At 59.9% G+C, this 114659-nt stretch carries 107 protein-coding genes and 1 pseudogene (1 of these 108 running past the window's edge); 47 read left to right on the forward strand and 61 right to left on the reverse strand.

Annotated features, from left to right (window positions below; genetic code table 11):
- Window positions 1-643 precede the first annotated feature (643 nt).
- The 5 genes from BTE54_RS18950 to BTE54_RS18970 all read right to left on the reverse strand — a co-directional run bounded on the left by BTE54_RS18950 (window position 644) and on the right by BTE54_RS18970 (window position 4597).
- Entirely contained in the window at window positions 644-1219 is a 576-nt protein-coding gene (locus tag BTE54_RS18950; protein WP_078053564.1) for a hypothetical protein, read from the reverse strand.
- Window positions 1220-1221: 2 nt separating this feature from the next.
- Window positions 1222-2880: a putative dsRNA-binding protein gene (locus tag BTE54_RS18955; protein ID WP_078053565.1), complete on the reverse strand. Its 1659-nt coding sequence runs from the start codon at window positions 2878-2880 to the stop codon at window positions 1222-1224.
- 127 nt (window positions 2881-3007) lie between these two features.
- Window positions 3008-3364 carry a type II toxin-antitoxin system RelE/ParE family toxin gene (locus BTE54_RS18960; protein ID WP_078053566.1) on the reverse strand — a complete coding sequence of 119 codons (357 nt, stop codon included), beginning with the start codon at window positions 3362-3364 and terminating at the stop codon, window positions 3008-3010.
- A gap of 2 nt (window positions 3365-3366) precedes the next feature.
- A complete protein-coding gene (locus tag BTE54_RS18965) occupies window positions 3367-3618 on the reverse strand; it encodes a transcriptional regulator (protein ID WP_078053567.1) in 252 nt (83 codons plus the stop codon).
- A 235-nt stretch (window positions 3619-3853) separates the two neighbouring features.
- Entirely contained in the window at window positions 3854-4597 is a 744-nt protein-coding gene (locus BTE54_RS18970; protein ID WP_078053568.1) for a hypothetical protein, read from the reverse strand.
- A gap of 275 nt (window positions 4598-4872) precedes the next feature.
- Here BTE54_RS18970 and BTE54_RS24815 point away from each other — a divergent pair.
- Window positions 4873-5025: pseudogene (locus BTE54_RS24815) on the forward strand (transposase); the annotation flags it as partial.
- A 172-nt stretch (window positions 5026-5197) separates the two neighbouring features.
- On the opposite strand, the gene BTE54_RS18980 reads toward BTE54_RS24815, so the two are convergent.
- Entirely contained in the window at window positions 5198-6286 is a 1089-nt protein-coding gene (locus BTE54_RS18980) for a hypothetical protein (protein WP_078053570.1), read from the reverse strand.
- 471 nt (window positions 6287-6757) lie between these two features.
- Here BTE54_RS18980 and BTE54_RS18985 point away from each other — a divergent pair, with 471 nt between their 5' ends.
- The 8 genes from BTE54_RS18985 (at window position 6758) to BTE54_RS19020 (ending at window position 15688) form a co-directional block, all read left to right on the forward strand.
- Complete coding sequence (locus BTE54_RS18985; protein WP_065656028.1) at window positions 6758-7267, forward strand: cytochrome P460 family protein; 510 nt, start codon at window positions 6758-6760, stop codon at window positions 7265-7267.
- Window positions 7268-7448: 181 nt separating this feature from the next.
- Window positions 7449-9194, forward strand: a complete 1746-nt coding sequence (locus BTE54_RS18990; RefSeq protein ID WP_078053571.1) for a cytochrome c biogenesis protein DipZ — start codon at window positions 7449-7451, stop codon at window positions 9192-9194.
- A gap of 45 nt (window positions 9195-9239) precedes the next feature.
- A complete protein-coding gene (locus BTE54_RS18995; protein ID WP_065656079.1) occupies window positions 9240-9998 on the forward strand; it encodes an alpha/beta hydrolase in 759 nt (252 codons plus the stop codon).
- A 201-nt stretch (window positions 9999-10199) separates the two neighbouring features.
- Window positions 10200-11246 (forward strand): alpha/beta hydrolase, encoded by a 1047-nt coding sequence (locus BTE54_RS19000; RefSeq protein WP_078053572.1) that lies wholly within the window; start codon window positions 10200-10202, stop codon window positions 11244-11246.
- Window positions 11247-11340: 94 nt separating this feature from the next.
- Window positions 11341-12081 carry a response regulator gene (locus tag BTE54_RS19005; RefSeq protein ID WP_078053573.1) on the forward strand — a complete coding sequence of 247 codons (741 nt, stop codon included), beginning with the start codon at window positions 11341-11343 and terminating at the stop codon, window positions 12079-12081.
- Window positions 12078-13394 (forward strand): ATP-binding protein, encoded by a 1317-nt coding sequence (locus BTE54_RS19010; protein WP_078053574.1) that lies wholly within the window; start codon window positions 12078-12080, stop codon window positions 13392-13394. Before BTE54_RS19005 ends, BTE54_RS19010 begins: the two co-directional genes overlap by 4 nt.
- A gap of 149 nt (window positions 13395-13543) precedes the next feature.
- A complete protein-coding gene (locus tag BTE54_RS19015; protein ID WP_078053575.1) occupies window positions 13544-13960 on the forward strand; it encodes an organic hydroperoxide resistance protein in 417 nt (138 codons plus the stop codon).
- 309 nt (window positions 13961-14269) lie between these two features.
- Window positions 14270-15688, forward strand: coding sequence for an aldehyde dehydrogenase family protein (locus BTE54_RS19020; protein ID WP_078053576.1), 1419 nt, complete (start codon window positions 14270-14272; stop codon window positions 15686-15688).
- A gap of 46 nt (window positions 15689-15734) precedes the next feature.
- On the opposite strand, the gene BTE54_RS25455 is transcribed toward BTE54_RS19020, so the two are convergent.
- From BTE54_RS25455 to BTE54_RS19030, 4 genes are all read right to left on the reverse strand, one after another.
- Window positions 15735-15866: a hypothetical protein gene (locus BTE54_RS25455; protein WP_280940566.1), complete on the reverse strand. Its 132-nt coding sequence runs from the start codon at window positions 15864-15866 to the stop codon at window positions 15735-15737.
- A gap of 151 nt (window positions 15867-16017) precedes the next feature.
- A complete protein-coding gene (locus tag BTE54_RS25145; protein WP_198939193.1) occupies window positions 16018-16188 on the reverse strand; it encodes a hypothetical protein in 171 nt (56 codons plus the stop codon).
- Between the two features lie 68 nt (window positions 16189-16256).
- Window positions 16257-17237 carry an alpha/beta hydrolase gene (locus BTE54_RS19025; RefSeq protein WP_078053577.1) on the reverse strand — a complete coding sequence of 327 codons (981 nt, stop codon included), beginning with the start codon at window positions 17235-17237 and terminating at the stop codon, window positions 16257-16259.
- Between the two features lie 19 nt (window positions 17238-17256).
- Window positions 17257-17775 carry a Dps family protein gene (locus BTE54_RS19030; RefSeq protein ID WP_065656035.1) on the reverse strand — a complete coding sequence of 173 codons (519 nt, stop codon included), beginning with the start codon at window positions 17773-17775 and terminating at the stop codon, window positions 17257-17259.
- Between the two features lie 412 nt (window positions 17776-18187).
- On the opposite strand from BTE54_RS19030, the gene BTE54_RS19035 reads away from it, so the two are divergent.
- The 7 genes from BTE54_RS19035 (at window position 18188) to BTE54_RS19065 (ending at window position 26574) form a co-directional block, all read left to right on the forward strand.
- Window positions 18188-20482: an FdhF/YdeP family oxidoreductase gene (locus BTE54_RS19035; RefSeq protein ID WP_078053578.1), complete on the forward strand. Its 2295-nt coding sequence runs from the start codon at window positions 18188-18190 to the stop codon at window positions 20480-20482.
- A 250-nt stretch (window positions 20483-20732) separates the two neighbouring features.
- On the forward strand, window positions 20733-22313 hold the full coding sequence (locus tag BTE54_RS19040; RefSeq protein ID WP_065656037.1) for an ATP-binding protein: 1581 nt from the start codon (window positions 20733-20735) through the stop codon (window positions 22311-22313).
- A complete protein-coding gene (locus tag BTE54_RS19045; RefSeq protein WP_065656038.1) occupies window positions 22306-22962 on the forward strand; it encodes a response regulator transcription factor in 657 nt (218 codons plus the stop codon). Before BTE54_RS19040 ends, BTE54_RS19045 begins: the two co-directional genes overlap by 8 nt.
- Before the next feature lie 66 nt (window positions 22963-23028).
- Window positions 23029-23403, forward strand: a complete 375-nt coding sequence (locus BTE54_RS19050) for a response regulator (protein ID WP_065656039.1) — start codon at window positions 23029-23031, stop codon at window positions 23401-23403.
- Between the two features lie 240 nt (window positions 23404-23643).
- Window positions 23644-24111 carry a hypothetical protein gene (locus BTE54_RS19055; RefSeq protein WP_065656040.1) on the forward strand — a complete coding sequence of 156 codons (468 nt, stop codon included), beginning with the start codon at window positions 23644-23646 and terminating at the stop codon, window positions 24109-24111.
- A 1-nt stretch (window position 24112) separates the two neighbouring features.
- Entirely contained in the window at window positions 24113-25360 is a 1248-nt protein-coding gene (locus BTE54_RS19060; protein ID WP_078053579.1) for an oxalate decarboxylase family bicupin, read from the forward strand.
- A 101-nt stretch (window positions 25361-25461) separates the two neighbouring features.
- Window positions 25462-26574: an FAD binding domain-containing protein gene (locus BTE54_RS19065; protein WP_078053580.1), complete on the forward strand. Its 1113-nt coding sequence runs from the start codon at window positions 25462-25464 to the stop codon at window positions 26572-26574.
- A gap of 72 nt (window positions 26575-26646) precedes the next feature.
- Here the strand turns inward: BTE54_RS19065 and BTE54_RS19070 are convergent, their stop codons facing one another.
- The gene (locus BTE54_RS19070) at window positions 26647-27465 is read right to left on the reverse strand and encodes a helix-turn-helix transcriptional regulator (RefSeq protein ID WP_078053581.1); all 819 of its coding nucleotides are present in this window, start codon (window positions 27463-27465) and stop codon (window positions 26647-26649) included.
- Between the two features lie 107 nt (window positions 27466-27572).
- Between BTE54_RS19070 and BTE54_RS19075 the strand changes: the two genes are divergently transcribed.
- Complete coding sequence (locus tag BTE54_RS19075; RefSeq protein ID WP_078053582.1) at window positions 27573-28469, forward strand: SDR family oxidoreductase; 897 nt, start codon at window positions 27573-27575, stop codon at window positions 28467-28469.
- Between the two features lie 122 nt (window positions 28470-28591).
- Here the strand turns inward: BTE54_RS19075 and BTE54_RS19080 are convergent, their stop codons facing one another.
- Both BTE54_RS19080 and ampC read right to left on the reverse strand, forming a co-directional pair.
- Window positions 28592-29914: a solute carrier family 23 protein gene (locus BTE54_RS19080; RefSeq protein WP_078053583.1), complete on the reverse strand. Its 1323-nt coding sequence runs from the start codon at window positions 29912-29914 to the stop codon at window positions 28592-28594.
- A 248-nt stretch (window positions 29915-30162) separates the two neighbouring features.
- Window positions 30163-31320, reverse strand: a complete 1158-nt coding sequence (gene ampC, locus BTE54_RS19085; RefSeq protein WP_078053584.1) for a class C beta-lactamase — start codon at window positions 31318-31320, stop codon at window positions 30163-30165.
- Window positions 31321-31452: 132 nt separating this feature from the next.
- On the opposite strand from ampC, the gene BTE54_RS19090 reads away from it, so the two are divergent.
- The gene (locus BTE54_RS19090) at window positions 31453-32334 is read left to right on the forward strand and encodes a LysR substrate-binding domain-containing protein (RefSeq protein ID WP_078053585.1); all 882 of its coding nucleotides are present in this window, start codon (window positions 31453-31455) and stop codon (window positions 32332-32334) included.
- 3 nt (window positions 32335-32337) lie between these two features.
- Here BTE54_RS19090 and chrA read toward each other — a convergent pair whose 3' ends face one another.
- The 5 genes from chrA to BTE54_RS19115 all read right to left on the reverse strand — a co-directional run bounded on the left by chrA (window position 32338) and on the right by BTE54_RS19115 (window position 37946).
- Window positions 32338-33546, reverse strand: coding sequence for a chromate efflux transporter (gene chrA / locus BTE54_RS19095; RefSeq protein WP_078053586.1), 1209 nt, complete (start codon window positions 33544-33546; stop codon window positions 32338-32340).
- Between the two features lie 186 nt (window positions 33547-33732).
- Window positions 33733-34215, reverse strand: a complete 483-nt coding sequence (locus tag BTE54_RS19100; protein ID WP_078053587.1) for a hypothetical protein — start codon at window positions 34213-34215, stop codon at window positions 33733-33735.
- 136 nt (window positions 34216-34351) lie between these two features.
- Window positions 34352-34894 (reverse strand): hypothetical protein, encoded by a 543-nt coding sequence (locus BTE54_RS19105; RefSeq protein WP_065656049.1) that lies wholly within the window; start codon window positions 34892-34894, stop codon window positions 34352-34354.
- Window positions 34895-35115: 221 nt separating this feature from the next.
- Window positions 35116-36984, reverse strand: a complete 1869-nt coding sequence (locus BTE54_RS19110) for a tyrosyl-tRNA deacylase (RefSeq protein ID WP_065656050.1) — start codon at window positions 36982-36984, stop codon at window positions 35116-35118.
- A 59-nt stretch (window positions 36985-37043) separates the two neighbouring features.
- Window positions 37044-37946: a hypothetical protein gene (locus tag BTE54_RS19115; protein WP_078053588.1), complete on the reverse strand. Its 903-nt coding sequence runs from the start codon at window positions 37944-37946 to the stop codon at window positions 37044-37046.
- Window positions 37947-38519: 573 nt separating this feature from the next.
- On the opposite strand from BTE54_RS19115, the gene BTE54_RS19120 reads away from it, so the two are divergent.
- Window positions 38520-39413: a hypothetical protein gene (locus BTE54_RS19120; protein ID WP_078053589.1), complete on the forward strand. Its 894-nt coding sequence runs from the start codon at window positions 38520-38522 to the stop codon at window positions 39411-39413.
- On the opposite strand, the gene BTE54_RS19125 is transcribed toward BTE54_RS19120, so the two are convergent.
- From BTE54_RS19125 to BTE54_RS19150, 6 genes are all read right to left on the reverse strand, one after another.
- Window positions 39305-40108, reverse strand: a complete 804-nt coding sequence (locus BTE54_RS19125) for an aspartate/glutamate racemase family protein (RefSeq protein ID WP_078053590.1) — start codon at window positions 40106-40108, stop codon at window positions 39305-39307. The two genes, BTE54_RS19120 and BTE54_RS19125, sit on opposite strands and share 109 nt — an antisense overlap.
- 11 nt (window positions 40109-40119) lie before the next feature.
- Window positions 40120-40938, reverse strand: coding sequence for an ABC transporter permease (locus tag BTE54_RS19130; protein ID WP_078053591.1), 819 nt, complete (start codon window positions 40936-40938; stop codon window positions 40120-40122).
- Window positions 40939-40942: 4 nt separating this feature from the next.
- Entirely contained in the window at window positions 40943-41854 is a 912-nt protein-coding gene (locus BTE54_RS19135) for an ABC transporter permease (RefSeq protein WP_078053592.1), read from the reverse strand.
- A gap of 236 nt (window positions 41855-42090) precedes the next feature.
- On the reverse strand, window positions 42091-43380 hold the full coding sequence (locus tag BTE54_RS19140) for a PotD/PotF family extracellular solute-binding protein (protein WP_078053593.1): 1290 nt from the start codon (window positions 43378-43380) through the stop codon (window positions 42091-42093).
- Window positions 43381-43410: 30 nt separating this feature from the next.
- Complete coding sequence (locus BTE54_RS19145) at window positions 43411-44496, reverse strand: ABC transporter ATP-binding protein (RefSeq protein ID WP_078053594.1); 1086 nt, start codon at window positions 44494-44496, stop codon at window positions 43411-43413.
- Between the two features lie 182 nt (window positions 44497-44678).
- Entirely contained in the window at window positions 44679-45659 is a 981-nt protein-coding gene (locus BTE54_RS19150; protein ID WP_078053596.1) for a 3'-5' exonuclease, read from the reverse strand.
- Between the two features lie 191 nt (window positions 45660-45850).
- Between BTE54_RS19150 and BTE54_RS19155 the strand changes: the two genes are divergently transcribed.
- Complete coding sequence (locus BTE54_RS19155; RefSeq protein ID WP_078053597.1) at window positions 45851-46753, forward strand: hypothetical protein; 903 nt, start codon at window positions 45851-45853, stop codon at window positions 46751-46753.
- A 36-nt stretch (window positions 46754-46789) separates the two neighbouring features.
- On the opposite strand, the gene BTE54_RS19160 is transcribed toward BTE54_RS19155, so the two are convergent.
- The 3 genes from BTE54_RS19160 to BTE54_RS19175 form a co-directional block, all read right to left on the reverse strand.
- A complete protein-coding gene (locus BTE54_RS19160; protein WP_078053598.1) occupies window positions 46790-47203 on the reverse strand; it encodes a hypothetical protein in 414 nt (137 codons plus the stop codon).
- 172 nt (window positions 47204-47375) lie between these two features.
- A complete protein-coding gene (locus BTE54_RS19165; protein ID WP_078053599.1) occupies window positions 47376-48269 on the reverse strand; it encodes a lytic transglycosylase domain-containing protein in 894 nt (297 codons plus the stop codon).
- 325 nt (window positions 48270-48594) lie between these two features.
- On the reverse strand, window positions 48595-50379 hold the full coding sequence (locus BTE54_RS19175) for a PAS domain-containing methyl-accepting chemotaxis protein (protein WP_078053601.1): 1785 nt from the start codon (window positions 50377-50379) through the stop codon (window positions 48595-48597).
- Window positions 50380-50650: 271 nt separating this feature from the next.
- On the opposite strand from BTE54_RS19175, the gene BTE54_RS19180 reads away from it, so the two are divergent.
- The 6 genes from BTE54_RS19180 (at window position 50651) to BTE54_RS19205 (ending at window position 57492) form a co-directional block, all read left to right on the forward strand.
- On the forward strand, window positions 50651-51124 hold the full coding sequence (locus BTE54_RS19180) for a VOC family protein (protein WP_065656063.1): 474 nt from the start codon (window positions 50651-50653) through the stop codon (window positions 51122-51124).
- Window positions 51125-51386: 262 nt separating this feature from the next.
- Window positions 51387-52730, forward strand: a complete 1344-nt coding sequence (locus tag BTE54_RS19185) for an extracellular solute-binding protein (protein WP_078053603.1) — start codon at window positions 51387-51389, stop codon at window positions 52728-52730.
- Between the two features lie 82 nt (window positions 52731-52812).
- The gene (locus BTE54_RS19190; protein ID WP_065656065.1) at window positions 52813-53703 is read left to right on the forward strand and encodes a sugar ABC transporter permease; all 891 of its coding nucleotides are present in this window, start codon (window positions 52813-52815) and stop codon (window positions 53701-53703) included.
- 7 nt (window positions 53704-53710) lie between these two features.
- A complete protein-coding gene (locus BTE54_RS19195) occupies window positions 53711-54595 on the forward strand; it encodes an ABC transporter permease subunit (RefSeq protein WP_078053604.1) in 885 nt (294 codons plus the stop codon).
- Between the two features lie 32 nt (window positions 54596-54627).
- On the forward strand, window positions 54628-55749 hold the full coding sequence (locus BTE54_RS19200) for a sn-glycerol-3-phosphate import ATP-binding protein UgpC (protein ID WP_078053605.1): 1122 nt from the start codon (window positions 54628-54630) through the stop codon (window positions 55747-55749).
- A gap of 417 nt (window positions 55750-56166) precedes the next feature.
- On the forward strand, window positions 56167-57492 hold the full coding sequence (locus tag BTE54_RS19205; protein WP_078053606.1) for an LLM class flavin-dependent oxidoreductase: 1326 nt from the start codon (window positions 56167-56169) through the stop codon (window positions 57490-57492).
- A 103-nt stretch (window positions 57493-57595) separates the two neighbouring features.
- On the opposite strand, the gene BTE54_RS19210 is transcribed toward BTE54_RS19205, so the two are convergent.
- The 7 genes from BTE54_RS19210 to BTE54_RS19240 all read right to left on the reverse strand — a co-directional run bounded on the left by BTE54_RS19210 (window position 57596) and on the right by BTE54_RS19240 (window position 65857).
- On the reverse strand, window positions 57596-58423 hold the full coding sequence (locus tag BTE54_RS19210; RefSeq protein ID WP_065656069.1) for a carbohydrate ABC transporter permease: 828 nt from the start codon (window positions 58421-58423) through the stop codon (window positions 57596-57598).
- Window positions 58420-59304 (reverse strand): sugar ABC transporter permease, encoded by an 885-nt coding sequence (locus BTE54_RS19215; protein ID WP_174045045.1) that lies wholly within the window; start codon window positions 59302-59304, stop codon window positions 58420-58422. The genes BTE54_RS19210 and BTE54_RS19215 overlap by 4 nt, the downstream gene beginning before the upstream one ends.
- Window positions 59305-59372: 68 nt before the next feature.
- The gene (locus BTE54_RS19220; RefSeq protein ID WP_078053607.1) at window positions 59373-60647 is read right to left on the reverse strand and encodes an extracellular solute-binding protein; all 1275 of its coding nucleotides are present in this window, start codon (window positions 60645-60647) and stop codon (window positions 59373-59375) included.
- A gap of 73 nt (window positions 60648-60720) precedes the next feature.
- Window positions 60721-61794 (reverse strand): ABC transporter ATP-binding protein, encoded by a 1074-nt coding sequence (locus BTE54_RS19225; RefSeq protein WP_065656071.1) that lies wholly within the window; start codon window positions 61792-61794, stop codon window positions 60721-60723.
- A 7-nt stretch (window positions 61795-61801) separates the two neighbouring features.
- Entirely contained in the window at window positions 61802-63313 is a 1512-nt protein-coding gene (locus BTE54_RS19230; protein WP_065656072.1) for an alpha-N-arabinofuranosidase, read from the reverse strand.
- Between the two features lie 123 nt (window positions 63314-63436).
- On the reverse strand, window positions 63437-64366 hold the full coding sequence (locus tag BTE54_RS19235; protein ID WP_065656073.1) for a transcriptional regulator: 930 nt from the start codon (window positions 64364-64366) through the stop codon (window positions 63437-63439).
- Between the two features lie 183 nt (window positions 64367-64549).
- The gene (locus BTE54_RS19240; RefSeq protein WP_065656074.1) at window positions 64550-65857 is read right to left on the reverse strand and encodes an ABC transporter substrate-binding protein; all 1308 of its coding nucleotides are present in this window, start codon (window positions 65855-65857) and stop codon (window positions 64550-64552) included.
- Window positions 65858-65969: 112 nt separating this feature from the next.
- Here BTE54_RS19240 and BTE54_RS19245 point away from each other — a divergent pair, with 112 nt between their 5' ends.
- The 4 genes from BTE54_RS19245 to BTE54_RS19260 are packed head-to-tail and all read left to right on the forward strand — an operon-like array spanning window position 65970 to window position 70702.
- Entirely contained in the window at window positions 65970-67034 is a 1065-nt protein-coding gene (locus BTE54_RS19245) for a LacI family DNA-binding transcriptional regulator (protein WP_065656075.1), read from the forward strand.
- Window positions 67027-68904: a DUF2264 domain-containing protein gene (locus tag BTE54_RS19250; protein WP_065656076.1), complete on the forward strand. Its 1878-nt coding sequence runs from the start codon at window positions 67027-67029 to the stop codon at window positions 68902-68904. Before BTE54_RS19245 ends, BTE54_RS19250 begins: the two co-directional genes overlap by 8 nt.
- The gene (locus BTE54_RS19255; RefSeq protein ID WP_065656077.1) at window positions 68901-69917 is read left to right on the forward strand and encodes a hydroxyacid dehydrogenase; all 1017 of its coding nucleotides are present in this window, start codon (window positions 68901-68903) and stop codon (window positions 69915-69917) included. Before BTE54_RS19250 ends, BTE54_RS19255 begins: the two co-directional genes overlap by 4 nt.
- On the forward strand, window positions 69914-70702 hold the full coding sequence (locus BTE54_RS19260; RefSeq protein ID WP_078053608.1) for a TIM barrel protein: 789 nt from the start codon (window positions 69914-69916) through the stop codon (window positions 70700-70702). Before BTE54_RS19255 ends, BTE54_RS19260 begins: the two co-directional genes overlap by 4 nt.
- Before the next feature lie 172 nt (window positions 70703-70874).
- Here the strand turns inward: BTE54_RS19260 and ugpC (BTE54_RS19265) are convergent, their stop codons facing one another.
- The 4 genes from ugpC (BTE54_RS19265) to BTE54_RS19280 form a co-directional block, all read right to left on the reverse strand.
- A complete protein-coding gene (ugpC, locus tag BTE54_RS19265; RefSeq protein WP_078053609.1) occupies window positions 70875-71951 on the reverse strand; it encodes a sn-glycerol-3-phosphate ABC transporter ATP-binding protein UgpC in 1077 nt (358 codons plus the stop codon).
- 86 nt (window positions 71952-72037) lie between these two features.
- Window positions 72038-72913, reverse strand: coding sequence for a carbohydrate ABC transporter permease (locus tag BTE54_RS19270; RefSeq protein ID WP_020809242.1), 876 nt, complete (start codon window positions 72911-72913; stop codon window positions 72038-72040).
- Complete coding sequence (locus BTE54_RS19275; RefSeq protein ID WP_185740859.1) at window positions 72906-73859, reverse strand: sugar ABC transporter permease; 954 nt, start codon at window positions 73857-73859, stop codon at window positions 72906-72908. Before BTE54_RS19275 ends, BTE54_RS19270 begins: the two co-directional genes overlap by 8 nt.
- Before the next feature lie 6 nt (window positions 73860-73865).
- Entirely contained in the window at window positions 73866-75155 is a 1290-nt protein-coding gene (locus BTE54_RS19280; RefSeq protein ID WP_059757133.1) for an ABC transporter substrate-binding protein, read from the reverse strand.
- Between the two features lie 117 nt (window positions 75156-75272).
- Here BTE54_RS19280 and BTE54_RS19285 point away from each other — a divergent pair, with 117 nt between their 5' ends.
- The 10 genes from BTE54_RS19285 to BTE54_RS19325 all read left to right on the forward strand — a co-directional run bounded on the left by BTE54_RS19285 (window position 75273) and on the right by BTE54_RS19325 (window position 83178).
- Window positions 75273-75983: a TetR/AcrR family transcriptional regulator gene (locus BTE54_RS19285; protein WP_078053611.1), complete on the forward strand. Its 711-nt coding sequence runs from the start codon at window positions 75273-75275 to the stop codon at window positions 75981-75983.
- Window positions 75984-76228: 245 nt separating this feature from the next.
- Entirely contained in the window at window positions 76229-77371 is a 1143-nt protein-coding gene (locus BTE54_RS19290) for a Gfo/Idh/MocA family oxidoreductase (RefSeq protein ID WP_065656148.1), read from the forward strand.
- 10 nt (window positions 77372-77381) lie between these two features.
- Entirely contained in the window at window positions 77382-78545 is a 1164-nt protein-coding gene (locus BTE54_RS19295; protein WP_078053648.1) for a dihydrodipicolinate synthase family protein, read from the forward strand.
- 24 nt (window positions 78546-78569) lie between these two features.
- A complete protein-coding gene (locus BTE54_RS19300) occupies window positions 78570-79391 on the forward strand; it encodes a sugar phosphate isomerase/epimerase family protein (protein ID WP_078053612.1) in 822 nt (273 codons plus the stop codon).
- Between the two features lie 18 nt (window positions 79392-79409).
- Entirely contained in the window at window positions 79410-80645 is a 1236-nt protein-coding gene (locus BTE54_RS19305; RefSeq protein ID WP_078053613.1) for a Gfo/Idh/MocA family oxidoreductase, read from the forward strand.
- A gap of 333 nt (window positions 80646-80978) precedes the next feature.
- Window positions 80979-81149: a hypothetical protein gene (locus tag BTE54_RS25150; RefSeq protein ID WP_198939194.1), complete on the forward strand. Its 171-nt coding sequence runs from the start codon at window positions 80979-80981 to the stop codon at window positions 81147-81149.
- Between the two features lie 281 nt (window positions 81150-81430).
- Window positions 81431-81640, forward strand: a complete 210-nt coding sequence (locus BTE54_RS19310) for a cold-shock protein (RefSeq protein ID WP_003508146.1) — start codon at window positions 81431-81433, stop codon at window positions 81638-81640.
- A gap of 252 nt (window positions 81641-81892) precedes the next feature.
- Window positions 81893-82108: a hypothetical protein gene (locus tag BTE54_RS19320; RefSeq protein WP_078053614.1), complete on the forward strand. Its 216-nt coding sequence runs from the start codon at window positions 81893-81895 to the stop codon at window positions 82106-82108.
- Between the two features lie 96 nt (window positions 82109-82204).
- Complete coding sequence (locus BTE54_RS25155) at window positions 82205-82342, forward strand: hypothetical protein (RefSeq protein ID WP_162856819.1); 138 nt, start codon at window positions 82205-82207, stop codon at window positions 82340-82342.
- A gap of 548 nt (window positions 82343-82890) precedes the next feature.
- The gene (locus BTE54_RS19325) at window positions 82891-83178 is read left to right on the forward strand and encodes a hypothetical protein (RefSeq protein ID WP_078053615.1); all 288 of its coding nucleotides are present in this window, start codon (window positions 82891-82893) and stop codon (window positions 83176-83178) included.
- Between the two features lie 350 nt (window positions 83179-83528).
- Here BTE54_RS19325 and BTE54_RS19335 read toward each other — a convergent pair whose 3' ends face one another.
- Window positions 83529-84626, reverse strand: a complete 1098-nt coding sequence (locus tag BTE54_RS19335; RefSeq protein WP_078053617.1) for an acyltransferase — start codon at window positions 84624-84626, stop codon at window positions 83529-83531.
- A gap of 311 nt (window positions 84627-84937) precedes the next feature.
- Here BTE54_RS19335 and BTE54_RS19340 point away from each other — a divergent pair, with 311 nt between their 5' ends.
- A complete protein-coding gene (locus tag BTE54_RS19340; protein ID WP_003520197.1) occupies window positions 84938-85174 on the forward strand; it encodes an acyl carrier protein in 237 nt (78 codons plus the stop codon).
- 13 nt (window positions 85175-85187) lie between these two features.
- Here the strand turns inward: BTE54_RS19340 and BTE54_RS19345 are convergent, their stop codons facing one another.
- From BTE54_RS19345 to BTE54_RS19360, 4 genes are all read right to left on the reverse strand, one after another.
- Window positions 85188-87146 (reverse strand): MacB family efflux pump subunit, encoded by a 1959-nt coding sequence (locus tag BTE54_RS19345; protein ID WP_078053618.1) that lies wholly within the window; start codon window positions 87144-87146, stop codon window positions 85188-85190.
- A gap of 3 nt (window positions 87147-87149) precedes the next feature.
- Entirely contained in the window at window positions 87150-88373 is a 1224-nt protein-coding gene (locus tag BTE54_RS19350) for an efflux RND transporter periplasmic adaptor subunit (RefSeq protein ID WP_078053619.1), read from the reverse strand.
- Between the two features lie 22 nt (window positions 88374-88395).
- Window positions 88396-88692, reverse strand: coding sequence for a hypothetical protein (locus BTE54_RS19355; protein WP_078053620.1), 297 nt, complete (start codon window positions 88690-88692; stop codon window positions 88396-88398).
- Window positions 88693-88819: 127 nt separating this feature from the next.
- Complete coding sequence (locus BTE54_RS19360) at window positions 88820-89476, reverse strand: hypothetical protein (protein WP_078053621.1); 657 nt, start codon at window positions 89474-89476, stop codon at window positions 88820-88822.
- A 202-nt stretch (window positions 89477-89678) separates the two neighbouring features.
- On the opposite strand from BTE54_RS19360, the gene BTE54_RS19365 reads away from it, so the two are divergent.
- Window positions 89679-90410: a response regulator transcription factor gene (locus BTE54_RS19365; protein ID WP_003522672.1), complete on the forward strand. Its 732-nt coding sequence runs from the start codon at window positions 89679-89681 to the stop codon at window positions 90408-90410.
- Window positions 90407-91669: an ATP-binding protein gene (locus BTE54_RS19370; protein ID WP_078053622.1), complete on the forward strand. Its 1263-nt coding sequence runs from the start codon at window positions 90407-90409 to the stop codon at window positions 91667-91669. The genes BTE54_RS19365 and BTE54_RS19370 overlap by 4 nt, the downstream gene beginning before the upstream one ends.
- A 2-nt stretch (window positions 91670-91671) precedes the next feature.
- On the opposite strand, the gene BTE54_RS19375 is transcribed toward BTE54_RS19370, so the two are convergent.
- From BTE54_RS19375 to BTE54_RS19400, 6 genes are all read right to left on the reverse strand, one after another.
- A complete protein-coding gene (locus tag BTE54_RS19375) occupies window positions 91672-92796 on the reverse strand; it encodes a glycoside hydrolase family 88 protein (protein ID WP_078053623.1) in 1125 nt (374 codons plus the stop codon).
- Between the two features lie 8 nt (window positions 92797-92804).
- Window positions 92805-94358, reverse strand: coding sequence for a glycoside hydrolase family 28 protein (locus BTE54_RS19380; RefSeq protein ID WP_078053624.1), 1554 nt, complete (start codon window positions 94356-94358; stop codon window positions 92805-92807).
- Window positions 94359-94470: 112 nt separating this feature from the next.
- Window positions 94471-95739, reverse strand: a complete 1269-nt coding sequence (locus tag BTE54_RS19385) for an ABC transporter substrate-binding protein (RefSeq protein WP_078053625.1) — start codon at window positions 95737-95739, stop codon at window positions 94471-94473.
- Between the two features lie 22 nt (window positions 95740-95761).
- A complete protein-coding gene (ugpC, locus tag BTE54_RS19390; protein WP_078053626.1) occupies window positions 95762-96883 on the reverse strand; it encodes a sn-glycerol-3-phosphate ABC transporter ATP-binding protein UgpC in 1122 nt (373 codons plus the stop codon).
- Between the two features lie 2 nt (window positions 96884-96885).
- Window positions 96886-97770, reverse strand: coding sequence for a carbohydrate ABC transporter permease (locus tag BTE54_RS19395; protein ID WP_078053627.1), 885 nt, complete (start codon window positions 97768-97770; stop codon window positions 96886-96888).
- 4 nt (window positions 97771-97774) lie between these two features.
- Entirely contained in the window at window positions 97775-98656 is an 882-nt protein-coding gene (locus BTE54_RS19400; protein ID WP_003522679.1) for a sugar ABC transporter permease, read from the reverse strand.
- Between the two features lie 212 nt (window positions 98657-98868).
- Here BTE54_RS19400 and BTE54_RS19405 point away from each other — a divergent pair, with 212 nt between their 5' ends.
- The gene (locus BTE54_RS19405) at window positions 98869-99795 is read left to right on the forward strand and encodes an AraC family transcriptional regulator (protein WP_078053628.1); all 927 of its coding nucleotides are present in this window, start codon (window positions 98869-98871) and stop codon (window positions 99793-99795) included.
- Window positions 99796-99824: 29 nt separating this feature from the next.
- Here the strand turns inward: BTE54_RS19405 and BTE54_RS19410 are convergent, their stop codons facing one another.
- The 8 genes from BTE54_RS19410 to kduI all read right to left on the reverse strand — a co-directional run bounded on the left by BTE54_RS19410 (window position 99825) and on the right by kduI (window position 107457).
- A complete protein-coding gene (locus BTE54_RS19410; protein ID WP_059757073.1) occupies window positions 99825-101105 on the reverse strand; it encodes a TRAP transporter large permease in 1281 nt (426 codons plus the stop codon).
- A complete protein-coding gene (locus BTE54_RS19415) occupies window positions 101106-101627 on the reverse strand; it encodes a TRAP transporter small permease (RefSeq protein WP_003522682.1) in 522 nt (173 codons plus the stop codon).
- Window positions 101628-101696: 69 nt separating this feature from the next.
- On the reverse strand, window positions 101697-102674 hold the full coding sequence (locus tag BTE54_RS19420; protein ID WP_078053649.1) for a TRAP transporter substrate-binding protein: 978 nt from the start codon (window positions 102672-102674) through the stop codon (window positions 101697-101699).
- Window positions 102675-102818: 144 nt separating this feature from the next.
- A complete protein-coding gene (locus BTE54_RS19425) occupies window positions 102819-103697 on the reverse strand; it encodes an amidohydrolase family protein (RefSeq protein WP_078053629.1) in 879 nt (292 codons plus the stop codon).
- Window positions 103694-104830 (reverse strand): D-galactarolactone cycloisomerase, encoded by a 1137-nt coding sequence (locus BTE54_RS19430; protein ID WP_078053630.1) that lies wholly within the window; start codon window positions 104828-104830, stop codon window positions 103694-103696. The genes BTE54_RS19425 and BTE54_RS19430 overlap by 4 nt, the downstream gene beginning before the upstream one ends.
- 36 nt (window positions 104831-104866) lie before the next feature.
- Window positions 104867-105778, reverse strand: a complete 912-nt coding sequence (gene kdgD / locus BTE54_RS19435; RefSeq protein ID WP_078053631.1) for a 5-dehydro-4-deoxyglucarate dehydratase — start codon at window positions 105776-105778, stop codon at window positions 104867-104869.
- Window positions 105779-105892: 114 nt separating this feature from the next.
- Window positions 105893-106636: a 2-dehydro-3-deoxy-D-gluconate 5-dehydrogenase KduD gene (gene kduD, locus BTE54_RS19440; RefSeq protein ID WP_078053632.1), complete on the reverse strand. Its 744-nt coding sequence runs from the start codon at window positions 106634-106636 to the stop codon at window positions 105893-105895.
- On the reverse strand, window positions 106633-107457 hold the full coding sequence (kduI, locus tag BTE54_RS19445; protein WP_065656169.1) for a 5-dehydro-4-deoxy-D-glucuronate isomerase: 825 nt from the start codon (window positions 107455-107457) through the stop codon (window positions 106633-106635). Before kduI ends, kduD begins: the two co-directional genes overlap by 4 nt.
- A gap of 138 nt (window positions 107458-107595) precedes the next feature.
- On the opposite strand from kduI, the gene BTE54_RS19450 reads away from it, so the two are divergent.
- The 3 genes from BTE54_RS19450 to BTE54_RS19460 all read left to right on the forward strand — a co-directional run bounded on the left by BTE54_RS19450 (window position 107596) and on the right by BTE54_RS19460 (window position 109600).
- Window positions 107596-108393 (forward strand): NAD(P)-dependent oxidoreductase, encoded by a 798-nt coding sequence (locus BTE54_RS19450; RefSeq protein ID WP_078053633.1) that lies wholly within the window; start codon window positions 107596-107598, stop codon window positions 108391-108393.
- A gap of 109 nt (window positions 108394-108502) precedes the next feature.
- Window positions 108503-109240 (forward strand): FadR/GntR family transcriptional regulator, encoded by a 738-nt coding sequence (locus tag BTE54_RS19455; protein WP_078053634.1) that lies wholly within the window; start codon window positions 108503-108505, stop codon window positions 109238-109240.
- A gap of 42 nt (window positions 109241-109282) precedes the next feature.
- On the forward strand, window positions 109283-109600 hold the full coding sequence (locus BTE54_RS19460; RefSeq protein WP_003522691.1) for a cupin domain-containing protein: 318 nt from the start codon (window positions 109283-109285) through the stop codon (window positions 109598-109600).
- Between the two features lie 8 nt (window positions 109601-109608).
- Here BTE54_RS19460 and BTE54_RS19465 read toward each other — a convergent pair whose 3' ends face one another.
- The 4 genes from BTE54_RS19465 to BTE54_RS19480 form a co-directional block, all read right to left on the reverse strand.
- Window positions 109609-110841 (reverse strand): Xaa-Pro peptidase family protein, encoded by a 1233-nt coding sequence (locus BTE54_RS19465; protein ID WP_078053635.1) that lies wholly within the window; start codon window positions 110839-110841, stop codon window positions 109609-109611.
- Window positions 110842-111172: 331 nt separating this feature from the next.
- A complete protein-coding gene (locus BTE54_RS19470) occupies window positions 111173-113176 on the reverse strand; it encodes an aldo/keto reductase (protein ID WP_078053650.1) in 2004 nt (667 codons plus the stop codon).
- Between the two features lie 45 nt (window positions 113177-113221).
- On the reverse strand, window positions 113222-114307 hold the full coding sequence (ugpC, locus tag BTE54_RS19475; RefSeq protein WP_065656174.1) for a sn-glycerol-3-phosphate ABC transporter ATP-binding protein UgpC: 1086 nt from the start codon (window positions 114305-114307) through the stop codon (window positions 113222-113224).
- Between the two features lie 9 nt (window positions 114308-114316).
- Window positions 114317-114659, reverse strand: partial view of a carbohydrate ABC transporter permease gene (locus BTE54_RS19480; RefSeq protein ID WP_046800394.1) — the final stretch only. 494 nt of this gene lie beyond the right edge of the window; 343 of the gene's 837 nt are visible here — the last part of the coding sequence; the start codon falls outside the window, past its right edge; the stop codon is at window positions 114317-114319.

Raw genomic sequence — 114659 nt, forward strand, 5'->3', positions numbered from 1 at the left:
AAGAACGTACATTTCATAGAGACCCATTTGAACACACCTTTCCTATCACGCGACGCAGTTGCGACCGTGTCTTGAGCTTCACCTCTTTTCCCATCAGCCTTTCAGCTCAATGGGCATTGCAACGGGGCACTGAAAACTGCCACCTGGGGAAATAAAGACACTTATCAGTGCCCCGCATCAGCGATTCATGCCTGACAAAGCCAGTCCTTCAGCCAACGACCTTCAGAGAAATAGAGAGTCCACCACAAACCCCATCGATCTCTCCTTCGTTCATTGACAGAGGCCTTTCCCTGTCAGACGCCGAAATATGAGAGTGACGTCCTCTCCCACAACCGGCGCTGGTTCAGCGCAAAACCGGAGCCCTTACCGGTTCATCGCAGAACAGGAGTAGTATAAAGTCAGGTAAACAGAGGGGGATAAACATATAAGGAAAAAAAGCCCCTCCCAACAGGCTGGGGACAAGGACGAAAGGGATAAAAGCTCGAACCCGCTGGAAAATGGGGTCTTTACGCCGAAATGCGCAGATCGAAACCACAAGAGCAAAACAAAACAAATTTTTACTTCGGCATCATTCATGCCCAGTTCTGGCTCGATGCGGAAGTAAAATAGCTGCAAGCGAGCAGGGGCCGCGTTTATAAGTGTCCTAGCTTTCGGCCTCAATCACGTCGAAATGACATCTAACAGCCTCGATGACCAGTTGGCCACAGGCGTTTACCGATTGTACTATGACGTCACGAACGTGTGTTTCAATATTCTCGTCGGCGGCAATATCTAGTTTCAAAACGCCAAGCCAGTTCGGATGAACGGCTTCACAAAGCACGTCGTATGTTGCTTGAAGACTTTCGTCCTTCTTGTAGATGATCCGAAGGCAGTCGTTTATATGAACACCCTGGCCAGCACCAAACATTTTCGTCGAGAAGAGATATTTTTCAGCTCTCTTAAGCGTATTTATATCCGGTTTGCTCGGATTCACATCTTCCGAGAAGGCAACGAACAGTGCGCAGGCCTCTATATTCGCGCGAGCGAAAAGGCTCGACTGTAGCCAGTGACGATCGGTGGCTGCGGAAATTGCGCCAGTTCCGCAAATCAAAATACGATTCCTCAGAGAATTAATGAATGACGTCAATACCTTACCGCCTCCAGTGAAAGTCCGCAGCTCAGGCGGCGGCTCCAAGCGGACGTTAGAAAGATAATGGTAGGCAGAGCTATAGTCTGACATCGCTAACAGGCCCCGGCTAGCGTCTTCAGCATCTCATAGGATGCTTTGTTGCGCGCCTTGATTTTCGTGCCTGCAACTCCCTTGGTAATGTGGCCAGCATACTCAATCGAACACTCGAAAATCGGGGCATGACTTTGACGCTTGTCAGTCAGTAGGCGGTACGAAACGTGAGATTCGAGGTCGGGTCGCTTATGCATGCTCTCCAGCAGCATGGTCGTAAACGAAAGGCCTGGATCGAACTCAAGAACAGTCGCGTCAATCTGAACGTGTGTCGAGCGCCGCTCGAAAAATTGTTCAAATAGCAAAGCCGCCTTTTCAAGGCCGCATTCGCGATACTCAGAATAGATAGCGCTCTGCACGATATCCCGCCTCTGTGCATCGCTCAACGGATTCCGTGAATTCCCGACCTGTGCGTGAAACCGCTCGATGACCGGAACTACAGCTTCTTTAACGATTGTTCGCTGTGTGAACCGATCAGTATGAGGACGCACTGTGATAAACGCTTCAAGCTGAGACCCGAAGAACGAATCTCGTTCGTTGTCTCTGAAACTTTCGCCTGGCACGAGATCGCTCTTCAACGTGAAGGATGCAACTAGGCCCTCGACACTTTGGCCGAAGCGAAGCGACTCCCTGAGCTTCTCCGCACTAGCGACTATCGATGGAGACAATCTCACGAGATTCTGCCCGTACTTCCTTCTCCTAAAGTACTTATCGCGGATCAACTGCTGGAGACGTGGCCTATGGCTTCTCGACGCGGCTACCTTCTCAAGGAGATTCGCTGCTGCGCGCGCGGATACCTCGAGTTTCGACCCACCTTCCACGGCAGAGGATTCTAGACCATCGGTGGACACAATACAGCTCATTATGGCAGCGTGGTCTGGTCCCCCAACCCGTTCGATCCGATAGTGAGGTACTCTCAATCCAGCAGAATGGCAGAACTCTTGGAGCATCATCTTTGAGTCACCACAGACGATGTCGATGACGTCCTTGCTGGCGATATCAACAGTCGGAATATATTTTTTTACAATAAACGCTATTGCATCATTCTCTGACTTGTTCGTGCTAAGATAGGTAACGAGCTTGTGGAAGGCGTCGACGATCACTTGTTTCGATACAACGGTAGACTTCTGGTCTATCGGCGGACCGAAACCAAGAGTGATCCAAACTCGCTCGACAGTCTCACCCTTGGTGTAGTGATGAAGCACCGGGCTTAACAGCCGCGGTGCGAAATTTGCATAAGCCACTGATTTCGCGAGATGGTTCGATATCACGAACTTGAAGAGGAGATTCCCGTATATCGGAAGAAGTTCCTCATGACCAAAGGTCCGTCTTACGAGGCCAGTTTTGTCAGGAATTGCTCGTATCGCTTCTATGTCGGGTTGCCGCATCAGCACAGAAGCGAACTCAGGTCCTAAGTTTCCCAATACAGCACGAAACTTCTTCCAGTAGCGCTCGTAGTACTCGATGCAGGCTTTCTGCAACGACTCTGCGTTTTCGATACGTCGGACGAACTGTTGGGCCTCAGTCGAAAACGATAGAAGCTCACTCTCGTATATCGCAGATAGCTCGTCTTTAGGGACCTGCTTTGAAAACTGTGGGTCGTTCTCTTCCAGTATGGAAGCAACCAGTTCCCGGATGTCAGATGAGGTCTCTTCAGTCATTTTTAGACTTTAATGTTTCCGCACTTAGCCGCTTGCTGGCGACAATATCACCTTGCAGTTGCCAAATCTGCAAGAGCTTTCACTTCATGAGCGATAATTTCAGCTCCAGTTTCCGTTGGATAAGCCGTTAAAGCCGATAACCCCTAGCGTCGAGCGCCGTGAGATCTTCTCTCAAGTGCACCGCCATATCCATCCGCTCGTGCAGGATACTCATCACACCCAAGTCGCCGTTATCAAGCTTTCCGAAAAACAGGTAATGATGTTCATACCGGCTGAAATAAGCCTCCCTCTTGAGGTCACTAGAAACAGCAAGTCTTTGAGGAAGACGCCGCCAAAGCAGATGGTTGTCGCAGAGGCGCTGCAAATGCACGTGCAGGCCACGTATATAGGCCTCAGCCTGCGCTTCGCCCCAAGCATTCACGGTGTCACGCCAGATTTTATCCTGCGCGGCATCGGCAGGCGCATAAAAGCGATAAGCTGCCATAACTAACGACGTTTGTTTCGGCCGATAACGTCGTCAGCAGAGACGGCTACGAACGCGCCGTCATTCGCGCGCATTGCAGGAGCCAGTTCCTTTTGCAAGGCATCCCATGCCTCGTCGCGGGTTTGCAGGTCACGCCGAATAAGCGCTCGAATATATTCGCTCGCATTCTCATAAAGACCGTCATCACCAATCTGCTGCTGGATATGGTCTTGCAATGCTCCGCTGACTTTGACGTGAATGCTTCCTGACGCCATGACGTTTCCTTTCGATCTCTAAAACTATGAAAAGTGTAGCACATATTGTCAATATTCATCACGCATTGCTGGTTCGGCTGGCCACGCGTTTGGTCTTTCGCCACCAGCGGATGGTTGCCGAAGAGGATAGAAGAAGACACTTTTGAAGCGCCGACGGTAAATCATAGTTGCTCAAATTTTAGACGCGGTAAGTATATCCAATTTGCATTTTTGCGCGCAGTCGGAGCTGTAAAATCTAATTTGGTAGCTGCGTTAAATACTCCGCCCGCTCCTTTTCGTACCGCGCATAATCTTGCTCCCAGCTTTCAATTTGCGCATAACGTAGATCAGCCTTCATACCCACATGATCAACCGCCACTCTGGTTTCTGGTATTGGAGGCAGCGAATTAAACTGCATTTGTGTCAGGGCCGTACCGGCTTTCTGTACTCGGCCCCCAACCAGATTGGCTATCTGCTCTGCAATTTTTTTGGCAAAAGCAGGCCCAGATACGCCATCCAGACCTACTAACAGGTTTCGGAGCCGCTTACCTAAAGCGTCGTCGCTCGTCACGACTCCCTGATTATCAATGGTCGCAACTACATTTCCAGCAATAACGACGTTCGCATAGGGTTTAAGGCCGGCATAATTGGAAAGATCAGGGGCTTCATGGGTGCTATACTCGCTTTCCAGGCTGCTCATACTAGTATCGATAAGCAATTTCTTTGCTTCCATAAATTCATTGTATTGATCCTGGGGCAGAGCAGAGATGTTCATGGGCTTAGCATTCGATAAATCGAATACGTACAAGCTGGTCAGTTTTCCCTGGAGCTTAAGAGTGACCGTCGAAAGACCAGAAGGATTGTCGCTCGCGCCCAATGACTTGCTTCCATCCCCCGGCAGTTGCGACGTCGCGTATGCGTCAGCGGATTTAGTATCGTTCTTCTCTAGTCCACCGTAGCGACTAGCGGAGCTATAATATGTCGATCCAATCGTATTCATAGCAAATCTCCTACATTACTCCCCAATCATGCCGGATTGAACTTGCCTAAAACTAACTATTACCCAGATAAATACTTAATAGCATCGCAGCATTTATTCTAATACGATAATCAATCGCACCCAAAAAATTGCCGTAATATAACATTGCTCTTTTTTTGCCCGAGAAGGCCAAATGACATCGTCAGTGGATAGCCACGCCACAAATCTTCATCATCCTGGCCTGCTGCCGGTTTTATGGACATCGAGTTAAGGTGTTCCTCCTGAAACCGGAGAGCATGAATGCAAAGACGTATAAGCTTGAAGCAGTGAAGTTGGTCAGGGAACGTGGGGATCACTGTTGCGCAGGCTGCTCTTGATCTTGATGTCCACGAGAATGTCTTGTGCAAATGGTTCGGGAATACGGCGACGATCCCAGCCAGTCTATTCCTACGGCGCCACTGCGCCACTGGCGCTAACCGCAATCCTGGCGGCATCCACGGTCGCACTTGCCTTGCTGCAGACCCTGTCCTTGATGCCAGATGCCTGAAAATGTATGTCCTGCCCGGGATTTCGTCCGGGCAGGTCTTTTTTGAAAAGCCGATTTTCTTGCCGTCGCTCTGGTTACTTGCGGTAGGCTAGCCCACCCCAGATGCGGCCTTCGTCTCTGTGGCGGCCGCCGTGTACTGCGCCGATATAGGCAGCCGCAGCGGAAACGAGCGCGGAAGCGGCCAGCAGGAATGCTGTCAGAATACCTGCGACCCGTGCTTTTTCTGCGGCATCCGCAGCCTTGGTCTTGGCGTCGTCCAATGCCTTCTGCGCTTCCGCCTTCACGGTCTCGACCTGCTTTTGCGCTTCATCGACCTTCTTCTGTGCTTCCGCCCTGACGGCCTGCACACGTTCAACCGTCTGGTTCACGCGCGTTTGCGCATCGGTCTGGCTGATGTTTGTGCGCGCAGCGACCTGATTGGCGAGCCATGTTTTGTCGGCATCAGATATCTCGCCTGTTGCCATCAGATTGCCGAGGATTCCGCTAATCTGGCGCTGATAGTCACCGGCGCTCTGTTCACCCGTCTGAGGGGTGGCGGGCGTATCGGTCCTCAGTAGCGTATCCGTGAAATAGTCGATCGGGTTGGTTCTCAGGCCTTGCGGAAGCATCTGCTCAATGCTGGGTGCTGCAGCCTGACCGGCTCCTTGCGCCAGACCACCGGCTGCACTGCCAGCGCCGGAAATGATGCCGCCTGCCAGTTGGCCAGCCCCTTGAACGGCGCCGCCGACTGCGGAACCCGTGGCCTCGACGGCGGTCTGCGCCACGCTGCCGACAGCTTTGGCGCCACCGGACAGCACGCCGAGCGCGAGAAACGCCGAGACGACCGTCCCTAAACCCCATACGACCAAGCCGTTCACACCATCGCGGACCGTCAGTTCGTTCCTGTCGGCAGCGCCGGCAGGCCGACGCATGCGGCCGGCAATATAGCCGCCCAGCATGTATGAGCCGACCATGGAAATGATGACGAAGAGCGCGGTTATGATGAGCCAGACTGTGCTGATCTCGCCGCCATCGTCAGCAGAGATGGAACTCAGGCCCAGGCCGCCCGCGAATGCGGTGAGGACTGCCATGGCGCCCGAGGAGATGACGGCACCGGCGAAAATCGCTGGCCAGTCCACATAGCTGCGGTTTGGATTTGTTTCGATACCCGTTGGATCAACCATCAGCGTAGCCCCAGCAATGAGAGAATGAACAGAACAACGACGACGAGTCCGACTAGATAGATGATGGAATTCATGTGGCATCTCCTCCGAAAGGATGACCAATCCTCCGCGTAGCGGGTGATTATATGCAGCGAGAAATTTGAGCCGAGTGCTCCTGCACCAAACTCATCGCACCCGAAAAGGTTTCACGACTTCTCGTTGTTTCGGAAGGATTTTGCGCAAATTCAGCCGGCGGGCGACGGTGTGGGCTTGGATGAGGAAGAGCTTGGCCACTGGGCGAATATGAGCCTTGGCGAGGAAATCCGGGCCCGAGATCGCAAGAGGGTGCTCGCCGGCCTTTAAGCGCGGCCTTGCCCCCGTGGCGGTGCGCACTGCTACGATTTGATACATAAGTGCGGGTTTCAGGAAACATGCCGGATACCTGCCGGGCACATCATGACCTGATCTATTTCGGATCAGGCAGGATTTCCCATGAAAAGCCAGATTTTCTTCGCCGTCGCCCTATCGGTTGCGGCAGCGGGTTTTGGAACCGTTTATTCAAGTTCAGCGGACACGCTGCCGGAAAACGCCTCTCCCATCTATGGTGTCACTCTTCCTGACGGATATCGTGACTGGACGTTCATCGCGCCCGCGCAGGAAGCGCCGCCGCTGGACGAGCTTCGCGCTGTTCTGGCAAACGATGTCGCCGCCAACGCCTACAAAAGCGGAACCCTGCCCTTTCCCGATGGCTCGATACTGGTGAAGCTTGCCTATAAGCGGCAGCAATCCACGGAGTTTCCGCCGGCCACGGTGCCGGGAGCGGCAACCACCGTGCAGGTGATGGTGAAAGATTCCAAGAAATATGCCGGCAGCCACGGCTGGGGCTTCGGGCGGTTTGTCAACGGCAAGCCGGTGGATGCCGCGCAACATGAGACCTGTCTCTCCTGCCACGAGGGCAACGTCAAGGACCATGATTTCGTCTTCACGCGCTATGCGCAGTGACAAATGACGGGGACATGCGGTTTCGCTTAAGCGGCCGTGCGCCGGTGGCGGCTTTTACACTCGATTACAAATTCACCGAAGCCCCGACACATCAGGGATACGTGAGGTCGGGAAATTGGCGCCATCGCCGGGTCGCCTTCGCCGCCCGGAGCCCCGAACTCCTGCCTGAAAGGAAAAGATGATGACGTTTCTGGTCATTGCCTATCTCGGAGGGGCGCTGACAATTCTCAGCCCCTGTATCCTGCCCATCCTTCCCTTCGTTTTTGCGCGGGCGGGGCAACCGTTCCTGCGCAGCACGCTGCCCCTGCTTGCGGGAATGGCGGCAACGTTTTGCGCCGTCGCGACGCTGGCCGCGGTGGGCGGCAGCTGGGCAATCAGCGCCAATGAATATGGCCGGCTCGCGGCTCTTGCGCTGCTTGCGGTCTTCGGCGTCGGGCTGCTCTCGCCGCGTGCGGCCAGCATCATCACCCGTCCGGTCGTCGAACTCGGCAACCGGCTCGCCAATGCCGCCGGCAAGCCCGGGGCAATGCCGACAGTTGCGGGCTCGCTGTTACTCGGCATCGCCACCGGCCTTTTATGGGCGCCCTGCGCCGGACCGATCCTCGGGCTCGTGCTGACGGGTGCGGCCCTGAAGGGGGCCAATCTGGAAACCAGCCTGCTGCTTGCCGCCTATGCCGCCGGGGCTGCGACCTCCCTTGCCGTCGCCATCCTCGTCGGCGGCAGGGTATTTGCAGCCATGAAGCGGTCTCTGGGTTTCAGCGAGCGGATCCGGCAGGTGCTTGGCGCGGCGGTGCTTGCCGGCGTCGCGGTCATCGCGCTCGGGCTGGATACGGGTTTCCTGTCGCAGATGTCCTATGCGAGCACGGCATCCTTCGAACAGCGGGTGCTCGATCGGCTTCACACCGCCATAGCGCCCGAAGTGGCGGCGGCGGGCGTCAGCGCCGCCGCGGCACGGTCGGAGCTGCCGGTTGAGGGCAAGGCCCCATCCCTCGACGGCGCCGTGGAGTGGCTCAACTCCCCGCCGCTCACGCGTGAGCAATTGCGTGGCAAGGTCGTTCTCATCGACTTCTGGACCTATTCCTGCATCAACTGCATCCGGACCATTCCCTATGTGCGTGCCTGGGCGGACAAATACCGGGATCAGGGCCTCGTGATCATCGGCGTTCACGCCCCCGAATTCGCCTTTGAAAAGAAGATCGACAATGTCAGACAGGCCGTCGCCAACTTCAAGATCGATTACCCGGTGGCAATCGACAATGATTACAAGATCTGGCGCGCCTTTGATAACAGCTATTGGCCGGCGCATTACCTGATCGATGCCAGGGGCCAGATCCGTTACCACCATTTCGGCGAGGGCAACTACCGGCAGACCGAAGAGGCGATCCAGGACCTGCTGCGCGAGGCCGGCAGCAGCGCCTCCGCCAGCGCACCGGTGAGCCCGCAGGCGACAGGAGCCGAAGCCGGTGCGGATATCGGGCACATGCGCTCGGGCGAAACCTATATAGGCTACCGGCAGGCTCGAAGCTTCGCATCCAACGAGGCGATGCGTGCAGACACGCCGCGCGACTACTCCGTCAAGACGCCTTCCCTCAACGAATGGGGACTTTCCGGCACCTGGACGATTGGCGCGGAGGCGGCCACACTTGATGCGGCTGATGGCGGCATCACCTATCGCTTCAGCGCCCGTGACCTGCATCTGGTTCTTGGGCCGGATGCAGCCGGAAAACCGGCTCGTTTCCAGGTCACCATAGACGGGCATCCGCCGGGTGCGGATCATGGCGCCGACACGGATGCCGAGGGCAATGGCATCGTCACCTCAACCCGTCTTTACCAGCTCGTCCGCCAGTCCGGCGCCGTCGAAGCGAGAACCTTTACCATCCGCTTCCTCGACCCCGGCGTGCAGGCCTATGCCTTCACTTTCGGCTGACCCGGATTTTCCTCCCGTTCCCATCAAAACCAAAGGAGAAATATGATGCACCATCGTCTCATGCCAAAATTCGCGCTTGCCGTCGCAACCGCACTGATCGCTTTTGCCGCACAGGCGGCAGAGGTGAAGAATATCGTCATCGTCCATGGCGCGCTGGCCGATGGTTCGGCCTGGCGCAGGGCGACAGACATCCTTGAAAGCCGTGGTTTCAACGTCACGATCGTGCAGGAGCCCATCACCTCTCTTGCCGATGACGTGGCGGCCACCAACCGTGTTCTCGATCTCCAGCAGGGGCCGAGCCTGCTTGTCGGGCACAGCTACAGCGGGATGGTGATCTCGGAAGCGGGTAACCGGCCGGATGTGGCCGGGCTGGTCTATGTCGCCGCCTTCCAGCCGGAGAAGGGAGAGAGCCTTCTCGACCTCGCCGGCTCGAAACCGCCGGCTGGCAACGGCATCAAGCCGACGAAGGATGGCGCGTTCCTTTATCTCGATCCCGCCGTCTTTGGACAGGATTTCGCCGGCGATCTGCCGCGTGAGGACGCGGCCTTCATGGCAAGAAGTCAGGTCTTCGCCGCCAAGGCCGCCTTTGCCGCCAAAGCCGGCGAACCCGCCTGGAAAACCAAGAAAAGCTGGTCGATTGTCGCAACGCAGGACCGCTCGATCAACCCAGATCTCGAGCGCGACATGGCCAAGCGCGCCGGCAGTGCGGTGACCGAGATTGCGGCAAGCCATGCGGTCTTTGCCTCCCAACCCGAAAAGGTCGCAGACGTCATCGAACAGGCCGCCCGGCAATCCGCCAAATAAACCGCGCCCGCCTCGAAATCCAATACAGCCGCCCCAGACACCGGGGCGGCTGATTGCGTAAGGAGGGCGGACCGAATGTATCAGTCTGTATCCGGAATGCCCCCTGCTACAAAACCATTCACATTCGTCCTCCTTGCGACACATCGAGGATACACGCACCGCGTTACCTGCCCGCATCCAACATGGACAGGAGAGACAGCAATGAATTCCGAGATCAATTTCCAGCGCCGCCGCTTCTTCGGCATTGCAGCAATGACGGTTGCCGCCGTCGAATTCGGGGCCGCAGGCCTTGCTCATGCCAAGGGCGAAGCGCCTTCGCCTCAGCCGTCAACCGGACGCGACGGAGCCACCTCCTTTGGCGCCCTGAAGCAGGTTGAAGCGGGCGTACTCAGCGTCGGTTATGCAGAAGCCGGCCCCGCAGACGGCCCGGTCGTGCTGCTGCTGCACGGATGGCCTTATGACATCTACAGCTATGTCGATGTCGCACCCATCCTTGCATCGGCTGGATATCGGGTACTCATCCCCTATCTGCGCGGGTATGGCACGACCCGTTTTCTCTCGGACGACACCGCACGCAACGGACAGCAGGCGGCGCTTGCGGTCGACATGATCGCCTTTCTCGACGCGCTCGGCGTCAAGCAGGCCGTCGTTGCCGGTTATGACTGGGGCGCTCGCACCGCCGACATCATGGCGGCGCTCTGGCCCGAACGTTGCACCGGGCTCGTATCGGTCAGCGGCTACCTTATCGGCAGCCAGGAGATAAACAGGAAGCCGCTTCCGCCCAAGGCGGAACTCTCCTGGTGGTATCAGTTCTATTTCGCGACGGAACGCGGCCGTGCGGGCTATGCCGCCAACACCCGCGACTTCGTGCGCCTGATCTGGCAGACGGCATCTCCGACCTGGAAATTCAGCGACGAGACCTTCAATCGTTCGGCCCCCGCATTCGACAATCCCGACCATGTTGCCATCACCATCCATAACTACCGCTGGCGGCTGGCACTGGCCGACGGAGAAGCCAAGTACGATAATTACGAGCGCCAGCTTGCGAAACTTCCCGTCATCACCGTGCCGACGATAACGCTGGAAGGCGACGCCAACGGCGCGCCGCATCCGGATCCTTCCGCCTACGCATCGAAGTTTTCCGGCAAGTACCAGCACCGCAACATCAGCGGCGGCATCGGTCACAACCTGCCGCAGGAAGCGCCCGAGGCTTTTGCCAGGGCTGTTCTGGACGTCGCAAAGCTTTAAACTTGCCGAAGCCCACGAACCGTTGTCTTACTGCATGTGACGCAGGGGACGCGGTAGCGGGCCACTCGAACCGTCCGGACGACGAAGGCATCCAATGGAACATATCGACCATATTCTCGTCGTAGACGACGACAGGGAAATCCGGGAGTTGGTTTCCAGCTACCTGAAGAAGAACGGCCTGCGCACGAGCGTGGCGGCCGACGGACGGCAGATGCGAAGTTTTCTCGACGGCAATACCGTCGATCTCATCGTGCTCGACGTGATGATGCCTAGCGATGACGGGCTGGTCCTATGCCGTGAGCTGCGAGCGGGAAAACACAAAGCCACGCCGGTCTTGATGCTGACCGCCCGCGATGACGAGATGGATCGCATTATCGGGCTCGAAATGGGAGCCGACGACTATCTGTCGAAGCCCTTCGCTGCCCGTGAGCTTCTTGCGCGGATCAAGGCCATCCTGCGCCGCACGCGGATGCTGCCTCCCAATCTGCAGATCAGCGAGGCCGGGCAGCTCCTGACCTTTGGTGACTGGCGCCTCGACACCGTGGGCCGTCACCTGCTCGACAGGGAGGGCACGACCGTTGCCTTGAGCGGGGCTGAATACCGGCTTCTCAGGGTCTTCATCGATCATCCCCAGCGCGTCCTCAACCGGGACCAGCTGTTAAATCTCACCCAGGGACGCGATGCGGAGCTTTTCGACCGGTCGATAGATCTTCTCGTGAGCCGCGTGCGTCAGCGCCTGGGGGATGACGCCCGCGAACCCATCTACATCAAGACGGTACGGGCGGAGGGTTATGTCTTTGCGGTGCCCGTGGAGATTTCGGAGCCGAGGATATGAACGGCCCGCGCCGGCTCGCCGGCTGGTGGCCACGCTCATTGCGGTCCAGACTTTTCATCATCCTTTTTGCCGGCCTCGCCATTGCCTACGGCCTGTCGTTCAGCATCCTCTTTGCCGAACGATATATGTCGGCAAAGGCGGTCATGCTCGGCACTCTGGAGCAGGATCTGGCGGTATCGATCGCCATCATCGACCGCCTGCCTGCGGAAGAGCGGGCGCAATGGGTCCATCGCCTGAGCCGCAACAATTATCAACTCGTCCTCGGCCCCGGTCTTCCCGGTGTTTCCGACATGACCGGCCGCGGCGCTGAAATTGCGCAGAGGATCGAGGAAGCCGCGGGACACCGTTTTCCCGTCAGGGTCGAGTCCATTCCCGGCGACGGCAAGCGGCTTCAGGCGCACCTGACGCTATCGGACGGCTCGCCCCTGACGATCGACGTGACACCGCGCGGCGTGATGCCCCTGGCGGAATGGCTGCCTTATGTCTTCGCCGCGCAGATGGCGCTTCTCCTCCTCTGCACCTGGTTTGCAGTGCGACAGACGACCAGACCCCTCAGCGCGCTTGCTGCGGCAGCCGAAGCGCTGGATCCGGGGGAAAAGGGGTCGCCGATGAGTGAGAGCGGCCCAAGCGAAGTTGCTCACGCCGCCCGCGCCTTCAACGCCATGCGCGATCGCGTCGCGCAATATCTCGAGGAGCGCGTCCAGATTCTTGCGGCGATTTCGCACGACCTGCAGACGCCCATCACCCGGATGCGGTTGCGGGCCGATATGGCAGACGATACGCCGGAAAAGGAAAAGCTGGTCAGTGACCTGCGTGAAATCGAACGCCTGGTGCAGGATGGGATCGCTTACGCACGCAGCGCTCACGGCAATGGCGAGAAATCCTCCCGTATCGATCTGGCCTCTTTCATCGACAGCATTGCCTACGACTATCAGGATACCGGAAAAGCCGTAACAGTTGCCGGCATGGTGCGCGGCACCGCGTCGACAAAGCCCCATGCATTGCGAAGAATCCTGACGAACTTCATAGATAACGCCCTCAAATTCGCTGGCAGCGCCGAGATTAAAGTGGACCGGCGTGGTGAAGGCGCAGTGGTCATCACGGTGCTCGATCGGGGGCCGGGCATCCCGGACGAGATGCTGCAAAATGCCATGCAACCGTTCTTCCGGATCGAAACATCGAGAAACCGCGATACGGGTGGAACCGGTCTCGGACTGGCGATCGCGCAGCAACTCGCCGGAACGATCGGCGGCTCGGTTCGCCTCTATAACAGGCAGGGCGGCGGGCTTGCGGCCGAGGTGGCTTTTCCCTGACAGGGAGGCGGGTCGACGATAACCAGTGACAAAGCGCCGATACTTTTCGATACAGTTTCGCAGTTTCCGGAAACATGCCGGATACGCTGATCCACCACAAAGCTCCTATCACGAAACGCCGCAGCAGCGGCAAATGAAAGGAGCCTCCCATGACCAAGATCGAGACTGTTCTTTATACCGGCAAGACCCACACGACCGGCGGGCGTGACGGATCGGCACAAAGCGATGATGGCGCGCTGGGCATCAAGCTCTCGCCTCCGGGCAGCGGAAAGCCGGGCACGAATCCCGAACAGCTTTTTGCGGCCGGCTGGTCGGCATGTTTTATCGGCGCCATGACAAAGGCGGCGGCGAAACGCCAGCTCCGGCTTCCCGCCAACACCGCCGTCGATGCGGAGGTCGACCTCGGCACGACGGGCGGCGAGTTCTTCCTGCAGGCTCGCCTGTCGGTAAGCCTGCCCGGGATCGATCGTCCCGTAGCACAGGCCATCATTAAGGATGCCCACCAGATCTGCCCCTATTCGAAGGCAACCAGGGGAAACATCGATGTTACGCTCAAGCTCGCTTAAGCCGATTGTCTCCGCCCGTGCGCTTGTCATCGCCATCGTGGTTGCGGCGATATTTGCAGCACCATGCGTATATGATGCAACATCCGACGAGCCCTCGCCGCTTGCGGGACTTCTGGGCGCGGTCTCATCGATGTGACCACAAGGGAACGGCTCGGCGCCCGCCGCAGCCGTTTTCACGTTTCCACTTCTTCCTGCCATCCCTCTGATCAACTCAATGAAGTCTGCTTGGACCCATGCGGCGCGCCTCCAGCGCGTTCCGCGGCGGCCAGACGAGCCGGATTTCCAACCATCTTAAAAGAGGCCAGATCAATGCGATCAATTGAACACATCTATATCGACGGTAAATTTGTGGTGCCAGACGGCAATGAACGGCTGGACCTTTTCAATCCGGCGACGGAAGAAAAAATCGGCGATGTCCGGCTTGGCAATGCCGATGATGCAAGGGCCGCAGTGGCAGCCGCGAAACGGGCTTTTCCCGCCATGGCAACATCCACCAAGGCGCAGCGTATCGACATGCTGCGCAGCCTGCGCGATACGATCGAAGAGCGACCGGATGAGCTTACGCAGGTCATGACCGAAGAATACGGCGCGCCCGCTTATTTCACGGCTTTCTCCGTTCAAAACGCAGCGTCGATTTTTGATGTTATGGCTGAGACCGTGGCGAACTACGACTTTGACCGGGTCGTGGGCAAAAGCACGGTCAGGATGCTGCCGCGCGGCGTTCTCGCCGCCATCACGCCCTGGAACAGCAATTTCGGTTTTATCGCCACCAAGCTTGCGCATGCAATCGGTTCAGGCTCGTCCCTCGTCATCAAGCCGGCCGAACAGAGTGCGTTTCAGACGGATATTCTGGTGAGAAGGCTGCATCGGGCCGGCCTGCCGGCAGGGGTTTTCAACATTGTCAACGGCACGGGGCCGGTGGTCGGTGCGGCGCTGACGCAGGATCCCGACGTGGCGACCGTCAGTTTCACCGGTTCCACCCAGGCTGCAAAGATCATTCAGCGTGCGGCGATCGACGGCATGAAAAGGGTGGTTCTGGAGCTGGGAGGCAAGGCACCCACCATTATCCTGCCGGATGCCGACCTCGACAAGGCCATACCTGTCGCCCTGATGTCGGGCTTTGCAAACAGCGGCCAGGCCTGCGTCGCGGGTACCCGCATCCTGGCTCCGAGGTCCCGTCTCCCCGAGATTGCCCAGCGGTTGAGAATGGCGGCTGAAAAATTCAAAGTTGGCGATCCCCGTGATCCGGAGGTTCGGGTAGGCCCTCTCGCCAGCCTTGCCCAGTGGGAAAGGATCCAGACTTACATCCGGCTTGGTGTCGAAGAAGGAGCAACCCTGCTGACAGGCGGAACCGGACGCCCGGCCGGGATTGAAAAAGGATGGTTCGCCCGCCCGACAATCTTCGCAGATATCACGAACGAAATGCGCATCGCCCGCGAAGAAATCTTTGGTCCCGTCCTGTGTCTTCTCGCCTATGAGGACGAAGATGAGGCCGTCAAAATCGCCAATGATAGCGACTACGGATTGCAAGCCTATGTGCTTGGATCCGACATCAGACGTGCCGAACGCATCGCCGAGAGGCTGATGGCCGGCCGCGTCGTCATCAACGGCGCACCGCATGATCCTCGCGCGCCCTTCGGCGGTTTCAAGCAATCCGGTATCGGCAGGGAGATCGGTGCCTTCGGTCTCGACGGCATGCTCGAACCGCGAGCCGTTCTCACCCCGTAACGCGAGAAGTCTGCAGCGCCGGTCCCGGCGCACTCTCTCTTCTGCTTCAGGCCGACTTTGTATCCAGAAGTGTCAGCCGTGCGAAAACCGACGTTTGATGACGCAACAGCAGGTCGAAAGAAACAGCCGGGATACGATCAACATCTACCTGTTTCGGACGCGACACGGCGTTGGTCATCTCGGATCTCCATCATGAATAACGATATTGCGCCACTTGATGGAGAAGCGTTGTGTCGAGAGTTTTCCATCGAAACCGAAAACGGTACCTCGATGTAGCCTGTCTGGTTGCTGATACAATAAGCTACGGTCGAGGACGGCAATCACATCGATCAGACCTGAAATTTCGTTTCGTTGTGCGAAGGATCCGGCTTCGCATCGACGCGATTTTCCGCCTCGGCCTGCTGCGACAGAGGAAGCTCCAGTTGGATGTCCTCCATCTCGGGCAGGCTGGCGATGCCGTCACGAAGGACAAGGTCTTCATAAGATGGTTTGAACGGCATCGGAATCTCCTTCCGCGCGGGAAATTGGTCGCCATCCGCTTTTTGCGGCGGCGACCCTTTACCGGTGATCAGCTCTTCACGAAGGCCAGCAGATCCGGATTGATGATGTCGGCATGGGTTGTCAGCATGCCGTGCGGATATCCCTTATACACCTTCAGCGTGCCATTCTTCAGCAATTTGACCGACAATTCGGCAGAATCTGCGATCGGCACGACCTGGTCGTCATCGCCGTGGAGAACGAGCGTCGGCACCGTGATCGCCTTCAGGTCTTCCGTCTGATTGGTTTCCGAGAAGGCCTTGACGCCGTCGTAATGGGCCTTGGCGCTGCCCATCATCCCCTGACGCCACCAGTTCTGGATAACACCGGGAAAGACTTTGGCATCCGGACGATTGAAGCCGTAAAACGGACCGGTCGGCACGTCGAGGAAGAACTGGGCGCGGTTTTCGGCCACACCCTTGCGGAAGCTGTCGAAGACTTCGATCGGCAGACCGCCGGGATTGGAAGGCGTCTTCAGCATCAGTGGCGGAACGGCGGAGACGAGAACGGCCTTGGCGACACGGCCCTGCGGTTCGCCGAATTTTGCGACGTAACGCGCGACCTCACCACCGCCAGTCGAGTGTCCGATATGAACAGCGTTCCTGAGATCGAGATGTTCGGCAACGGCGGATGCATCGGCGGCATAATGATCCATGTCGTGACCGTCGCTCACCTGCTGGGAACGGCCGTGGCCGCGACGGTCATGGGCCACGACGCGGTAACCGTTGTTTACGAAGAACAGCATCTGGGCATCCCAGTCGTCGGAGGATAGCGGCCAGCCGTGATGGAACACGATGGGCTGGGCATCCTTCGGACCCCAATCCTTGAAATAGATATCGACGCCGTCCTTGGTCTTTACGAATGATTCGGTCATTGGAAATGCTCCTTCGTTTCGGGATGAGGTGGATTTTGAAAAGGCTGTTGATGGAACTGCCATCGCAGCGGAAAGCGCGGCACCGGCCACGAGAAGACGTCGTCTCGAAAGCGCCAGCGTAATTGGATCGTCGGTCATGTCGGTTTCCTGCCTGGCTTCAGCGGGAGCGACGGGTGGTTTCGAACAGGAACCATGTGCGGCGCTCGGTCTCGTCGATCCAGTTTTCGATCAGGCTGGTGGTGGCGTGATCGTTGAGGTCGGAGGTGAGGTTGTGCGTTTGTCGCAGGATGGCGGTCAGCTGCTTGTTGTCCTCGCGCAGTTCGGCGAGCATGTCCTCCGGGGTGACGAAGTCGGCATCATTATCAAGGAGACGCTGGAGGCGGCCGATATGACCGATGGAACGGATGGTGGTGCCGCCGACCTTGCGCGCCCTTTCAGCAATGTCGTCGGTCATCGCGAATATCTGCGCCCCCTGTTCGTCCAGCAGCATGTGATAATCACGAAAATGCGGACCGGAAACATGCCAGTGGAAATTCTTGGTCTTGATGTAGAGCGTGAAGACATCCGCCAGCAGGGCGGTCAATGCGGCGGCGATGTCGCGGCTCGCTTCGGCACCGAGGTCAGTCGGCGTTGCGAGTGGAAGCTTGCGGTTGCTGGCAACTGTGGTCATGTCCATGATCGTTCTCCTTTTGCAATCGACCGCCCGATGTTGAGCGCCCCTGTTGCGGCTGTCTGATCGGCACCGAGGATAGAAAGAAGAATGGCCCGGGAGAAATCGGCTGGTGGTACAGTCCACCCGATACCTAAGTGTAGTTTCGGCGGGTTCCCACCCGGGATAGTTTTTGCCTGTCGCCCCGCCCCAGGGCGATTGGCTCGCAGAAGCCATGAACTCCGGTATCCCCTCTCCCGGAGCCGCGGATCTCCTCCCGATCCGCCAAGGCCGCCCCCGCCGCAGGAGGCGGCCTTTTTCGTTCCGCCCTCCAGGGAGCAGGCAACCTATGCCTGAGTATGATGTTTACCCATCCGCAGTTGCGCTAGCGTCAGCGGGCACGACAATCCTCAATCTGCAAAATCGAAGGAATTCCGACATGGCAGAAGAGCGGCCGGAAGGTATTGAAAAATACGATCATCCCGCTGGCGGCTGGGATGCGTTGAAAGCTGTTGCGAAAACGCTCGCGCATCAGCAGATCGTCGCACAGGGCACGATGACGCTCCTCAAGGCCAATAAGCCCGAAGGTTTCGACTGTCCCGGCTGCGCCTGGCCCGACCCCAAACACACCTCATCGTTCGAGTTCTGCGAAAACGGCGCCAAGGCAATCACCTGGGAATCGACGGCGAAACGATCCGGACCCGAATTTTTCGCGCAGCATACGGTTTCCGAACTGTGGCAATGGACCGATCACAAGCTTGAGGATGCCGGCCGGCTAACCCTTCCCCTGCATTACAATTCCGAAAAGGACCGCTATGAACCGATCGCCTGGGACGATGCCTTCAGCCTGATCGCACTGGAACTCAACAAGCTTGACGACCCCGACAAGGCTGAGTTCTACACGTCCGGCCGGGCATCCAATGAGGCTGCGTTTCTCTACCAGCTTTTCGTGCGCGCCTATGGCACGAACAATTTCCCTGACTGTTCCAACATGTGCCATGAAGCGACAAGCGTCGGCCTTCCGAAATCCATCGGTGTCGGCAAAGGCACGGTGACGCTGGAGGATTTCGATCATGCCGATGCGATCTTCAGCTTCGGCCACAATCCCGGCACCAACCATCCGCGCATGATGACGACGCTGCACAATGCCGCAAAACGCGGCGTGCCGATCGTCGTGTTCAATCCGCTGAAGGAACGCGCGCTGGAGCGCTTCGCCGCGCCGCAGGACCCGATCGAGATGGCGACGCTCTCTTCGACGCCAATCGCCTCCGCCTATCACCAGCTTCGCACCGGAGGCGATCTCGCCGCCCTCAAGGGCATTATGAAGGCGGTGTTCGAACTCGATGCGGAGAGCCTTCAGGCGGACCGCGGCGGCGTACTCGACCGGGCTTTCATCGAGGAACATACCGCAGGCCTCGACGCGCTTCGCGCCGATATCGACGCGACGTCCTGGGATATGATCTGCTCAGTCAGCGGGCTGACGAAGGAGGCTATAGAGAGTGTTGCGAGGATTTATGTGAACGCTTCTAACGTCATCATCTGTTACGGCATGGGTATAACCCAGCACGCCAAGGGTACCAGCAACGTGCAGCAGATCGCCAATCTCCTGCTGCTGCGTGGAAATATGGGTCGCCCCGGGGCGGGAATAGCGCCCATTCGCGGCCATTCCAACGTTCAGGGAGACCGTACCGTCGGCATTACCGAAATCCCGAACAAGGCGCTGTTGGACGGCATGGAACGCGCTTTCGGTTTCCGCCCATCTGCGGAGAAGGGTCACAACGCGATAGAAGCGGTGGAGGCAATCATCGCCGGCAAGTCCCGCGCACTTATCTGCCTGGGCGGCAATCTCGCCGTCGCCATGTCGGATACAGGCGCGACCTTCGAGGGCATGCGCAACCTCGATCTGGCCGTTCATATCGCAACGAAGCTCAACCGCTCTCATCTTTTGACAGCAAAGACATCGCTGATCCTGCCTTGCCTTGGACGCACCGATCTGGATACTCAGGCGTCAGGACCGCAGGCTGTAACAGTCGAGGATTCGATGTCGATGGTGCATGCCTCTCGCGGTTTCCTCAATCCACCAGGGGAACTGGTGAGGTCAGAGCCCGCCATCATCGCCGGCATCGCCAAGGCAACCATCGGAAACCGTCACGGAATTGATTGGGACTGGCTGATTGCCGATTACGACCGAGTCCGTGACAAGATCGAAGAGGTCTTTCCCGATTTCAGGGATTTCAACAGCCGGGTTCGGGTAAAAGGCGGTTTTCGCCTTGATGTCGCGGCCTCCTTCCGCCGTTGGAACACGCAGAGCGGCAGGGCCAATTTCCTCGTCGCCACAGGACTTGAGGAAGACCCGCTCATCTCCAATCCGGAAGCACTCGTGCTGACCACGATCCGCAGTCACGATCAGTACAATACGACGATCTATGGCATGGATGACCGTTATCGCGGCGTCTTCGGCCGAAGGGACATTATCTTCATGAACCGGCACGACCTTGCCGCGCGCGGCCTGAAGGATGGTGATCGCATCGATATTCACGGCATCGGCCCGGAAAATGAGGGCCGACACCTCGTTCAGGGTTTCACGGCGGTCGAATACAATATCCCGAAGGGATCGGCCGCAGGCTATTATCCGGAGATGAATGCGGTGGTGGCGCTCGGCCATTATGACCGCCTTTCCGGAACGCCTTCCTACAAGGGTGTCCCGATCACGGTGAGTCCGGCAGCCGCCTGACGCCCGGAGGCCCGGCGCGCAATGCAACGGTGCTTGCACGCTCTTTTCCCCACCGTTTGGGCTGGACGTCACCTCGGGCCATCAGGCATGGCCTGTGGAAGACGGGCCATATATGCGGATTTTTCGATATATCGCCGTGCCGTTTTACCGCTATCCTGATGTTTCGACGACGGTGGCAACCAAGACCTATGTATAGGTCAGGTTGTGCTGAAAAAACCGTATTGTCGGCAAAAATCGCATCGGGGGAACAATGTCGATTGCGTCAAGGATGTTTCGCGCGCGCGAACCGGAAGGTGGAGCGCACCATCTGGCCTTTGGCCTTGGGGCGCTGGCGCTGGCGGCCGGGGTATTTTACGTTGATACCTATACCGACATAGAAGGCGCGATCGCGGTGCTTTATGTCATCACGGTCCTTTTGGCCGCGCAGACTGTAAGTTGGTCGGGACTGATCGTGATCTCCTGCGCCTGCGCCATTCTTTCCCTCCTGTCCTATGCAGCGACCCACGCGCAGGATGCGGATTTCCAGTCGGCGCTTCGGTTGGTCGTCGCCCTTGCGGCACTTGCCGTCACGACCGTGCTGCTTTTGAAAACCGAGACCGCCCGGCTGGCAATGTTGTCCGTCAATGCGGCGCTGAAGGAAAGCGAGGAGCGTTATCGCTCCATTTTCGATCGTACGCGCGTCGCACTTTGGGAACGCGACTATTCGAAGCTTCACGCCCTGCTGATGGGCCTCAAGCAACGGGGCATCACCGACATGCGGGCCCATGCCCGCGCCAATCCGGGTTTTACGCAGCAATGCATCGATCTCATCACCGTCGTTGCATCGAATGAAGCCGGAAAGGAAATGCTGGGTTACGATTCCTCTATCCGCGGCACCCTTCAGCGATCAGTCGTGTCTTCGTCCGGCAAGTTCGTCGATGTGCTGCAGGCGATCATCGACAATCAGGGTGTCTTTGAAGACAAGGTGGTGGTGCGTACCGACAGCGGCGAAGACAAGCTGGTGCTTCTTTCAATCAGTTTCCCCGCGGAGGCGGCCTCCTTCAATCGTGTGGTGGTCAGCATGGTGGATATCACCCAGCGCGAAATGGCGCTGAAGGCGCTGGCCGAGGCACAGGCGGAATTGACAAAGGCCTCGAAGGCGGCGGCCGTCGGAGCCATGTCCGCATCGCTCTCCCACGAACTGAACCAGCCGCTTGGCGCCATCATCGTCAATGCGCAGACGTTGCTGCGCTGGCTCGATCGCGATCCGCCGGATCTCGCCGCCGCCCGCCGCTCGGCCGAACGCATGATCCGCGACGGGCAGCGCGCTAGTGAAATCATCCAGAACACGCGCAGCCTGCTCGCCCATACGAGCGGCAAGGTGGAAACCTTCGACCTCGATGAGTTTATCGATGAAACGCTAAGCCTTCTCGAACATGAGCTGGAACGCAGCAGAACCACGGTGCATGTAGAAAAAGCGGTAACGCCGCCGATAACAGCCGTCAGGATCGAATTGCAGCAGGTCCTCATCAATCTTCTCACAAACGCCATTCAGGCCATGGACGAGGCGGGCACCGGCAATCGCACCATCACGGTGCGGAAGGAACGTGAAGACAGTGACAATATTCATATTGCGGTTCACGACAACGGACCGGGTTTCCCGGCGCAGATGGAGGAAAAGCTGTTTTCGCCGTTTTTCACGACCAAGGAAACGGGAATGGGCATGGGGCTTTCCATCTGCCGCACGACACTGGAAGCACGGGGCGGCAGGCTTACCGGTGACAATCATCCTCTCGGCGGGGCGGTCTTTACCATTTCCATGCCGATCAGCCAGGAGATGGAACATGCCTGAGCCACGCAAGACGACAAAGGAGCCGCCGTCACCCATCGTGTTCATCGTCGACGACGATGTGTCGATGCGCGAGGCGCTCACCGATCTTTTCCGCTCCATGAAGTTCGATGCCGAGGCTTTCGACAGCGCCGGCGCCTTTCTTGAAAAAGCCAATCTGAACCGGCCTGGCTGCCTGCTGCTTGATGTGCGGCTTCCGGGCATAAGCGGCCTGGATTTCCAGATGCAGCTGGAACGCGTCGGCAACCGGATGCCGATCATTTTCATGACCGGCTTCGGCGATATTCCGATGAGCGTGCGGGCGATGAAGGCGGGCGCCGTGGATTTTCTGACCAAGCCCTTCAAGGAACAGGACATTCTCGACGCCGTCGCGGCCGCGATGGAGCGGGATGCGTCACGACGCCGCGAAAGCGCCCAGAACGATGCCGTGACCTCCCTTGCCGAACAGCTGACGCCAAGAGAACGCGAGGTCATGGGCGCGGTTGTCCGCGGCCTGATGAACAAGCAGATCGCCTACGAGCTCGGCATAAGCGAGGTCACCGTGAAGCTGCATCGGGGCAACGTCATGCGCAAGATGGAGGCGAGATCCCTCGCCGATCTCGTGCGCAAAGCGGAGCTGATCGGCGAGAAGCTGCGGCCACCTGTATCTTAGTATGGTATCTTTGATAGCGGCATGGGCGCATAGAAGAAGAAAGAAAAACAGAAAAGGTCGCTTTCATTGCCCCCCGTTCCCGTCATTGCTGTCGTCGACGACGATCCCGCCATTCGCGAAGCCATGGATGATCTGATCATATCCTTTGGTTACGAATGCCGCCTGTTTGCTTCTGCCGAAGAATTCCTGGAATCGAAGCAGCAGGCGGGCATCGACTGCATCGTCGTGGACGTGAAAATGCCCGGTCTTTCCGGCATCGAGTTGCAGAGCGAGCTGAACCGGCGCGGCGACCATCCGCCCATGATCTTCGTCACCTCCTATCAGGATGAGCGCACCCGGAACGCGGCTTTGAACGGCGGCGCATTGGCCTTTCTCGGCAAGCCAGTCAATATCGTCAGTCTGATCGGATGCCTGCAATCCGTGCTCAACGCGCAATCCTGACGACAATCTTTCCCGAGTGAAATCCATCGCTATTTCATGCTCCGACGCGTGCGTCCGGGCATGCGTTGTCGTTGGGCGAGCGCCATTTCCTGGATTGTTTCGCCGCCAAGACGTTCCGCTATACGAACTAGACCTCTGTATAGATGCCGGCCCCGCCTCTCCGCCGTAACCTTTGCTCCAGTCAAGCGCCTCCCTTCCGGACGCTCCCGACGACACCACCACCCATTTCAGGAGCAGGGCATGACCTCCATCAGCAAGAATGCCGACGCGCAAAGACGGCGTCACCTCAAAGTCGCAGCAATGTTGGTTCTGGGTGCGGTCGCCTTGTTCGGAGGAAATGTACTCCTGATCAGGGATAGCGAGCCGGCGCTCGCGGCCTCCGAAGACGTCGCATCAGCCAGCGCCTTCCGCATCCTCACACCGCAGACGATCGACAGGCCTTACGGACATTCCGCGCCTGTCGCGTCTGCCGGCGATGCAACCGAAGGCAAAGAGACTGTAGCGGCCACCGACGACACATCCTGCGTCGCCATGCGCGCCGCCCGAAAAACGGACCGGCACGACACACTGGATCCAAAAGCCTTCTGTCAGCTCCAACACCGCCTCTTCAATGCCGAGCTGATCGACCGCATCGCCTTGCTCCAACTCGCATCACAGACCCACACAATCGACACCTCGTCCCAACTCGCTATGAACAAGGAGTTCTGAAATGGAAACGTTGACCAGACGCGCAGTCCTCGCAATCGGCGCCGTCGGCGGCACCGCCCTTGCCGCCAGCGCGGCCGGAGCAGCATCTTTCGGCAATCCCGATCAGCCCGCCGAGGGAGCAATTAATGCCAATGCCGCCGGCCTCAGCGATCCCGGCCCGAAGAACCCTGCGATCAACAACCAGTTTCCGTCTTTCCAGAGCCCACCGGCGACCGATGTCGGCGACATGCAGCTTTTCTGGGGTTCGTTCAACAACGCCGCCAAACGTATCCAGAATGGCGGCTGGGCACGTCAGGTGACCAAGTCGGACTTCGCGATTTCGGATGCCGTGTCCGGCGTCAACATGCGGCTCGGACCGGGCGGCATTCGTGAGATGCACTGGCACCGCGCCGCAGAATGGGCGATCATGACCAATGGCCATTGCCGCATCACCGTGCTCGATACGCAGGGCCGCGCTTATGTGCAGGATGTGGAGGCCGGTGATCTCTGGTATTTTCCGGCCGGTTACCCCCATTCGCTGCAGGGACTTGGTCCCGACGGTTGCGAATTCGTCATCGTGTTCGACGAAGGCGACCAGTCCGAATATGGCACCCTGCTTCTCACCGACTGGTTGGCGCATACCTCTCCCGAGCTGCTGGCCAAGAATTTCGGCATCGCGCCGGACGTGTTCCGGAACATTCCACTGCAGAACCTCTGGATATTCCAGGGCAAGGAGCCGGGACCGCTCTCCCGGGATCAGGAAGCCGTTGCCGGCGCGGGGCTTCCCCCGTTTCCGTTCACCTATAAGCTCGCGGCATCAAAGCCACTGAAGGAAAACGCTGCCGGCGTCATTCGCCTCGCCGACAGCAGCGCCTTTACGGTGTCCAAAACCATCGCCGCCGCCATCGAAACGATCAAGCCCGGCGGGGTGCGCGAAATGCACTGGCACCCCAACGCGGACGAATGGCAATACTGGATCAAGGGTGAAGGCCGGATGACCGTGTTCGACGCGGGTCCACGCAGCCAGACCGCGGATTTCCGTGCTGGCGACATTGGCTACGTGAAGAGGAGCCAGGGCCACATCATCGAAAATACCGGCAAGACCGACCTGCAATTCGTCGCGGTCTTCAAGACCGCCGAATACCAGGAGGTCAGCCTGTCGTCCTGGCTGACCCACACCCCGCCGGCGCTCGTAGCCCAGCACCTCAACGTCAGCATCGAGGATGTGGCGAAGTTTCCCGCAAACCAGCCGGCGATCATGCCGGGCTGAACATCCTGCCCAGCCTTTGACCGGCGTTTCGGCATACCCGATCCGCAGGTCTTCCAAGACAGGACGCAACGCATAACCAGTATCGAAAGTCAGGAACAGCCATGAAACCATTGACGATCCGGATCGCCGGCGGCTCGCTTGCCGGTCTCTTCACGGCGATATTGCTTCAGCAGGACGGGCACGATGTGAAAGTCTACGAACGCTCTGCATCCGGCATCGCAGGGCGTGGTGCAGGATTGGTGCCGCAGCAGGAATTATTCGAGGTTCTGGGCCAGATCGGCTGCGAAGACGTCTCCCATGTCGGTGTGGTTGCGAAGGAGCGCATTTACCTCGACGCCGGCGGCCACGTCGCCCAGCGCCAGAAGACGCCGCAGATGCAGATTTCATGGGACTATCTCTTCGAGCGCGTATCCTCCCGCCTCCTTGCCGATACCTATCGTCTCGGACACCATATCAACGCGGTTCGGGAAGGCCCTGATGGAGTGACACTATCCTTCACCGACGGCACGGAAGACCGCGCTGATTTGGTGATCGGCGCGGATGGCCTGGGTTCGGTCATCCGCAAGGCGGTTAATCGCCATTCAGAAAACGCCTTTGCGGGTTACGTCGCCTGGCGCGGACTGATCCGGGAAACCAAATTGCCGGCCGATGCATCCCTGCTGCTCGACCGCTTCGCTTTTTATATCGCACCCGGCATTCATGTTTTGGGTTACCTCGTGCCGGGCCCAAAGGGTGAGACACAACAGGGACAGCGCCGTTACAACTGGGTATGGTATCGCCCCACACCGGCTGACGAGCTGCCCCGCACCTTCGCCGGCCGCGACGGCAGGCATTTCGAGCATTCGCTCCCCCGAGGTGAGCTGGCCGAACAGCGCCGCGGGCAACTGCGCAGCGACGCGTTTTCCCTTCTGCCGCCGCAACTGGCTCTTGCGGTCGAAGCCGAGGAAACCCCATCGATCCAGGGCATTTTTGACTATGAGGCTGAACAGATGGTGTCGCCACATATGGCGCTGGTCGGGGATTCCGCCTTTGTGGTTCGCCCTCACACCGCAATGGGCGTTTCCAAGGCCGCGGGCGACGCAATGGCACTGCGCGACGCCCTGCGACAGACGGACGATCTGCCTGCAGCCCTTTCACGATATCAGAAAACCCGCCTGCCGGTGGGCAAGTCAATCGCCGCCTATGGCCGGAGGCTTGCCGAGACCGCGATCTGACGACGGGTCAAAATCAGGTCCGCCCGGCGTCATTGTTGTCCGCGACTTGTGCCTACGGCTAAGCGCAGGGGGTCATCCGGATTTTGCGATCAGCGAGCGAAATCGCTCGCTCATTTCAGGGTTGGCGGGATTATAGACCATCATGTTGAGATCCGAGCGTCCCTCCACCGCAAAGCATGAAAACTCCAGTTCGATTGTTCCCAGAACCGGATGGTGTAGGCGCTTGAGGCCCTCGTGCATGCTTGTGACCTCGTTGTCATCCCACATGGCCTTGAATTCGGAGCTGGCGGCCGAGAGCTCATCGACAAGTTGCTGGATGCCGGCGCCAGCGCCGGCGCGCGCGGCATCTGCCCGGAACGCGCCGACCACGTAGCGGGCGACATTGCGCCAGTCCTCCTGGGCAGTGCGCACCCGTTCATCGGAGAAAATCAGACGCAGAATGTTGCGGTTCTCCCTCGCCAGTTTGCTGTAATCCGTGAGGATGACGGCGGCGGCCCGGTTCCATGCCAGGACGTCCCATGTCGCCGTTCTGATGATCGCGGGGCTGAAGGGCAACGCGTCAAGCACGCCCTGAAGACGGGGCGTTATCGTCTCGGGCTGACGATAACGCTGCTCGGGCGGATGTCCGAAGGCCAATATATGCAGGTGGTCGCGCTCGGGATCGGTCAGCATCAGTCCTTTGGCGATACGATCCAGCACATCCGCCGAGGGCGAACCGCCGCGACCCTGCTCCAGCCACGTATACCAGGTCGGACTTATGTTGGCACGCTGGGCGACCTCCTCCCGGCGCAGACCCGGTGTGCGGCGGCGGCCGATGGGAAAACCAAACGTTGCAGGATCAAGCCGCAGGCGGCGATCGCGCAGGAAGGTGCTAAGTGCATTCTCCGTCATTACATTTCTCGCCGCAGCCTGTTGAGAATTATACCATGATAAAGTCACTACTTTAACAGGACAATTCTTCATGAGATCACCCTCCCCGTCAACGCGGGAGATTTTGTATGCGTGTTTTTCTGACAGGTGCCACCGGGTTCATCGGCTCCCGGATTCTTCGTGAACTGCTCATCGACGGCCATGAGGTAGTCGGCCTCACCCGCTCGGAGGCCGGCGCAAAAGCGCTGCAGGCCGCTGGAGCTTCCGCCCACATCGCAACGCTGGAAGATGCGGCCAGACTCGCCGGGGGTGCAGAGACTGCCGATGCCGTCATCCATACGGCTTTCGACCATGATTTCGCGAATTTCGCCGCCAATTGCGAAAAGGATCGCCGGGTGATCGCGGCGCTCGGTGCCGTATTGGCTGGTTCCGACAGGCCGATGCTCATCACCTCAGGGGTCGGCATGGGTGACCCCGGCAATGGCAAACCCGCCCGGGAGGATGTGTTCGATACGCATCATTTCAATCCGCGCATCGCCTCGGAACTCGCGGGCCAGGAGCAATTGCAGGCGGGCGTCAATCTCGGCGTCGTCCGGCTCCCGCAGGTGCATGACACGGTAAAACAGGGCCTCATCTCGCCCTATATCGAGATGTCGCGCGAAAAAGGCATCGTCGCTTATGTCGAGGATGGCGGCAATCGCTGGTCAGCCGGGCATGTGGACGATGTGGCGAAGCTCTACGTGATGGCGCTCCTTCGGGCGGAGCGGGGTGCTCGCTATAATGCCGTGGCGGAAGAAGGCGTTATGGTGCGCGATATTGCCGGGATAGTTGCCGAGAGGCTTGGGCTGCCGCTCGTTTCCATAGGCAAAGAGGACGCCGCCGGCCATTTCGGCTGGTTTGCCCTGTTCGCCGCCATGGATCTTACGGCCTCCAGCGCGCTCACCCGGGAGAAACTCGGCTGGATACCCACTGGACCGGGCCTGCTCGACGATCTCAGAGCCATGGACTACGCGACGATCGAATAACCGGCAGGCAGGCGTCCGCCTCACGCCTGTCGTCAGGATCAGATGCGGCGAAGATGGCAACACGGCAGCACCGGGAAAACCGATGCTGCTTCCAAACATGGTGGATGTTCAGGTGGCAGGCATCACTTGCCCGACGCCCGTCTGCCAAGGCCCAGCAGGTGGTAAAAGGCAATCGCTCCGATTGTTGCCGTGCCGATGCCATCGAGCGTGAAGCCCGCGACATTGAGCTTGAAGTTGCCGGCGCCCAGCACCAGCGCGATACCCACGGTGATGAGGTTGCGCGGCTCGGAAAAATCGACCCTGTTTTCGACCCAGATCCGCCCGGCGGTCGCCGCGATGAGGCCGAAGACGACGACGGAAAGGCCGCCGATGACCGGCCCCGGTATGGTCTGAATGAGCGCACCGAATTTCGGCGAAAAGCCGAGAATGATGGCCACCAGTGCAGCTACGACGAAGACGAGCGTCGAGAAAATGCGGGTTATCGCCATGACACCCATGTTTTCGGCATAGGTCGTCATGCCGGTGCCACCGAAGGCGCCTGAGAACATCGTCGCAATGCCGTCACCGATAAAGGCGCGACCGAGATAACGATCGAGGTTCTGCCCGGTCATCGCGCCTATCGCCTTGATATGCCCTAGATTTTCCGCCACGAGGATGACGACGACCGGAGCAATCAGCGCAATCGCGGAGCCGGAAAATACCGGCGCGGTGAATGTCGGCAGACCGAACCACGATGCGGCCGCAACGCCTGCAAAATCGACCGGTTTGCCGAGACCGAGGCCGTTCGCCACCACGAGATAAGCGATATAGGCAATCGCGCCGCCGAGAAGAATGGGCAAGCGACGCGCCATGCCGGGCGCATAGACAGCAATCGCGCCGACCGATGTGACAGTCAGGATCGCAATCCAGCGCGACAGCTGGTCGCCGTCGGGATTGCCCGGGCCGGAGCCTGAAGCGCTTGCAATCGCAATGGGTGCGAGAACGAGACCGATTGCCGCTACAATCGCGCCGGTCAGAACCGGCGGCATCAGCTTTTCGATCCAGTCATGGCCGGCGATCATGACGATGACGCCGATCAGCGCATAAAGCACACCGGCGGCGATGATGCCGCCGAGCGCCAGCGCGATATCAGGGCTCGCCGCACCCGCGGCCGCACCCGTTGCCACGAGCACCGGTCCGATGAACGCAAAGGAAGAGCCAAGATAGCTCGGGACACGTCCGCCAACGGCGATGAAGAAGATCAGTGTCGAGATGCCCGAAAACAGGATAGAGACGTTCGGATCAAACCCCATGATCAATGGTGCAAGAACCGTCGATCCGAACATCGCCACGACATGCTGAAGACCGAGCACCGCGGTCTGCCCCGCAGGCAGACGCTCATCGGGCAGGATGCGCCCTTCGGTTTTCAGTCGCCAGCGCGGAAAATAACCACCGGTATCACTCATGTCGCCCCCCAGGAAACAGCCGGCACGCGCTTCCCGGGTTTTCCGGTTTCAGTTCGTCGCCGTGCAAAAGATTTGCTTTTTATGATTTGCGCCCGCCTCCGGAGATCGAATCGGCAGCCGACGCATCTTTTCTCCGTTAGCGCGATCGGCTGCACCTGTCATCGGCAACGGACCGTTTCCCACTGTTACGCATTCCAGCGCGGAACAATCAGCTCCCGCGCCGGTAAAATGACACCAGATCGACGGTATTAGCGCGCTTTTTCAAGCGCCGTCAGAATCTCATAGGCCGCCGAAACCCGCTCCTCATTGGGGTAGTTTTTATTGGCCAGAATGACGATGCCCAATTTCTGCTTTGGTATGAACGCCACATAAGCGCCAAAACCATTGGTGGAGCCGGTCTTGTTGATGAAGACATCCTGGCGCGGCTTCATGGGCGGCGAGATTTCGGAAACCGGAACAGTCTTGAGCAGGGCACCGGAATTCAGCTCTCGCAATGTCTTCAGCGGTGCGGGATGGGCATATTGCTCCCAGACCATGTCCTGCGTCATGGCGCCGACGCTGAAATATCCCGTATGGTTGTTGGTGAGCGCCTGCTGGATTTTTCCGTCCAGCTTTTCCAGTCCCATATTCGCATTGACGAAACGGATCATATCCTCCGCTGTCGATTTGACGCCGTAGGCTTCCGAAGAGAGAACGGCGGGTGTCACGCGGACGGGCTCGCCCGTTCGCTTATAGCCCTGCGCGTAATCGGCCATCTTTGCCTCAGGCACCACGGTAAAGGTGTTCTTCAAGCCCAGAGCGGGAAAGAGCGTATCTTTCATGGCGTCATCGAAGCTTTGGCCCATGGCCTTTGCGGTGATGTATCCGAGCATTCCGATGCTGGGATTGGCATAAGTTCTGTGTGTTCCGGGTTTGTATGAGGGTTGCCAGGCCTTGAGATAGGCCAGCAACTGCTGTTCCGTCTTGACGTTATCCGGCACCTGCAACGGAAAGCCGCCGGCGGTGTGGGTGCCGAGTTGCATCAGCGTGACATCACCGAAGGGCTTGCCCTTCATGGAGGGAAGATAATTTTCCACCTTGCTCGAGAGCGAAAGCCGGCCATTCATTTCGGCATAGGTGCTGAGGGTAACCGTGAAAGTCTTGGAGATGGAGCCGAGTTCGAAAAGCGTCTGCGCCGTCACCGGCTGGCCCGAGCTTTTGGACATGACGCCATAGGTGAAGATGTGGCTTTCGCCATCGACACTGATACCAACGGCAAGGCCCGGAATGCCGTTTTTCTCCATGACCGGTTTGATCGCGGCATCCGTTATCGCTTTCAGCTTCGCATCATCGGCGGCGAGCGCCTGCGTGAGCAGGCCCGTCGAAAGCAAAGTGGCCAGTGCGATATGTCTGCGATTAAGTTTCATCTTTCGCGTTCTCCAAAACCTAGGGTGATTTTCAGCCCGTGGGCCGTTCCCAGCGAAAGACGTTTAACCGGCCTACATTGCACGAACAAATCATGATATCTCGGAGAAGACACAAGAAAATCTAGGTCTTGAATGGTTCGGCAATTTCTTCCACTGAACGGCTTACGGGCTTTTGAGGCATCGGCGCGGCACCTGAGCTTCACCCGCGCGGCCATCGAATTATGTGTGACGCAGGCGGCTGTGAGCCAGCAGGTGAAAGGGCTGGAAAAGCGACTTGGCGTTTCGCTTTTTCAGCGGCTTCCGCGCGGCCTGAAGATTACCGCCGAAGGCGAGGCCCTGCTGCCGACGGTGACAAGTTCCTTCGACCAGATGGCGACGACGCTCGACCGGATCGAGGCCGGTCACGTGCGCGAATTGCTGTTTCTGGGTGTTGTGGGAACCTTTGCCGTGGGCTGGCTGCTGCCCCGGCTGAAGGCGTTTCAGAAGCAGCATCCCTTCATCGATGTCAGGGTTTCCACCAATAATAACCGGGTGGATATGGCGGCTGAAGGGCTGGATTTCGCCATTCGTTTCGGCCAGGGCTCCTGGCATGGCACGGATGCCTTTCGGTTATTCAAGGCGCCTCTCTCCCCGCTCTGCACGCCGAAACTGGCAGAGACACTGAAAACGCCCGCTGATCTGATGGAAGCGACGCTGCTGCGCAGCTACAGGGCCGATGAATGGAGCAACTGGTTTGCCGCGGCCGGCGTGACGCCCGCCGCGCAGGTGAATGCCGGCATTGTTTTCGATACGTCTCTGGGCATGATGGAGGCCGCCCTGCAGGGGCTGGGCGTGGCGCTGGCGCCGCCATCGATGTTTTCGCGGCATCTCGCCTCCGGCGCGATCATCCAGCCTTTTCCGGTTACCATTTCGCTCGGAAGCTATTGGCTGACCCGGCTGCAATCGAAACCGCCGACACCCGCCATGCAGGCCTTTTCCGACTGGATGTTCAATAGCATAGGCGCTGCGGAATAAGGCCTATGCCAGGGCGAGCAGAACGCCGCCGGCCGCGCAGAGGACCACCACGGCCCATGGCGGGGTTTTCCAGATCGTCAACAGGATGAAGCCAGTGAGCGCCACGGTGAAATCCTTCGGGGTGAAGATGGCGCTTGTCCAGACCGGATCATAAAGCGCTGCGCCCAGAATGCCGACGACAGCGGCATTTGCGCCGCGCATGGCAGCCTGCGCCAAAAGGTGCTTGCGGAACCCTTCCCAGAAGGGCAGCGCGCCGACGAGCAGCAACATGCCGGGCAGGAAGATCGCGACAAGGGCGATAGCCGCACCTGCAACGCCGTTGGGCTGTGGCCCTGCCACCGCACCGAGATAGGCGGCGAAGGTGAAGAGCGGGCCGGGCACGGCCTGGGTTGCGCCATATCCGGCGATGAAGGCATCTTCCGTAACCCAGCCCGTGGCGACGACTTCCGATTGCAGCAGCGGGAGCACCACGTGCCCGCCACCGAAAACCAACGCGCCGGCGCGATAAAAGGCATCGAACAAGGAGAGGCCCTGTGACGCCGCGACCGCCGCAAGCAGCGGCAGGAGGCCAAGAAGCAGGGCAAAGGTGGCGAGCGCAATGTATCCCGCACTTTTTGGCACCCGGAAGGCGAGATGGGTGGCCTGCCGCGCGGCATCGGCGCGACAGAAGGCAAGCCCGGCGAGCGCGCCGACGGCAAGCGCCAGGATCTGCCCGAAGGCGCCGGCGACAAACACGACGCAGACGATGCCGGCAAGCGCGATGCTGGCCCGCTCACGATCCGGCGCAAGACTTTTTGCCATGCCCCAGACCGCCTGCGCCACGACGGCGACGGCGACGATTTTCAGCCCATGCAGGAGGCCGGTGCCGACTGGTCCTTCGATGGAGGCGGCGACCATGGCGAAGAAAAAGAGGAGAATGGCGGATGGCAGGGTAAAAGCCGTCCAGGCCGCCAGCGCACCGAGCGGGCCTGCCCGCAGCAGCCCGAGCGCAAACCCCACCTGGCTGGAGGCCGGGCCGGGAAGAAACTGGCACAGCGCCACAAGATCGGCATAACCGGCCTCGTCGATCCATTTGCGCCGCACGACCAGTTCATCGCGAAAATAACCAAGATGGGCAATGGGGCCGCCGAAGGAGGTGACGCCGAGCTTCAGGAAAGCTGCGAAAACCTCGTTGGTCGTGCCGTGTCTCTGGCCGTGCACTTCGGCCTCCATGTTTCGCGTTGACGATTTCACCAAAGAACTCCCTGCGTGCAACGGCTAGTCATCAACACATATCAGCCTCAAGACGGTTTCGGTATCAGATACCATTATGACAGGCATATGAAGGGACTGACGGCGTTGACGCCGGAACGTTGCGATAACGTTCCGGCGTCGTTTGGCGATTATCCGGCGAAGGGCCTATCGCTCGGAGGGCAACAATGCGGTGAAGTGCGAAATCCAGCCATTTTCATCGGTGCCGCCGGAAAAGCCCGTCGCATCCCAGATGATGTGATGCCGGTTGCTGCCGTTGTAGATGGTCACCGCGGCGGCGATGGGGGTTGGGGATCGCCATGAGAAGTTTTGGTTGGCGCCCGGCGCGAGGTGGCTGAGGGATTCAAGCTGGACATCGTCGAGGAACAGGACAGTGCTCATCTGGGTCTCATAGAGATATTCCCACCGCGCCTGCGCCAGCCCATTCGCGGCGGCAACGAGAAGGCTGCTCTGCCCCATGGGATCGGCCAGGGCCGCAAGACGCCAAGCGGCGAAGATACTGGCGATATCCCCGCCGCTGAGCCCGAGACTTGAGAGGAACTCGATGGTTTGGTCATTGCCGAAAGCATTATAGCCTGCTTCACCGAAGGGCCGGATATGCTTGACGACGAAATTGCCAAGAAGTGGCATGTGTATCTCCTTTTGGACATGGACCACCTGTTCCCGGACGTTGGCGTGCAGGATAGCATGGTGGGATCTGTGGTTGATTGGGCGCCGGATAAATCCGGCAATCAATGGAAATGCGGCCGGTGTTCGGCCTAGCGGCTTAGCCGAAGGTGATGGCGACGCGGGCCGGCATGGCCAAAAACGCCTGCAGGCCGAGCCGCGTTCTGGCACCGCCCTGCCCGGCTGGCCATGGATCGAGGATATGAAGTTCCAGATCCTTGCCATTCACGGTGTAGCCATAGACGAGGTAATAGTGGTACTCCGTGCCGATCACGAAGACGCGGTTGTTATCGATCTCGTGTCTGACGATATCGGCCGTCAGACCATTGACGAAGTGGCCGCCGGTCGTTTCGTGATCGAAGGCGTTCCACTGGCTGGAAACCAGCTGGACGATATTGCTGTTCTGGTTGGCGCCGGCCTGTTCATTGATGCCGCCGGTTTGATCCAGAACCTCCGCCAGTTCCCAGCGCTCGCGAACCTCGGGATCGACGGTGGCGAGTGCTGCGGTGTTGCGCCTTGCAATGACGTATTGCGTCGCCGCGGGAAGTCCATAATAGGCCCGCACCATCTGTTCGACGGCGGCAAAGCACCAGGCGGGGGTTAGCTGGGGCACCAGCGCGGGAGGGTTGTTGACTGTTGGCATGGTCTTCTCCTTGTTGAAAATGACGGGGTACGGGTTACAGCCGGATGCCCGTCGTTGATTACATCTACCGGGTGTTGAGGTCTGGGTGGTGTTGGCCGTCCTGCCGGCATCTGCGCCGGCAGGACATTGCCCATGATCCCATGCCCGAGGGGACGTGTTCGGCCGGGATCATGGAGACGCTTCCTGTCGGGCCGGGACAGGAGCGGCAGGCTCTTAAGGGATCAGGCAGTTTTGCTGAGGTCCTGACGATAGGCCTGCAACGACGCGATTTTTGCGTCCGCGGCAGCCTCACGTTCGGCGACGATGGCCGAGAGCTTCTCCGCGACACCCGCCAGATAGGCCGGCAGATTGGCACTGTCGATATATCCACCCTGCAACTTGTTGAGCTTCGACCATCCTTCGGCAAAGCTGCGGTTGAAGCGGTCGGAGACGATCACCACCGCGTGCCACTGGGCGGTTTGCCTGACGAAGAACTCGTCGACGGAGCGGATGAGCTGCGCAAAGCGGTTCTTTCGCAGCGTCTCCTGCCCGGCGACATTTTCGATGCCGGTGATCTGACGCTGTGCATCATCTGCAACCGCCTGCATGAAATCGGCGAAGCCTTTGAAAAAGAAGGCGATTTCTTCAACGATTTCCTTCATGCGTTTCAGCGCGGAAATGCTGACGTTGAGCGATTGCACCGCAAGCTTGATCTTGTCATCCTCGGCCTGCTTTCCCTTCAGCAGGGCATTGATCCTGATGAGCTCGGCCGCCTGGGTACGGCGTTCCTTCTCATAGGCCTCCGCCTTGTCGATCATCTGCATCTGGATTTCGCGCAGGCTGGCGGCCTGTTGCTGCTGCTCTTCGGAGAGCTTGCCCAGCCCCTTGTCCAAAGCATCGAGCGAAGCCTGCAGGCTGGAAATAACCGTTTGCTGAGCGGCGATCTTTTCTTCCTGCGCCTTGAGTTCCGCGGCACGTGCAGCCAGACGTTTGTCGAGTTCGGCAAGCTCGATGGCCTTGCTCGATTTGGGGTCCGCGCTCTCCGCGTCCTGCGCAAGCTTCGCCTTGGCGTCCTCGAGCGACTTGACATCCCCCTTCAGAGCGTCGCGTTTTTCCTCGCTCTTGCGAAGCTCGGCTTTCTTTTCGGAAAGCTCGCTCTGCTTGGCGGCCGCATCGGCCTTGCTTCCGCCGCCTGACGGGGTGCGGGAGCCGCCGCCCTGCCCCTGCCCGTCTGCATCCTGCCCGCCCTTGGACTGTCCCGAAAGCGCGCCGCCAACCGACGAGGCCAGCATGGAGGCAGGACCGCCCGCCACCATGGCGATGGCGGGAATTGCGCTTGAAATCATCTGCGCGCCGACGCGGACGATCGACATGACAAAAGCACGCTGCTCGGCCGTATTGGCCCGCTGCTCATATTCCCGGGCCTTCTTTTCGAATGCCGCAACCTGTTCCTTGAGATCGTTGACAAGCGATTCAAGCTGTTCCCGCCGTGCGTCCGCCTCGCGGATTTCGCGTTCCATCACGGCTTTATCGGCGAGGCGTTTGCTCAACGCCGTTTCGCTCATATCCGTGGTTTGCGCCGTGTCCCTGATGATGGCGTCATAGGTTGCAGCAAGGGCAAGAAGCTCGTCTCGAACGCTGAGCGCCCTATCCCGGATATTCGTTGCGAGCTTTATCAGATCGTTGGAGACAAATGCCTTGATTTCGGCCTGATCGTTTTCTTCCCTGACATCGAGCCAGTCCGGGAAAAGATCCGCGATGGACAGGCCGATGCGGGTAGCCGCCTCCATCGCGTTCTTCATGACTATTTCGCTTTTCTGCTGCGACGTGATCAGCCTGTTCATGATAGCGCTGATGCGGACGCGAATATCGCCGTTTTCCTGCGGCGTGGTGTTATAGGCGATGTAAAGCAGATCGATCGCATTGTCGGTGTCGCGCTTGGCGCGCTCGACATCATAGGTCCCCTGGATCTTATCGACATAAGACCGGACAAGCGCCGTATCCGACTTGGGAAGGCTGAAATTCGGTTGCGAAACGATAGCATCGACGCCGGCGTCGATTGCGCTGTTGATCTGGGCGGTCCGGCTTTCGAAAGTCACGACATTGTTCATTTTCATGCTCCTGTTGATGGGTGGTTACGGAGAGTCATTTTTTTTTGGGGAGTGATCGTTCACGATCCGCATTGTTTCTTCGCGTCGTCCGGCAGTCCGGCCTCGGTGGAGGAAATGAACTGCGGCACGTCTTTGGTCAGGCCGTCGATCTCGGCGGACAGCCGCGTAACCTGACGTATTTTCGCGTCGTCAGGATTGACCTCGCTCGCTTCCTTCAGTGCGTTGGTGAAGTTGCCGACCTGAATGTTGAAGTCCTGAACCTTGACGTTGATGGTGGAGATCGCCGCTTTGAGCCTGGTGATCTGCTCCTCCAGAGTTTTCACCGCCTTCTGGTTTTCCGCGTGGCTCTGCTGTGCCGCCGCAAGCTGGCGGCGATTGTTTTCGAGCTGGTTGCGAACGCCTTCAAGAGCCGCCCGGGCATTGTCCAGCCGTGGCTGCGCGGTCCGGTATTCCCGCTCCGCATCATTCATCCAGCCCAGCGCCTTCACCGCGGCGTCACCGGCCTGGCAAATTCCCGGCAGGAAGAAGAGGACGCCGCTGCATATTTTTACTCGCTTGGCCTGCTCGTCCCTTTCCTTCCGGGCTTTTTCGAAGGTGGCCTGGCGCGCCTTGACGTTCTCGTTTTCGGACTGAACCAGCTCCTCATAGCCCTTCACGCTGGTTTCGGACTGCACCACCTGCCGCTCCAGCTCGATCTGCAGGTACATGGCCTCCCCCAGCGCCTTCTCGCGGTCGGCGCTGAGCTGCTGTTGCGCCGTCAGATGGTCCATCAGGCACACGGATCGGCGGCCGAGCAGTTCGCGGCTCGCTTCCGCCTGTTCCAGTTTCGACTTGAAAGCCGCCGTCTGCTCGGCGGTGAGGGTGGCCGCGTTCGCAATGGCCGGCTGGCCCATGGACGGGATATCGAATTCCATTGCGAAGGCCGCAAGGCCGGCAAAAACAACGTGTTTAAGTTGCATCATTTCAACCTCCTCTGGAGAATTGGGGATGAATAAAAGGCATGACGGGCTCCATGCGCCGCCCGGCATCGTTGCCGACCGTGCCGGAGTCCTGGCAGTAACATTCGGATATCAGGCACTTTCGGACGCATCGTCTGCAACGTCGTCAAGACCTAAAAAGCAACCATCAAAGATTGCATTCCGGGTAAATGAACGAAAGATTCCACATCCGACGCTTCATTAAATTATGCAATAAAAACAGCATATAACGCTATTGTCAGCGTTACTCCCGCAAACCGTTTCAAAAGGGAACACATTTTTACGCGCCCCTTAACATTCAATTTATGAGAGTATTTTTTAATACCGCTCAACGGGGCCTCGGGGGAGTGCAACAAAATGCACGCATCTTACGGAGGGGAACCTTCCGGCTGTCACGACTGCCCTGCACGGCCGTCACCAGCGAACAGAACTCACGTTTTCGAATTCGCCATAAAGTAGCGATGCGCAAAAAACCACGGGAGAAAGGTATCCGGAAAAGCAGGCGCCCCAGCTTCAAAGACGCACCCGAGGAGGGACTTCGCCCGGCCTCGGCCGGACATGCTTCGAGAGAGGCTGGACCTACTTGCGAACCGAATCCTGAACGACGATGCCTTTGGTGATGCCGTCGCCTATCTTTGCACCCACCTATCGAACGCCTTCAAACAGGAGCAGCGCCTCGTCCGTGCACTCGGAGACTTCGGCGCATTCGCCACCGTCATGTGCGCCGTGGGCATCGCATCGGTCCATGGCGGGCAATTTACGCTGGCGGCGGTTCAGGCCGTCGTCGTTCCACCCGGCTGGGCATCCAGCCGCAGGACACGCGCCTTGATCGACTGGCTGGAACTGGAAAATACCGCGCAGCGTCACCCGCCCGGCGGCGACAACCGTGAGCGGCCATGGTCGCTAAATGGCTGGATTATTTCGGCAATCGAGACGCTTGCCAGCACCTATTGCGTCGCGGCCTCGCCATGGCAAACCCTCCCGGCAACGGAGACGCCTGCGGAGGAAGCCATCGGAACGGGCGCGCTGATCGACGGTGTGAGCTGGTTTCTGCGGCACGCGCAGGATTTGCCTTGTCTCTCAGAGGAAATGCGGATGTTCCTTGGGCATGCGCCTGGTTTCCTGATCCTGTTGGACCTGCTGTCCGCCGCGAAGACAGACGCGTGCGATGCGACGGGTTGCGTGTTCTCCCGCAAGGCGACGGCGCGCGCCTATGGGGTCAGTCGCGCTCATGTAACGGCCATACTCGCCAGGGCCGAGCGTTTGAACATCTTGCAAAGAAACGGACCCAGAATAGTTCTGAGCGATCTCGCATTGCAGAACGTCCAGCGCGATCTGGCCTATCAGCTCGCCTTCGTCGTTTTATGGGCGGAAGCGGTGAGACCGTCTCCGCCGTCTGCCGATGCCCCGGAGAGCCTGTCCGGCCGGAATGGCTCCAGCAATCCGCTATAGGGCTTGGCAAGCGGCGTGGCATAGGCGCCGCGCTTGGCGGTGGACAACCCCATGGACACCAGCGATTCCGCCTGCTTGACGGCCGCCGCGACGCCATCGACAACCGGCACGCCGAATTCATGGCGCAGTTCGGCGGCAAGATCCGCCATGCCGGCGCAACCGAGCACGATCGCCTCCGCCCTGTCCTCTTTCAGGGCCAGTGAGATTTCCGCGCGCAGCCTTTCACGAGCGTTCGAGGCGGGATCTTCCAGCGACAGCACCGGAATATCGGCGGCGCGCACATTGCAGCGGGCGGACATGCCATAACGATGGACGAGATGTTCCAGCGGCAGCCGCGAGCGTTCCATCGTCGTGACGATGGTGAATTTCTGGGCGATGAAGGCGGTGGCGGAGACCGCAGCCTCGCAGATGCCGATAACGGGAATATCGGCGAGAGTCCGGGCGGCATCGAGCCCGGTATCGTCGAAACAGGCGATGATCGCCGCGTCGGCTCCAAGCGCCGGCGCCTTTGCCAGCTCCAGCAGCAGGCCGGGAACGGCGAAAACCTCGTCGTAATAACCTTCGATGGAGACGGGGCCCATGGACGAGGTAACGGCCATTATGTCCGTATCGCGGCCGGCTATCCGCGTCGCGGCGTCGGCGATGGTCGCGGTCATGGATTGCGTGGTGTTGGGATTGATGACGAGAATGCGCATTTTACGTTTCTTTATCCGCGTGAATGGCGGCGATTGAGCGTGACGATCAGGCCGAGCGTGGCCGCGATCACCAGGAAGGAAAACAGGGTTGTAACAGCACCGAGCACATAAAGCACCGGCGTCGTGACATTGGTGGTCATGCCGTAGATTTCCAGCGGCAGCGTGTTGTAGGTGCCTGACGTCATCAATGTGCGGGCGAACTCGTCATAAGAAAGCGTGAAGCCGAAGAGGCCGACGCCGATCAGGCTCGGCGCGATCATCGGCAAGACCACATGGGCGAAGGTCTGCCAGGAGGATGCACCGAGATCGCGGGCCGCTTCCTCATAGGACGGCGAAAAGCGGTTGAAGACGGCCAGCATGATGAGCACGCCGAAAGGCAGCGTCCAGGTGAGATGCGCGCCGAAGGCGGATGTATACCATGACGGCTCCAGCCCGAGCTGCTGGAACAGAACGCCGATGCCGAGCGAAATGATGATCGACGGCACCACGAGGCTTGCGACCGACAGATAGAACAACGGCGTCGCCCCGATGAATTTGCGCCGGAAGGCAAGGCCCGCCAGCAGCGAGACCAGCACGGTAACAGCCATGACCATCAGCCCGAGACCGAGGGAACGGCGGAAGGAGCCGCCGAAATCGCCGACGGCCTGCTGTTCGAAGAGATTACCGAACCAGTGCAGCGAAACGCCGTTCAGCGGGAAAGTCAGCCCGCCATTGGGCCCCTGAAAGGCGAGGATGAGGATGGCCGACAGCGGACCGTAGAGGAACAGCACGAAGAGGGCGAAAAAGAAGGCGAGGACATAGAATTCGCGGCCGCGTTTTTCCTGATGCATGGGATCAAAGCTCCTTGCGGATATCGACGATGCGCAGGATGCCCGCGACCATCAGAAGAACGAGGATGAGCAGGATGACGGCGTTCGCAGCGGCGGCCGGATATTGCAGCAGCGACATCTGGTTCTTCATCATCAGCGCCACCGAGGCGCTCTGACCGCCGGACATCACCTGAACGGTGGAGAAATCGGCCATGACCAGCGTGACGACGAAGATGCTGCCGATGGCCATGCCGGGCTTGGCAAGCGGAATGATGACGTTGGTGAGCGTCTGCCAGCCCGTCGCGCCGGCGTCACGCGCCGCCTCGATCAGCGATTTATCGATACGCATCAGCGTGTTGAAGATCGGCGTGACCATGAACAGCGTATAAAGATGCACCATGGCCAGCACCACGGCGAAATCCGAATAAAGCAGCCATTCGATCGGTTCGGGAATGATGCCGGTACCGACCAGGGCGCTGTTGACGAGGCCGTTTCGCCCAAGCACCGGAATCCAGGAAATCATGCGGATGATGTTCGACGTCAGGAAGGGCACGGTGCAGACGAGAAACAGCACCATCTGCATGGTGGTGGTGCGGATGTGGAAGGCAAGAAAATAGGCGAGCCAGAAACCACAGAACAGCGTGATCGCCCAGACCATGACAGCATATTTCAGGGTGTTGAGATAGGTCTGCCAGGTGACCCACGAGCCGAGCGTTTCCAGATAGTTGAACGTCACGAAATCCGGATACATCTGGGCGAAATCGTAATCCCAGAAGCTGACGACGGCGATCATGAGGATCGGCAGAGCCAGGAAAAAGCCGAGGATCAGGAAAAGCGGGGCAGCTTGGACATAGGAGACGAGCTTTTGCGGCAGCGCGAAACTGCGGGGCGGCGTGTCCTTTTTGTCGCTGACGCCGATGAGTCTGACCGTCACCATGGGTGTGCCTTTCGCTGGATTTGCAGAAGTACCGGCAGCTTTCGCACCAGGCACTGTGTCAGGCAAAGCTCTCTTCAAACGCGACGTCATCCTCGGGCTTGTCCCGAGGACCCAACCACGTTTGATGTGGTGGGTCGTTAGATCCTCGGGACAAGCCCGAGGATGACGGAGAGTTTAGAGGCTCTGTTGCCGTCAAGACCGGCAGCCAACGCCACCGATCTTAACCGTTTCGGGTACTAAGCCGCGATGAATTCGTTCCAGCGGCGAACCATGTAGCGGTCTTCATCCATAACGGAGTTCCAGCACGCGACCTTGCCCATGCGCTCCTCGAAGGAGCCGCCATCGCGCACCGCGCCGGCCTTTTCCATGACCTTGCCGTCGGGCGCGATGATATCGCCCTGCGCCGGCTTGCCTTCGACCCAGTAGCCCCACTCGTCGGCGCTCATGTGTTCCTTGGCCGTTTCCATGGCGGCGGAATAATAGCCCTGACGGTTGAGGTAAGCGCCGACCCAGCCGGAAGTGTACCAGTTGATATATTCATAGGCCGCATCGAGTTTCGCGCCCGAAAGATGCTTCGCAAGGCCAAGACCGCCGCCCCAGGAACGATAGCCTTCCTTCAGCGGCTGGTATTTGCAGGCGATGCCCTTGGAACGGACCGCCGCAACGGCGGGCGACCACATGGACTGGATGATGACTTCGCCCGAGGCCATGAGGTTGACGCTTTCGTCGAAGCTCTTCCAGAAGGCGCGGAACTGGCCGTCCTTCTTGGCCTTGATGAGGAAGTCGATGGTCTTGTCGATCTCCTCCTTGGTCATGTTGCCCTTGTCGGCATATTTGATGTTGCCCATGGCTTCCATGATCATCGCCGCATCCATGATGCCGATGGAGGGGATGTTGAGAATGGAGGTCTTGCCCTTGAACTTCGGGTCCATGATATCGGCCCAGCTGGAGATATCGCGGCCGACGAGATCGGGGCGAATGCCGAGCGTATCGGCATTGTAGATGGTCGGAACCATGGTGAAATAATCGGTCTCGCCCTTGGCGAACTTCTTGTCGCCGGGCTTTTCGACGAAACCGACGGTGTGCGGGGCCGTGCCCTGCGCCACGACGCTGTCCGGCTTCAGCTTGCCGTTCTTGAACAGCGGCACGATCTTGTCGTAATATTTCAGCTTCTTGATTTCCATCGGCTGGATGACGCCGGCCGGATAGACCTTCTTCAGGATCCAGTATTCGATATCGGCGATATCGTAGGAATTCGGCTGGGTGACGGCGCGCTGGGCGGCGGCATCCGAATCCGTCGCCGTCATTTCAAGCGTGATGCCGAGATCGGCCTTGCACTTTTCGGCAATGGCGTTGAGGTTCGACACGCCGGTGCCGAACTGGCGGATGGTGATCGGGTTCTGCGCCCAGATGGTCGGGAAGCCGGTGATCAGGCCGGAGCCGATTGCCGCGCCCGTGGCGGCAGCGCCCGCCTTCAGGAGGCCGCGGCGGGACAGGCCCTTTTTGCTGTTGCTGGTATCGGTCATTTCAAAGTTCTCCTCTGGTTATTTTTGGGGTCACTTCTCTACCCGGCCGAGCACAATGGCATCGGCCGCATTCCATGAAAGCGGTATGGCGTCGCCGGTCCTGACCGGGTTTTCGAAGAAGGCGGCATCGCTGAGGATGACGTTGAAATCCTCGATGCCCGCGCCGGTTACGACGATCTTCACGCTTGCGCCGCGATATTCGACATTCGAGACGATGCCGGTGAAACCGAGGCCCGGCTGCTGCGCCTCACCGACGCGGACGCGGTCGGTGCGCACGGCGATATCGACCGCGCCGTCATCCGGGGCGACGCCGCTCGCCGTAAAAGTGCCGCCGCCCGCCACTTCAAGCGTAACGAGATCATCCGTTTTTTCCCGGTAACGCCCGGAAATGACATTGTGGTCGCCCATGAAGCGGGCAACGAAGGCAGTGGCGGGACGCTCGAACACCTCGCGCGGGGTGGCCGCCTGTTCGATGCGGCCGTCATTCATGACGACGATGATATCGGCCAGCGCCATGGCCTCTTCCTGGCTGTGGGTGACGTGAACGAAGGTGATGCCGAGCGAGGTCTGAAGCTTCTTCAGCTCGGCGCGCATGCGGATCTTGAGAAACGGATCGAGCGCCGAAAGCGGCTCGTCCAGCAGCAGCGCCTCGGGATCGGTAATCAGCGCACGCGCCAGCGCCACGCGCTGTTGCTGGCCGCCGGAAAGCTGGGCCGGCCGGCGGCTGGCATAGGGTTCGAGCTGCATCAGCCGCAGCATTTCGAGCGCCTTCGCCCGGCGGGTTTCCTTGTCCACGCCCTTCATCTTGAGGCTGAAGGCGACATTGTCGACGAGATCGAGATGCGGAAACAGCGCATAGGACTGGAACATCATCGCCGTGCCGCGCCGGGCGGGCGGCAGATCGGTGACGACTGTATTGCCGAGCCGGACATCGCCGCTGGAGATGCTTTCGTGGCCGGCAATCATCCGCAATGTCGAGGTCTTGCCGCAGCCCGACGGGCCAAGCAGGCAGCAATAGCTCCCGGCGGGAATCTTGAGGCTTATCGCATGCACGGCGGTGGTGTTGCCGTAAATCTTGGATACGGACGCGATGTCGATTGCTGCGGCTTTGCTCATAAACACTCTCCTGCGACGTCTTTGTCATGCAGGAGGCGTGCCAATCGGCTTAGCCATTGATGTAAAATGATATTTTTTTGCGCTTCGGAGACCCGTGCGCGGACCTGCCCAATTTTACAGCGATTGTTTTCGATTCATTGCAGAAATTGTATGCAATCTGAAAGCCCAAAATGCCCCGCGCTTCACCCGGCCCTGAACCGGTCGAAAGCGGTGAGATATTTGACCGTCGGATCGGCGTCCCAGCGGTAGATTTCGGTCCGCAGGAAATGCAGCTCCTCTTCGAGCTTTTCCTCCGGCAGCTCCACCCACCAGGATTTCGGCCGGCCATCGGAGCCGTCCGACCAGCGATAGCCGCGCTTTTTCAGATGATCCTTCATGTCGAACGGGCTGTTTTCCGCGTAGAGGCGCACCCTTGAACGCCGGCTCGCCTCATCAAGTTCGGCAAAGGGCGTGCTGCTCTGGCCGGGGCGCGTCTGCTCCAGCACTTCCAGCAGCGCGAAACAATCATCCACCGCGCGATGGCCATCGTGGAAATAGCCGGATTGGCCGATCAGATAACCGAGCTTGTTGCCCTCGAAACCACGCGTGCGCCAGTCTATTTCCGAAACGGAGCAGGCCCATGCCTTATCGCGGAAGATCGGCGAGAAGGCCTCGCAAAAGGGACGGTCGAAACCGGCATTGTGGGCGATGATCAGATCGGCATGGGCAACGAGGGAGGTCAGCCGGTCCATGTCTATCGACTGTCCCGCGACCATCTCATCGGTGATCCCGGTCAGGCGGGTGATTTCTTCGGGAATGGCGATACCTGGCTGCCGCAACCCGCCATAAATGCCGGTGACATCGCCGATTGTGCCGTTATCGTCGAATGTGAAGGTGATGACGCCGATTTCGATGATCTCATCGGTGCGATGGTCGAGACCCGTCGTTTCCGTATCGAGGATCACACCCTGACGGGCAAATTCCGGCCTTGGCCGATCGACGACCGCGCGCGGCTGCAGCCGGCGCAGGACACGATAATTACCGGTGGATTGAAGATATGCGGCAAGGGCCTCATCGTCCGTACCGGTCTTTTGGGCCGTTTCGCGACCACCGGCTTTTCGCCCTCTTTCAGCCTGCGGAAGCCGCGCTGCCGCGGGTGCGAAAAAATCCAACTGGGAGGTCATTATGCGCCTGTCCGCCTTGCCCGGAAATCAAGATTGAGTATTCCAGCATATGCGCACAGGCTCACGGTAACAACAGCGGTCGCTCTCATCCACAGAAACGGCATATCTCACGGGGTACAGTTAAGGGTTGCGGCTTCAATTTACGATGGTAAAAAAAGCGCACCGTTCCCGTGTTTCAGGAGAGAAGAAGAATGCCGCTTCCATCGCCTTCCAACCCGAAAACGCTCGCTGACCAGAGCCGGCTAAAACTGTTTCCGCTGCAAAGCGGGCCGCATTTCGCCAATGCAGGCCTTACCAACGGGGCAAGCGGCATTGTCTTTACGGGCTATACGCGCGATGCGAGCCCCGACAATGAAGCCTTCTCCTGCTGCGGCAGTTACACCCTGCGCAATTCCGTCCACGCCGCGATTGCCGGCACGACAAGCGACAATTGCACGGTCTTTGCCCTGAAGAGCATCATCAACCAGCGCCCGTGCCTGGCGGTCGGGAAGTTCGACCCGGATGGCAAGCCGCTGGCATTGTCGAAGTCGGAATTCGAAGAGGTCACCAAACCCCTGTTCCAGTTTGCGGACAAGGTATCGCCGATTCTCGGCAGCGAGCCGGCGCCGGGCATCCAGATCCGCAGCGGCGACGCCTCCTATAATTATCAGGTGGACGCACGCAGCGGCCGCTTCCGCTTCACCTATAAGGATGCCATGAACGGCGGTCGTTTCGGACCTTCGACCGATGGCAATTTTTCCCTGGAACATGACGGCCATCGCCTCGCCAGAATAAGCGCCGGCGGCAGCTATAGCACCTCGGACAATTCGATTGCCGCCTCGGCCTATCGCGACCTCGAATCCCGCGGTTTCGAAACGACGGTGCGCAGCGGCCAGGCTTCCGCCATGTTCGGAAGAACCTACACGGAAAACGCCATTACCCGCAAAATCGGCGTCGGTTACGGCGACACCTCGTTCCGGCGCGAAGATACGCCGGGAGGAACGATCAAGGAAACCCTTGGGCACAAGATGGATAAGGTCACGCTTGAAGTCTCCCGCACGCGTGACCGGGCGAAGGGCACCGAATATATGCTGACCATCAAAATGGAGCTTTGAGGCTCCGGCAACCGGATCGAGCGCGACAGCAGTTCGTCAGGAAGCCTGCCTGTCGAGAAGGTTTTCGCAATTGGCCGGATTGCCGATGATCTCGCTCGTCCTGATGATGGAGCCGGCATCCGCGGTTATCTTGATGATGCAGTCGCGGCGATGTTCCTTGATCTTCATGCCCTCGGTTTCCGAGACCTGCGCCTGCCCGTCGACGGTTTTGACTTCGCGCCTGTTGCTGAGGCCGGCATAGGTCTCCCTATCGACTTTCAGCCAGTAGGATTCGGTTTCGCCGTTTTCGATGATGACCTTGTTCGGGCGGCCGAGTCGGGCGATTGCGGCCTCGCGCGGTTGCCCGACGAAACCGGCGACAGTGCGGGAAATCTCCGTCTCGCCGGCGCTGGTGCACGCCGCAACGACGACCAGCACGGCCGCCAGACATCCTCTTTCAAGCCATCTCATTTCCAGATCATTCCCTACAAAACGCCACCGGCCCCGGCTCTCGGCCGGCGTCCGGGGCAAATCTAGGCACGATCATTTTGCACGGAAAGATGGAACGGCCGCAAAGCCGATCAACTTGTTATGATCAGCCCTGTCGCGAAAGGACGATTTACCGGTTCGGCGCGCGCCGTTTTTACCTGTTGCGGAACACGGTGCAAGGAACGCCCGCCCGCCGGATATCGCCACAAAGCGCATTGGCTTCGGCTCTGGTTTCCCGGCCGATGCGGGCGGCATAACGCGGCCGCGAACCGAAATTTCCGCCCCGCTGCCGCACGATCAAAGCCCGCTCGGCATTCAGCGGGTCCGAAAGCTGCAGGATCGCCCGGGTGAAAAGCCGGTTGGCCACGGCCGGATTATAATGCGCCGCAAGCTGCACGCCCCATGGCGCCCAGTCGGCCGATGCAATGAGAACGGGCTCGTTCATGGTGCGGGTGTCGGCGAGACGTACGCAGGCATCGAGGAAGGAACGGTTGTCATCCAGCGCCGGCGCCGCCTTTTCTGGCGGATTGTCCTTCCATGTCTCCACCGGATAACCGGTGATCGCAAACACATAATCGCGGGTTTCGGTGGGCAGGCGGCCGTTGGCGATGAAGTTTCGCAAGCCCGCCTCCCCCGCATTGTAAGCTGCGGCGGCAAGGCCGAAATTGCCGAACTGCACATTCAATTCGGAGAGATAACGGGAAGACGCCTCAAGCGCGGCGATGATGTTGAAACTATCTTCGAGACCGCGCAACCGGGCCGTTCCCGGCATGAACTGGGCGATGCCCTCCGCCCCCTTTGGACTGACCGCATTGGGCCGGAACAGGCTTTCCCGCCAGATCAGCCGGGCGAAATAATCCGGCGGAACGGCATGGCGGGCGGCGAGCACCTCAATGGCATGGCAAAGATCGTTATTGTAACTGCCTGCATTGATGCACAGGTCCGGCGCGACATCATGGCTATACGCGCAGTCGGCTTTTTCCCCGGCGGGCTCTTCGGCTTGCGCCGCGCCGAAGGCTGCGGTCAGCAGACACAGGGCAAGAGCCATGCGGCTTGTCGATATCCCTGCCAAGCGAAAGTCCCCGAAAATTCCAGACGCGATGTGCCGATTGTCGGCCAATTCGGAAGATATGCCCAGCTTTCCGGCTTGTCATCACGTATCGAACATCGAATGGACTGGCGTGATCGTATGGGGCGCGGACGGCGGGCAGCCCCTTTCAAGTCAATAATGGAGGGTCAACTTTCTCTCGACGTCATCCTCGGCCCTGTGCCGAGGATCTTATCACGTCGAATAAAATCAATACGTTGCAGATCCTCGGGACAAGCCCGAGGATGACGTTGGCGTGATTGGCTCGGCTTGTTGAGGCCTCACCCTAAAAGTCCTGCCACTCCTCATGCTTGACGGCAACCGCAGCGGAACCACGCGCCGCAAGCGGGCGGGGTGCGCTGCGATGCGAGTTCACCGGCGCGGATTGCTGCTCGAAGCCGCTGCGCGCCGAGGCGGAGGATCGGGCCATGTCCTCGAACCGGAATTGCCCGAGAAGTTCGAACAGGGCCGCCGCTTCCCGCGCAAGGCTGTGGCTTGCGGCGGTCTGTTCCTCGACCATGGCGGCGTTCTGCTGGGTGCCCTGATCGACGGTGTTGACCGCCTGATTGATTTCCGCAAGCGCCGTGGACTGTTCGCGCGCGGCATCGACAATCGCCACGACATTGGTGTTGATATCCCGCACCTGCTCGGCGATTTCCTGCAGGGCCGAACCCGCCCTGGTGACGAGGCCGACGCCGTTTTCCACCTGCGCGCCGGAGGCATTGATCAGGCTCTTGATTTCCTTGGCGGCCGTTGCGGAGCGCTGCGCGAGTTCGCGAACCTCCTGCGCAACCACGGCAAAACCCTTGCCCGCCTCACCCGCGCGGGCGGCTTCCACGCCTGCATTCAATGCCAGAAGATTGGTCTGGAAGGCGATTTCGTCGATCACGCCGATAATGTTGGAAATCTCGCGCGATGATTTTTCGATCTGGTCCATGGCGCCAATCGCATCGCGCACCACCTGGCCCGAATGTTCCGCATGGTCACGGGCACGGGCGACGATCTTGCCGGCCTCTTCGGCGCGGCGGCTCGAATCGTTGACGGCGGTGGTGATTTCTTCGAGCGCGGCTGCCGTTTCCTCGATGGAGGCGGCCTGCTGCTCCGTGCGTCTGGCGAGATCGTCGGCAGCGGACCTGATCTCGTTGGAACCGGACGAAATGGCGCCGGCATTTTCAGACACCAGCGTCATGGCCCTTTTGAGCTTTTCCGAAGCCGCGTTGAAATCCGTGCGCAATCTTTCAAGCGAGGGGATGAAGGGTTTGTCGATGCTCTGGGCAAGATCGCCCTCGGCCAGATCGGTGAGACATTGCGCCAGCTTTTCGACGTTTTCGACGCGGCCGGTCACGTCGGTCGCGAATTTGACGACCTTGAACACCTTGCCGTTGAGATCGAAGATCGGGTTATAGGACGCCTGAATGAAGACCTTGCGGCCGCCCTTGCCAAGCCGCATGAACTCATCCGCCACGAGATCGCCGCCGGCCAGCCTTTCCCAGAACTGCTTATATTGCGACGACTGCGTATAGACCGGTTCGCAGAACATGGAATGATGCCTGCCCTGCACTTCCGCCAGCGAATAACCGAGCGCGGCCAGAAAATTCTCGTTTGCGGTCAAAACCTCGCCGTTCGGGGAGAATTCGATGATGGCCTGCGCCCGTGACAGGGCGTCGATCTTGCCCGCATCTTCCGCCGCCTTCAGCTTGCGGTCGGTAATATCGGTGGCGATCTTGACCACCTTCACCGGCTTGCCGCGACGAAACACCGGATTGTAGGACGCCTCGATCCAGACTTCCCGGCCGCCCTTGCCGATGCGCTTATATTGCCGCTGATCGAACTGGCCGGCCGAGAGCTTGGACCAGAAGGCCTTGTAATCCTGCGAGGACACGACCGCCGGCTCCACGAACATGCTGTGGTGCCTGCCGACGATTTCCGATAGCTCATAACCGAGCGCCCGACAGAAATTTTCGTTGGCGTTGAGAATTTTTCCCGAAAGGTCGAATTCAATGATGGCCTGGGATTTGGAAAGCGCGGCGAGAACCGCAAAAGCATTGGCACCACGATCAAGAATACTCACGCGCGTTTCTCCGATGGAAAGGGATGATTCCTATTCAAAATCATTCGTGAATATTATGATTACATTCTTAAATAATATTTAAGGATAAAGTTGATGTTCATCATCTGAAGTTGCAAATACCGTGCAATGTGTTGCCTGCCGGTTTTTTCTCGCCGCCTTTTTTGGGAACGTTCGGCGCATGGTCGCATTTTATACCGAATGGGGAGCCGGCAATGGCCGGCGAATTTCCGCGCCGGCGCGACGACGATTTCAATTTGGGAGGAGCACACAAATGGAAAAGAACACGATCTGTATCTGGTACGACAAGGATGCCGAGGCCGCAGCCAGATTTTATGCCGAAACCTTTCCGGATAGCGCGGTAACCGGCGTTCACCATGCGCCGAGCGACTATCCCTCCGGCAAAAAGGGAGATGTGCTGACGGTGCAGTTCACCGTGGCAGGCGTTTCCTGCATCGGCCTCAATGGCGGGCCGGTCTTCAAGCAGAGCGAGGCTTTCTCGTTCCAGATATCGACCGAAGACCAGGAAGAAACCGACCGTTACTGGAACGCCATCGTCGGCAATGGCGGGCAGGAAAGCGCCTGCGGCTGGTGCAAGGACAAATGGGGCGTTTCCTGGCAGATCACGCCGCGCGTGCTGATGGAAGCCATGGCCGCCGGCGGTGCGGAGGCCAAACGCGCCTTCGACGCGATGATGGACATGAAGAAAATCGACGTCGCCGCCATCGAGGCTGCACGTCGCGGTTGACTGGCGAAAGCTGTTCAGCAGCAAGTAGCGAGGCAGGCCAAAAACCGGAAGCCACTGATAAATCAGCTTAAATTCCGGTTTTTCGTATTTGTCGCCCATTTTTCGCCGCGCAGAATGGGCTGCGCGGCCAGTCATCATAAAACGTTCAACAAACTGTAAGCCATCCGTCAAAGACGGCTGTTAGCAGAGCCTCCGTGGCTTCGTGCCGGGGACGTGAAGTCCTTGCCGAGCAGGCCATCATTCCAGCAACGGGGCTCAACTCATGAAATCTTCCGCTCTGACTTCCTTCGTGGCCGGCGTCGCCATCGCCGCCGCCTTCGGCGCCACCGCCGCCCAGGCAGAAAAGACCAAGTTCGAATTCTGGTACGGTCTTTCCGGCGATCTCGGCGACCGCGTGCAGGACACCTGCAAGAAGTTCAACGACTCCCAGGCCGAATTCGAGATCGTCTGCACCTCGCAGAACGATTACGAATCCACCCTGCAGAACACCATTGCCGCCTATCGCGCCAAGAAGCAGCCCGCCATCACCCAGATTTATGACGCCGGCACGCTGGACATGATGCTGTCCAAGGCTTTCGTTCCCGCCAAGAAGCTGATGGCCGAGAATGGCTACAAGATCGACTGGAACAATTATTTCCCCGGCATCGCCAATTATTACGCCACGGCTTCGGGTGAATTGAACTCCTTCCCCTATAATTCTTCGACCGCGATGTTCTATTACAATGTCGACGCTTTCGAAAAAGCCGGCATCACCTTCAAGCCCGACACATGGGAACAGGTCGAAGAAGCTTCCAAGAAGCTGAAAGCCGCCGGTTTCGAATGCCCGCTCGCCTTTAACTTCGACACATGGATGCTGATGGAGCAGTTCTCCGCCATCCACAACCAGCCGATCGCCACCAAGGCCAACGGTTATCAGGGTCTGGACGCGGAACTTGCGATCAACAAGACCAAGTTCGTCGACCACGTGAAATTCTTCAAGAAGATGCAGGACGAGAAGCTGTTCGTCGTCAAGACCAAGCAGCTCGGCATGGATATCCTGCCGGCCTTCACCTCGCAGACCTGCCAGATGTTCATGACTTCCATCGCCAACCACGGCACCGTCGGCAAGTCCATGCCGGAAGGCGTGAAGTGGGACGTCGCCATGCTGCCGATCTGGAAGGGCACCGAACGTCACAACTCGCTGGTCGGCGGCGCTTCGCTGTGGGTCATGGCCGGTCGTCCGGAAGCCGAATACAAGGGCGCTGCCGCATTCCTGAACTTCATCGCCCAGCCCGACATGGTTGAGTGGTGGTCGACGGTCACCGGTTACATCCCGGTCACCAAGACCGGCTTCGACGCCATGAAGGCCAATGGTTTTTACGACAAGGCCCCCTATAAGGGCCGCGAAAAGGCCATCGAGAGCCTGACCTTTACGCCGCCTTCCGAATATACCCGCGGTATCCGCCTCGGCGGTTTCACGCAGATCCGCAAGGAAGTCGCCACCTCGCTCGAAGCCATCTTCATGCAGAACGCCGATATCCAGGCTGAACTCGACAAGGCCGTCGAGCGCGCCAACACCGGCCTGCGCCGCTTCGAAAAGACCTATGAAGGCGCCAAGCTGAACTAAGCGTTCTTTCCTCGCCGTCAAAGGCCTGTCCGGACAGTCGTTCGGGCAGGCCCGCCGAAATCTCGAACTCTGCCGGACTCCAATGGAAAAGCGTACCGTCTTCAAAAGCACATGGCTGCCTGTGCTCTTCGCCCTGCCGCAGTTTCTGCTTATCCTTCTGTTCTTCTATTGGCCGGTTGCGGCGGTGCTGAACTGGGCATTCACCCTGGAGCCACCCTTCGGCGGCCAGGCGGAATTTGTCGGTTTGGCCAATTTCATCGAAACCTTCGGCGATCCGCTTTATTGGCAGTCGATCCTCACCAGCCTGATCTTTGCGGTCGCCGGGCCGTTTTTCGCGATCCTCATCGGCCTTGTGCTCGCCCTTGCGGTCGATCGCCAGCTTCCTGGCTCCGGCTTTTTCCGGGTGCTTTATATCCTGCCCTACGCAATCGCCGGTCCCGCCGCCGGCATGGCCTTCCGCTTCATCCTGTCGCCGGAACGCGGCATCGCCGCATCGCTGAATGCCTGGTGGCCCGATATCTGGAACCCGGCCAAATATGGCGAGCACGCGCTCATCCTCGTCATCGTCATCTTCATCTGGAAATGGGCGGGTTACACCTTCATCTTCCTGTTCGCCGGCCTGCAATCCGTGCCGCGTTCGCTGACCGAGGCCGCCGCCATGGACGGTTCCGGGCCCATTCGCCGTGCCATCGACATTCAGGTGCCGCTGCTTGCACCCACCCTGTTCTTCCTCACCGTCATCATGATGACCGAGGGTTTCGTCGGCGCCGATACGTTCGGCATCGTCGCCTCCACCACCGAGGGCGGCCCCAACCACGCCACCGAAGTGATGGTCTACCGCATCGTCAGCGAGGCCTTCGAGGGGCTGAACTATTCCGGCGCCTCTGCCCAGAGCCTCGTCCTCATCGGCCTCATCATGGTCTTCACCTTCATCCAGTTCCGCTTCGTCGAGCGGCAAGTCCATTACAAGTGAGGCGGCGATGATCCAGCGCACACCCTATGCCGACGTCCTGACCTATGCGATCATGGTGGCCGGCTTCGTCCTGCTCATCGGCCCTTTCATCGTCGTCATCTCAGGCGCCAGCCAGACGGTCCAGCAGGTCAACAGCGTCCCCTTCAGCTTCATGCCGCAGGGCGAATTCTTCACCAATGCGCAGGCGGCCTGGCAACGCGCCAATCTTGGCAACGCCCTCCTCAACAGTATCATCATGGCGACGCTGGTGACCGTCGGCAAGGTGGCCCTCTCGGCCTTCACCGCCTTCGCCATCGTGTTCTTCCGCTCACCGCTCAGGCATCTGTTCTTCTGGACGGTGTTCATCACCCTGATGCTGCCGCTCGAAGTGCGCGTGGTGCCGACCTATTCCGTCGCCGCCGATCTTTTCCAGCCATTCCGCTCCATCCTCGGCCTGTTCGGCATCGAGGTCACCTTGGAATGGAACCTGCTGAACTCCTATGCCGGCCTCACACTGCCGCTGATCGCCACCGCCACAGGCACTTTTCTCTACCGGCAGTTCTTCATGACAATCCCGGACGAGCTGGGGGAGGCCGCGCGCATGGACGGTTCGGGTGCCGCGCGTTTCTTCGTGGACATGCTGCTGCCGCTGTCGCGCACCAACATGCTGGCGCTCACCACCATCATGTTCGTTTACGCCTGGAACCAGTATCTGTGGCCGCTGCTGATGATCACCGATCCGTCCTACAAGACGGTGATGATGTCGCTGCGCGCGCTTCTGCCCGCCGATGACGGCACGCCGGACTGGAACGTCACGCTGGCCGGTTCCCTCATCATCATCCTGCCGCCGCTTCTCGTCGTGGCCTTCCTGCAACGCTGGTTCGTCCGCGGCCTCGTCTCGTCCGACAAGTAACAGCGCGGCTTTCAACAACAAGGTTTCCCATCATGGCTCAGATCGATATCCGTCAGGTCCGCAAATCCTATGGCAAGACGCCCACCCTGCACGGCGTGGACCTCACTTTCGACTCCGGCGAATTCGTCGTCATCCTCGGCCCGTCGGGCTGCGGCAAATCCACGCTCCTGCGCATGATCGCCGGTCTGGAGGACATCACCTCCGGCGAGATCGCTATTGGCGGGCGGGTGGTCAACACGCTGGAACCGCGCGAGCGCGGCTGCGCCATGGTCTTCCAAAACTACGCGCTTTATCCGCATATGTCGGTGGCCGGCAATATCGGCTATGCGCTGAAGGTCGCCGGCGTTCCGAAGGTCGAACGCCAGCGCCGCATCGAGGAGACCGCAAAGATCGTCGGCCTTTCCGATTATCTTGAGCGCAAGCCCGCGGCCCTTTCCGGCGGCCAGCGCCAGCGCGTCGCCATGGCCCGCGCCATCATCCGCGAACCTGCGGTGTTTCTCTTCGACGAGCCGCTCTCCAACCTCGACGCCAAGCTGCGCGTGACCATGCGCGCGGAAATCCGCAAGCTGCACCAGCGTCTCTCCGCCACCTCCATTTTCGTCACCCACGATCAGGTGGAGGCCATGACGCTGGCCGACCGGCTGGTGGTGATGAACAGGGGTAATGTCGAGCAGGTCGGCCATCCGCTGGATATCTATCACCGCCCGGCCAGCACCTTCGTTGCCTCTTTCATCGGCTCGCCTGCCATGAACCTGTTCAACACGAGGGTGGAGGTAGAATCCCCCGCCGTGATGCTGCATGGCACGCCCGTAAAGCTCTTCCCCGAAACCGCGCTGGAATTGCGCGGCCGCGACGTAACCGTCGGCATCCGCCCGGAACAGTGCGTGGTCAGCACGGATGGCGCCGGCGTGCCGGCAGTCGTGGATTTTGTCGAAGAACTGGGCTCGGGCCGCATCGTCCATGCCGATATCGCCGGCGAGACCTTCTCCGCCGCCATCGGTGAGGACCTTTCGGTAAAACCCGGCCAGCGCATCCACCTCGACCTCCCCGCCGCCCACCTTCATTTCTTCGATCCGGCCACAGGAAAACGGATCGAAACCGAGGGCGCCGTCGAAACCACCCGCATGGGCAACGAGAAACTGCTGGCGGTTTAGGCCCGCGCAAGATGCCTCCGGTGCGGTTTCGGATATAGTCCACCCGCACCGGCTCCGGAAGCGATGGTGTCGAATGAACGATCAAATCGGATAAATCACATCAGAAAACCTATTTAATATATTGAATATTATATATTTCCTCATGGAAATTTGGCAGCGAAAGCATCCACCGTCAACTGTCTTGCCGCGGCCACTGCGCCGTTGCACTTCAAAGATGACCGAGCGGCTAGCGCCACGGGATCATCGCCAGATGCAGAATTTCAGCAAAAATCTTTCGGTTCCGAAATCATAATCGGAATAGTCTTTGCCGCGCCAATCCCCCGGCGGGGATATCGTCGCGATGAGCAAAGGCCTGCCTGCGGCTGAGCCCTTCGCAACGCGCCGCGCAAGCCAAAACATCGACGAAAGTGAAGCCCAATGGCAAATGATCGCAAACTGCATCTCGGCGCCTTCATGCGGCCCGTCAGTCTCCACACGGGCGCATGGCGTTATCCGGGCGCCTTCCCGGATGCGAATTTCAATTTCGCCCATCTGGCGCGCTTCGCGCAACAGCTCGAGGCCGCGAAGTTCGATGCCTTCTTCATGGCCGATCATCTGGCGGTGCTGAACATGCCCACCGAGGCGCTGCGCCGCAGCCACACCGTCACCTCCTTCGAGCCCTTCACCCTGCTTTCGGCGCTCGCCGCCGTCACCTCCCGCATCGGGCTGGTCGCCACCGCCTCCACCACCTTCGATGAGCCCTATCACGTCGCCCGGCGTTTCGCCTCGCTCGATCACCTCAGCAACGGTCGCGCCGGCTGGAACATCGTCACCACGTCAAATCCCGACGCGGCCCGGAACTTCGGCCGCGAGGAACAGCCGGATCATGCCGAGCGCTATGGCCGCGCGCGGGAATTTTACGATGTCGTCACCGGTCTCTGGGATTCCTTTTCCGATGACGCCTTTATCCGCGATGTCGACAGCGGGCTGTTCTTCGATCCCGAAAAGATGCATGTGCTGGGCCACAAGGGACCTGAATTTTCCGTGCGCGGGCCGCTCAATATCGCGCGTCCGGTGCAGGGTTGGCCCGTCATCGTACAGGCCGGAGCTTCCGAGCCGGGACGCCAGCTTGCCGCCGAGACGGCAGAGGTGGTTTTTGCTGCAACACCCACGCTTGCGGCGGGCAAGGCTTTTTATAAGGACGTCAAGGAAAGGACCGTCGCCGCTGGCCGTTCACGCGACGGAATTGTCATCCTGCCGGGCGCTTTCGTTCTCGTCGGCGACAGCGTCGAAGAGGCGAAGGCCAAACGCGCCCGGCTCGACAGTCTCGTCCATTATGACAGCGCAATCGCCTCGCTCTCGATTGCGCTCGGCCACGATGTTTCCGGCTTCGATCCCGATGGTCCCCTGCCTGATATTCCGGAAACGAACGCCAGCAAATCCAGCCGTGAAAGGGTGATCGAGCTTGCCCGAAGCGAGGGCCTGACGGTGCGCCAGCTTGCCCAGCGGCTGGGCGGTTATGCGGGCCTTGCCTTCGTCGGCACACCAAAGACCATCGCTGACGAGATGGAGCAATGGCTCCATGAAGAGGGTTCGGACGGTTTCAATGTCACCTTCCCTTTCCTGCCTGCCGGCCTCGACGACTTCACGACGAAGGTAGTGCCGGAACTGCAAAGGCGCGGGCTGTTCCGCAGGGACTATGAGGGGCCGACATTGCGCGACCATCTTGGCCTGCAACGACCAGCCAATCGTTTTTTCACCTGAATAAAGCGCCGTCGCGCCGATTGCGCTCCCGGTAGGGAGATTTTTCGCGCCACAGCTCTCCAGTCTCAAGAACGAGGTACTGACCGCCCTGCACAATGCCCACTCACCCCTTCACACCCGACGAAATCATGATCGCCTCCGTCACGCGCCGCTGGAAGATGACATAGGCGATGATGACCGGCAGGGCCGCCAGCATGGCGACGGCCATCAGCCGCGCATAGGCGACGCCGAAAGCGTCGTTGACCTGGGTGATCCCGACCGGGATCGTCATCATGTTTTCGGAAGTGACCACGAGGAAGGGCCAGAAGAAGGCGTTCCATACCGTAATGAAGGTCACGATTGCCATGGCGGTCGTGATGCCCCAGTTGAGCGGCAGATAGACCCGGAACAGGATCGTGTATTCACCGCCGCCATCCAGCACCACCGCTTCACGCATCTCCTTCGGCACGCTGTCGAAAAACTGCTTGTAGACGATGATGACGATGGGCGTGATCAACTGCGGCAGGATGATGCCAGCCCAGGTGTTGATGAGGTTGAGGTTCTTCATCAGGATGAACTGGGTGACGACCAGCGTTTGCGCCGGCACCATGAAGCTTGCCAGCACTATGCCATAAAGCAGCCGCCTGCCCGGAAAGCGTATCTGCGACAGCGCATAGGCGCAGAGCATGGAAATGAACAGCACCGAGATCGTGACGATGACGGCGACGCCGATGGAGTTCACATACCAGGTCATCAGCCGGGTATTGAATATCGCATTAAAATAAGCGCCGAGGCGAAACTCGTCCGGCAAAAGCGACATGTTGCCGGCAACGTTCTCATCGGCGCGAAGCGAGGTGACGAAGCTCCAGTAGAGCGGAAAAATCCAGACGAGGGCCGCCGAAAAAGTCAGCAGCGTCAGAACGAGGTTCTCGAATTTTCTCATCGGGCTCATGAATTCCTCCGGATGCGCAGCAGCTGGAACTGGAAAACGGAAACGATGACGATCAGCAGGAAAAGCACCGTCGCGACGGCAGACGCATAACCGCCATTGTTCATCTGGAAGGCCTCGCGATAGACCTTGAGAAGCAGAACGAAGCTGGAATTGAACGGCCCGCCGCCGCTTAAGAGATAGATCTGGTCGAATATCTTCAGTTGCAGGATCAGTTGCAGCGTCAGCACCAGCGCCGTCACCGGCCACAGAAGCGGCCAGGTGACGCGGCGGAAGCGCTGCCAGGTCGTCGCGCCATCCAGAGCCGCCGCCTCATAAAGCTCGGCCGGTATGTTCCGCAACCCGGCAATGAAGAGGAGCACATTAAAGCCGTTCGTCCACCAGATGGTGACGACGGCGACCATCGGCATGACCCAGTAGGGGTTCTTGAAAACGGCGACGGGTTTGCCCGCCAGCAGCGATATGACCGGCTGGAGAATGCCAAACTGCAGATCGAGCATCCACGCCCAGATTTCGGTGACGACCGAAACCGGCAGCACATAGGGCAGGAAAAACAGGCTCATGGCAATCGTCTGTTTCACGCCCGAAAGGCGGCTGATGGCGAGAGCGATCATCAGGGCGATGACGGTCGTGGGCACGACGGTCAAAAGCACGAAATAGCCGTTGTTCTTGAGCGAGGTGACGAACAGGCGGTCGCCCAGCAGCTTTGCGTAATTCTCCAGGCCGACCCAGTTTCCCTCACCGATCAGCGGCGCATCGGTGAAGCTCATGCGCACCATCTCTATCAGCGGATAAAGAAAGAAGGTGGTGAAGACCAGAACGAACGGCGTCACCATCGACAGCGCGATCAGCGATTTCTTGCGCCGGTTTTCAATCATTGCCATGGAATGTCTCCGGGAGCTTGCGCATTGCAGCCTGCCCTGCGGCCTCAAACCGGAGGGCAGGCTGTCGATTACTTGAGCTTGCCCTGCAGCTCATCCTTGATCTGCTCCACGGCGTCGGTGCTGCTCATGAAACCCTGAATGGCAGGGGCGATGACGTTGAGAGCGGCGTCATAGGCGGGCGAAGCGACCCCGGTTATGGTGGTCTTCGGATCGAACACCGCCGCGTCCGCCAGCGAGGCATAGGTGGCATTCGGCTGCATCGCCTTGTATTCGCTGCTTTCGGTGATGGACTTGTAAGCCGGAATATGCCCGGCATCGGCCCAGCTGATGGCGTGTTTCTCCATCCAGCCGATCACCTTCATCACCGCAGCGCGTTTTTCGCCGGAGACCGTTTTATCGCCTTCATTCGGAATGGCGAAAGCATGGGAATCCGCCCAGGTGGCGCGCTTGCCCATCAGGGGCGGCACTTCCACCGCACTCCATTTGAAGCCGAGCTTGCCGTTCTTTTCCAGATCCTTGTAGGTCGGAACTTCCCAGACGCCGTTCAGCTGGAACGCGGATTTGCCGGCGGAAAACAGCGCCACCGAGGCTTCATATTCCGCCTGTTCCGGGGCCCAGCCGTTTTCCCGCCATCTGGACATGGTCTCGATGGCCTTTGCCGCCTTTTCGGCATTGTCGCCGGCGAGAACCTCCTTTTCAGTGACGAGTTCGCCGCCCTGTTGCGACAGCAGCGTATAAAAGACGCGCCACACCCCGCCTTCGCCACCCGATTGATAGGTGATCGGCGTCTGAACGCCATTGTCCTTCGCCCAGGCCAGCGCCTTCTCGAAATCCTCGATCGTCTTGATGCCGGTCAGCTTGCCCTCGGCGTCGAGATAGGGCGAGCCTTTGAGAAGATCGGCGTTGTAATAAAGGACAAGCGCGTGGATATCGAAGGGCACGGCGTAGAGTTTGCCGTTCTGGGTGGCCGCATCCACGGGTGCGCTGAAGAAGTCTCCAGCCTTCAGCCCCGCATCCTCGAGATCCTTTTCGGTGATTTCGCTCAGCACTTTTTCTTCAAGGCCAAGTGGCGCGCGTGACAGGTGATAGGTCATGATATCCGGCCCCTCACCCACCGCGGAGGCCGTGCGCACTTTGGTATAAAAGGGCACGCCCCATTCGAGCGTCGTTCCCTTGATCTGGATGTCGGGGTGTTCCTTGTTGAAGGCATCGATCAACGCCTTCATGCGCACGCCGTCACCGCCCGACAGAAAGTCCCACCAGACGATATCCTGCTTCGCGAGAGCCGGCAGGGCGCTGAGACCCAGAGCCGCACCAACAAGCAATGTCTTGATCAGTCGCATCGTTCACTCCTCCCGTTTGATAGAACATCCCGTTGTGGGATGGTTTGCTGTTTCGAAAGACGCCTCCTCGCGCCTATCGCAACCGTCTGCCGTTATCGTCGAAGACAAGTACATGGTCGGGCGAGGCGGTAAGCGATACCGACCGGCCATCCAGCCTTTCCCGCGTGCCCTGCCGCTGCACGATGATTTCCTTCCCGGATCCGGTGCGGGTATAGAGGTAGGAAAGATCGCCAAGCTCTTCCGCAACCTCGACGACGACCGGCAGGGCGCCCTGTTCCGTAATCGTCAGATGCTCCGGCCGAATTCCGATCTCGACCCGCTGGCCGGGGGAAACGGACTGGGCAAGCCGGGCCCTGAAATGCCCCGCCCCGCCCTCGGGCGCGAGCGTCACGATGCCATCCGCCTGGGAGACGATATCGGCCCGCAGGAAATTCATCGCGGGCGATCCGATAAAACCGGCCACGAAGCGGTTGTCCGGATCGTCATAAAGGGCAAGCGGCGCCCCCGCTTGCTGCACGATGCCGCCCTTCAGCACGAAAATCCTGTCCGCGAGCGTCATGGCCTCCACCTGGTCGTGCGTGACATAGATCATCGTCGCGCCCAGCTTGCGGTGAAGCCGGGTCAGTTCCAGCCGCATCTGCACCCGCAGTTCGGCGTCCAGATTGGACAGCGGCTCATCGAACAGGAAGACCTTCGGCTGCCGCACGATGGCGCGGCCGATGGCTACGCGCTGCCTCTGGCCGCCGGAAAGCTGCGAGGGCCGTTTGTGCAGATGCTCCTCAAGCTGGAGGATGCGCGCGGCCTCGCCCACCCTCTCCGTCACTTCCGCCTTCGGTCGGCGGGCAAGACGCAGGCTGAACGCCATGTTCTCGAACACCGTCAGATGCGGATAGAGCGCATAGTTCTGGAACACCATCGCAACCCCGCGATCCGCCGGTTCGACCGCGGTGACATCACGCTCATCGATGGCGATGCGCCCGCCGCTGGTTTCCTCAAGGCCGGCGATCATGCGCAACAGGGTGGATTTTCCGCAGCCGGAAGGCCCCACGAAGACCGCGAAGCTGCCGGCTGGGATTTCCATCGAAACATCCCGGATCGCCGCGAAGGATCCGAAGGACTTGGCGACATTGTTGAGACGGACACCCATGGCCGACTCACTGAACCTTCAGCCGCAGCACATGATAGGACAGTGCCGGCACCGAACCCTTCAGCGCCCCGTCCTCCACGGCGACGCCGCTGCCGGGCACCGGCACGACGCGATCCGGCTGATCCGGGCCGTTGCCGAGACGCAGATCATATCCCGCCATGGCAAGATGCAGGCTGAGAGTGGCGGAGGAATAGCCGGTGAGGCTGACATCGATCTCCGCCGCCTCTGTCAGATGGCGGTTGAGCACGAACAGCGTCACGACGCCTTCCGCCTCGTCGTAAACACCGGCAACATCGAGATATTTGACGTCGTCGGCCGCGTTGCAATCGTAAGTCGGGCAATCGACGGCGACGTTCAGCGCGACGCCACGGCCATAAAGCGAGGCGAACTGATAGGGATAATAGATCGTCTGCCGCCATGCAGGCCCGTTCTTTTCCGCCCGGATGGGGGCGATGACATTGACGAGCTGGGCGATGCAGGCGATGCGCACGCGGTCCGAACGGCGGATGAACTCATTGAGCAGGCCGGCGACAAAAAGCGCATCTTCGAAGTTGTATGTCTCTTCCAGAAGTGCAGGCGCCTCCGGCCAGTCCCAGCTCTTGATGCGTTTGCCGTCTTCTTCGCGGATGTGATACCAGACGTTCCATTCGTCGAAGCAGATGGACACATCGTTCTTTGCGCGCTTCTTCGCCTTCACATAATCGATGACACCGGCGATCGTCTGGATATAGCGCCCGGTTTCCTCGATCTTGCCGAAATAATTCAGCGTGTCGCGGCTGTTATTGCCGAAATATTTGTGCAGCGAGATGTGGTCGACATTCTCATAGCATTCCTCCAGCACCTCGCGCTCCCACTCGGGATAGGTCGGCATGCCGTCATTGGAGCTGCCGCAGACAATCGCTTCAATCGTCGGATCGAAACCCTTGAAGGCCTTGGCGGTTTCATTGGCCAGACGGCCATATTCCACCGCCGTCTTGTGACCGATCTGCCAGGGACCGTCCATCTCGTTGCCGAGGCACCACATTTTCACGCCGTGGGGCTTTTCCGCGCCATGGCTGCGGCGCAAATCGCTGAGCGTGGTGCCGCCCGGAAAATTCACATATTCGAGGAAATTGCGGGCGTCATCCAGACCACGGGAACCGAGATTGACGGCGAGCATCATCTCGATGCCGGCCATCTGCGCCCAGTCGGCGAATTCGTTGATACCGATCTGGTTGGTTTCCTTGGAGCGCCATGCGAGATCGAGACGGATGGGGCGCTGGTCGCGCGGCCCAATGCCGTCTTCCCAGCGATAGGCGGAAACGAAGTTGCCGCCGGGATAACGGATGGCCGGAATTTTCAGGTCCTGCACGAATTTCAGAACGTCCCTGCGGAAGCCATTCGCGTCCGCCTGCGGATGGCCGGGCTCATAGATGCCGCCATAGATGGCACGCCCCATATGTTCGATGAAGGCGGAATAAAGACGATCGTCGATACGCCCAATCCGGAAGTCCCGGTGGACTGAAACCCGCGCTTTCATAAGGCTCTCCTCCCCTGCGCATTTATATCTCAAAATATGATATAAACCATATTTGATAATATAGTTGCCGAGGGAATCCGCGCCTGTCAACCGCGAAAATCATACTTTTGAAAATTGGCTGGATCAGCCTGCGGTGCGCAGGCGCAGAACGATGTCCTGATCGTAATTCCCGAAGCCGCGGCCAAAGATATTCAGCCCGCCCGGATGTTTTGCATCGGCCTTGACCTCGATGCGCAGGCGGATGGAACGGTGGCTGGTCAGATCGATATCCGCCAGCGTCACATCCGAAATCCGGGTTCCGTCGACATAGGTTCCCTGCGCGGTGATGCGCCAGGTCTTGAGCATGCCATATTGGGAACCGGAGAGCTTCCACCAGTCCGGCGTAAACGCACCGCGCTTGTCGCCGAAGTCGCCGGGCGAGGTCCAGACCCCGATTTCCCGGCCGTTGACGGATAGCGTAATATCGGACGGCCAGTTGCTGTGCGTTCCCGGCACTTCCGAGCTGACCTCCATCGAAAACTCGATTTCTTCGACTTCCCGGCCTTGAATCTTGGCATTATTGGGAAATTGATATTCCACGAAGCCGGAGGTCAACCATAGCAGCGCCGCCTTCATGCGGTCCGGATCCATGAATGTATCGGGCACATCGAGAAGGCCGATGATGCCCTCCGGCGAGCAAATGCCGCAGGGCGCGGTTACCGAACTTTGGGTGTAAAGACCGAGCGGCATAGCGACCGCGATGTAATTTGATGCGGCCGGCGCCTCGGGTTTTCGGAAGGAAACAATCAGTTCGTCACAGGTGGCGAAACATATTTTTTGGTTGCCCTTTCGCGCCTTGCGCGTTTCGGTTCGCAGCAACCCTGCCTCCTCGAGAACGGCCACGCCGGCGGAAACGGTGGACTGGGGAAGCTCCAGTCTCTGCGCAATTTCGTTGACGTTAAGGCCGCTCGCCTCATGCAGCAACTTCAATATCTGCACGCGGATCAGCGACGCCGCCGCTTTCAGGACATCGAATTCTTTTTCAGCATCAACGAGGAGGAAATTGGGCGCCATATTCTAATCTTCAGATTTATCGATCCAGATCAGAATTTCTGGCTTAAACGCCATGCACTTGTCCAGTGCTGTTTGTCATGCGGACGCTTTTGAAAGGCGTGAAGCGCCATCCACCCCCGTCACTTCACAAAAAAGAGCACCGCCACACGGTCTCGATACCGCGTGGCGGTGCCCGTTTCGTCGTCAGCCGCGCTTGCGCAGGGTCCGCGTGCCGGTGTCGACGAGGTTTTGCGCCGCTTCATCCACGCTGGCGCGGCCGAAGGCGAGCGAATCGGCAATGGGGCGCATCACGCCACGGTCGAACTCATTGGCGCCGATCGGCGCGGGTTCCGGATAGGAATCGAGCTTGCCCGACAGGCTTTCGATATAATCCACCGTCTTGCGCTCGGTCTCGTTGAGGCTCGGCAACAAAGCCTCGCGCACGACCTTGGCCGGCGGCACGCCACGCTCGACGCCCAGCACCTTGCCGGCTTCCAGATCGTTGACGAAGAAGTTGATGAATTTCGCCGCCGCTTCCGCATTGGTCGAGGTGGACGAAATGGACCAGATGAGGCCCGGCCGGTAATAGTGCCCGGTCGGCTTGCCCGGCCCCTCGCCCGGCAACATGCCGATGGACAGCGTTTGTTTATTGAGCTTCTGATAACCGACAAGCTGGTTGGAATAGGCAAAGCCGATGGCCGAATTGCCGAGCGTCAGGGCATTGGATTCGATGGTATTGTCGTCACGCGTCTGGATATCGGCGGAAACGCAGAGCTTGTTCTCGCGCAGGTCCTCCCAATAGGCGAACCATTCCTTCGCATCTTCCTTGTTGAAGCCGATGGTGCCGTCCTGAAACAGCAGCTTGCCGCGCTGGCGCAGCCAGACATCGAAAACATAATGATAACGCGCGCCATAGGGCACCGCCCAGTAGTTCCGTTTTGCCGGACCGTTCTTCTTGAAATCGCGCGCCAGTTCCGAGAGCGCCTTCCAGGTAATCTGGTCCTGCGGCACGGAAACGCCGGCTTCCTTCAGCGTATCGGCGTCATACATCATGCAGAAGGAATTCAGCCCGAGGCCGACGCCGTAAAGCTTGCCGTCGATGCGGCAGAGATCGACCTCGCTTTTGCCGAAGGTGGAAAGATCGAGCGACTTGCCGACGAACTGGTCCAGCTCCATGCAGGCGCCACGGCCGGAATAATCGGCGATGGTGGAAGGTTCAAGCTGGAAGATATCGGCGACGTTGCGCCCCGCCATAGACGTCGCAAGCTTGGTCCAGTAATCGGAACCGGCGATCATTTCGCCGCTGATTTCCGTTTGCGGGTTAGCCTTCTGGTAAAGGGCGATCACGTCGTTGGTGCGCTTGCTGCGGTCGGCCGATCCCCACCATACGCAGCGAAGCCGCGTCTCAGCCGCGGCCGCGCGAAAACCGCCCCCCACTGCACCAAGACCGACCACGCCGAGACCGGCCAGCGCCGCCGTCACCAAAAATCCACGTCTGTCGATAGTTTGCATCTGCTCCTCCCGCGTTTTGCAAATTTTTCATTGACTACTAAAATTCTTGCAAATTTTCCTCTTTTGCAATATTTGCATCATATCAGAATTTTTTGCAAGCGCAGGAGACGATATGAACGATACGCCCGACATCAGCCGCCCGCGCCAGTCGGATATCGCCCAGCGCGCCGGCGTTTCCATCAGCACCGTCTCGCGCGTTCTTGCGGGAGAGAAAGGTATCAGCGCGTCGATCCAGACCAAGGTTCTGGGGGTGGCGGCGGAGCTCGGTTATCCGTTGCGACCGGTCGCGAACCAGACCGGCGGCGTGCCGCTGGAGGGCAAGAAAATCCTCGCACTCATGTCCGCCGAAAGGGCGACCGGCGATATCGGCGCTTTTTATCACGATATTTTCGACATGCTGCGCAGCCTTGCCCAGACCGACGGTTTCGAACTCGACATCCGGCTCTTGCACCAGAAACAGGTGGATGATGCGCTGACCCAGCGGGTCTGCGAGGTGGACGGACTTCTCGCCATCGGCCTCGATCCCGAGGATGAAATCATCCACCGCATCACGCAGGGTGTGCTGCAACCGGTTCTGGTCAACAGCGCCGATCCTTCGATGATGCTGGATTGCGTCTCCCCTTCCAATTTTTACGGCGGCGCGCTGGCGGCGCGGCGGCTGCTGGAACTCGGCCACCGCAAGGTCGCCTATATCGGCCCGCATCATCGCCACACCATAAGGGAGCGTATGCGGGGTTTCCGCCACACGATCCTCGAGGAAGAGGGAACGACCTATGAGGAGTTTCTGCTTTCGACGGCGGATAGCGGCTTCGGACAGGCGGGCGATGCCGTTCGCCAGCTATTGGCCAAAAACCCCGAACTCACCGGCATTTTCTGCATGAATGACGCGATTGCGCTCGGCGCGCTGGGGGCGGCGCAGGAACTTGGCCTCGCAGTGCCGGACGATCTTTCCATTATCGGCTTCGACGACCTGCCCTTTGCCGAACTCTCCACCCCCCGTCTCAGCACGATCCGCGTCGACCGTCGCGAAATCGCCCGCGAGGCGGTGGAACTGATGCGCCGCCGGCTGACGGAACCCTCCGCCAATGCCCGCCAGGTACAACTTGGCGTGCAGCTGGTGGAAGGGCAGACGGCCGGCAAGGCGAAAAAGACGGGAAAGGCGGCACGCGATGCATGACACCATGAATAAGCCCACCATGGCCAGATTCAATCCGCTGCACGGCAATCCGCTCAAAAGTCGCGCCGATGTCCGACGAGCGCTGGATGACAGTTTTGCGCCGCTTCTTGCCCATTTTTCGCCGGGCGGCGCAAGAGTGACGCTCAGCGGCGCCGCCGCGCATTTCGACCGGGCGGCGGCCGATCTGGAAGGTTTTGCCCGGCCGCTCTGGGGCATCGCACCGCTTGCGCTGAGCGGCGATCATTTCGACCACTGGCCGCTTCTGGCACGGGGAATAGCCAACGGCACCGACCCTTCCCATCCCGAATATTGGGGCGACGTGCGCCAAAGGGATCAGCGGCTGGTGGAGCTTGCCGCGCTTGGTTTTGCGCTGCGGCTTGCGCCGCAGCACCTGTGGGAACCGCTCTCCGACGCGCAGAAAGACAATGTGCGCCGCTATCTGCTGACGGCGCGCGAGCGCAATTACGCCGACAATAACTGGAAGTTTTTCCGGGTGATGGTCGATATGGCGCTGGATCATCTTGGCATCGATTTCGACCGCAGCCTGACAGAAACATTCCAGAAGGAACTGGATGAATTCTATATCGCCGACGGCTGGTATCGCGATGGCAATTACCGCCGCATCGACCATTACATCGCCTTTGCCATGCATTTTTACGGCCTGATCTACGCGAAACTCAGCAAGCCTGACGATGCCTACGCCGCACGCTACCGGGAGCGAGCGCGCCTCTTTGCCGGCGATTTCGCCAGCTGGTTCGATGAGGATGGCGGCACGCTCGCCTTCGGCCGCTCCATGACTTACCGCTTCGCCTGCGGCGGCTTCTGGGCCGGTCTCGCTTTTGCCGATGAGGAGGCGCTGCCCTGGGGCGAGATCAAGGGGCTTTATCTGCAACATCTGCGCTGGTGGGCGAAAAAGCCGATTGCCGATCGCGACGGCGTGCTTTCCATCGGCTACGCCTATCCGCAGCTCACCATGTCGGAAAGCTATAATTCAGCGGGCTCGCCCTATTGGGCCTTCAAGGCCTTCCTGCCGCTCGCCCTGCCGGAAAGCCATCCCTTCTGGCAGGCAGAGGAAAAGCAGCCCGAAACATCCGCAAAACCAAAGCCGCTCATTCATCCCGGCATGGTTATGATGCAAACGAAGGGCAATGTCACCGCGCTTTCCAGCGGGCAGGAAAACCTCTCCATGCGCGGCGGGCCGGAGAAATATGCCAAATTCGCCTATTCATCCCGTTACGGTTTCGGCGTCGAAGTGGATGAGCGCGGTTTCAGGACCAACGGTTTCGACAATATGCTGGCATTCTCCGAAGACGGCCTGCATTACCGCGTGCGCGAGACCAACGAGAAGGTTCTGCTGGCCGGGGAAAGCCTGCGGGCAACGTGGAAGCCCTTCCCGGATGTGGCGGTTGAAACGACGCTGGTTGCGGCTGGCGGCTGGCATATCAGGCTGCACCGGATCACCTCCGCCCGCCCCCTTTCGGTGACGGAAGGCGGCTTCGCAATCAACCGCAACGATGGCGACCGCGATGCCGTGCGCGAAGAGACCGGCCGGGCGACCGCCGATTGCGGCACAGACATATCCGCCATCGTCGATCTCGGCTCCAGCATAAGCCGCCACGGCGTGGCGCTGAAGGCGCTGCCCAACACCAATCTCATCAACGCCAAGACCACGGTGCCGCAACTGCGGGGCGAGATTCCAGCGGACGAAACCCTGCTTGCCTGCGCCGTCTTTGCCGGGGTGACCGGGCCAGAAAGCGAAACAGCGTTGGCGACAGTTCCGGCACTTCCGGACATGGAGGCGCTCGACCGCCTGTTTGCGGAACGGGGCGTTCCGGTCAGCAGCATGGCGGCAACGGGAGAGCCGCAATGACGAGCCCGCTTCCGCGTCTCAGCCTTGCCATGGACCCGGAGCGAACCCAGCATGTGCTGACACCGCAGGCGCTCGAAAGGCTGTCGAAGAGCGTCCATATTCTCGACACGGGGCGGATCTGCGATTTCCACGATCCCGCAGTGAAAGAGCAGCTGGCGCGGACGGATATTCTTCTGACCGGCTGGGGCTGCCCGGAAATCGGCGCGCGGGAGCTGGCGCTGATGCCCCGCGTCAGGCTGATTTCCCATGCCGCCGGCACGGTCAAATATTTCCTGTCGCAAGCGGTGTTCGATCGTGGCGTTACCGTGTGCAGCGCGGCGGAGGCGAATGCACAGCCGGTCGCCGAATTTTCGCTGGCGATGATCCTGCTCGCCGGCAAGCGCACCTTCGGCTTCCGACGCCTTTATCTGGAGCATCGCGACCGCGCCTCCGTCGAGCGACTGCAGGCGCAGGCCATCGGCAATCTCGGCCTGACGGTCGGCATCGTCGGCGCATCGCGCATCGGACGTCGCGTCATCAATCTGTTGCAGCCCTTCGATCTCAACCTCATCCTTTTCGATCCGCTTCTAAGCGCTGCGGAGGCGGAAAAGCTCGGCGTGCAGCTTGTGTCGCTCGAGGAGCTGATGGCGGTGAGCGATGTCATTTCGCTGCATGCACCCTCCCTGCCGCAGACGCGGCATATGATCGGTGCGGCAGCGCTTGCCCGCATGAAGGACGGCGCGACCCTGATCAATACGGCGCGCGGCGCACTGGTGGATGAAAACGCGCTTCTGGCCGAACTGAAAACCGGACGCATCGAAGCCGTCATCGACGTGACCGACCCGGAAGTGCCGCCGCCGGACTCACCCTTTTACAGCCTGCCGAACGTGTTCCTGACGCCGCATGTCGCCGGCGCCACCGGCCTTGAACGCGCAAGGCTCGGCGACATGGCGATTGCCGAAATCGAACGCTTCTGCCGCGCGGCACCCTTGCAACAGCAGGTGAGGCCGGAACATCTGGAACTGATCGCATGAGATTTTTCGAGCCGGGCCTCTGCTCCGTCACCTTCCGCTCCCTGTCGCCACAGGCCGTCATCGAGCTTGCCGCCGCAAACGGCATCAGGTCCATCGAATGGGGTGCGGATATCCATGTACCGCCCGGCAACCTTGCCAATGCAAGGGATGTGGCGGCGCGGACGGCGGAAGCCGGCCTCTCCGTCTCCTCTTACGGCTCCTATATCTTTGCACCGGATTTTGCGCCGGAAGATGTGACCGCCGTGCTGGAAACAGCAAAAGCGCTCGGCGCCGGCCATATCCGCATCTGGCCCGGCAGCCGCAAACGCCCATCTGCCGATTACTCCCCCGGAGAACGCCGCGCGGCAACGGAAGCGCTGGCGACAATCGCCCGCCGGGCGCACGACCATGGCATCACAATCGGCCTCGAATATCACCCCAACTCCCTGACGGACACCCTGCCCTCGGCCCTGCAACTCATGCAGGATTTGCCGATGCCCAACCTGTTTTTCTACTGGCAACCCGCCCCCGGCCTGCCCCTGGAAGACGCACTCGCGGAAATATCCGCACTCGGCCCACGCATCTGCCATCTCCACGTCTTCGCCTGGCTCGCCGACACCAGCCGCCTGCCGCTTCACGAACACGTGGATTATTGGCGGGCGTGCGTAAATGCATTGCCGGAGAGCGAATGGACGAAACCGGCCTATGCGATGCTGGAATTCGTCAGGGGCGATGACATCGGCCAGTTTGGGGAAGATGCGGCGACGCTAAGCAAGATACTCGCTGGCCACAGAGCGGCAGATTAGCGCACGATCGAAACCTCGCGCGCGACGTCATTCTCGACCCTGTGCCGGGGATCTAATCATGTTGAACAAAATCAACACGTTGCAGATCCTCGGGACAAGCCCGAGGATGACGAACGCAAGCTTTGCGGACTTCGTTAGCCGCCCTATGGTGAGACAGCCCACCCACTCGTTCTCATATCCGCCGCCCATCCGCCCCGAAGAGATGCGTCTTCGAAAGATCGAACGCAAAGGGAATGGTCTCGCCGATGCGGATATGGCGCTGGCCGTCCAGCAGCACGGTGGCGGGCTGGCCGTCGGGGGTCGCGGTGTAGACCACCGTTGAGCCGCCGAGATGTTCGACGAGCTGGATGGAGGCCTCACCAAGGGAGGCGGATTGCGCCTGCGGGTTCACATGTTCCGGGCGCACGCCGAAGGTGAGCGGTTCGCCCTGTTGCGCGGCGACCGGTTTTTCCAGCACGATGCGCTGGCCGGCCACCTCGATGGTGCGGTTGGAACTGTCGCCCGAAACCACCTTGGCGGAGAGGAAGTTCATCTTCGGCGAGCCGATGAAACCGGCCACGAACTGGTTGGCCGGGTTGTTGTAGAGATCGAGCGGGCGGCCGACCTGCATGATGCGGCCGTCGCGCAGCACGACGATCTTGTCGGCCATGGTCATCGCTTCCACCTGGTCGTGCGTCACATAGATCATGGTGCTGCCGAGCGTCTGGTGCAGCTTGGCAATTTCGACGCGCATCTGCACGCGCAGTTCCGCATCGAGGTTGGAGAGCGGTTCGTCGAACAGGAAGATTTTCGGCTCGCGCACGATGGCGCGTCCGATGGCGACACGCTGGCGCTGGCCGCCCGAAAGTGCCTTCGGCTTGCGCTGCAACAGCGGGCCGATCTGCAGGATATCGGCGGCCTTCTGCACCCGCGCCTGGACTTCCGGTTTCTTGTAGCCTGCCGTCTCCAGACCGAAGGCAAGGTTTTTATAGACGCTCATATGCGGATAAAGCGCATAGGACTGGAAGACCATGGCGATGCCGCGCTTGGAGGCGGCGGTTTCATTGACCCTTTCGCCATCGATGCGCAGATCGCCTTCGGAGATTTCCTCAAGCCCTGCAATCATGCGCAGAAGCGTGGATTTGCCACAGCCCGAGGGGCCGACGAAAACGGTGAACTCGCCCGGTTCGATCTTGAGATCGATGCCGTGAACGACCGGAAAAGCGCCGAACCGCTTGACGATTTTTTCGAGCGTAATGCTGCTTGCCATGCTGTTTCTCCCGACTGTCGCGCCGCATGCGGGGCGGCAGCGACAGTGTTGATTGTCTTAAAATGCGTTCCCGATGCGGGTTCTGTTCAGCGTTTCATTCCGGTGGTGGCGATGCCTTCGATCAGCAGCCGTTGGAAGAACAGGAAGAACAGGAAGACCGGCACCAGCGACAGGTTGGACATGGCGAAAAGCGAGGTCCAGTCCGAGCTGCCGGTGGAATCCACGAAGGATCTGAGGCCGAGCTGCACGGTGTAGGTGTTGATGTCGTTCAGATAGATCAGCGGACCGAAGAAATCGTCCCATGTCCAGATGAAGGAAAAGATAGCAGCCGTTGCGAGCACCGGCAGCGACAGGGGCAGCATGATCTTCCAGTAAATGCGGAAGGGCGAGCAGCCATCCATAACAGCCGCCTCGTCCAATTCACGCGGGATACCGCGAAAGAACTGCACCATCAGGAAGATGAAGAAGGCGTCCGTCGCGAGGTACTTCGGCACGATCAGCGGCAGCGAGGTGTTCACCCAGCCCATTTCTAGAAACAGGATATATTGGGGAATGAGCACGACGTGATAGGGGAGCATGAGCGTGCCGAGCATCAGCGCGAACCAGAAATTGCGCCCTCCGAAGCGAAGCCGGGCAAAAGCGAAGGCGGCGAGCGAGCAGCCGACCACGTTGCCTATGGTGGCGAGCACCGAGATGAAGAAGGAGTTCCAGAAGAACTGCCCGAAGCTCACCTGCAGCCCGGTCCAGCCGCGAATATATCCGCCGACATCCACCGCCGAGGGAATGAGCGAGGAAGAGCCGAACAGCTCGTCCTGCGGCCGGAAGGAACCCGAGATCATCCACAGGATCGGATAGAGCATCGCGAAGGACGCGATGATCAGCGCCGTGTGGAGCATCACCGATTTCAGCGGCGAACGTTGCGGGCCCTGGCCCGGCCGGGGGGCGGTAACAGCATCAGTCATCGTAGTGCACCCAGTATTTCGCGCTGAGGAACGAGAAGGCCGTGAACAGCGAGATGATGATCACCAAAATCCAGGCAAGCGCCGAGGCATAACCCATGCGGAAGAAACCGAAGGCTTCCTGGTAGAGATAAAGCGTGTAGAACAGCGTCGAGTTGATCGGACCGCCGGTGCCTTCGGAAATGATGAAGGCCGGTGTGAAGGCCTTGAAGGCATCGATGGTCTGGATCACGGCGTTGAAGAAGATCACCGGCGTCAACAGCGGCAGGGTAATGCGGAAGAATTGCCGCACCTTGCTCGCGCCGTCGATTTCGGCGGCCTCATACATGTCCTGCGGGATTTGTCTCAGACCCGCGAGGAAAATGATCATCGGCGAACCGAACTGCCAGACGGACAGGATGACCAGCGTGTAGATCGAATAATCCGGATTGGAAATCCAGCTCGGCCCTTCGTAACCGAAGGCCTGCCAGAGGACCATATTGACGAGACCGTCAGAGGCGAAAAGCTGGCGCCAGAGCACGGCAATCGCGACGCTCGAACCGAGCAGCGACGGCAGGTAGAAGATCGCACGATAAAGCGTCAGCCCCTTGATGCCGCGGTTGAAGGCGAGCGCAACGAGCAGCGCGAAGATCAGCTTCAGCGGCACCGACAGCAGCACATAGGTGAAGGTGACCTGCATGGCCGCAGCGAATTTCGGGTCAGCCGTGGCGATGCGCACATAGTTCGCCGCCCCCACCCAGTCCGGCGACTGCAACAGGTCGTAATTCGTGAAAGACAGGTAAAGCGACGCAAGCGCGGGACCGAGGGTGAGGCCGAAAAAGCCTATCAGCCAGGGCAGCAGAAACAGGTAGGCGTGAATGTTGCGGTCGAAAATCCGCTTCACGCCGCCCCGCTTCGGGAGAGCCGCGCCACGGCTCTCCCCCACAAGAGTTTCAGATCGAAAGGCCATAAACCATCACTTCCGTTTGATAACGGTTTCGGATTCCTTGACGAGGCGGTCACCGCCCTCTTCCGGCGTGATCTTGCCGAAGCCGATTTCCTCCGCCGTGCGTTTGAGGACGAAGGCGAATTCGCCCGCGCCCGGAGGCGGCGCCGGCGGCAGATCGCCGACGCCGGGGGTAATCTCGGCAATATAGTCCACCATCGTCTTGCTGACCTCGTCGAGCTTGCTGCTCAACTGGCTACGCATGGATTCCGAAGCCGGAACGCCGCGCTCGACGCCGAGAATATCGATGCCCTGCGGTTCAGCCACAAGGAAGTTGATGAAACCGACGGCCTGCTCGATGCCGGCGCTGCCATTGGCGACGCTGATGAGCATGGAGGGTTTCAGATAATGGCCGGAAGGGCCATCCTTGGTGCTCTTCGGATAGGAGCTTATGGCAAGCTTGGACTTGTTGAGCTTCTGATAACCGACGAATTGGTTGGAATGGGCGAATGCCGTTGCCGCCTTGCCCGTCGTCAAAGGGTTCGTTTCGATGTTGAGCTGGTCGAGCGCCTGCACATCGGCCGGCACACAGGCGCCGCTCTTACGCAGATCCGCCCACAAAGTGAACCACTTGGTCGCATCGGCAGGATCGAAGCCGATGCCGCCATCCTGCGTGTAAAGCGACTTGCCGTTCTGGCGCAGCCAGTTTTCGAAGCTCGGCTCCACGCCGCTGGCATCGGCCGTGGCGTAATAGCCAGGCTTCGGCTTGTTCTTGCTGAGCTTGGCGGCGTTTTCGGCAAACTCCTCCCAGGTCTGGCCGATCGCCGGCGGCGTCGCACCGGATTTTTCCCAGGCCGCCTTGTCGAAGAAGACGGCGCTGGAATTGACGCCGAGATTGATGCCGTAAAGCTTGCCATCGACCCGGCCGGAATCGATGTTCATCTTGCCGAAATCCTCGATCTTCAGGCTCTTGCCGATGTAATCGTCCAGCGGCGCCAGCGCGCCGCGACGGCCATATTCGAAGATGTAACGATAATCCATCTGAATCAGGTCGGGCGCATTGCGGCCCGCAACCTGCGTGGCAAGACGCGGCCAATAATCACTCCAGCCTGCGAATTCACCGGCAATATCGAGATCCGGCTTGACCTGCTTATAGGCTGCTATCGCCTTGTTGGTGCGGTCGGCGCGCTCCTGCGACCCCCACCACAACATGCGAAGGCGCGCGGCCTGGGCCTGCGCTGAACCACCTCCCAGTGTTGCAAGCGACAGGGCCGCAAGCCCCGCTGAAAGCACACCTCTCCTCTGAAGCATCACGGGCATTGGCAACTCCTCCCTATTGACTGCCAATTGATGATGAACGTAAACGACACTTGCCGTTTTATAACTAATTGGTTACATGGGAACACTGATCGCAAACATTGTCAAGCGGGTGCTGAAATGGAAGAAACGACAAAAAACCAGCCGTCCGATCCGACCCCCGATGCGGCCATGGAGAAAACGCCGTCACCCAAGCGCAAACGCGCGACGACACAGGTGCGAAACCCGGAAAGAACGCGCGCCGCCATTCTCGAAGCCGCCCGCCGCGAGGTGGCCGCCAAGGGGCTGGCGGGGGCTCGAATCGATGTCGTCGCCCGCCGCGCCGGCACCAACAAGCGGATGATCTACCATTATTTTGGCGACAAGGATGCGCTTTATCTCGCCGTTCTGGAAGACGCCTACCGCCATATCCGCCACACCGAGAGACGGCTTGACCTAGCCCGCAAGGCCCCTTCGGAGGGCTTGCGCGAGCTTGCGCTTTTCACCTGGCACTACTTCCTCGACCACCCCGAATTCCTCAGCATCCTCGCCACGGAAAACCTCAATAAAGCCCGCTATCTCAGGCAATCCCCGACGATTACGGCGATGCATTCGAATTTCATTTCAGAGCTGGAAGACGTTCTGCGGCGCGGCAGCAACGCGGGCGAATTCCGTGACGGCCTCGATCCGATCGACGTCTATCTGACCATCGCTTCGCTCGGCGCTTTTTATCTTTCGAACCGGTTCACGCTGTCGACCATCTTCCAGCGCGACCTGACAGACCCCGCCGAACTCGAACGCTGGGGCCAGCATATCGTCGACACCCTGCTTGCTGCAGTGCGGCCGGTCTGAGCCGGCCGAACCGAATTCCTCTTTAACAACAGCGACGACGCGCCATTCGCATCCGCGAAGCGCGTCGTTTTCTTTTGCGGCGCGGTGGAAACACAAAAACGCAACCGTCGTCAGACAATGAATTTTTCCTGTCAAAAACACCTTGACAGATCGCATCCTTCACGACCACAAATAACCAAATGGTTACAAATTTCCATGTTTGACGGAAGCGGCTTTCGGGAAGAGGCCGCCTTGGGAGGAAATTCATGAAACGTATCGGCGTCATCATGCACGGCATCACCGGCCGCATGGGTTACAACCAGCATCTCGTGCGCTCCGTTCTCGCCATTCGCGATCAGGGCGGCGTGCTGTTGAAGAACGGCGAAAGGGTCATGCTCGACCCCATTCTGGTCGGCCGCAACGGCGCAAAGATCGAGGAAATCGCGAAAAAGCATAATGTCGCGCGCTGGACGACCGATATCGATGCGGCGCTGGCGAACCCCGACGATACGCTGTTCTTCGATGCCGGCACGACGCAGATGCGCGGCAGCCTGCTGGAGAAAGCCATCAAGGCCGGCAAGAACGTTTATTGCGAAAAGCCGATTTCCGACACGATGGAAGAGGCGCTGGCGATTGCGCGGCTCGCCGAAAGCGCCGGCATCAAACACGGCGTGGTGCAGGACAAGCTGTTCCTGCCCGGCCTTCGCAAGCTGGCGATGCTGCGCGACAGCGGCTTTTTCGGCAAAATCCTCTCGGTGCGCGGCGAGTTCGGTTACTGGGTTTTCGAAGGCGACTGGCAGCCGGCGCAGCGCCCTTCGTGGAATTACCGCCTGAAGGATGGCGGCGGCATCATTCTCGATATGCTGTGCCACTGGCGTTATGTACTCGACAATCTGTTCGGCCCGGTGAAATCCGTCAGCTGCCTCGGCGCGACCCATATTCCGGAACGTTTCGACGAGCAGGGCAAAGCCTATAAGGCGGATGCGGACGACGCCGCTTATGCCACCTTCGAGCTGGAAGGCGGCGTCATTGCTCATATCAACTCCTCATGGGCGGTGCGGGTACGCCGCGACGATCTCGTCACCTTCCAGGTGGATGGCACCCATGGTTCGGCGGTGGCGGGCCTGACCAAATGCTTCACCCAGCATCGCACCAACACACCGAAGCCGGTATGGAACCCCGACCAGCCGCAGACCATCGATTTCTACAAGACCTGGCAGGAAGTGCCCGACAATGTCGTTTATGACAACGGCTTCAAGGCGCAGTGGGAAATGTTCGTGCGCCATCTGGTGGACAATGACCCATGGCCCTATGGCCTCATGGAAGGCGTGAAGGGCGTACAGCTTGCCGAGCTTGGACTGAAATCCTGGAAGGAACGCCGCTGGCTCGACGTTCCCGCTATTTCGTAAGGAGGCGATGGTGAGCGAACTCAAGCTTCCGAAGGACGACCGCAGCATCGAGGTTTACAAATTATCCGGTACGCCGGTTGCGGTTGAAAAACGCAGTGCTGCGGATTTCAACCGCGTCGCCTTCGCGGCCGCCCATGTGGTGGCCGATCCCCTTGCCGATAACGACCCATGGCTGACGCCCGCCATCGACTGGGACGCCACTTTACGTTTCCGTCACCGCCTGTGGGATCTCGGCCTCGGCGTCGCTGAGGCGATGGATACGGCGCAGCGCGGCATGGGGCTGGCATGGCCGCAGGCGCAGGAACTGATTTCCCGTTCGCTGAAGGAGGCGGCCAGCCGCAAGGATGCGCTGATTGCCTGCGGCGTCGGCACCGATCATCTGAACGGCGGCGGTTACGGCCTGAACCAGATTGTCGACTCTTACCTGGAACAGCTTGATTTTGTTCAGGGAGAAGGCGGACGCGTAATCCTGATGGCGAGCCGCGCGCTGGCCGCTGCCGCCCGTTCACCAGATGATTATCTCAAGGCTTATGCGCGGGTTCTCTCCCATGCCGATCAGAAAGTGGTGATCCACTGGCTGGGTGAGATGTTCGATCCCGCGCTTGAGGGTTATTGGGGTTCCGGTGACCACATGCAGGCCATGGAAACCTGCCTTGCCATGATCGAAGAGAATGCCGACAGGATCGACGGCATCAAGATTTCGCTTCTCTCCAAGGAAAAGGAAATCGTCATGCGCCGCCGCCTGCCATCAGGCGTGCGCATGTATACCGGTGACGATTTCAACTATGCCGAACTGATCGCCGGTGACGAGAAGGGCCATTCGGATGCCCTGCTCGGCATTTTCGACGCCATAGCGCCTGCGGCTTCGAAAGCGCTGGCCTGCCTGAAGCGCGGGGCGGACAACGAGTTCTTCGATATACTGGAGCCGACGGTGGCGCTGTCGCGCCACATCTTCAAGGCCCCGACCCGCTTCTATAAGACCGGCGTGGTGTTCCTCGCCTATCTCAACGGGTTGCAGGACCACTTCACCATGGTCGGCGGGCAGGAAAGCACCCGCTCCACGCATCATTTCGCTGAGCTTTTCCGGCTGGCGGACAGGGCCAATGTGCTCGCCGAGCCGGATCTGGCGACGCAGCGCATGAAGGCGTTTCTGGCCGTCCGTGGCATCGGGTGAAGCAAAACAAGGGGAGATACCGAGATGAGCCTTGAAGGCCTTTCCATCAATTTCGCCACCGTGCGTCAGGGCGGAGACTTCGGCGCGATCGTCGATGCCTGCCTCGCGCATGGCATAACCGCCATCTCGCCCTGGCGCGAGCAGGTGCATGGCGTTGGCCTTACGGAAGCCGCCCGCATTGTCGAGCAGAACGGGCTGCGACTCAGCGGCCATTGCCGGGGCGGCTTCTTCCCTGCGCCCAATGCGGAAGGCCGCCGCCTCGCCATCGAGGACAATAAACGCGCCGTCGATGAGGCAGCCGCCATGAAGGCAGACTGCCTTGTGCTGGTCGTGGGCGGCCTTCCCGCCGGTTCGCGCGATCTGAAAGGTGCACGGCAGATGGTGGAGGACGGCATGGCCGAGCTTCTTCCCTATGCCCGGGCCGCCGGCGTGCCGCTCGCCATCGAGCCGCTGCATCCCTTTTATGCCGCCGACCGCGCCTGCTTCAACACGTTGAAACAATCGCTCGATCTCTGCGATAGGCTGGGTGCCGGCACCGGCGTCGCCATCGATGTCTACCATGTCTGGTGGGATCCGGAACTGGAGGAACAGGTGGCGCGTGCGGGCAGAAACGGGCAAATTCTCGCCCACCATATCTGCGACTGGCTGGTGCCGACCACCGATCCGCTCAACGATCGCGGCATGATGGGCGACGGCGTGATTGACCTCAAGGCATTTCGCGCCATGATCGAGGCTGCGGGCTTCCACGGCCCGCAGGAAGTGGAAATCTTTTCACATCGCTGGCAGGCGCGCCCGATGGACGAGGTCCTCGCCACCGTGGTCGAGCGTTTCAAGACTGTTTGTTGATTATCCGGGAGAGAGACGATGCCTGAAAAGGTGAAACGCAAACGCTATGCACTGGTCGGCACCGGCAATCGCGGCACCACCATGTGGGGCCGCGAATTGCTGGCCGGCTGGAGCGACTATGTCGAACTGGTCGGCATTTGCGACCTGAACCTGATGCGCGCCGAACGCGCCCGCGCCATGATGGGATCGAACGCGCCGCTCTACGACGATTTCGACCGGATGATGGAGGAGCAGCGACCCGAACTGGTGATCGTCTGCACACCTGATGACACGCATGACGACATCATCATCCGGGCGCTGGAAGGCGGGGCCGATGTCATCAGCGAAAAACCCATGACCACCACCCCGGAAAAGATCAACCGTATTCGCGCGGCGGAGGCCAAAAGCGGCCGCCGTGTCGACGTCTCCTTCAATTACCGTTTCTCTCCCACCGCTGCCCGCATCAAGGAGCTGATCGACGAAGGCGCCATCGGCACCGTCACCTCGGTCGATTTCCATTGGTATCTGGATAACCAGCACGGCGCAGATTATTTCCGCCGCTGGCACGCCTTCACCGAGCATTCCGGCAGCCTGTTCGTGCACAAGGCCACCCACCATTTCGATCTCTTGAACTGGTATCTCGATTCCGATCCCGTGGAGGTGAAGGGCTTCGGGCAATTGCTGCATTATGGCAAGAACGGTCCGTTCCGCGGAACGCGCTGTCGCACCTGTCCGCACAAGAACGAGTGCGATTATTTCATGGATCTCGGCGCCGATCCTTTTCTCGATGCGCTTTATGAAGACCCTTCGACGGTGGACGGTTATGTGCGCGATGCCTGCGTCTTCCGCGAGGAGATCGACATTCCCGATACGATGAGCGCCTCCATCCGTTATGCCAGCGGCGTGCAGGTCTCCTATTCGCTCAACACCTATATGCCGATCGAGGGCCACCACATCGCCTTCAACGGCCATAAGGGCCGCATCGAGATGCGCCAGTATGAAAAGCAGCCCTGGACGGAACCGCCGGCCGATGAAATCCTGCTGGTGAAAAGTTTCGGCGGCGGTGTGGAACATATCTGGGTGCCGCATGAGCCGGGCGGCCATTATGGCGGCGACAACCGCATGCGCGACATGATCTTCAAGCCCGGCTCCAACGACCGGCTGCGGCAGCGGGCGGGTTCGCGCGCCGGCGCCATGTCCGTCCTGACAGGGGTGGCGGCGCTGAAAAGCGCCCGTGAAGGCGGCACGGCAGCGGTGAAATCGCTGCCGGTTTAACCGCCTTCGTCTGCGGCCCATCGACAACTGGGCCGCAGATGGCAATTGCCAAAAAAGAACGGACGATATTCCACAGATTACGCGCTTCTTCCATGCCGGTAAAATGGTCGCCGGGGGAAGAAAGAGTGAGTCATGTCCAGTTTTGAATCCTTCGTTCCGCTCATTATCATCGGCCTCAGCCTCGTCGTATTTTTCAAATGGGTGGGGCGAGATATGAACCGGGAAGAGAAAAAGCCGCGTTCCCGCCGCTGACGGCGGAAAAGCGCGCCCGCGCGGCGTGGAAACGGAACCCGCGCCTTTTCCCCTGCGTTTCCCCTTAAACGAGGACGCGACATGACGAAGAAAACGAAGCCGAAAACAGTCGACAAAGGGCCTTCCAGCCCGAACGACATTCCTCCCGCCGGCCCGCACGCCAAACCGTCCCTCACCGACTATGACAAGACGCCGGGGGCAGGCAGCCTGCCGGATGACCGTGCGAAGGACGTGTCTCCCGGTGGAGGTTGATGCGCGCGAAACCAAAGGCCGCGCCAGACCGGGCGCACGATTGGGTCACCGGGAAATAGCACCGTGAACCAGATACTTAGCCAATGATCGGTCGGTCGCCGGTGCTTTTTCCTTCAATGCCCATTGCAAAATCAAAAATTGCGCCTATATTTTCTTCATCGACCATTGCTTGTGACGTCGTTCTGGAACAGACTGTTCCCCGTCGGATTTCCTCTCAAATAATCGATCTTATCCCGCAAGGTATCGCGGGAACCACAACGATTCTACGAAAGGAAATCGTTATGAACACTGGTACTGTAAAGTGGTTCAACGCCACCAAGGGCTTCGGCTTCATTCAGCCTGACAATGGCGGCACGGACGTTTTCGTTCACATCTCCGCTGTTGAGCGCGCTGGCATGCGTTCGCTGAACGACGGCCAGAAGATCAGCTACGAGATCGTCCAGGACCGTCGGTCCGGCAAAAGCTCGGCTGATAACCTTCAGGCAGCTTGATATTCATCATTTAACCCGCAGACCACGGATGTACTGGCTGCAGGTTAGAATGATTGTGAGAGGTCGGGTCAAAGCCCGGCCTTTTGTTTTTGGGCCAGGGAAAAAACGCGTCCGCGAAGAAGCCTAAGCCGTGCGCCACCGCCGCAAGAGGGCAAAGAAGAAAATTCAGCGCGAAGGGCTGCTGCCTGCCCCCAAAAAGGTTACCCGCCCCCGACAGCCTTCCGATACCGCTCTTCCATAAAGGAGAATGCCATGGCCGCGTCAAAGGAAGCTTTTTTCAAACCCGGCAAACTATCCGCACAGGACAGGGCGTCATTGACGGATAACGCCGCAAAGCAGATCATAAACGCCGAGGCCGACCAGCGCGCCCGCAAAACGGAACGCCTTCGCCAGCTTCGCGAAGCACAGGAAGCGACGATTATCGCCGACGTGCCGGTTTCCGCAAAAAAACGATCCGGCAAGAACTGACTGGCCGGATTTCCAGCATCGCCCGCTCGAACGGGCCTTGAACGGATTGTCTCATAGCCGCTCGAGGCCGCATCAATCCAACAGGAGGAGTACACCATGGCCAAGGGTCAATTGCGCAGCAACAAGGAAATCCGCAAACCGAAGAAGGACAAGACGAAAGCACCTGCCGCGCCGCCCACCGGTTCGCAGGTCAAATTCGCAAACGCCACGACAGCGGATAGCAAAAAGAAATAGGCGCCAAGCGGGCCGACAAGTCACGGCGAATAAAAGCATAGCCATCCATGCCGGACTTGTTTTGGCCACATTGCCCATTTAAACAGCTCTCATGGCAACTGCTGGTGAGCGCGAATGAAATCGACGTTCGCAGTTGTTTTAGTCGCTTCAGACTTTTGACCACGGATGTACTGGCACAGGTGTTGAGAGCGATATGAGGAAGGTCGGTGCATTATTGCCCCGGCCTTTTTTGTTGCCTGCGGGAGCGCGTGCTAAATTGCCCATTCTACGAGACAGAATTAACTTGCCTATTCTCCTCAAAGGGCGCACCCTTCCCTATCGGTAATTAAAGGGCGTTGCCGCCGTAAGGCCTCTTGCAATCTTTGCCCTGTCCCGCCTGTTGACCAGGGGAACGATCTCCAAGCCACGCGACATGCATGACGGTACGGGCCGGAGACGGTTTACCTGACGCTGTGCGCGTTTCGAGGCGTTGAAGCGTCCTCGCGCCACTTATGGGTGGCGACGCGACGCTCCAGCTTTTTTGACCCCCCACAGGAAAGGAGGACGTCATGTCTTCCGCATATGAAAATTGCATCATCACATCGCAGGACCTGAAAATGCTGCAGTCAGTGCTGGAAGGTCTCGGTTATGACAGCCACACCATGGATGACGAAGTCATTCTCTACAACAATGCCGCCCGCAAGGTGATCGAGCTCTTTCAGGATGGCTTGACCGACCCTGCCGATATTTCGGAGGAAATGCTGTTCCTGTTCGGCGTTCACAAACATGAACGCGTCAAACCGTGGAAACCGCTGCCGCGTTACGCCATTCAGGGCCTGCCGCCTCTTTACCGGTGATGGGCTTCCTTCAAAATCACCGATGAAAATAACGGCTTGGCAAAAGCCGTATATCAGGCAACACTGAAATTGAGCGTCCCGCGCGTGATCAGGCGCGTCCCGGGAAGCTTGGGTATGGAATGTGCACCCTGTGCGTTGCAGGACCATGACCGGTCCGCGCAAAGCTTCGGTTGTTTCCCATGCCGGTAAGTTTTGCGTCTGCGTGGAGGTGAGTATGACGTATGACTGGAGCGGCCGCAAAATGCGCCGCATGCGAGCGGCGAAACTGACGATCATCAGCCTCGTCGCAGCTTTCGTGCTGACTGCCCCGATTTTCGCCCATTATTGAGGTTTTCAGCCGCGAGGCAGGGTCATACCGGCTGGCGGATTTCACTCGGCTTTCTCAACCGGTTCTTCAGCCATTTCTGAACGGGCTGATCGTAATGGACCGTCAGCCACCATGACAGGCACGTCGTGGCGATGAGGAAAACAATTCCGACCGGCAAAGCCAGGTTTTCCCGGTGTACTGCGGGTATCAGAAGCTCCGTCCAGGCCAGAAGCGGAATATGCAGCACATAGACCGCATAGGACGCCGTGCCGAGAAAGACCGAGACCACTCCCACACCGCGCCCCGGAACCGTCTTGCTGGCGACGAACAGCAGCAGCGGCCAGACGACGAGGACAACCGCAAGATCGAAGAACGGCCGAAGCTCGCGCGACATCGGCACGGCCAGAATGAAACAGACCAGCAGAAGGCAAAGCGCCGCCTGAAAAGGTCTCAACTGCGGTACGCGATTGCGGAAACGGTAAATCAGCACGCCGGCAAAAAACGAGAAGAACACCCGCCCCATGCCGGCATACATTTCATGCCAGCGAAAACCGGCATGCAGACGGCCGAACTCGGCAGCAGCCACCACCAGCACAAGGGCGCTGACAATGAGCACCGCGGCGGTCTGTTTCGTCGTGGCCCGGACACCGAAGCGGGCGTAAAACGCATTCACCACCAGCTCGTTGAAAAGCGACCATGCCGGGCTGACGAGAAACAGCGCGCCGTTCAGAGTGAGCGTGAAGGGCGCCGGCAAAAAGAGCAGCCCCGTTACCAAGGCGAAAGCAAGCTCGCCGGGATCGATAAGACGATGCAGATCGTCGATCGGCGTCGGCAGGCCCAGCACGTAGAGACAGATGAAATAGGCGGCCATCAGGGCCAGCGCCAGCCCATAAAGAGGGTAAAGACGTGCGAAGCGCGCCTTCATGAAAAAGCCTGGCGTGATCGCCCCTTCGGCCAGTTTCCGGCTATAGGCATGCGCGAGCACGAAACCGCTGAGCGCAAAGAACAGATCCACGGCGAGATAGCTCGAAGCCGTGCTTTTCCCGAACAGATCCTCGGCATGGCGGTGGACGATGAAAAGGGCGGCCACGCCCCTTATGCCATCGAGCAATATAAAGCGTTCCGGGGACGACTGGACCATGGCATGAGGCTCGGTGTGGCTGACGGATTTGAGGTTCACAGGCAACGAGCTTTACCGCGTTGCGGTTCACCGCTGCCAGTCACAAACTGTTTAACGTGGCGAACATCCCATATTATTATGGAATACTAACGGGTGATCGACACTCTTTCGCGGCTGCGAAAGGCGTGCTACGTCCGGATGTCATCGATCTTCCGAGCCTTTGACTCTGTGCCCTGTCCTTTCGAAATTCAGCTTGATTTCGCTTGGATATCTTCGGCGCAAATTCAGATGGAGCGGCGTTCGGCGGCAGGCAACTTTCGCGGAGTCTCACCATGTCCACCATTGCAGAACGTATCAGAAAAATCATCGTGGACCAGCTTGGCGCAGACCCTGCCACCATCGTGGATGAGGCCAGTTTTGCTGACGATCTCGGTGCGGATTCGCTCGAGACCGTTCAGATCGTCATGGAAATCGAAGAGGAATTCGGGGTGGAAATTCCAGATTCCGCCGCAAGCACGATCCTGACCGTTGGCGACGCCATCCGCTTCGTCGAAAAAAACAAGGCGTGACCGGCAAGGGGATTTACCCCGCAGACAAAGCCGCGACGGGATCGAGCTTCGACGCGTTGCGCGCCGGCAGATAACCGAAGACAACGCCGATCAGCGTCGAGCAGACGAAGGCGGCGATGATCGACGCCGTGGAATAGACCATGGCGAAATTGCTGCTGAAGGCGGAGAAAAGCGCGCCGAAGCCGAGGCTGCCCAGCACGCCCAGCGTACCGCCGATGATGCAGACCAGCACCGCCTCGATGAGGAACTGCCGCAGAATATCGGTGCGGCGCGCGCCCACCGCCATGCGCACGCCGATTTCCGATACGCGTTCAGACACGGAAACGAGCATGATGTTCATCACCCCGATGCCGCCGACCAGCAGCGAAATCACCGCAATCGCCGCAATCAGAAGGGTCAGCGTCTGCGTGGTGCTGGTGATGGTCTGGCGGATATCGTCGGTATTGAGAATATAGAAATCCCGTGTGCCGTGCCGCTGGGTCAGAAGCGTCGTCACCGCCTGCTCGGCGATTGAGGCATCGACATCGTCGGCCACCTGCACCGTGATGCTGCGCAGCGACAGGCTGCCGAGAAAGCGCGACTGGACGGCGGTATAGGGCAGGTAAAGCGACAGGTTCTGGCTTGAGCCGAAACCGCCCTGCTGCGCCTGCGTGACACCGACGATGCGGGCCGGCACCTTGCCGATGAGAATGACCTGGCCGACAGGGCTGCCGTCGAAATCCGCAAACAGCGATTTGCGGGTATTTTCGTCGATCACCACGTCCTGCGCCTTCTGCGCCACGCTTCCGCCATCGAAAAAGCGGCCCTGCGACAGCTTGGTGCCCTTGGCGACGAAATAGCGCTCGCTGACGCCGTTCACCAGCGCATTCGCCTCCTTCGCGCCGAAACGCACCGTGCTGGAGGTCGAGACCGTCGGCGTCACCGCCGCGACATAGGATTGCCTGGCAAGCGCTTCGGCATCGGAAACGACGAGCGTGGTGATCTTGCCCGACCTTATGTCGCCGAAATCCTTGCCGGCGAAGATTTCCAGCGTGTTGGTGCCGAGGCTCGATATGTTCTGCAGCACCCGCTGCTGCGACCCCTGCCCCAGCGCCACGACGCTGATGACCGAGGCGATGCCGATGATGATGCCGAGCATGGTGAGAAAGGTGCGCAGCTTGTGCGCCCGCATCGACAGAAGCGCCATGCGCAACGCCTCGCGCAGAGACGAAACGAGACCCGCAAGACCGGAAGACCCGGCGGAAACGGCAGCGGGTTTGGCATCGACCTGCGGTACGGTCGTCGCATCCGTCCTGCGGTCGGAAATGATCGTTCCGTCGCTGATTTCGATGATCCGCCCGGCGCGTCTGGCAATCGACATATCGTGGGTGACGATGATGACGGTGCGGCCTTCAGCATGCAGCTCGCCGAGGATGCGCAACACCTCGTCGCCGCTGGCGCTATCGAGCGCGCCGGTCGGTTCGTCGGCAAGAATGATCTCGGCACCGTTCATCAGGGCGCGGGCGATGGAAACGCGCTGCTGCTGGCCACCGGAAAGCTGGCCGGGACGGTGATCGAGGCGTTCCGCCATGCCGAGGCGGCCAAGCAGCCTTGCGGCATTGTGCCTGCGGTCGCCCTGCGTCTTGCCGGCATAGATCGCCGGAATTTCAACATTGCCAAGCGCCGTCAGCTCGGCCAGCAGATGGTAGCGCTGGAAGATAAAGCCGAGATTTTCACGCCTGAGCGCCGAAAGCGCGTCGGCATCGAGATTGCTCGTTTCCCGGCCCCTGATGCTGTAGCTACCCGATGTCGGGCGGTCGAGGCAGCCGAGAATATTCATCAGCGTCGACTTGCCCGACCCGGACGCGCCGACGATCGCCACCATCTCACCGGCCTCGATGGTGAGGTCGATGTTCTTCAGCACGCTGATCGTGCCTTCGCCGGAGGGATAATCCCGCCGCACGGATTTAAGCGAAATCAAAGGTTCAGCCATGGTTCAAAGTCCCATCGGCGGGCCGCCCGGCCCCGGCATGGCGTTTGCGGTGGTGTCGGTGGAACGCTCGCCGGTCACCACGCGCTCGTTTTCGGCAAGGCCGGAACGCACTTCCGCCGTGACCTTGTTGTTGAGCCCGATTTCGACCTTGCGCTCGGAAACCCTGCCATCGGCGCCGGCCACGCGCACGACATAGCTGCCGTCGCTGTCCATGCTGCCAAGGGCTGCCGAGGGGACGGTCAGCACGTCCTTCGCTTCGCCGAGAACGATATGGACCTCCGCCGTCATGTAGGTGCGCAGCTTGCCGTCCGGGTTCGGCACTTCGAACACGCCATTATAATAGATCGCCTCGGATGACGACGTGCTGGAAGAGGACGAGCTGGAGGATGAAGAGGTCGAGGAACTGAAGCTGGAATCGCTGCGCACCGATTCCGGCGCCGGCTCTATCGAGGCGAGCGTCGCGTCGTAACGCTGCTGCGGCTCGCCCAGCACCGTGAAATAGACCGGCAGGTCCGGCCTGACCCGCGTTACATCCGCCTCGGAAATTTCGGTGCGCACCGTCATCCGGTCGAGCTGGCCGAGGATGACGATGGTTGGCGCGGATTGGGTGGCATTGACGGTCTGCCCTTCCTGACTGACGATCGACAGAACAGTGCCTTCGATGGGCGCGGTGATTTTGGTATAGCCAAGATTGGCCTCGGCCGTTTCCACCGCGACCTGCGCTTCCTCGATCTGGGCGTCGATGGCCTCGATCTGCGCCTCGGTGACGGCAAGGGCTGCGGTGGCGCTTTCGAAATCGGCGCGGGAGGCCGCGTTCTTTGACACCATCTCCTGCTGACGGGCAAGGCTCTGGCGGTTGAGAAGAAGCGTCGCCTGTTTCTCCACCCGCTGCGCCTTCACGTTCGCCAGAGCCGCCTGCGCCGTGCGCAGGCTGTTCGTCTGGGTAACGGAATCGATTTCGGCGATCAGATCGCCTGCCTTGACGGTATCGCCGAGCGCCACCTTGACGGCGGTGATGCGGCCCGAGGCCTGCGCGCCGACGGCGACAAGGCGAACGGGTTTCAGCGTTCCCGTCGCCAGCACCGTCTGCTCTATATCGCCGCGCGTCACCGGCGCGGTGATATAGCCGGGTGTGGCCGCCCGCGTATATTGCGAGGACAACCAGTAGCCGCCCACGGCGAGAGCGACAACCGCCAGCAATGCGCCTGCCTTGCGTGCCGTTTTCATATTGATGTCCTGTCCAGCTGGTTCACTCGAAGGAAGAAACCGGCGTCATGTCGTGTTTTACGAGGATGAAACCCCTCTCCGCTTCGATCCATTCATAGGCAGAGGCGGATTTTCGCGCCGCGGCCTTGCGGCAGGTGCTGCGAAGACGTCTCGAATCCATCTTTTCGCGCTGATCCTTCGCACAGGCGAGCTGACGCCGTTGTTCATCCTGCCGGGATTTGGCCGCCGGCTGTTGCACGGGCTTGTCCTTTGCCACGGCCACCGACCAGGCAAAGCTCAAACCAAAAGCCGTTGCCAGCACCAGATAGAAGTATCTCATCATCGTCTTCCTGCTTGAAAATCACGCGGGGGATCGCAGGCGTGCGATCCCCCGGCTCCAGCCGTCGCCGGCTGATTTCCTCCTTTACTGGGGGGCAGATTAAAGGAGGAAACTTCGAATAGTTGCCTCAGCCCCGTTCCGCCTCGGGAACCGGCGGCCTCATATCGCCATGCGGGGGAGCAAAGCCGCCGCGGTCTGCGGGGCCATGACGCGGGCCGGGAGGCGGAGGCGGAGGCGGCATCAGTGCACGCTCAAGCTCGGCAAGCTTCAGCACCTGCTGCGGCGAAAGCTTCGGTTTCAGCGCCGCAATGGCGTCCTGCAGGGCTTTGGCCTTTTCCGCCTTCTGCGCGATGATGCCTGCCAGCTCCTCTCCCGCAAGACGCGGCTCGGGCCTGGCCTTGCCTTCACCCGGCACCGACGGCGGCGGATTGCGCTCTGGACCGGGGGAAACGAGATCGATCAGCGCCGCGGTATAGGCGCGCCATGGACCGAGCTGTTCCGGCGTGACGCCGAGATAGATTTCAGCCGCCGAAAGCTTCGTCGCCAGCCCTAGAACATCCGGGCCGGGCATTCTGCGCATATGCGGCGGCAGCGGCCTTTCATCCGGACCCCGATCTGGGCCGATGTCAGGGCCGATGTCCGGGCCGAGATCGAGATTGGCGGGCGGCGGCGCAGCCTGTTCGGTCGCCTGGGGTGCGGGCGCATTCTCTTCCGCTGCCTGCGCGGCGGCGGAAACGCCAATAGTTGCTGTCGCGATGGCGGCGGCCAGTAGCGAGTTTCTCATCTTACCTTCCTTCCGTTTTCCAACATGAAAGGACGATAGGAGCATCGCGTTTCCGGCTTTGGTCCGAATGTTTCCGGGCTGCTTCCGCAAACCGCCTATTTGTAACCGAATGTTGCCAGAACGGCGCCGGAAAGCTTTCGTTGCAAAAATCCGCCGTTTCTTTTCAACGCTTATGTATAGTGGCATCAAAAGGTTGGACGATATGACGACAGTTTCGGTGACACATATATTGATCGTCGATGACGATCCGGAAATACGCACATTGCTCGCGAAATATCTCGGCTCGCAGGGGTTTCGCGTGTCGATGGCCGCCGACAGGCGTGAGTTCGAGGAAAAGATCGCCAGCTCCGATCCCGATCTCATCGTGCTCGACGTGATGCTGCCCGATGGCTCCGGCCTCGATATCTGCCGCGATCTGCAGGGTCGCCGGCCGCGCACGCCGGTCATTCTCCTGACTGCGCTGAAGGAAGATGTCGACCGGATCGTCGGGCTGGAAATCGGCGCCGACGACTATCTCGGCAAACCCTTCAATCCGCGCGAACTCACGGCGCGCATCAAGGCCGTGCTGCGCCGCGCCACGCCGCAGGAAGCCCCTCGCCCCTCATCCGCCGCCTATGGTTTTGCGGATTTCACCGCCGATCCCGAGCAGCGCTCCGTCATCCGCGCCAGCGGTGAAAAGATAGATTTGACGGGAGCGGAATTCGATCTGCTGAAAGTCTTTCTCGACAGGCCCGGTCGGCTGCTCTCCCGCGATCAGCTTCTCGATCTCACGCAGGGCAAGGATCGCGGCCCGTTCGACCGCTCCATCGACGTGCTGATGAGCCGCTTGCGCAAGAAGCTGGACGCCGACACTCAAACGCCGATATTCAAGACCGTGCGCAATGGCGGTTACCAGATGACGGTTCAGGTCAAAACCCTGCCGGTGCAGCGATGAGCTCGCTTAAAAACCGCATCACGGCGCTGATGATCGTCTCCATCATCGCGGTCATCGCACTTGCGACTTTTGTAGCGGACCGGACGTTGCAGCCGCCGCCGCCCGACGCCACCATCGAGCCGCTCGCCCGCAGCCTCGCCTTTGCCGTGACTATGGCCGAGCGCGATCCTTCCCTGCAGCAGCCCGGCTATTTCCAGATAGAACAGAAGCCGCCGGAAGGCGATCTCGACGGCATGCTTTCGGAATTTCTGGAAAAGGCGCTGGCCCGCGTCGGAGAGCCGCGCACCGCGATGGTCATCCGCTCACCGGGAAATCCTGCGCCCGTGGCGGCTATCGCGCTGGAAAAAGGCGGCTGGCTGGTCGCGGAAATTCCGCATATGGGTCCGCCGCCGGGCGGCTGGAAGATTTTCGGCATGTGGATCGGGCTGATCATCCTCGGCAGTGCCGCCGTTTCGATCTTTGCCGCCAGCAAGATCACCCGCCCGCTCGACATGCTGGAAAATGCCGCCGCCAGCATCGGGCCTGACGGTTCGCTGCCGCACCTGCCGGAAACCGGACCGGGCGAAATCCGCGCCACCGCGCGGGCGCTGAACGAACTCGCCACCCGCCTGAAGGCGGCGATGGAAAGCCGCATGCGCCTCGTCGCCGCCGCCGGCCACGATCTCAGAACCCCGATGACCCGCATGCGGCTGAGGGCGGAATTCATCGAAAACGACGAGGAACGGGCCAAATGGCTGGCGGACCTGGAGGAGCTGGACGCCATCGCCGACAGCGCCATTCTTCTGGTGCGGGAAGAGGTCAGCCAGGACAGCGTCAAGACGATCGACATCGGCACGCTTCTCAGCGAGATAGTCAGTGATGTTTCCGATCTTGGTCATGCGGGCGCGCTCGACTTCATCGAGCCGGAAGCCGCCATGACCATCAAGGCGGCACCGCTGGCGCTGAAAAGAGCCCTGCGCAACCTCATCCTGAACGCCGTCACCCATGGCAAGAAGGCGCATATCGATCTGACCGGAGACGAGAGCGAAATCGTCGTGACGATCAGGGATGAAGGCCCTGGCATTCCGCAGGAACTGATCGGGCGGGTTTTCGAGCCCTTCTTCCGGGTGGACCTCGCGCGGCGCAAATCAATCCCCGGCGTGGGTCTTGGTCTTGCCATCGCCAGGGAAATCATCGAGCGCTTCGGCGGCACGATCACCATCGCCAACCACAAGAAACAGGGCCTGGTCCAGACCGTGATCTTCACAAGGGCGTCGTGACGTCACGCCGCTGAAACAGCCTGCGCCTGCGGCTTGGCCAGAAGCAGGCTTTCGGCATAGGCCATCATCAGCGGCCCGACGCCCTTGGCATCGTCGGACACCACCGGCTCGGTCAGATAATACTCGGGCGTTCCATCGCGATAATTGCCCTCAAAGCCGCCAAGGCCCGCGACATGAACGATGCCGGTGAGGCGCGTCACGCCCTCTTCATCGGCTTTCAGCCGGGTTTCAAGAAGCGCCTCAAGCGCGCGACCACCCGCCGAAAGGGCGGCATTCGTCTCTTCGCCCTGCACGAGCTTCAGCCGCACTGCATGCAGCAAGGCATAGGCAAACATGGCTGAGGCGGATGTTTCCTCGTAATTGCCCGCAAGGCCCGGATTGTCGAGAACCTGCATCCAGAGCCCTGTCTCGGTCTGCCGTGCGATGATGCCGGTCAGAAGCGACTGCGTCTTGTTGCGAAGCGCCGCCGTCGCGCCGTCTTCCGGCAGGATGGCCAGCGCGTCCACCAGCGCCATGGCCAGCCAGCCGACCGCGCGCGCCCATATGGCTGGAGACTTGCCGCTTTGAGGATCGGCCCAGCGCTGGCTGCGGCTGTGGTCGTAACCATGGGCATAGAGCCCACCGCTATCCTCGGTCGCCGCGAGTGCCGCTGAAAACTGCCGCAGCGCATCGTCGATCAGTTCCGCCCGGCCCGTCGCCTGCGCATATTCGATCTGGAACGGAAGCCCCATATAAAGCCCGTCCAGCCAGACCTGATGTGGATAACGCTTCTTGTGCCAGTAATTCCCGGATGCGATGCGCGGATGGCTGCGCAGTTGCCCCGCCAGATGCTCCGCCGCAGCGAGGTAACGCGGATCGCCCGTTTCCGCCGCAAGGGGAAAGAGGATACGGCCGGCGAGAATATGGTCGATATTATATTCCTGCGGATCGTACCCGGCGAGCGTGCCGTCTGGCGCTATCTGCGCATCAGCGAGACGATGCAGATGCTCGTTCCAGCGCGCCTCCCCGGTCGCGTCGAACAGCTGCTGCAGGCCACGATAGACGCACCCATCCTCATAACACCAGCTTCCGCCCTTGTAATGTTTATAGCGACTGGAGAATTGATCAAAATATTCAGTGGCTTTCATCGGTTTTCTCAATCGAAATCTGACACAATGGAAACGGAAGCATCGCTCAACAGGGCGGGATTATCGCTGACTATATGCGCCTGCTCGAAAACAATCGCCTCATGGCGCATGGGGCGCACCCGGTCGGCCATTATCGGCGGCGTTGCGGTGGCCGAAGGATCACGCGAGACAATGGTGAGATTGCGGATGGCGATGTTGCGGATGGGCGCTTCGGCAAGGCCGATAAAAGCACCGGCCGCATGGGAGAGATTGCGGATTTCGACATCCTCCACGGTAATACCGTCGATAAAGGGCGTGCCGCCATCGACCGGCGCAGGCTTTCGCGACTGCACCCAGTCGTCATGTCCATCGGCGTCGCAATGGTAATGGGCATTGGCGGAAAGCGCGGTGTGCACGCCATCCAGCAGCACCCGGCGCATGGCGATGTTGCTGACTGTTCCGCCCCGCCCGCGCCGTGTCTTGAGGCGCAGGCCGCGATCCGTGCCGACCATGTCGCAATCCTCGACCGCCACGTCATGCACACCGCCGGACATTTCCGAACCGATCACCAGCCCGCCATGGCCGCGCTGCATCAGGCAATGGCGCACCCGAATGCCGCGCGTTTCCGCGAGATGATCGTCCTCGCCATCGGGGCCGCGCTTTCCCGCCTTCACCGCGATGCAATCGTCGCCGACGGAAAAGCGCACGCCTGATATCGTAACGTTGCGGCAGCTTTCGGGGTTGAAACCATCGGTGTTCGGGCTGTCATGCGGTGCGACGATGCTGAGGCCGGCGGCGATCAAGCCTTCGCAGCCCTGCGGATGGATCGTCCAGGAGGCGGCGTTTTGGATGGTGAAACCGAGCAGGTTTGTGTTCCGGCAGGAAACGAGATGCAGGCCACGCGGCCGGCGCGCGCCGTCGCGAGTTTCTTTCGGCCAGCTCCACCAGTCGCCGCTATCGCCCGAACCATCGAGAACGCCCCTGCCCTCGATGACGAGATTGTCTGCCGCGATGGCATGAACCGGCGCGGCAAAACAGGCATCCGGCAAGCCTTCCCAGCTTCCGAGCATACGGCCTGCCTCATCGCGGGCAGGCAGGATCGGCCAGCCCCTGCGGGTGGAGGGCGCGCGCAGCACGGCTCCTTCAGCAAGGTGGAAGGTCATGTTGCTTTTCAGGCGTACGGGAAAGGCTGTCCAGAGACCGGCCCCGAGACGCAATGTGCCGCCGTGCGGTACCGCAGCCACCGCCCTTTCCAGTGCTTGCGCATTGGCGCGCGCACGTGTCTCATCATCGAGCGCAACATCCGGCATGAGGGAAAATTCCGCAGCCTCGACAAGCCCGGCACAGGGGGCGGTTCTGAACTCCAGCCGCCCGAACCCCTCCGCTTCGAAAACATAGCGCGTATCCGGGGAGAGATCATGCAACGGCGTCACCACGGTCGCGGTTTCGCCTCTCCTTTCGGCGCCATCCGCCGACGTCAAACGCCATGCCGTTTTGGACGGAAGGAAATAGCGAGCGCCGGGCACGGCAAGGCAAAGCGCTGCCGTTCGCGCCGAAGACGCGATGATAAGGGGTTCGTTCATGCTCTTTTCTCGTCTTTGGTGCCTGTCCGGCCAAACCCTTGGCGGACATGCCTCACATCATCCGGCAGCCGGATAGGGAGCCTGCCGCCATTGAGGCGGCAGGCCATCGTCGTCAATCGAATTTGGCAAGAACATCGTTGGTCGTATCGATGATCTGCTCGGCCGCTTCTTCCGCCGTCAGCTGGCCATAGGCATATTCCTCAAGCGTATCGATGAAGCCCGAGCGGATTTCAGGATGCTCGTTGAAGGGTGACACCACCGGTCCGGATGCCGCCATGACGATGGCGTTGGCGGCCCGCACCTCCGGCTCGCCCTTGTCACCCAGACGCGCCGCCGCTGCCTTCGAAGCGGGCAGGCCGCGTGAGGTGCCGAGCGCATCGATGCCCTCAGGTTCGTTCAGCAGGCAGTTCAGGATTTGCGCGGCCGCCTCCGGGTTCTTAGAGTTTTTCGAGATCGAAAACACCATGGAGGGCTTACGATAGACGCCCTCTGTTACGGCATCGGCAAGCTTCAGCATCGGGAACGGTTTCAGAACCTGCCCTTCCTTGAGCGGATCGGCATATTTCGAATAGGTCGAATCCCATTCATAAGAGCCGGCAATCCGGCCTTCGGACCAGGACGGCTTTTCATAGAGATTGACGTTACCGTCGGCCGCTTCCTCTTTCTGCGAGCGGATCGATCCGGTTTCGACCAGCTTGCCGACGAACGAGATACCCTCGGCAAGCTCCTCCGGCGTCCAGGCCACGCGGTTGATCTTGGGATCGACCAGATCCTTGCCGGTCTTTTGCACAACGGCCAGCGTCACCAGCAGCTGGGCAGTCTCCTTCACCGCATTGAAGGTGTAATAGTCCTTGCCGAGCTTTTCCTTGATGGTCTTGGTTGCCGCGAAAAACTCGTCCCAGGTCTTCGGAATTTCAACGCCGGCCTTTTCGAAGGTGGTGGCGTTGAAGAAGAAGACGCGGCCAGTAGTGGAAACGGAAAGCCCCTGCAACACGCCATTCATCGAACCGGCGTCCAGATCGCTCTCCGCCCATTGCGAAAGATCGAGTGGCTTCAGCTGGCGCAGATCGGCAAAACCTTCGCCGTTCTTCGAAAACAGCGGCAGCCACGGCCAGTTGACCTGAACGATATCGGCTTCCGTCTTGCCGGCCATCTGCGTTGTGAGCTTTTCCAGATAGCCGTCGAAGCCGGTGAATTCGCCCTTGACGGTGTGGCCATATTTCTCGCCGCAGGCGGCAATGGCCTTCTGGGTGGCGACATGGCGGCTTTCGCCGCCCCACCATGACATGCGCAGTTCCGCAGCACCCGCCGCCGGGGCCGTCGCCATCGCCACATAGGCGGCACCGGCGAGCATCGCCATCATTCTTGTCATCGTCTTCATTGTTCTTCTCCTCCTCGAAAAATCAGGCACGCCCGTCCCCTCCCCAAAGCGAGACGTTGCGACCATCGGCCTTGTCGAAAATATGCAGCTTCTCCGGGTCCGGCTTCAGCCGCAGGACACCGTCGCGCCCGAGTGCCTCGAATTCCGCCGCGCCAACGACGCTGACGACCTTCTGGCCGCCTAGATCGGCGTGCAGATAGACCTCATGGCCCATGAACTCTGCATTGGTGAGTTTCGCCTGCAGCGCCGGGCCATCCGCCTCCCCCGCCAGCGCAAGATGCTGCGGGCGGATGCCAATGACGGCATCCGCAGGTCTTGCCGAAAGCCGTTGCTCGAGATGCGCACCGATGGGCAGGCGCTGGCCGGCGATGACGAACTCAGCGCCGTCGATTGCCACATCCACCAGGTTCATTTCCGGCGTGCCGATAAAGCCGGCAACAAAGAGATTGGCGGGGTGGTTATACAACTCCTTCGGCGTCGCGACCTGCATGATGCGGCCGGCCTGCATGACGCAGATACGGTCACCCATGGTCATGGCCTCCGTCTGATCATGGGTCACGTAAATCACCGTCGAAGACAGGCCTTCCGCCTTCAACTGACGGTGCAGATCGGTGATGCGCACCCGCATGGAGGCGCGAAGCTTTGCATCGAGATTGGACAGCGGCTCATCGAACAGGAACACGCCGGGCTTCTTGATGAGCGCGCGGCCCAGCGCCACACGCTGCGCCTGCCCGCCCGAGAGCTGCTTCGGCAGACGGTCGAGCAGCGGCTGGATTTCGAGAATGCGCGCGACATTGTCAATTGCCTTTTCGATCTCGGGCTTCGCGACACCGGCGATCTTCAGGCCGAAGGCGAGATTGCCGCGCACCTTCATATGCGGATAAAGCGCATAGTTCTGGAACACCATGGCAATGGAGCGCTTGCCGGGCGGCAGGTCGTTGACGCGCTGATCGCCGATCAGGATTTCACCGCCGGTGATTTCCTCCAGCCCCGCCACCATGCGCAATGTCGTGGATTTGGCGCAGCCGGAAGGCCCGACGAACACCATGAACTCACCATCCTCGACATCGAGATTGATGCCGTGCACGGCCTTGAAGCTGCCGCCATAGATTTTTTCGAGATTTTTAAGTTGAACGCTTGCCATTTTCAGCCCTTGACCCCGCCAGACGAGATCCCTTCAATGAAATACCGTTGCGCCGCGAAGAACACGATCAGCGCAGGCGCGATCGTCAGCACCGACATCGCCAGGATGCGGTTCCATTCGAAGGCTTCGGTGGTGTCGATGGAGAGTTTGAGCGCCAGGCTCACCGGATATTTGTCGACCGAGGACAGGTAGATCAGCGGCCCGAGGAAATCGTTCATCGTCCACATGAACTGGAACAGGCAGACCGAGATCAGCGCCGGGGCCAGCATCGGCACGACGATGTAAATCAGCGCCTGCAGGCTGTTGGCGCCATCCACCCGGGCGGCCTCTTCCATGTCCGATGGCAGCGAGCGCAGAAACTGCACCAGCATGAAAACGAAGAAGGCATCGCCGGCGAGCGCGGACGGCACCCAGAGCGGCAGGAAACTGTCCAGCCAGCCGAGATCGCGAAACAGGATATATTGCGGAATGCGGGTAACGACATTCGGCAGCAGCAAGATGGCGATGACCGAGCCGAACAGGATCTTCTTCAGCGGAAAATCGAAGCGGGCAAAGGCATAGGCCGCCATGGTGCAGGAAATCGCCGTGCCGATGACTTTCGGCAGGATGATCAGGAACGAATTCCAGAAGAACCGGCCGAACGTATAGGGCGTTGAGGTTTCCCAGCCGCGGATATAACCGTCCAGCGTCGGATTATCGGGGATGAAGCCGGCGCCGGAGAAGATTTCCGAATTGGTCTTGAAACTTGCGCCCACCAGCCAGATCAGCGGATAGAGCATGATGAGGCCGACCGCGAAGAGAAGCACGTAGCGGACCGAGGTGGAGACGAGCCTCAGCCGCGCCCGGCGGGCCGCCTGCATGTCGTTTAGGGTTGCGATATCGGTCATGGCATCAGTTCCGCTTGTCGCCGGCGTAATAGACCCACTTCTTCGAGGACCAGAAGGCCACGAGGGTCAGCACGGTGATGATGGTGAAGAGCACCCAGGCGATGGCGGAGGCATAGCCCATGTTGAACTTCTTGAAGGCCTCGTCATAGATGTAGAGAGGCAAGAGATAAGTGGACTTCAGCGGCCCGCCCTGGGTGATGATGTAAGGCCCGTTGAACTCCTGGAATGCCTGAACCATCTGCATGATGAGATTGAAGAAGATCACCGGCGTCAGAAGCGGCAGCGTGATGAAGAAGAATGTTCTCACCTTGCCCGCGCCATCGATGGCCGCGGCCTCATAAAGCGACTTGTCGATGGATTGCAGCGCCGCGAGAAAGATCACCATGGCCGAACCGAACTGCCAGCAGCGCAACAGCGTGATGGTGAAAAGTGCGTTGCCCGGATCGCCGAACCAGTCCACCGGCGACAGGCCGATGGCGACCAGCGCCATATTGGCAAGCCCCTCGCTTGCGAAGATATAGCGCCACAGAACCGCAATCGCGATGGAGCCGCCGAGAATGGACGGCACGTAAAAGGCGGTGCGGAAGAAGTTGATGAATTGCAGCTTATAATTGAGTATGGCCGCAATGAACAGCGCGAAGGCAAGCTTCAGCGGCACCGTCAGAAACACGTAGAACAGGGTAACGTTCAGTGATTTCATGAAGGTGCGGTCGCGGGTGAACAGCCGCTCGTAATTGGCCAGCCCCGCCCAGCTGGGATCGCTCATCAGATCGTAACGGGTGAAGCTGAGATAGAGCGAGCCGAGAAACGGGATGGCCGTGAAGACCAGAAGCCCGACGATATAAGGCGTCAGATATCCCAGCCCGAGGAAGCGCTGAGATTTCATAATGCTCCTCCCCGCGCTCCAGTGGAACGCGAATGACAGAATACAATTTCGTACAAGTGATTCTCCCGGAACGGCCGGCGGCGGGCGCATGATGGCGCAGTCTCTCGCCGCGACCGATCTCCTCCCTCATTGATACGGCGCGTAAAAGCAATTTATGCGGTGACAAAACCAAATTTCCGCGCCAAGGTGAATTAACAAAGACGAGGAAAAAGATGGACGAAATCGAAGGTGGCATTCTATCGTCCGTTCCACCTGCGGCGCTCAACCTCAACCTGACGCGCGCAACGATCAAGATGGAGCATTCGCGCACCTGGCAGATCGACAAATCCAACCAGGTGGACGATCTCATCATCTGCCTGGAAGGGCGCGGGCATTATCTCGTTGATGGCGAGGCGCGGGTGCTGGAGCCGGGTGACGCCATGCTGATTTTCCGGGGGCAGCGCTTTGTCGGCTGGAACGAGCAGGCCGTCACCTATCGCGGGGTGGCGCAGCATTTCACGCTGGATATTTACGGCCGCCACAACCTGATCGCGCAGATGGACCTGAAGCCCAAAGTGAGGCTGAGCCGCTGGCCGCTGCTGGAACCGCTGGTGCGCCACTACCGGCAGAGCGCCCCACCCTCCTCCATCACGCTTGGCCAGCACCATCTCTTTATGGTGCTTCTCATCGCCTTCATCGACGACGCCTTCCTCGGATGGGTCGACCGCCCGAGTTTCCAGCCGGAGGGCACGGAAGGCCTCGACCTTGCGGTGATGAAGGCGATCACCATGATTTCGGCCAATCCGCTCGACCCCGACATTGCCGGCCGGGCAACCGAGGCGGCTCCCTATAATCGCGATTATTTTCTGCGCGAATTCCAGAAACGGGTGGGACGGACGCCGCGTAAATATCAGGAGTTCAAACGCATGGAACGCGCCATGCATTTTCTCGAGGCTGGGCTTTCGGTTACGGCAGCGGCGGCCGAAGTGGGGTATGGCGATCCCTATTATTTCTCGCGCATGTTCAAACGGACATTGGGGTTAAGCCCGCGCGACCATATGAACCGCATACGCCGCAGCCGGCACGGCAATCTCATGGCCTTTGACGAACACGAGCAGCAAAGGCTGCTTGCCACTGAAACGGAAAAGGCCCCGGCATAGCGGGGCCTTCTCGTTTAAAAGCGCTGGAATTACCGGAACAGTGACGGCAACCACAGGGACAGCGACGGAATATAGGTGACGGCAAGCAGCACCGCGATGCTGGCACCGAAGAACGGCCAGATCGTCCGCATCGCTTCCCGTATCGATATGCCGCCCACCGCGCAGCCGACGAAAAGCACCGTTCCGACCGGCGGCGTGTTGAGCCCGATGCCGGCGTTCAGGATCATCACGACACCGAAATGCACGGGGTCGATGCCGAAGGCCTTCACGACGGGCAGAAGCACCGGCGTGGAGATAATGACCATCGGCGCCATGTCCATGAAGGTGCCGAGCAACAGCAGGATGACATTGATGACGAGCAGCACGATGATCGGATTGTCCGAAATCGCGCTGATTGCGGCAATCATCAGCGTCTGCACCTGCAGGAAGGCCATCAGCCAGCCGAAGGACGCCGCCGTGCCGATGACCAGCAGAACCATGGCCGTCGTGCGCACCGCACCCATCACCGCCTCGACGAAACCGCTCCAGTCCAGCTCGCGGTAGACGAGCATGGCAACGAGGAAGGCGTAGAGAACCGCGATGCAGGAACTTTCCGTCGCGGTGAAGATGCCCGAACGCACGCCGCCGAAGATGATGCCGATCAACAGGATGCCGGGGAACGAAGCCAGGAGATAATACATCAGCTTCGAGAAGCCAGGGAACGGCTCGGAAGGATAACCCTTGCGCCGGGCAACGATATAGGCCGTCACCATCAGCGCCGCTGCAAGCAGGAAACCCGGAACGATGCCGGCGGTGAAGAGATCGGCCACCGAAACATTGCCGCCCGCCGCAATCGAATAAAGGATCATGTTATGCGAAGGCGGTATCATCAGCGCGATGATGGCCGCATTGACCGTGACATTGACCGCATAGTCCCTGTCGTAACCGCGCTTGGCCATTTGCGGGATCATCAGACCGCCGACGGCCGAAGCATCGGCCACGGCCGAGCCGGAAATGCCGCCGAACAGCGTCGAGGCCACGATGTTGACCTGGCCGAGACCGCCGCGCAGGTGTCCCACGAGACCGGCCGCAAAGCGGATGAGCCGATGGGCGATGCCGCCGCGCACCATCAGGTCGCCGGCGAAGATGAAAAACGGTATCGCCATCATCGCAAACACGTTCATGCCGGAATTCATCTGCTGGAACACCACGATGGGCGGCAGGCCGAGATAAAGAACCGTGGCGAAGGACGCGATGCCGAGGCAGAACGCGATCGGCGTGCCGATCAGCATCAGCAGGGTGAACACCCCGAAGAGAATGGTGTAAGCCATTTATGCGGCCTCCTGCACGATCACGTCGGCCGCAATCTCCTCGCCGATGGCGAGATCGACGAAACGTTCAGCCGCAAACAGCGCGATGAGGAAACCGCCGCCGATCAGCGGGAAGAAATCCGTGCCGCCCGGCCAGCCGAGAACCGGGATCGTCGCCGTCCATGTGCCCATGGAAAGCGAGGTGCCATACCAGGCCATGCCGGCGCCGAAGAAGAAGATCAGCGCAAGGCTTGTCAGGTCCATGCCCTTCTGCACGCGCGGCGGCATCATGTAGCGCAAAATATCGAGCCCCAGATGCACGCTCTCGCGCACGCCGACGGCGGCGCCAAGCATGATGAACCACGACATGAGATGCAGCGACAGCGGCTCCGACCAGCTGGGTGAATCGTTGAGAATATACCGCGCAAAGACCTGCCAGCCGACGATAAGCGTCATGGCGATCATGCCGATACCGGCAATATAAAGCGACGCGTGGCTGAGCGCGCCGAGAAAGGGGCGAATGGCCCGCATGAAATTTCGCATTGTCTGTTCCTCCGCGTCAACGGCGACAAAAGAAAACCGGCCCTGTTCCCAGGGCCGGTTTTCCGCGCATTATTTGACCGCTTTCACCCGTTCCAGAAGGTCTTTCATCTTCGGATCGGTGACGAACTTGTCGTAGACCGGACCCATCGCGGCAGCGAATTCCTCCTTGTTGACCTTGATGACATTGACGCCACCGGCGCGGACCTTTTCTTCCGATGCCTTTTCGCGGGCGCTCCAGAGTTCACGCATCTTGCCGACGGAATCCTTGGCCGCCTGACGCAACAGCTTCTGATCTTCCGGAGAGAGCTTGTCGTAAGAGACCTTGGAAATGACGAGGATTTCCGGGTTCAGCGAATGTTCTGTCAGGGAGTAGTTCTTCGCTACCTCGTAGTGACGGGCGGATTCGTAAGAGGGCCAGTTGTTTTCCGCACCGTCGACAACGCCGGTTTCAAGCGAGGAATAGACCTCGCCCATCGGCATCGGCGTCGGGTTGGCGCCGAAAGCCTGCATCATCGAAATCCACAGATCCGACTGCTGCACGCGGATTTTCAGGCCCTTCAGGTCCGCGAGTTTTTCAATAGGCTTTTTGGTGGTGTAGAAGGACCGTGCGCCGGAATCGTAAAAGGCGAGACCGACGAGGCCGTGCGGTTCGAAGGCCGCCAGAACCTCATCGCCGATCGGACCGTCGACCGTGTTGTGCATATGCTCCGTCGAGCGGAACAGGAAAGGCAGACCAAGAACGGTGGTCTCCTTGACCAGATTGTTGAAAGGCGCGGCATTGACGCGGTTCATGTCGATGACGCCGAAGCGGGTCTGCTCGATGGTATCCTTCTCGCCGCCGAGAACGGAATTGTTCATGACCTGTATCTTGATGCGGCCCTTGGTGCGCTCGGCCAGAAGCTCGCCCATATATTTCACGGCTTCGACCGTCGGATAACCGTCGGGATGAATATCGGCAGAACGCAGGGTTATTTCCTGCGCCTTGGCGGAAACACCGGCGAGCGCGATCCCCATCGCGACGCACATCATGCTTGCAATCTTTTTCATGCTTTCCTCCTCCATTGTTGAAACGATCCAGCCCCTCCAAGGCTATAGGACCGTATTTTTCACGCCCATCCGGGCCGGCATGCAAAGACCTTTCAGTTTAAAAGGACGATGGGGACCTCCCTTCCCCAGCCATCCCCGATTGACCTAAGCCGCCGTGACTGGCGGCAGCTTAAACAGCGCTTCCGGATTTTCCACCAGCACGCGATGGCGCGCCGCTTCATCCGGCAGCCAGCCGAGTATGAGTTCCGCAAGGCGGGCATCGTCGGGATAGGCCGCCGTCTCGCGGATGGAATTATGCGGCCAGTTGGTGCCCCAGACGATGCGCTCCGGCGCATGGGCGGCGATGACGCGCGAAAAGGCGGCGATGTCCTCATAGGGCCAGCTCTCACGCGAGCTTTCGTAGACGCCGGCGAACTTGAACCAGAGATTGCCGCGGTCGATGAGTTTCAGAAGCGCCGCCATTTCCGGGCCATCGGTTCTGATGCCCTTGAAGAACTTGCCGTGGTGATCGAACACCCAGCGCGAGCGGATGTTCTGAAGGCGCGGCAGGTGATCGAGCAGCGTATTGCCGTCGAATTGCACCGCCACCATCCAGTCGGCCGCATGCGCGCGCTCGTCCACGGCTTCCAGCTCGGACAGGTTTACCGCACCACCCGGCAAATCCATGATACGCGCACCGACGGCCCTTGCGGCGGCAAGCTTTTCCATGTCCTTTTCGGTCGTTCCCGCATCGATGATGACCACCGCGCGGGCCGCCTCGCCCATTTCCGCGACACAGGCGAGTGTGTTGCCGTTATCGCGCTGATGGGCGTTGCCCTGGGTGATGATGACCCGGTCGATGCCGAGCCATTGCATGAGGCTGCGATAATCCTCCGGTCCAGGCAGAGCGCCCGGCGGCAGGCCCGGTCCACCCGGCAGGGCGGGATAGTGGCGCAGATAGAGATGCATCTGCGTATCGACGGCGCCTTTCGGGAAAGCGGGCCGGGGCGCTGTGCCGCTCAGTTTTCTGACAAGTTCGCTCACGGGTCTGGCATCCTGAATTCAATCAATGCGTCGCGGTTGATCTCTATGCCGAGGCCGGGGCCGTTCGGGATGGTGACGACGCCGTTTACCGCCTCTATCGGCTCGCTCAGCACGGCCTGCCGGAACGGATTATAGGTGCGGTCGAATTCCATGATCGGCTCGATGGGATTGACCCGCAACGGATCGGGCGTCATCGCCGCCATGAATTGAAGGGCTGCCGCAATCTGTACGCCGGTGCCCCAGACATGCGGCACGATGCGCACGCCGTGCAGCGTGGCGAGCGCCGCGATCTTCTGCGTTTCGGAAAAACCGCCGCAGCCGCAGAGATCGGGCTGGAGAATATCCACGGCACCGGCGGAAAGCGCCTGCCACATGCCATAACGCCCGTGCCAGGTCTCGCCGCCCGCAACCGGTATCGGCTGGCCGGCCCGCACCCGGGCGTAGGCATCGAGCTGTTCGGGAACCACCGGCTCCTCGAACCAGTCGATACCATACTCGGCGGCGCGGTTGCCGAGCGCGACGGCTTCGGTGACGGTGTAGCCGTGATTGGCGTCGATCATCAGCCGCATATCCGGCCCAATCGCCTCGCGCACCGCGGCGATGACGCGGAGGTCTTCCTCGATGCCGAAGCCGATCTTGATCTTGCAGGCATGAAAGCCGTCCGCCCGACGCTCCGCCATCTCGGAGGCATTGTCGGAAACGCGGTCTACGCCATCGCGCTTGAAGCTGCCGGTGGCATAGGCCCGCACGCTTTCGCGCCAGCGCCCGCCGAGCAGCATCGAGATGGAAGCGCCATAATGCTTGCCCTTGATGTCCCAAAGCGCGATATCGATGCCGGACAGGGCCGTGAGGCTGAGGCCGCGCTGGCCCTGATCGCGCAGGGCATTATAAAGCACGGCCCAGATCTTCTCGGTCTCACGCGGGTCCTGGCCGATGAGCCAGCCGGAATAGGCCTGAACCACGGCGGCGTTGGGCCGCGCCGGGCCGAGGCATTCGCCCCAGCCGACGGTTCCGTCGTCGCATTCGATTTCCACCAGAATATGGGCGCGGCGGTCAAAACGCATGGATGCGCTTTCGAACGGCGTGTCCAGCCGGTGTTCGAGCAGATGCGTGCGCACCGCTGTGATCTTCATGGCTCCCCTCCCGCTTGTCTCGATCAGGCCTCCAAATCAGGCTTTGCGCTTGTGCGTGCCGATCAAGGCGTCGAGCATGCCGATTTCCTCATTGGTCAGGTCCTTCAGCGGCGCACGCACCGGACCGGCGTTGAAGCCTTGCAGGCGCACGCCGGCCTTGACGGCGGAGACGGCATAACCCTTGGCGCGGTTGCGGATCGCCATGAACGGATAGAAGAATTCCGTCAGGATACGCTCGCAGGTGGCGCGTTCGCCGGCGCGCAGCGCGGCGTAGAATTCATTGGCAAGGCCCGGCACGAAGTTGAAGACAGCCGAGGAATAGGTGGTGAAACCGGCGCCGAGATAGGCTTCGGCAAACAGTTCCGCCGTCGGCATGCCGCCGAGATACATCAGGCGATCACCCATCTTTGCGGTGATCTGGCGAACGAGACCGATATCGCCGGTGCCGTCCTTGAAGCCGACGAGGTTCGGGCATTCGTCGCAGAGACGCGCCAGCGTATCCGCCTGCAGCACGGAATTGTCGCGGTTGTAAACCATGACGCCGATACCGACCGACTGACACACCTTCTTGATATGGGCGTAAAGGCCTTCCTGCGGCGCATCGATGAGATAATGCGGCAGAAGCAGGATGCCGTCCGCGCCGACCTTTTCGACCGAGCGGGCGATATCAACGGCAATCTCGGTGCCGTAACCGCAGCCGGAAACGATGGCGGTTTCACCGGCCACATCCTTGGCGGCGGAAACGATGGTCGGAATTTCGTCCGGCTTCAGCGAGAAGAACTCACCCGTGCCGCCGGCGGCAAACAGCACCGGCGCTTTATAACCGGCAAGCCATTCGACATGCGCTCTGTAGCTATCGGCCGCAAAACGACCATCGGCATCGAAATGGGTGACCGGGAAAGACAAGAGGCCGGAGCCGAGCGCCGCCTTGATTTGTTCAGGGTTCATGTTTGGTATTCCTTTGCAAATTCATTGACTGGAAGCCACCTAACCCGGTTGCCGCATGCTTGTCAACAATTCATCATACATGTTGTATGATGAATTGTTGAAATCTGTAACAGATCAGCGCGCCAGCCAGCCGCCGTCGACATTGAGAATGGCGCCATGCACATAATCCGCCGCCGGCGAGGCAAGGAAAACCGCCGCCCCGGCTATATCGTCTGAATGGCCCCAGCGGCCGGCCGGAATACGTTCGAGAATGGCCTTGTTACGGGCCGCATCCGCGCGTAGCGCCTCGGTATTGTTGGTTTCGATGTAGCCGGGCGCAATCGCATTCACATTGATGCCCTTTGCCGCCCACTCATTCGCCAGAAGCTTGGTGAGGCCCGCGACGCCATGTTTCGCCGCCGTATAGGACGGCACGCGAATGCCGCCCTGAAAGGAGAGGAGCGAAGCGATATTGACCACCTTGCCGGACCTGCCTTTCGCCAGCAACTCTTTCGCAAAAGCCTGGGTAGTGAAAAACAGCGCCTTGAGATTGACGTCCATCACCTCGTCCCAGTCGAGTTCGGAAAACTCGACGGAATCGGCACGGCGGATAATGCCGGCATTGTTGACGAGAATATCGAAACCGGCTCCGGCAAAACTGTCCTTCGCCGCCAGCGGATCGGCAAAATCGATAGACAATGCGCTGGCCTTGCCGCCGTCCCTGGCGATCATCTCCAGCGTTTCATCCGGCGCGCGGCGGGCGGCGCAGACCACCTCCGCCCCGGCAGCAGCGAGCCCCACCGCAATTGCCTGGCCAAGCCCCGTATTCGCGCCGGTGACGAGCGCTTTACGCCCCTGAAGCGAAAAGGGATTCTTCATTTCAGATCCCCCGGCTGGATAAAGTCCATGTCGGTGTAATCGACATTGTCTCCCGCCATGGCCCAGATGAAGGTGTAAGAACCGATGCCGGCGCCGGAATGGATGGACCAGGGCGGAGAAATCGCACCCTCTTCATTCGAAATGAACAGATGCCGGGTTTCCTGCGGCTCACCCATCAGATGCAGCACGCGCGACTTCTCATCCATGCCGAAATAGAGATAGGCCTCCATGCGGCGATCGTGAATGTGGGAAGGAATGGTGTTCCAGACGGAACCGTCCTCCAGCGTCGTATACCCCAGCACCAGCTGGCAGCTTTCCATGACCAGCGGATGGATGAACTGGTTGATGGTGCGCTTGTTGGATGTCTCGGTCGCGCCGAGCTTGACCTCCTTGCTATTGGCCAGTGTCACGAGCTTTGCAGGCAGGCTGCGATGCGCCGGGCAGGAGGTGATGTAGAATCGCCCTGCCCCGTCAAAGGTCACCGCGCCGCTGCCTGCGCCGAGATAAAGCACATCGCCGCGATTGAGGGTATAGGTCTCGCCGCCGGCGCTGACCGTGCCGGTCTCGCCCACATTGACGATGCCCATCTCGCGCCGGTCGAGGAAGGACGGCGTTTTGGTCTCTTCCACCTTGTCCAGCGTCAGCGGCGCACCGTTCGGCACCGCGCCGCCCATCACGAAGCGGTCATAATGGGTGTAGATCAGCCTGATTTCGCCGGAACGAAACATGTCGTTGGCGAGGAAATGCCGGCGGAGCCCTTCGGTATCCAGCGTTTTCGCATATTCCGGGTTCACGGCCTGCCTTGTTTCGACGGTCAACATCAAACTCATCCTTCATGATCGTTGCGTATGGCACATAATATATGTTATCCGCTTTTTGTACGATCTGTATGACAAGGTCAAGAGGCATAGGCATATCTCGACCACGGCAGGGACGTGCAACGCTGAGGGAGAATGGCAATGAAACGGCTTCTTGTTACCGGTGCTGCGGGCCAGCTTGGCCGCGTTATGCGCAAACGCCTTGCATCGATGGCCGAGACCATTCGCCTTGCCGATCTCGCCCCGCTCGATCCGGCAGGCCCGAACGAGGAATGCATGCAATGCGACCTTGCGGATGCCGACGCAGTGGATGCCATGGTTGCCGGTTGCGACGGCATCGTTCACCTTGGCGGCATATCGGTGGAGAAGCCTTTCGAACAAATCCTTCAGGGCAACATCATCGGACTTTATAATCTCTACGAGGCCGCCCGCGCCCACGGCCAGCCGCGAATTGTTTTCGCCAGCTCCAACCACACGATCGGCTATTATCCCCAGACCGACCGGCTTGGTCCCGATGTTCCCTTCCGCCCGGACGGCCTCTACGGCGTTTCCAAATGTTTCGGCGAAAACCTCGCCCGCCTGTATTTCGAGAAATTCGGTCAGGAGACGGCGCTTGTGCGCATCGGCTCCTGCACGCCGGAACCCAACAATTACCGCATGCTGTCCACCTGGTTTTCTCATGACGATTTCGTGTCGCTGATCGAAGCGGCGTTCCGCGCCCCCGTTCTCGGCTGCCCGGTCGTCTGGGGGGCCTCCGCCAACGATGCAAGCTGGTGGGACAATTCGCATCTCGGCTTTCTGGGATGGAAACCGAAGGACAATGCCGAGACCTTCCGGGAGCACATCGCCCGGACAGTTCCCAAACCGGACCCGAGCGACGCGCTAGTCCGCTTTCAGGGTGGCGTGTTTGTCGACAACCCGATCTTCAAGGAGACGTGACATGTCGCACGGACCTTTCCCGCTAAAACGGCGGGATTGCATGCCAGGCCGCGAATGACGTATCGAGGAACGGTGCACGCAACCGACATTTTTTAGAACGGCGACCAAGATGACAAAAGCGACAAGCTTCGAACCGGCAGCTCCTCAAGGCAGAACGCTTGTGGTGAAGGTTTCGGAGGAACTCCGCAGCCAGATCGCCAAGGGTCGTTACAAGACGGGTGAGCGCCTTCCCTCCGAAGCGCAGATGACGCAGGAATTCGGCGTCAGCCGTACCGTGGTGCGGGAGGCAATCGCCTCGCTGCGATCCGATGGTCTGGTCGAGCCGCGTCAGGGCGCTGGTGTTTTCGTACTGGAACCCGCACCCACTGAGCGGCGCCCCTTCCACAATGTCGATCTTGCGCGCGTCTCGTCGCTGATAGAAATGCTGGAATTGCGCACCGCCGTGGAAGGTGACGCCGCCGGTCTCGCCGCCATTCGCCGCTCGCCGGCGCAGGAGGAAAAGATCATCGAGGCCTTCGATGCCTTCCGCGCCAGCGCCACCAGGGGCGTGCCGACAGCAGAGGCCGATTTCGCCTTCCATCTCGCCATTGCCGAAGCGACCAACAATCCCCGCTTCAGCGAGTTTCTGCAGGTGCTCGGCCCCACCCTCATTCCGCGCCGCGCCGTGGCCGAAAACGGCACGGAAACCGTGCTTTCGCCCGCCGATCTCGCCCGGCTCGTCGGTGAACATGAAGCGATCCTGATCGCGATACAGGACGGCGACGAGGAGGCGGCGCGCAGCGCCATGCGCAGCCATCTGAAAAGCAGCCAGACGCGTTATCGCTCCATGCTGCGCGCGCCGCGCTGAGACTACCTGTTTAAACCGCATTGCATGACTGAGGAGAACGATATGCAGCAGCTTCCGACCTTCCCCACCGTTTCCCCCGACGATGGCGTGGAGCGCACCGTGCTTTCCGAAGCGCCGGAACTGATGGTGGTCTCCTTCCGCTTCAAGACCGGCGCCGAAGGCAGGCTGCACAGCCATCCGCATGTGCAATCCACCTATGTCGCCAGCGGCAGCTTCCGCTTTTACCGCGACGGAGAAGCCTACGACCTTCAGAAGGGCGATAGCCTCGTCATTCCCGGCCATATCGAGCACGGCTGCCTGTGTCTGGAAGAGGGCGAGCTGATCGACTGCTTTACCCCGCGCCGCGACGATTTCCTCTGATCCGGCGCTCAGTCCGCCGATAAATCCCGCAGGGCGCGTGGCAGGCTGTTCATGCATTCCGCGCCGGAGGAGGTGACGAGGAACTGGTCCTCGATCATCAGCGCGCCCAGCCCTTCGCCATAAAACGGCGCTTCGAGCGCCACGACCATGCCGGGAAGAATGATTTCCGGATTGTCATGGGAAAAGAACGGCCATTCCTCGATGCCCACGCCACCGCCGACGGAATGGCCGAAATGGCCGCGATAATATTCGCTGAAACCTTGCCTGCGCATCGAGGCCAGCATGGCGGCGTGCACAGCACCGAATGTATTGCCGGGACGAATCACTTCGAGCCCGCTGGCAAAGGCCGCTTCCAGGGCGCTGAAAACATCAGCGGCCAGCGGCGAGACCGGCCCCCACGAAAAACTCCGCGCGCCATCCGATGAATAACCGTCGACCAGTGTGCCGACATCGGCCTTGATGAGCGCACCCGGCGTGACAACCGCCGCCATATCCGACAAAGCGGGGCCGACGGATATGTAGTCCCAATGGCCGCTCAGCGAAAACCCGGATTTCGCGGCATGGGCCCGTGCGCCGGCCTTCCACGTAGCGGAAAGCCCGCCGAGCGCCGCGCCAGGCCTGACGGCAGCGGCCATCGCGACCAGCCCGGCCTCAGCCGCCGCTGCCGCGCGTCTCAGAAGCTCGATCTCACGCTCGGATTTCACGGCGCGCAGGCGGCGCAGCACGGCCGATCCGTCAACCCAGTCGACATCGGGCAGCGCCTGATGCAGCGCCAGAAAATCGGCGGCGGGCATGAATTCAAGGTCTGCGCCAATGCGCGCCGCCGACAGCCCACGCTCCCGCAGCAGGTCAGCCAGCAGGCCGAAACAGGCGGCGCGGTCAAATGTTTCCGGCCTAGGGCCACCGGAATTGTTGCGGCGATAGGCATCGTTCACATGCGCGATGGTTTCGACACCCGACAGATCGACCAAATCGATCCAGATGCGATGGCAGCGCAGATCGACATCCGGCGCGCCCTTTCTGACAAGCGGGGCGGCATGATCGCTGACGACAGCCGCAAGCCGCGCCCCGGCATCAGCCGGCACCAGCGCAATTGCCGAACCCGCCCTGCCCCACATGGTCGCGACACCGGCATGGGCGCCGACCGCATAACGGAAGGCTTCGGGCTGGAAAAGCACCAGCGCGTCAATATCCGCTTCCCGCATCAGCTGCTGGGCACGGCTTCGGTCTATATCGCTCATGGGGACCCCGGTATATCATTTGCCTGCAACGCCAGGCCGCACGGTTTATGAGCCTACGCTTTAGCAGTCACCGGGGAAGGAATGAAGGTGGAAGATAACATCTCCACCTCGAAGATCGCCAGTTGGAACGAGCGGTTACCGCTTGTTTCTTCTCCCCGTCGGGGAGAAGTCCGCGGCAGCGGGATGAGGGGGCAAGGGTAGAGATATGCGGAGAGCTAGCCCCCTCATCCGACCCTTCGGGCCACCTTCTCCCCGGCGGGGAGAAGAAATATGCCGCAACGCCTTGCCCTACTCATGGAGACGGCGGATAAATCCGCCGTCTCACTGTCTTTCACGCCTCCAGCCACTTCACCTGCTCGGCCGTCAGTTTGATATCCAGCGCCGAAAGACTATCCTCCAGCTCCGCAATCGTGCGCGGCCCGATCAGCGGAATGACCGGGAAAGGCTGGGCGATGACATAAGCGAGCGCAATATGGATCGGGTGGCGGCCGAGTTTTTGGGCAAGCTCGATTGCCCGGTCGCGGCGGACGAAGTTGCGGTCGGAATACCAGACGCGGACGATTTCTTCATCGTCATGCTTGTCGCGCCCTGCCCTGTCCGTGAAAAATCCGCGCCCCTGGCTGGACCAGGCGAAATTGGGAATCTGGCGCGATTTCAGCCATTGCTTCCACTCATCGTCTGATGCAGCAACGCAGCCCGCCCAGATGGGATCGAGCATTTCCGCCAGCGAGAAATTGTTGGAGAGCGCGGCCGGAGCCTGCTTGCCATTCTTCGCAGCATAGGCGGCCGCCTCATCCATGCGTTCGCGCGTCCAGTTGGAGCCGCCGAAAATGCCGCGAATGCGTCCGCGCCGGACTTCGGCATCCATGGCATCGACGAACTCGCCGACCGGAACCTCCAGATTATCGCGATGCATGAAATAGGCATCGACATAATCCGTCTTCAGCCGCGCGAGCGACTGATCAAGCTGCTTTGCGATCATGTCAGGATAGCAGAGCGGCGAATGTGCACCCTTGCCGATCAGTACGATCTCTTCACGCGGCACGTTGCGGCTGGTGTGCCAGTCGCCGAAAATCGCCTCTGTCCTTCCTGCGCCATAAACATAGGCCGTATCGAAGAGATTGCCGCCCGCCTCGTAGAAGGCATCCAGCGTCAGGGACGCGGAAGCGAAATTGGGGAAGAATTCGAAACCGAGCGCGACCACGGAAGCGGGTTTGGCAAGGCCCGGAATCTGCCGCTTCGGCACTGCGTTTCCGGCCACGACCTTGCCGCCGGCAATATTGGCAACGCGCGACGTTGCTTTTTCAATGCTGTATTCGAGCCCGACGGAAGCCCGCCATTGATCCATGACACGCAGATTGCCGAGACTGTCCGCCCAGGCCATGCCGGGTGCATCGAATTCCTTTTTTCCCTGCCGGATCGCCTCGCCGGCCGCGTCGACCTCGAAGGAATAAAGCCAGCGATCCTCCGGCAACTCGATGGTTTCCACCTTGTCGCCCCTGATGATATCGATCCGCCCGGTGCCGCCCTTGTGGCCGGCGGCGAACCAGAAATCCTTGACCTCGATACGGCCCTCCGAGCCGATGATGCGCAGCACATTGTCCTGCGCCGCCATGATCGAGCACGAGACTTCCGCGACGATGCCGTTTGCGAATTTCAGCACCGCCGAAGCCCATTCATCGACGCCCGACTGGCCGAGATGGGCGGCGCCCGCCACTTTTTCCGGTTCGGCAAAAGGTTTTCCATCCACGGCGCCGGCGATCATCCGCACCATGGAAACCGGATAACCGCCGACATCGAGAATGCCGCCGCCCGCCGTTTCATTGGCGAACAGCCGGTGATCGGCCCGGAACGAGCCCATGTTGAAACCGAAACTGGAGCGGATGATGCGGATATCGCCAATGGCGCGGCTCCTGATCAACTCCACCAGTTTCGCCGTCTGCGGATGCAGGCGGTACATATAGGCTTCACCCGCAAAGACACCGGCCTTTTTTGCCTCGTGGAAAATGGCGTCGGCATCGTAAGCGGAAAGCGCGATGGGCTTTTCCACCAGCACGTTTTTACCGGCACGGATCGCCTTGATCGCCCATTCAGCATGGCCGGTATGGGGTGTGGCTATATAGACGGCATCGATATCGGGATCGGCAAGCAGCGCGTCGTAACCCTTGATAATGCGCGCACCGGAAAAAGCTTCGGCAAGGCCCGGCTTGTCCGGGTTGCGGGTGGCGATGGCCTCTAACCTGCCGGTGCGGGAATGGGCAATACCGTCAGCAAAGGTTCTGGCGATGGTGCCCGGGCCGATGATGCCCCAGCGGATCGGTTGTACGGTCGTCATGAAATCCTCGTCTTTCATATCAGTCTTGGGTGCTTGGGAAAGGGTTCAGCGCAGGCGTTCACCCTTGCTATCGAAAAGGAAAGCCCGGCGGGCGGAAAGGCCGACCGTCAGCCGGTCGCGATTGCCGACATCGCGCGATTCCGGCCGTTCGATGATCAGCTGCTCGCCGCCTTCGGTTCGGGCATAGACATAGCTGGTATTGCCAAGATGTTCGGCGACATCGACATGCACGGTGAGATCGGCATCGCCCCCGCCCGCATCGGCAAAATGCTCCGGCCGGATGCCAAGCGAGACCTTGGCCCCCTCGTTGACGCCTTCCTTTATCGGCAACGTCAGCCGCACCGCAGGATCGCTGTCGAGAGCGAGCGTGACGCTGTCGGCGCCGCTGCCGATGATGGTGGCGTCGAGAAAGTTCATCTTCGGCGAGCCGACGAAACCGGCAACGAAGCGGTTGGCGGGATCGTCATAGAGATCGAGCGGCGCGCCGACCTGCTCGATATTGCCCGCCCGCAGCACGACGATCTTGTCGGCGAGCGTCATCGCCTCGGTCTGGTCATGCGTCACATAGATCATCGTGGTGCCGAGCTGCTTGTGCAGGCGCGAGATTTCCACGCGCATCTGCACCCGCAATTCGGCATCGAGGTTGGACAATGGCTCATCGAACAGGAAGACCTGCGGTTCGCGCACGATGGCGCGGCCGATGGCGACGCGCTGGCGCTGGCCGCCGGAAAGCTGCTTCGGCCGGCGCTGCATCAACTCGTTGATCTGCAGGATTTCGGCGGCGCGGTTGACCCGCTTTTGCGTATCGGCCTTCGGGTTGCCGTTCATCCGGAGGCCGAAGGAGAGGTTTTCGGCAACCGTCATATGCGGATAAAGCGCATAGGACTGGAACACCATGGCAATGCCGCGATCGGCCGGGTCGGCATCACTCACCGTCCTGCCGCCGATCACGATATCCCCACCGGAAATATCCTCCAGCCCGGCGATCATGCGGAGAAGCGTGGATTTGCCGCATCCGGAGGGGCCGACGAAAACGACAAATTCCCCGTCCTTTACCTCCAGATTTGCGCCATGGATCACTTCCAGCGCGCCATAACGCTTGACCACGTTGTTGAGCGAAAGTTCCGCCATGCGGCCCCCTTACTTGACTGCCCCGGCGGAAATGCCGGCGATGAAGTGACGCTGCAACGCCACGAAAACCACGAGAATGGGTGCGGTGAGCAGCACCGCGCCGGCCATGATGCCGCCCCATGACACTTTGGTGAGCCCGATGAGGGTGCCAAGCGCCACGGGTGCGGTCATCATTCCTGGGCGGGAATTGATGAGGAGCGGCCAGAGGTAATTGTTCCACGAGGCCAGAAACAGGATGATGGAGAGCGCCGCCATGGTGGGCCGGGCGAGCGGCAAAGCGATGCGCAGGAAGATCTGCCATTCCTTCACGCCTTCCACCCGTGCCGCATCGAAAAGCTCGGTCGGCATCATC

Source organism: Agrobacterium sp. YIC 4121, from assembly GCF_002008205.1.
Classification (GTDB): domain Bacteria; phylum Pseudomonadota; class Alphaproteobacteria; order Rhizobiales; family Rhizobiaceae; genus Agrobacterium; species Agrobacterium leguminum.

Coding starts and splice junctions, on each gene's coding strand:
- BTE54_RS19270 (WP_020809242.1), bottom strand. CDS start 72,913: ATGACTGATGCTGTTACCGCCCCCCGGCCGGGCCAGGGCCCGCAACGT.
- ampC (WP_078053584.1), bottom strand. CDS start 31,320: ATGAAACTTAATCGCAGACATATCGCACTGGCCACTTTGCTTTCGACG.
- BTE54_RS18955 (WP_078053565.1), bottom strand. CDS start 2,880: ATGACTGAAGAGACCTCATCTGACATCCGGGAACTGGTTGCTTCCATA.
- BTE54_RS19255 (WP_065656077.1), top strand. CDS start 68,901: ATGACGAGCCCGCTTCCGCGTCTCAGCCTTGCCATGGACCCGGAGCGA.
- BTE54_RS19160 (WP_078053598.1), bottom strand. CDS start 47,203: ATGAGATGGCTTGAAAGAGGATGTCTGGCGGCCGTGCTGGTCGTCGTT.
- BTE54_RS19420 (WP_078053649.1), bottom strand. CDS start 102,674: ATGAAAAAGATTGCAAGCATGATGTGCGTCGCGATGGGGATCGCGCTC.
- BTE54_RS19215 (WP_174045045.1), bottom strand. CDS start 59,304: ATGGCAATGATTGAAAACCGGCGCAAGAAATCGCTGATCGCGCTGTCG.
- BTE54_RS19350 (WP_078053619.1), bottom strand. CDS start 88,373: ATGAAAACGGCACGCAAGGCAGGCGCATTGCTGGCGGTTGTCGCTCTC.
- BTE54_RS19120 (WP_078053589.1), top strand. CDS start 38,520: ATGCTTCGAGAGAGGCTGGACCTACTTGCGAACCGAATCCTGAACGAC.
- BTE54_RS19125 (WP_078053590.1), bottom strand. CDS start 40,108: ATGCGCATTCTCGTCATCAATCCCAACACCACGCAATCCATGACCGCG.
- BTE54_RS19320 (WP_078053614.1), top strand. CDS start 81,893: ATGGCCGCGTCAAAGGAAGCTTTTTTCAAACCCGGCAAACTATCCGCA.
- BTE54_RS19020 (WP_078053576.1), top strand. CDS start 14,270: ATGCGATCAATTGAACACATCTATATCGACGGTAAATTTGTGGTGCCA.
- ugpC (WP_065656174.1), bottom strand. CDS start 114,307: ATGGCGGAACTTTCGCTCAACAACGTGGTCAAGCGTTATGGCGCGCTG.
- kduD (WP_078053632.1), bottom strand. CDS start 106,636: ATGAAGAATCCCTTTTCGCTTCAGGGGCGTAAAGCGCTCGTCACCGGC.
- BTE54_RS19460 (WP_003522691.1), top strand. CDS start 109,283: ATGCAGCAGCTTCCGACCTTCCCCACCGTTTCCCCCGACGATGGCGTG.
- BTE54_RS19245 (WP_065656075.1), top strand. CDS start 65,970: ATGAACGATACGCCCGACATCAGCCGCCCGCGCCAGTCGGATATCGCC.
- BTE54_RS19210 (WP_065656069.1), bottom strand. CDS start 58,423: ATGAGCCCGATGAGAAAATTCGAGAACCTCGTTCTGACGCTGCTGACT.
- BTE54_RS19165 (WP_078053599.1), bottom strand. CDS start 48,269: ATGGCTCTTGCCCTGTGTCTGCTGACCGCAGCCTTCGGCGCGGCGCAA.
- BTE54_RS19035 (WP_078053578.1), top strand. CDS start 18,188: ATGGCAGAAGAGCGGCCGGAAGGTATTGAAAAATACGATCATCCCGCT.
- BTE54_RS19410 (WP_059757073.1), bottom strand. CDS start 101,105: ATGGCTTACACCATTCTCTTCGGGGTGTTCACCCTGCTGATGCTGATC.
- BTE54_RS18950 (WP_078053564.1), bottom strand. CDS start 1,219: ATGTCAGACTATAGCTCTGCCTACCATTATCTTTCTAACGTCCGCTTG.
- BTE54_RS19110 (WP_065656050.1), bottom strand. CDS start 36,984: ATGAACAATGTCGTGACTTTCGAAAGCCGGACCGCCCAGATCAACAGC.
- BTE54_RS19200 (WP_078053605.1), top strand. CDS start 54,628: ATGGCTCAGATCGATATCCGTCAGGTCCGCAAATCCTATGGCAAGACG.
- BTE54_RS19230 (WP_065656072.1), bottom strand. CDS start 63,313: ATGAAAGCGCGGGTTTCAGTCCACCGGGACTTCCGGATTGGGCGTATC.
- BTE54_RS19150 (WP_078053596.1), bottom strand. CDS start 45,659: ATGACCTCCCAGTTGGATTTTTTCGCACCCGCGGCAGCGCGGCTTCCG.
- BTE54_RS19130 (WP_078053591.1), bottom strand. CDS start 40,938: ATGCATCAGGAAAAACGCGGCCGCGAATTCTATGTCCTCGCCTTCTTT.
- ugpC (WP_078053626.1), bottom strand. CDS start 96,883: ATGGCAAGCGTTCAACTTAAAAATCTCGAAAAAATCTATGGCGGCAGC.
- BTE54_RS19115 (WP_078053588.1), bottom strand. CDS start 37,946: ATGATGCAACTTAAACACGTTGTTTTTGCCGGCCTTGCGGCCTTCGCA.
- BTE54_RS19145 (WP_078053594.1), bottom strand. CDS start 44,496: ATGAGCAAAGCCGCAGCAATCGACATCGCGTCCGTATCCAAGATTTAC.
- BTE54_RS19000 (WP_078053572.1), top strand. CDS start 10,200: ATGAATTCCGAGATCAATTTCCAGCGCCGCCGCTTCTTCGGCATTGCA.
- BTE54_RS19305 (WP_078053613.1), top strand. CDS start 79,410: ATGCCTGAAAAGGTGAAACGCAAACGCTATGCACTGGTCGGCACCGGC.
- BTE54_RS19060 (WP_078053579.1), top strand. CDS start 24,113: ATGGAAACGTTGACCAGACGCGCAGTCCTCGCAATCGGCGCCGTCGGC.
- BTE54_RS19375 (WP_078053623.1), bottom strand. CDS start 92,796: ATGAAAGCCACTGAATATTTTGATCAATTCTCCAGTCGCTATAAACAT.
- BTE54_RS19335 (WP_078053617.1), bottom strand. CDS start 84,626: ATGGTCCAGTCGTCCCCGGAACGCTTTATATTGCTCGATGGCATAAGG.
- BTE54_RS25150 (WP_198939194.1), top strand. CDS start 80,979: ATGACGAAGAAAACGAAGCCGAAAACAGTCGACAAAGGGCCTTCCAGC.
- BTE54_RS18960 (WP_078053566.1), bottom strand. CDS start 3,364: ATGGCAGCTTATCGCTTTTATGCGCCTGCCGATGCCGCGCAGGATAAA.
- BTE54_RS19005 (WP_078053573.1), top strand. CDS start 11,341: ATGGAACATATCGACCATATTCTCGTCGTAGACGACGACAGGGAAATC.
- BTE54_RS19415 (WP_003522682.1), bottom strand. CDS start 101,627: ATGCGAAATTTCATGCGGGCCATTCGCCCCTTTCTCGGCGCGCTCAGC.
- BTE54_RS19240 (WP_065656074.1), bottom strand. CDS start 65,857: ATGCAAACTATCGACAGACGTGGATTTTTGGTGACGGCGGCGCTGGCC.
- BTE54_RS19455 (WP_078053634.1), top strand. CDS start 108,503: ATGACAAAAGCGACAAGCTTCGAACCGGCAGCTCCTCAAGGCAGAACG.
- BTE54_RS25455 (WP_280940566.1), bottom strand. CDS start 15,866: ATGACCAACGCCGTGTCGCGTCCGAAACAGGTAGATGTTGATCGTATC.
- BTE54_RS19010 (WP_078053574.1), top strand. CDS start 12,078: ATGAACGGCCCGCGCCGGCTCGCCGGCTGGTGGCCACGCTCATTGCGG.
- BTE54_RS19135 (WP_078053592.1), bottom strand. CDS start 41,854: ATGGTGACGGTCAGACTCATCGGCGTCAGCGACAAAAAGGACACGCCG.
- BTE54_RS19280 (WP_059757133.1), bottom strand. CDS start 75,155: ATGCCCGTGATGCTTCAGAGGAGAGGTGTGCTTTCAGCGGGGCTTGCG.
- BTE54_RS19385 (WP_078053625.1), bottom strand. CDS start 95,739: ATGAAGACGATGACAAGAATGATGGCGATGCTCGCCGGTGCCGCCTAT.
- BTE54_RS18985 (WP_065656028.1), top strand. CDS start 6,758: ATGAAAAGCCAGATTTTCTTCGCCGTCGCCCTATCGGTTGCGGCAGCG.
- BTE54_RS19340 (WP_003520197.1), top strand. CDS start 84,938: ATGTCCACCATTGCAGAACGTATCAGAAAAATCATCGTGGACCAGCTT.
- BTE54_RS19325 (WP_078053615.1), top strand. CDS start 82,891: ATGTCTTCCGCATATGAAAATTGCATCATCACATCGCAGGACCTGAAA.
- BTE54_RS19030 (WP_065656035.1), bottom strand. CDS start 17,775: ATGGACATGACCACAGTTGCCAGCAACCGCAAGCTTCCACTCGCAACG.
- BTE54_RS19040 (WP_065656037.1), top strand. CDS start 20,733: ATGTCGATTGCGTCAAGGATGTTTCGCGCGCGCGAACCGGAAGGTGGA.
- BTE54_RS18990 (WP_078053571.1), top strand. CDS start 7,449: ATGACGTTTCTGGTCATTGCCTATCTCGGAGGGGCGCTGACAATTCTC.
- BTE54_RS19430 (WP_078053630.1), bottom strand. CDS start 104,830: ATGAAGATCACAGCGGTGCGCACGCATCTGCTCGAACACCGGCTGGAC.
- BTE54_RS19155 (WP_078053597.1), top strand. CDS start 45,851: ATGCCGCTTCCATCGCCTTCCAACCCGAAAACGCTCGCTGACCAGAGC.
- chrA (WP_078053586.1), bottom strand. CDS start 33,546: ATGGAGGCCGAAGTGCACGGCCAGAGACACGGCACGACCAACGAGGTT.
- kduI (WP_065656169.1), bottom strand. CDS start 107,457: ATGTTGACCGTCGAAACAAGGCAGGCCGTGAACCCGGAATATGCGAAA.
- BTE54_RS19310 (WP_003508146.1), top strand. CDS start 81,431: ATGAACACTGGTACTGTAAAGTGGTTCAACGCCACCAAGGGCTTCGGC.
- BTE54_RS19290 (WP_065656148.1), top strand. CDS start 76,229: ATGAAACGTATCGGCGTCATCATGCACGGCATCACCGGCCGCATGGGT.
- BTE54_RS19450 (WP_078053633.1), top strand. CDS start 107,596: ATGAAACGGCTTCTTGTTACCGGTGCTGCGGGCCAGCTTGGCCGCGTT.
- BTE54_RS18965 (WP_078053567.1), bottom strand. CDS start 3,618: ATGGCGTCAGGAAGCATTCACGTCAAAGTCAGCGGAGCATTGCAAGAC.
- BTE54_RS19235 (WP_065656073.1), bottom strand. CDS start 64,366: ATGGCGCCCAATTTCCTCCTCGTTGATGCTGAAAAAGAATTCGATGTC.
- BTE54_RS19225 (WP_065656071.1), bottom strand. CDS start 61,794: ATGGGTGTCCGTCTCAACAATGTCGCCAAGTCCTTCGGATCCTTCGCG.
- BTE54_RS19015 (WP_078053575.1), top strand. CDS start 13,544: ATGACCAAGATCGAGACTGTTCTTTATACCGGCAAGACCCACACGACC.
- BTE54_RS18995 (WP_065656079.1), top strand. CDS start 9,240: ATGCACCATCGTCTCATGCCAAAATTCGCGCTTGCCGTCGCAACCGCA.
- kdgD (WP_078053631.1), bottom strand. CDS start 105,778: ATGAACCCTGAACAAATCAAGGCGGCGCTCGGCTCCGGCCTCTTGTCT.
- BTE54_RS18970 (WP_078053568.1), bottom strand. CDS start 4,597: ATGAATACGATTGGATCGACATATTATAGCTCCGCTAGTCGCTACGGT.
- BTE54_RS25155 (WP_162856819.1), top strand. CDS start 82,205: ATGGCCAAGGGTCAATTGCGCAGCAACAAGGAAATCCGCAAACCGAAG.
- BTE54_RS19275 (WP_185740859.1), bottom strand. CDS start 73,859: ATGGCCTTTCGATCTGAAACTCTTGTGGGGGAGAGCCGTGGCGCGGCT.
- BTE54_RS19285 (WP_078053611.1), top strand. CDS start 75,273: ATGGAAGAAACGACAAAAAACCAGCCGTCCGATCCGACCCCCGATGCG.
- BTE54_RS19140 (WP_078053593.1), bottom strand. CDS start 43,380: ATGACCGATACCAGCAACAGCAAAAAGGGCCTGTCCCGCCGCGGCCTC.
- BTE54_RS19470 (WP_078053650.1), bottom strand. CDS start 113,176: ATGACGACCGTACAACCGATCCGCTGGGGCATCATCGGCCCGGGCACC.
- BTE54_RS19090 (WP_078053585.1), top strand. CDS start 31,453: ATGGTTCGGCAATTTCTTCCACTGAACGGCTTACGGGCTTTTGAGGCA.
- BTE54_RS19250 (WP_065656076.1), top strand. CDS start 67,027: ATGCATGACACCATGAATAAGCCCACCATGGCCAGATTCAATCCGCTG.
- BTE54_RS18980 (WP_078053570.1), bottom strand. CDS start 6,286: ATGGTTGATCCAACGGGTATCGAAACAAATCCAAACCGCAGCTATGTG.
- BTE54_RS19080 (WP_078053583.1), bottom strand. CDS start 29,914: ATGAGTGATACCGGTGGTTATTTTCCGCGCTGGCGACTGAAAACCGAA.
- BTE54_RS19105 (WP_065656049.1), bottom strand. CDS start 34,894: ATGCCAACAGTCAACAACCCTCCCGCGCTGGTGCCCCAGCTAACCCCC.
- BTE54_RS19370 (WP_078053622.1), top strand. CDS start 90,407: ATGAGCTCGCTTAAAAACCGCATCACGGCGCTGATGATCGTCTCCATC.
- BTE54_RS19075 (WP_078053582.1), top strand. CDS start 27,573: ATGCGTGTTTTTCTGACAGGTGCCACCGGGTTCATCGGCTCCCGGATT.
- BTE54_RS19345 (WP_078053618.1), bottom strand. CDS start 87,146: ATGGCTGAACCTTTGATTTCGCTTAAATCCGTGCGGCGGGATTATCCC.
- BTE54_RS19065 (WP_078053580.1), top strand. CDS start 25,462: ATGAAACCATTGACGATCCGGATCGCCGGCGGCTCGCTTGCCGGTCTC.
- BTE54_RS19360 (WP_078053621.1), bottom strand. CDS start 89,476: ATGAGAAACTCGCTACTGGCCGCCGCCATCGCGACAGCAACTATTGGC.
- BTE54_RS19380 (WP_078053624.1), bottom strand. CDS start 94,358: ATGAACGAACCCCTTATCATCGCGTCTTCGGCGCGAACGGCAGCGCTT.
- BTE54_RS19355 (WP_078053620.1), bottom strand. CDS start 88,692: ATGAGATACTTCTATCTGGTGCTGGCAACGGCTTTTGGTTTGAGCTTT.
- BTE54_RS19365 (WP_003522672.1), top strand. CDS start 89,679: ATGACGACAGTTTCGGTGACACATATATTGATCGTCGATGACGATCCG.
- BTE54_RS19405 (WP_078053628.1), top strand. CDS start 98,869: ATGGACGAAATCGAAGGTGGCATTCTATCGTCCGTTCCACCTGCGGCG.
- BTE54_RS19195 (WP_078053604.1), top strand. CDS start 53,711: ATGATCCAGCGCACACCCTATGCCGACGTCCTGACCTATGCGATCATG.
- BTE54_RS19465 (WP_078053635.1), bottom strand. CDS start 110,841: ATGAGCGATATAGACCGAAGCCGTGCCCAGCAGCTGATGCGGGAAGCG.
- BTE54_RS19070 (WP_078053581.1), bottom strand. CDS start 27,465: ATGACGGAGAATGCACTTAGCACCTTCCTGCGCGATCGCCGCCTGCGG.
- BTE54_RS19180 (WP_065656063.1), top strand. CDS start 50,651: ATGGAAAAGAACACGATCTGTATCTGGTACGACAAGGATGCCGAGGCC.
- BTE54_RS19185 (WP_078053603.1), top strand. CDS start 51,387: ATGAAATCTTCCGCTCTGACTTCCTTCGTGGCCGGCGTCGCCATCGCC.
- BTE54_RS19055 (WP_065656040.1), top strand. CDS start 23,644: ATGACCTCCATCAGCAAGAATGCCGACGCGCAAAGACGGCGTCACCTC.
- BTE54_RS19400 (WP_003522679.1), bottom strand. CDS start 98,656: ATGAAATCTCAGCGCTTCCTCGGGCTGGGATATCTGACGCCTTATATC.
- BTE54_RS19190 (WP_065656065.1), top strand. CDS start 52,813: ATGGAAAAGCGTACCGTCTTCAAAAGCACATGGCTGCCTGTGCTCTTC.
- BTE54_RS19025 (WP_078053577.1), bottom strand. CDS start 17,237: ATGACCGACGATCCAATTACGCTGGCGCTTTCGAGACGACGTCTTCTC.
- BTE54_RS19045 (WP_065656038.1), top strand. CDS start 22,306: ATGCCTGAGCCACGCAAGACGACAAAGGAGCCGCCGTCACCCATCGTG.
- BTE54_RS19300 (WP_078053612.1), top strand. CDS start 78,570: ATGAGCCTTGAAGGCCTTTCCATCAATTTCGCCACCGTGCGTCAGGGC.
- BTE54_RS19260 (WP_078053608.1), top strand. CDS start 69,914: ATGAGATTTTTCGAGCCGGGCCTCTGCTCCGTCACCTTCCGCTCCCTG.
- BTE54_RS19100 (WP_078053587.1), bottom strand. CDS start 34,215: ATGCCACTTCTTGGCAATTTCGTCGTCAAGCATATCCGGCCCTTCGGT.
- BTE54_RS19395 (WP_078053627.1), bottom strand. CDS start 97,770: ATGACCGATATCGCAACCCTAAACGACATGCAGGCGGCCCGCCGGGCG.
- ugpC (WP_078053609.1), bottom strand. CDS start 71,951: ATGGCAAGCAGCATTACGCTCGAAAAAATCGTCAAGCGGTTCGGCGCT.
- BTE54_RS25145 (WP_198939193.1), bottom strand. CDS start 16,188: ATGCCGTTCAAACCATCTTATGAAGACCTTGTCCTTCGTGACGGCATC.
- BTE54_RS19220 (WP_078053607.1), bottom strand. CDS start 60,647: ATGCGACTGATCAAGACATTGCTTGTTGGTGCGGCTCTGGGTCTCAGC.
- BTE54_RS19205 (WP_078053606.1), top strand. CDS start 56,167: ATGGCAAATGATCGCAAACTGCATCTCGGCGCCTTCATGCGGCCCGTC.